This window comes from Mesorhizobium sp. LNHC209A00 (genome assembly GCF_000502915.1).
Classification (GTDB): Bacteria; Pseudomonadota; Alphaproteobacteria; order Rhizobiales; family Rhizobiaceae; genus Mesorhizobium.
In genome coordinates this window covers 228,757-341,792 of the sequence record NZ_AYWT01000006.1, presented here as the reverse complement: position 1 = coordinate 341,792, position 113,036 = coordinate 228,757, and the positions used below count along the sequence as shown (strand labels likewise).

The following is a 113,036-nucleotide window of genomic DNA, read 5'->3' as shown; positions in this document are numbered from 1 at the left end:
CGTCTCCGGTTAAAGCAATTCCGGGAAAAGCATGCAGCGGTTTTCCGTCCGGAATTGCGTAAAACAAAGAGTTAAGCGGCGAGGAGAATGGTGCGGCCGGATCGCTCCGGCCGCACCGGCCTTGGGAGGCTTATCGGGCCGCGGTCCAGCCCTTGTAGTCCTTCAGGTTCTCGGCCGTGATCAGCTTCGGGTCGAGCAGTACGGTGGCCTCTGCCGGCTTCTTGCCGGCGAGCAGGTCGGCCGCCATGGTCAGCGACTGGCCGGCCATCACATAGGGATCCTGCGAGGCCGAGGCCTTGATCATCGATTTGCCGGAAGAAAGTTCCTTTTCGATATCCGGCGCGCCGTCGACCGCGGTGAAGATGAACTCCGAACGGTTGAGCTGCTTGGCGGCGAGTTCCGCGCCGATCGCCGTCGGATCGTTGATGGCGAACACCGCGTCGATCTTGTCGAAACGGGTGAGCAGCGACTGGAACACTTTCAAGCCGCCATCGCGGGAGCCTTCGGCGTTCTGGTCATCGGACAGGATCTTGATGTCGGGATGCTGGGCAAGCACGTTCTTGCAGCCTTTCACCCGTTCCAGGATCGACGACGACGCCGGCCCGTTGAGGATGACATAGTCGCCCTTGCCGCCGGTGTGGTCGACCAGGTATTGGCAGGCTTCCTCGCCGGCCTTGACGTTGTTGGTCATCACCGTGACGTCGGCACCGGGCGCCGAAACGTCGAAGGCCGCGACGATGATGCCGGCGGCCTGCGCCTTCTTCACCGCCGGAGCGATCGCCTTGGCATCGACCGCGTTCAGCATGATCACATCGACGCCGGCGGCGATGAAGGAATCGACCTGCGAGACCTGCTTGTTGAGGTCGTAGTCGGCCGACACCGACGTCACCTCGACTTTCGGATTGATCTTCCTGGCCGCGTCCTCGATGCCCTTGATGGTGGCGACGAAGAAGGGGTTGCCGAGCAGGCCGACCGAGATGCCGACCTTGTTGAGGTCCTTGGCCGATGCCGGCGCGATGGCGACGGCCGCGAGGGCGGCGCCGCAGAGCAGTTTGGCGATGGTCTTCATTACGCTTACTTCCTCCTGATGCCCCGCGCCTCTCACGGTGCGTTACACAAGCCGGTCGTTGATGCCGGCGACTAGGTCACTCACGTTCTTGCCCCTGACTGGAGCCGGTAGCGGTCGAGGGCGACCGCCACGATGATGACCAATCCCTTGATGATGTACTGCCAGATGTCAGAGACACCGGCCAAGATGAGGCCGTTGGAGAGCACCGCGATGATCAGGCCGCCGATCAGCGTGCCCCAGATCGAGCCGACGCCGCCGACGAAACTGGTGCCGCCGAGAATGACGGCGGCGATGGCGTCGAGTTCGTAGCTTTGCCCGAGCTGCAGGCCGTTGGCGGCGTAAAGCCTTGCCGCCGACATGGCGCCGCCAAGGCCGGCAAGCAGGCCGGAAACGCCATAGACGAAGAGCAGCACCAGCGGCACCTTGATGCCGGTCAGCCGAGCTGCCTCGGCATTGCCGCCGACGGCATAAATCCAGGTGCCGAGCACCGTGCGTTTCAGCACCAGCCAGGACAGCACCACCACCGACAGGGCGATGACGACGAGCCAGGGGATGCCGAGCACCGAACCGTTTCCGATGAAGTCGAACGGCAGGTCGGAGTTGAACACCGTCGTGTCCTGCCCGAGCAGGCGGGCAATGCCGCGCACAGCTGTCAGCGAGCCCAGCGTGACGATGAACGGCGGCAGCCTGATATAGGCGATGAGCAGCCCGTTGATGAGCCCAAAGCCGAGCCCCGCCAGGATGGCCGCAGGCACGCCGAGCAGGCCCCAGTCGGGCACCAGCGACACCAGCACCGCCACCATCGCGGCGGCTGCGAGGATAGAGCCGACCGACAGGTCGATGCCGCCGGTCAGGATGACGAATGTCATGCCGGCGGCAAGCACGATGTTGATCGACGATTGCTGCGTGACGATGAGCAGGTTGGTGCCGGTGAGGAAGCGCGGGTTGATGAACTGGAAGCCGGCCGCCAGCAGCACCAGCACCGGCAGCATGCCAAGCGCCGCAAGCGCGGTGCGCAGCCGCCGGCTCCTGACCGCCGCCTGATCCACGCTCTTCGTCGCGGTCGTCCTGTCTGTCATCGCTGAGACGCTCCCGTCGCTAGTTCCATGATCGCTTCCTGACGAAGCGGCTCGCCTTCGGATGCCGTCACCTCGCCTGATATGGCGCCGTCGCGCATCACCAGCACGCGATCGGCGACGCCGATCACCTCGGGCAACTCGCTTGATATCATCAGGATGGCGATGCCCCGGTTGGCGAGATTGTCGATCAGCCGGTAGATTTCCGATTTGGCGCCGACATCGACGCCGCGGGTCGGCTCGTCGAGGATGACCACCTTCGGCTCGGTCTCCAGAAGGCGCGCGAGCAACACCTTCTGCTGGTTGCCTCCCGACAGCGAGCCGGCATTGGCCTGCGCCGAGTTGGTGCGGATCGACAGGTCGGCAATGGCCTTTGCCGCACGCCTGTCGGCGGCCGTGAAATCGCGAAGGCCGCCGGCTCGCGCGTCCCTGACAAGTACGCCCATGCTGATGTTGTCGGAAATGGACATATCGAGGAACAGGCCGAGTTCCTTGCGGTCCTCGGTGAGGTAGGCGATGCCGGCGTCGAGCGCCTCGCGCGGCGAGTCGATGGTTATGGGCTTACCGTCGAGCTCCATCGTGCCGGCGCTGCCTTTGTCGGCACCGAAGATCAGCCGGGCAAGCTCCGTGCGGCCCGAGCCGACGAGGCCCGCCAAGGCCAGCACCTCGCCGTGATGGAGATCGAACGAACAGTTCTTCAGCAGACGAGCGTCGGACATGCCGCGCACCGAGAGCGCGACGGCGCGTTCTCCGTCTGGAGGGCGATGATCCTTCTTGTAGAAGGCGGAGAGATCGCGGCCGACCATCATCGACACCAGGCGCGAAGCGTTGAGATCGGCGCGATCGAGCGTACCGACATAGCCGCTGTCGCGCAGCACGCTGACGCGGTCGGCAAGTTGGTAGACTTCCTCCATGCGGTGGCTGATGTAGATGATGGCGATGCCTTGCGCCTTCAGCGTCGCGATCACCTCGAACAGGCGGTCGGTCTCGCGAGAGGTCAGCGATGTAGTCGGCTCGTCCATGACGATGATGCGCGCATTGGTCGACAGCGCCCGTGCGATCTCGACCAGTTGGCGCTCGCCGAGCGACAGGCCGGAGACCAGCGCACGCGCCGAGAACGAGACACCCAGCCGACCGACGATCTCTGCTGCGCGCCGGTTGCACTGGTCGCGGTCGACGATGCCGAAGCGGCGCGGCTCGTTGCCGAGGAAAATGTTCTGCGCCACCGTCAGGTTCGGCGCCAGCGACAGCTCCTGGTAGATGACCGCGATGCCGGCGGCGCGCGCCTTGATCGGATCGCCGGTCGCGGCGGGCGCGCCATCGATCAGGATCTCGCCGCCGGGATCCGGCCGATAGGCGCCGGACAGCACCTTCATCAGCGTCGATTTGCCGGCGCCGTTCTCGCCCATCAGCGCGTGCAGCTCGCCGGCGTGGACGCTGAGCGAGACGTCCTGCAGGGCACGGATCGCGCCGAAGGTCTTGGAGATGTGGCGCATCTCCAGCACCGGCTGGCGCGCCGCCTGCGTCTGCACCGCGCTCATCGCGTACCACCCGCCGCCGTGGCGGCGGCACCATGCCCGGCAACGAGATCGCGCCAGGCGTCGCGATAGCCGGCAAGCCCGCTGAATTGTGTCCCCTGCACCGGCTCTGGCGGCTCGGCTGCGAAGTCGCGCCCCACGCTCTCGAAGGCGAGCGCCGCGGCACCCGTGGCGCTGCCTTCGAGCGAAGCACCTTGCAGGAAGGCCTGACCGGGACGCAGCTGCGCCAGCAGCCCGGCAAGCAGGCCGCCAGTGTTCAGCCCGCCATCGATGATGACGGTGTCGTCGGAATGGATGAGATCGAGGCAGAGATCGATCATCAGCGCCACATAGAGCAGAGCCACGGCCGCGCGTTCCTTGGCATCGGGCGTGCGCCCGACCAGCCGGCCGGAACGGTCCGGCATCGGCCCGCCCGCAGCGAAGCTCGGCAGCGCCATGAGGCCGGCATCGATCGCCTGGTGGATCGAGCCACGCGGGATCGCGCCTTGCCAGTCGCCGCTGATGACGGCGAATTCGCGCCCGCCCATGAAGCGGATGGTCGGTACTGGACTACCGTCGACATCGACATTGACCAGCATGTCGCGCTCACGGTCGAGCGCTTCGAGCGGACAGTCGGGGTTGAGCACGACCACCCAGGTGCCGGTCGACACGACAGTCAGCGGGCCAAGCTCCTGGCGGCGATAGGCATGCAGTGCCGCATTGGAGTCGTGGACGCCGTTGTGGATGGCGACCGGGCGCCCGGCACCATCGAAGCGCTGCTCGCCGATGACGGCGCCGGCGCGTTCGAAAGCCGGCATCTGGCCACGCCAGCCCTCGGCGTCGACCAGCGAGGAGAAATCACGTTTGCGCGGTGCCCACAAATGCGAATGGCAGCCGAGATAGGAGACTTCGCAGACCGGCCGGCCGCCAAGGCGCCAGCTCCAGTACTGGGGATAGCCGAGGATCCATTTCGCCGCCGCGAACGCGTCGGGATCGACTTCCTGCAGCCATAGCATATGACGGCCATAGTTGAAGCCGAGCGGCAGGCGGGGGGAGAATGTCTCGCCGAAATCCGGGATGCGGCGGTCGATCCGCGCCACGATTTCGGCCGGTGGCTCCTGTTCGTAGTCGAGGATCGGATGGGTCAGCGCCTTGTCGTCGACAAGAGCGAAGGTACAACCATGGCCCGACACCATCACCCCTTCGACACCATGGTTTTCGACCGCGTCGGCCACGGCACCGAACGCCCAGCCATGGAGGGCGGCCTCGTCGAGCACGCTGAAGCCGCCGTGGCGCGCCCATTTCGGTTGCGTCCGGCGCTCGTCGAGAATACGTCCGTCCTGGCCGAAGACGAACAGCTTCGAATTGGTCTTGCCGAAGTCGAGCACCGCCACGTTCACGCGAGGGCTCCCGAGGTTGAAGCGATCCGCACCATGACGCCGGCATCCTCCAGCATGCGCGCATCGCCATCGGAGAGCCCGTCATCGGTGACCAGCGTGCCGATGCGCGACAGCGGCAGCGCGACATTGCGCGCGTGGATCGACAGCTTGCGGCTGTCGGCCAGCACCACGATCTGGTCGGCGCAGAGGCTGAGCTCGACGATGGAGCGGACCAGCAGCGGATGCGATTCCAGCAGCCCTTCCTGGTTGAGCCCTTGTGAGCCGAGAAAGAATTTCGAGGCATAGAAGGGCGTCGCCTGGGTCGGCGAATGGATGATGCCGGGTTCGCGGTGCAGATCGCCGCCGGCAACCGTCAGGCTGCAATGGCCATGGTCGCTGAGATAGGCCGCGAGCGGCATCGAATTGGTGTAGAGCCGGATGTTACGGTCGGCGAGCTTGACGCCGAGATGGAAGCAGGTCGAGCCGCCATGGACGATCACGGCGTCGCCATCGCGCACCATGGTCGCGGCGACGGCCGCGATCTGCCGCTTGGCCTCGACGGCAAGGTCACGGTTCTCGTCATAGGGCCGGGCATAGGCGACGCCCGCATGCGAGGCGCCATCGAGCGCCGAAATGCCGCCATAGACCTTGCGCGCCTCACCGGCCTCGTCGATACGGTCGATATCGCGCCTGACGGTCGCCGCCGAAACGCCGAGCCGCTCCTGCAATTCGCGCACGGAGGCAAACGGGCGATCCCGCAGCAATTCGACGATCTGACGCTGGCGGCCGAGGTCGCTCAACCTTTCCTCCCTGACGCCATTTCTATGGCAATTGGTGCAACTTACTCAACATTAGTTGGATTGCAAGCTGCTTTTGACGATAGTAGATCACTATTGACGCAGATCACTCACATCTGCGATACCAGCGCCAACACCCGTCCCGACGACGGGATTTCGTGCAAGCGTTGGAGAAAAGGGCCATGGCGACCCAAGCTGATGCACAGGAACTGGCCGCCTTGCGGGCGCTTTCGGCCAGCATCGGGCTGAACCCCCATATGACGCAGGCGGCGGGCGGGAACACCTCGCTCAAGGCCGGCGACACGCTGTGGATCAAGGCCTCGGGCACCTGGCTGAAGGACGCGCTCAGCGACGACATCATGGTGCCGGTGGCGATGGCGCCGCTGCTCGAGGCCGTCGACCGTCGCGACCCGGCCGCCGACAAGCCACAGGCCTTCGCCATCGAAGACCTCAATCGGCGCGGCCTGCGTCCGTCGATCGAGACCACGGTTCATGCCTTGATGCCGCAACGCGTGGTTCTGCACGTCCACTGCGTCGACACGATTTCGCTGGCCGTGCAAGCCGATGGCGAGGCCGAGGTCGCCACACGGCTGGGCGGCATCGAATGGGCCTGGGTGCCCTATTTCCGGCCGGGCCTGCCGCTCGCCCGTGGCATTGCCGAGAGATTGCGCCCCGGGGTCAACGTACTGATCCTTGGCAATCACGGGCTGGTGGTCGCCGCGGAAACCGTCGCCGAGGCGCAGGCCTTGCTGCACCGCGTCCGGTCGCTGCTGGCGCGCCCGGCGCGCGCGACCGCCGCACCCGACATCGCCGCCCTGACGACGCTGGCCGGCGACTACCGATTGCCGGCGGACATCGAAGCGCATGCTGTCGCGCTCGATCCGGAAAGCCTGGATATGGCCGAGGCCGGCAGCCTCTATCCNGAGGTCGGGCGAGGACGTAGCCGGCGTCGTCGCGCGGCTCGGCGCGGCGCCCCCGGCGATCCTGTTTCCCGGCGCCGGCGTGCTGATGCGCGGCGACGCCAGCGCCGGTGCCGACGCGATGCAGCGTTGCCTGGCCGACGTGACCACGCGCGTCGATGGCAAGGCGCGGCTGAACTATCTCACTGCCGCCGAGAATGACGAACTGGTCAACTGGGACGCCGAGCAGTATCGCCAGAAGCTCAACGCCGCCGGCACGGCCTGACAAGGAACGGGACGACATGACGCCACTTGTCGTCGGCATCGACATCGGCACCTCCGGCGCCCGCGCGGTCGCCATGCGCCAGGATTTTTCCATTGCCGCCCAATCAGCCGTGCCTCTCGACAAGTTCGGCCCGAACCCCCGCGATCCCCCGACCTGGTGGCAGGCGGTCCAGGCGGCGCTGGCCGGGCTGCTCTCAAGCATAGACCGTGCCACGGTCCGCGCCATCGCCGTCGACGGCACATCGGGCACGCTGCTGCCGGTCGACACTGATGGGCGGCCCCTGGCCGAGCCGCTGATGTACAACGACAAGGTCGATGACGTAGACATCGTGACCATCGTCGCGCGCGAGGCGCCGGAAGCGAGCGCCGCCCACGGGCCGACTTCAGGCCTCGCCAAGGCGCTCCGATTCCAGCGCTTGCCCGGCATGGCGGGCGTGCTGCACCAGGCCGACTGGATCGCCGGCAACCTGTCCGGACGCTTCGACGTCAGCGACGAGAACAATGCGCTCAAGACCGGCTATGACGTCGAGGCCCGCCACTGGCCTCATTGGATCGCGGCCACCGGCATGCGCATGAATTTACTGCCTGATGTCGTCGAGCCGGGCGAGGTCACCGGCACGCTCACCACGGCCGCCGCCACGCTTTTCGGCCTGCCGCGCGATGTGGTTGTGGTTGCAGGCACCACGGACGGCTGCGCCTCATTCCTGGCGACGGGCGCTACGGCAGCCGGCGACGGCGTCACCGCATTGGGTTCCTCGCTGACCATCAAGATCCTGTCCGACCGGCCGATCTCGGCGCCGCGCTTCGGTATCTACAGCCATCGTCTTGGCGACACCTGGCTAGCCGGCGGCGCATCGAATTCCGGTGGCAAGGTGCTGGCGCGGCATTTTCCGCTCGCGCGGATCATCGAGCTCAGCGCGATGATCGACCCGGCGACCGAGACCGGCCTCGACTACTATCCGCTTGGGACGGCTGGCGAACGGTTCCCCATCGCCGATCCGGGCTTGCCCCCACGGCTCACCCCTCGGCCTGCTGACGATGCCGATTACCTCAAGGCGATGTTCGAGGGCATGGCGGCCATCGAAGCGCTTGGCTACGGCAGGCTGGCCGAACTCGGCGCGCCGGCCCTAACCTCGATCCGCAGCGTCGGCGGCGGCGCCGCCAATCCGGCGTGGAGCGCGATCCGGCAGCGCAAGCTCGGCGTCGCGTTCCTGCCGGCCCTGTCGGACGAGGCAGCCGCGGGTACCGCACGGCTGGCGCTGAAGGGCGCAAGCGAGACAGGGCTTCTATGAACGTCGAACACCTCGATAGCATCGCACCGCTGGCGGAACGCTACCAAATCTTCCTGCTCGACCAGTTCGGCGTGCTGCATGATGGCCAGGCTCCCTATCCTGGCTCGGTGGATGCATTGTCCACGCTGAAGCGCGCCGGCAAAACCGTGGTGCTGGTTTCAAATTCCGGCAAGCGCGCCCGGCCCAACGAGGATCGCCTGCTGAAGCTTGGCTTCGCGGCCGGCAGCTGGGACCATTTCGTGTCTTCGGGCGAGGTGGCGTGGCGACGCTTTCACGACATGACGGCGTCCGGAGCGTTGCGGTCCGGCACGAAATGCCTGCTGATCAGCCGCGACGGCGACCGTAGCGCGATCGAAGGCCTGCCCTTCGCGCTATGCGAAGCCGGTGAAGAGGCTGAACTGGTGCTGATCGCGGCCAGCGAGGGAGATCGCTACGGCCTCGACCACTATCGCAGGCTGCTGGCCCCGGCTGCAACGCGACAAGTGCCGTGCTTCTGCACCAATCCAGACAAGATCATGCTGACGGCGATCGGACCCCGCTTCGGCGCAGGCGAGATCGCCGATCTCTACGAAAGCCTGGGCGGCAGCGTCACGCGCATCGGCAAACCCTATCCGGGGATCTTCGAAGCGGCGCTCGCGTTGGCCGGCGAACCGGAGCGCGGCAGCGTGGTCTGCGTCGGCGACAGCGTCGAACACGATATTGCTGGCGGCAACGGAGTCGGCATCGCGACGGCACTGGTGATGGGTGGGATATTGGCCGACGCGCCTGACCTCGCCGCAGTCTTCGATGAGCATAAGGCTTGGCCGGACTATACGGTGTGGTCCTTCAGCTTTCGCTGACCGCCGCCAGGATCCGCCTTGCACTCTCCTCGTCGGTGATCAGGATTGTGGGCGCGATCAGGTTCATTGCGCCGAGCAGGGCGTCGGTCTTCTCCGCGCCGCCGGAGGTCAGAATGCGGATTGGCGCCTTGCGCAGCCGGTCGACATCCACCGACATCACATGGTTGTTGACGGGATGGTCGACCAGATCGCCGTTGCGGTCGTAGAAGTGGAACAGGAGGTCCCCGACGGCGCCGCGCGCCAGCAGCGCCTCCCGGTCCGCTTCCCTTAGGAAGCCGCCGCGCGAGAAGGTGGTGGCCGAAGCGATCCCGCCGACACTCAGCAGAACGGCATCGAGTGCGTCGGCCATTTCAAAAACTTCCTGCAGGCCGCAGCGTTCGATCAGCGCGATCTTGGTCTCGACGCTGTCGACGACGGCTGGCGTCGGCATCAGATAGCCGTCGCCCTGAAAAATCTGGGCGAAGCGCCAGGCGAACTCGGCCGGGTTGACCCGGCGCGCGACGCCGACGCCGCCAAGCAGCGAAATCACCTTGAAATCGGTCAGCGACTTGGCGCTGATGAACGGCAAGGTGTGGAACAGTGTATTGCCCCAGCCGACACCGACCTGCATGCCGGATTTCATCGCGTCGGACAGGAACATGCCGGTCTTGGCGGCTATTGCCGGGATCGGATCGGCACTGGCCGCCGTCAGCGGCGCCACCAGGGCCTGCTGCAGGCCGAAGGTTTTTTCCAGCGCGCGCTCCAGCCGCACGATCTCCAGAAGCTCGCTCTCGATGGTAATCTTGACCTCGTTGCGCGACCGCGCCTCCGCCAGCATGCGCACGATGGTGACGCGGCCGACGCCGAGCACATCGGCGATCTCGTTCTGCGTCATCTGCTCGACGAAATACATCCAGGCGGCGCGGATCCTGAGGCGGTCCGTGCGGCTCTCGCTGACGACCTGCTCGGTCGCTTCGGCTCCTGCCCGCCTTTCCTCGGCCCGCCTTTCATCGGCCCGCCTTTCCACGATTTGTCGTCCCCTGGCCAATCATCCCTCCCCCGCGACGGCGCGCCGTCGCCGATTCTGCATGCTGGTCTAGTATCGCCTATTGATCTACCAATCGATAGGAACAATGTAGAGTGGGTGGCGCCCGTCACGGATGGCGCCGCACGGCACATTCGAGGCTAACCGCGATGCTCCGACAAATCTCCGAAGATGTCCGCGTCAACCTCAAGGACCGGCTGCGGGAAGTCCGCGACATCATCCGCCAGAGCCGCCACGACCGCGCCAGCGATGCCAGCCTGCTGCGCGAAGCAACCAGCCATCTGCCGCCATTTCCGGGCAAGGGCATCGAAGGCCTGCTCAGTCATGCCGCGAGTGCCGTCGACGAAGCGCTGTCGATCGCCGAATCCTTTGTCCCGCACGAGCGCCCGATAAGGGTGGACGGAACGACTGTAAAAGGGCTCGCCACCTATTTCCCGGCCGGTGACGAAGACCAGCAATTGAGCGCCGAGCGCTTGTTCCGGCGCGATATGTACTATCTGACCAAGGCGGTGCTTGCCGGGCTGAAGATCGACCACGCCCGTATCCATGAAGCCGGGTTCGCCGCCGTCCACGCGGCCATGCGCAAACGCCATGGCGAATTGTTGGCTGCGCTGGCCGCGCCGCGTGCCGGACTGCAGGCCATCGCGGCCATCTGCGCGGCACTGCTGGTCGAGTTGCTCAACCAGCGTCCGGTCCGCTTTGGCGAAGCCGCGCCGGAAACGAACGCCGCTGACGGCCAGGCGCTCGACATAAGCTGCCTGGCGCCGGTCGTCCTGGCCTGCGGCCTGGCGACCACCGGTCGCGACGGCGCGCCGGAGCCCGACATGCTGGAAATCGCAATTCTGGCGGCCGACATACGTCATGAGCGCATTGCCCAAGCGTGCGCCAAGGCGAGCCCGGTCGATGAATTGACACCTGTATTCGCCACCTTGCTTGCGCATCTGCCGTAAGCTCCAGCGGCGATTGCGGAACTACTCCCCGGCTGCCATCGCCGTGATCGTCTTCTTGGCGCGCTGGATCGAGGCCGGGCTCATCGACAGCTCGGTCAAACCCATCTCCAGGAAGGCCGGAATGAGATCCGGCCGGCCCGCCGCCTCGCCGCACATGCCGACCATGATGCCGGCGGCGACGCCGGCCTTGGCCGTCAGCTCGATCGCCGACATGACCGCCGGATTGGTGACGTCGTTGAGCTTCGCAACGGTCGGGTTGAGCCGGTCGGCGGCCATGATGTACTGGGTCAGGTCGTTGGTGCCGATCGAGAAGAAAGCCACTTCCTTGGCCAGTGCCGGGGCGATCAGCACGGCGGCCGGGGTTTCGATCATCACGCCGAGATCGAACGTCGCATGCGGCACGCCTTCGGCCTTGAGTTCGGCGGCGCATTCGTCGACAAGAACGCGCGTCTGCCGCACCTCGCCGAGATCGGAGACCATCGGCAGCATCACCTTGATGTTGCCATGCACGGCGGCCCTCAGCAGCGCCCTTAGCTGGCGCTTGAAGATATCGGGCCGGTCGAGGCACATGCGGATGCCCCGCCAACCGAGGAAGGGGTTCTCCTCGTCGGGGAACTCGATGCCGGCAATCGGCTTGTCGCCGCCGATGTCGAGCGTGCGCACGATGACCGGATAGGGTGCGAAGGCCTTGGCCAGCGCCGCATAGGTCTCGGCCTGCATGTCCTCCGACGGAAGGTGCATATGGCGCATGAACAGGAGCTCGGTGCGGAACAGGCCGACACCCATGGCGCCGGCCTCTTGCGCCGCCTCGATCTCTTCCAGCGAGCCGATATTGGCCGCGACCTCGATGACCCTGCCGTCCGCCAGCTTCGGCGTCACCGTCTTGAAGGCGGCCAGGCCGGCACGCTCCTTCGCCGCCGCTTCGACACGACCGGCGAAATCGGCGCGCGTCGCCGCATCGGGGTCGATGATCACCTGGCCGCTGTTGCCGTCGAGCGCCACCTCTTGCGCCTTGCGCAAAAGGTGGATCCGGTCGCCAAGGCCGAGCACCGCCGGAATGCCATGCGAGCGGGCGATGATGGCAATGTGCGAGGTAGCGCCGCCATGGCCGCACACCACGCCGCCGATGCGTTTCAGCGGCGCCCGCGCCAGATCCCAGGCGCCGATATCATCGGCGATCAGAATCGCGCCTTGCGGGATGTTTTCGAGGCTGGCGTCATCCTGGCCAAGCAGCACCAGGCTGATCTGCCGTCCGACCGCATGGACATCGTCTGCCCGCGCATTGAGATAATGATCGTCGACGGCGCTGAAGTCGGCGGCGATGGTGGAGGCTGCGGTGATCGTGGCCGAGACAGCGTCATTGCCGCCCTTGATTGCCTTCTCGGCCTCGCCGGTCAGGCTGTCGTCGGCGGCGATATCCCTCAGCGCCGCGACGATGCCCTGGTCCCCGGCCGACAGGCTATCCTGCGCCAACGCCCGGTCCATGCGTGCCTGGACGGCGGCGACGGCGGCGTGAAACCTGTCGATCTCGCCGGCGATCTCATCGGCCTGCAGCATGCGGCCCTGCCCGGCGATGTCAGGCGGGAAATGTGCGAAAGCGGGCCCGATGGCGACGCCCTCGCTTGCAGCGACGCCGCGCAAACCACTGCTTGCTTCGTCTGATAGGGCGGGCGCGGATCGGGGCGCTGGCGCGGGTGCCGCTTCCTTGCCGTGGTCATTGGCTGGAGCGTGGGTTTCTTCGTCGTCGAGACCCGCCTTGGGGTTTTCGAGATAGCCGATCAGCGCCTCGATCGCCTCGATGGCGTCGGCGCCGTTCGCCCGCACGGTGACTTCCTGGTTTTCCTTGACCGCCAGCAGCATCAGCTTGACCGAGCTCTTGGCACTGACCGCCTTGCCGTCCTTGACCAGTTCGACGTCGGATTCGAAAGCCTTGGCGAGCTTGACGAAGCGCGTGGCGGGACGGGCGTGCAAACCTTCATGCACTCTGACGATGGTCGAGCGTTCCATGGCGAATACTCTGCTTTTTTGGGCGCCAAAGCCAGACTGGCTGGGCGCGAATGCTTTCAGGCGGCGATGGTGATGATCGTGTCTGTCTTCAGGGCAGCCACGAGGGCTCGCGTATCGACCTGGGATGCGCAGATCTCGCCCGGCCTTTCGGCCTCGGTGGCGCCGTTGAACGAGATGACGACGTGGCCCATCTCGAGCACCTTGCTCCAGGCGCTGGAGCCGACGGCGGTTATGACAGCCGAAACCGGGCCAAGGGTGATCGACGCGCCCTGTTCAGGCGCGCCGTCGCTGGGTCCGATCTCCGTCTTGTGGAGCACCGAGACCTCGGCAAGCTCCGGTGGCGAGCCATCCGCGAACAGAATGACCACGCCGCCCTCGGCGAGGTCCGCCACTTCGGGTCCTATTGCCGTGACCCGTGTCTTGAGAAGAACCGACATATGGCGAACCTCGTTATTTCTGGTGTTTAAAACACGATCAGGGAGACGACCCAGGCGATCAGCACCGAGACCGGACCCATGATCTGGCGGCTGATGAGCACCGCCGGCACGCCGATTTCGATGGTTTTCGGCTTGGCTTCACCCAGTGCAAGGCCGACGGGAACGAAGTCGCAGCCCACCTGGGTGTTGTAGGCAAACAGAGCCGGCAGCGCCATCGCCGGGGAGATCGTGCCGTTGGCAATCTGCGGGCCGATGATGGCGACGCCGATAACCTGCGCGATAACAGCGCCTGGCCCCAGGATGGGCGACAGGAACGGCAGGCCGCAAATGGCCGAGATGATCAGCAGACCGACGATATTGTTGGCCAGCGGACCCATCGGCTGCGCCAGCACGTCACCGACGCCGGTATACAGGATCAGGCCGATGAGCATTGTCACGAAAGCCATGAACGGCAGCACGTTGCGGATGACCTGGTCGATGGTGCGGCGGCCGGCATTGAAGAAGATGCCGACGACACGACCCATGACGCGGCCGATCGTGCTGATGAAACCGATCAGGCCACCCTCGCTGGGCAGCGCCGTCGGCGTCGCTGTGTTGTTGGTCGAACTCATCGATGCTGCTCCCCCTGCAGTCGTGACCGCCTCGGACCCGTCCGCCATTGTGACGTCGGCCGGCTTGACGCCCGAAACGTAGATATCCTCGGTGATGAACTGGGCGAGCGGCCCGGACTGTCCGACCGGCGTCAGGTTGACGGTCGGGATACGCTTGCGCGGATAGACGCCGCATCGCGCGGTGCCGCCGCAGTCGACGACGACAACCGCCATTTCGCTTTCGATCGGCGGCGCCCTGAAGCCGTCGACGGCTTCAGCGCCGGTCATATCGGCGATGAGCTGCGCCACCGGATGAATACCACCACCGGTGACTGAAACAACCTTGCTGCGCTGTTCGGTCGGCTCGATCACAAGCGGACCGCCCCACCCTGTTTTGCCCCGGGTGATCCGTACGGCTTTGTATGTCTTGGCCATGATGTCCTCCCCGCCCTTACAGCTCGACGCCCTGGCGGCGTGCCATGATGGCGGTGATGCGCTCGGTCAGCATGCCCTTGAGCAGGATGACGACGAGGCCGACGATGGCGTACCAGATGGCAACCTTGACATGGTAGCCGGCGGCAATGACGCCCCGCTTCTCGAGATCGAGCAAGGCCACGAGCATGCCTCCCCAGACGAAATATTCGCCAGGGTTGATGTGCGGAAAGAGGCCGAGCGGCGGATGCACGTAGGACACGGCCGCGTCATAGAAGGCCGGCTTGTGCTTTTCCTCCAGGAACGAGCCGAAGGTGTAAGCCATCGGGTTGGTGAGGAAGAACACCGCCAGCAGCGGCAGCACGGTGTAGCGAGTCAGCGCGATACGGCCAGCACCACGCGCCAGACCGTGAACCCGCTCTTCGCCGACAAGTTCGGTGACGGCGTAAAAAGCGGTCATCAGCACCACAAGCGTCGGGATGATGCCGGTGACAAAGCCGGCGAAAACCTCGCCGCCCTTCTGGAAAATGCCGATGAAGTACTTGCCGATGGCAGTGAGCCAGCCAAGCTGCTCTTCCTGCTGCAGGTTTTTCAGCTGCTCCTTCAGCTGATCGGCGGTGACCGGCCCGCTGTCGGTCTGCGCCTGCGCCAGGACCACGAGATGATCGGAAGCATGCTCGACGGCGAGCTTGCCATGCAATGCAGCATCCGAGACCATGGCACCCGCGACATGCAAATTGTGCACGGCCATGTCGGCATGCTGCGCCAACAACGAAAATACAGACATTTCTCCTCCTTATGCCGGCCCGCCGGTAGATCCCAGTCGGCGCACGGCCTCCTCTAAGCCCTTGCTACATTCAAGCCGGCCAAACCCGGCTTCTTCCCCGGCTCCGACCGTGCTTTGTCGATCTGTTCGATCGCCCGCTTCACGGCCTCGGCCACACCGGGTTCCCCCTCCCCCATGATCGCAGGGTTGGACCGGAGTCGATCGAGGGGAACGCCCTCGAATTCTTCATGTCGCTTGAATTTGGTGAACACGGAACGCCCGCTCATCACCATCATGCGGCGCACGATCAAGTCGGGCGTAACCACGACCAGCGCGATCGTTCCCTTGGCAAATCGGCCGCGAAAATTGCCGGCTCCCACGAAGCCGTCCTTGAACTGGTCGGTGACGCCGCGGAAGACATCCGAATAGTGCCGCATCTGCAGCCAGACGCCGAGCGACTGCAACGCCCACACAATAACCAGCAGAAGCAGTCCCCACTGCCAAATCGCCATTCGGTTCTCCTCCCGAAGCCTCGGTCGAGGCGCACCTTGGACCGGCGCGCGACAACAGCAAAGTGAGAACATTTGTTTCCGCCAATGTCAATATGTATGATATTGGCCTCTACCACGGTCATCCACAGGGCCGCTGCGCGATTACCGCGACGGCACGACTGTGATAACCTGTTGGGAAACGGGATACAGGAAATGGAACTGCCCTTCAGGGACGAACTGGCCCTCATGCCCGACCTGCGCCACCGGCTGCGGCAGTTGCGCTGGTTCCGCGCCACCTTCCGCGGCAGCGCCAAGGTGGTTTCGGACACATTCGGCGTACGCTTCGACATCGACGAGGCGAAGCTGACCCGGGCTTTTCTCGATTGGGTCGAGGTCATGGAAGCGCAGAAGCGTTTTGCCGCGATCGACCGCGCCGATTTCATCGTCTTTGCCGCCGGCCTCGTGCTGTGCGAACTGATAAAACAGGCGCCTGCTCGGGAAATCTCCGGCCTCACCCAGCTCATCGAAACGGATCAGAATGCCGGCACGCTGGACATCATCCGTTTCTGGCCGGAAGGCTTTCTCTACACCAACTACTGTGTCTCGGTGATTTCGGCGATCCACGAGCAGGAGTTTGGCTCGGCGCCCAGTATCGACAAATGCGCCGACGACCTGCGCACCTGGTGGTCCTATCGCGAGAACGTCACCGAAATTCCGGCGTATGCCGTGGCTTTCCTCGACCGCTTCCTGGGGGCGGAACCGAACTGGATCACGCCCGATCGCGCACAGTCGCGGCAGGCCATGCAGCGGGCGCTAGGGTCCTCCCGCGCCAGCGACGTCTTGCGCCAGCTTTGAATCGGCCTCTATTACCCCCTATCCACGAGGCCGAGCGTGCCCGCTATTGAACATTTGACTTTTTGCCGATAGCGATGTGCGAAATCTGACAGAGGCCGGGAGAAACGCGTGGCGCCGTCAAGACTGATCATTTTCGATTGCGACGGCGTTCTCGTCGACAGCGAGCCGCTGGCCGCCAAGGCCTATGAACGTGTCTACGATAAGCATGGCATGCCGGGCGTTCACGGCGGCATCATCGCCCAGTGCGTCGGCATGAAACAGGCCGACATCATCGTCAGGATCAAGGAGTTGACCGGCCATCAGTTTCCCGCGTCGGCCGACGGCGATATCTGGGCCGAGACCAAGGTGCTTTTCACCGAAGAGTTGAAGCCAACGCCTGGAATAGGCTCGTTTCTGGAAACGCTTGCAGGCGACCGCTGCGTTGCCTCTTCATCCTCCATCGAGCGTATAAACCACAGCCTGGCGGTGACCGGACTGGCACGCTTCTTCGGCGATGCGATCTACAGTTCCTCGATGGTCAAGAACGGCAAGCCGGCGCCGGACATCTTCCTTTTCGCGGCTGCCGGGATGGGCGCCAACCCAGCCGACTGCATCGTCATCGAGGACTCGCCTTTCGGCATCCAGGGCGCGGTTGCCGCCGGCATGACGGCGATCGGCTACACCGGCGGCGGCCATACCTATGCCGAGCATGCCGCACGGCTGACGGCGGCCGGCGCCGATCTCGTCTGCGCCGACTGGCATGAAGTTAGCCGGCAATTGGCTGGACTTGGTGTGCCAGCCTAAGTGGCAGAGGCTAAAGAGGATGGTTTGGCGGCCATTCGCTGCGTGGAATCTCGGAGCCGACACGGAAGCCGAACGACAGGACCCTGGTCGCCTCGGCATCCACCTCGCATCGGAAGCTCAGTTGGTACCATGTGGTTGTCGTGCTGAAGGCCGCTTCGGGGCGGTCGAGAACATTGCCGGTTTTCAGCGGGATCGTCGGCAGCCATTTGGGAGAATAGTCGGCACCCTGCAGCTCCTGGTCCAGCACGTTGGCGCATAGGGTCGCAACGCGCTGACTACGAGGTACGCCGCTCATGGAACTCGTGGCCAACGCGTCGCCGGTAGCACCCTGCGAGTAGAGTCTCCGAACCCCCGGAAGACCGGAATACATCGGTGATCCAGCACCTGCGTCGTTCGTGGGATTTGAGGCGGTGGCTTTTCCGGCCCGGGACTTCAGGGCCTTTTCTGACTTGAACTTCATCGTCTTGACGACTTTGGCCTTGGGCTTTTCGGTCGCGGGCCCGGTCTTGGCGTCGCTCTCGGCTGGCGACGGCTTCGGCTCTACGGCTGCTTGCTGATCGGCGGCTTTTGGCGCAGCCAGCCGTTTATCAGCGTCCTCCGTGACCTGCCTATCCTCGCTCGGCGTGGGCTTGGCGACGGTCGGCTCGGTTGGCGGATTCTCATCGGCCTTGCTCGCATCCGGCCGCGGCTCCGCGTTTGCCGTGGCGGGGGGGTTGTCCTCGGCGGACTTGGGCTCAACCGGAGGCTTCGAAGCGTCATCCTTTGCAGGCGACGGCGCATTGTCCTTGGCCGCCGCCCCATCCGGGGATTTCTTCGGTCCTGTATCTTTGTCGCCATACTGGAAAACGCGCTTCAAAGCGGTGTCATCAGGTTGTTTGCGCGGCTGTTCGGGTGGTTTTTCAACCTTCTGCTCGGGGGGCTTCTCAGCCTTCGGTTCCGGCGGTTTCTCGGCCTTGAGCGGCTGCGGTTTTGGCTTGTCGGGCGGAGGCACGAGCGCGACGCTTATCGGTTGCTCCTGCTGCGGCTCTTGTGAGGCTTTTGACAGGCCTTGGATGAAGAACGATGCGACAAGCGCATGCAGCACCAGCGATGCGGCCAAGGCCCACAGCAGATTCCGGCGCCATTCGCGTGTCTCGTCCTTCATCTTTTCCGATGTGGAATGAAATAGCGGCGGCTTCAAGCATAAGGACCGGATTGGCGCCATTTAGCCGCTGACAGCTTGGTGATCTGAATGATGCCGCGCAGCGAGATCGGCTAGCTTTGCCGCCAGCGTGGGATTCCGTCCAGAAATCCTTCGTCCAGCCGCGTTTCGCCAAACCAGTTCAGCCGGTTGATGCTGACGAAGCCGGCATCGATCGCCGCGTTTTCGTCGCCCGGCCCACTGGCATGCGCGCGCCCACGCGGCACGGTGATGACCGTGCGATCGCCGTCGCTTTCCATCACCTCGGCCGTGCGGCCGATCTTGTCGCGGCCGATGCGCGGCTGTCGGATTTCGGCCGGCAGCGCGGTCGGCAGGTTGACGCTCAGCCAATGTCCCTCTGTCGCCCAATCGGCGCGCGATTGCCAGAGCGAGGCGATCAGCCTGCCCAGCCATTCGTCGTCGCCATCGGCGAATTCAGGATTCTTCACGCGCGAAAAGCCGATCGCCGGTACGCCCCAGAAAGTCGCTTCGCGGGCAATACCCAGCGTGCCGGAATAGGCGATATCCTCGGCGACGTTGCGGCCGTCATTGATGCCCGACAGCACCAGATCCGGCTTCTTCGCCTCGGCGAACAGCCACGTCATGGCGCTCACCACGCAATCGGCTGGCGTGCCGGAGCACGAATACCAGTTCGGCTTGACGCGCCGCATCATCAGCTGCCTGGCGATGGTCAGCGACGAGCCGGCGGCGGTGCGCTTGCCGTCCGGCGCAACCAGCCAGACATCGTCGCTCAACCCGCGAACGGCATTCACGAGACGGGCAAGACCCTGCGCTTCGATGCCGTCATCGTTGCAGATCAGGATTCTCATGATGCGCTTCCTTGCCGCACCGTGATGCGTTGGCCCGTACGGCATTGCGTGAGCAACGACGGGATATGGCCTTTCAACTCGCCAAGAAGATCGGGGGCGCAGGAATGCCCCAGTGCCCTGGGGCGTCCCGCCTTCTCCCAGATGCCGACATTGCCCGATAGTGTCGGGTGAGTGGGCATGCGGATCCAGTCCGCCCGGCCGGCCTTGTGCATGAGATCGCCCGGAGAGCCCAAGGGCAGATGTCCGGTGAGCAGCACCGGAAACCCGGCATCGTCGGCGCGAGGCAACAGTAGCGACGACGGGCCGGCCTCGCCCATGCCGTCATCGGCCAGCAGGGGCAGCGAAGGCAGCGGGTCGGCGTCGGTCCAGTCCACGGCACTCCGCAGCCGCAAGCGCAGCATCTCGGATGCGCCCGGCAGCAGCGCTGAAGTGGCGGCGACCTGCGCTTCGAGCGACGAACGCATGCCGGCGTGAATGGCGAACGACCCGGGCAAGGCCGCGATCAGTTCCAGCGATCGGCCAGACAGCGGCGTCGGCAAGAGGCATCCCTGCGGATGCCGCGCCACCCATTCGGAAATTTCTTGCGCCCGGGCAGCCCCCGGCACGGGATCCGCGCCGTAGGAGGCATCGAAGACCAGGAGATCGCAGTGCCGGATCGTGTCCATGACGAACACATTGCTGTCAGGCACCACATCGGCGGAATAGGCGACGCGGCTTGTCCCGTCATCGACGGCGAACCAGACCCCGCCAGCGACATGACCTGAACGTCCCGTGCTGACGACGAGATTGCCGCTCGTGAGCGTGTCGCCGGGCTCGAAGAGCTCGATGCGGTTTTCGGGCAAGGGAAATCGCCTGAAATCCTCCGGCTCGGCATAGGCGGCGAGCGTGGCCGGCGCCTCGGCGCGGGTCTCCGCCGTCATGAAGATCGGACCGCTATAGCCGCGTGACAACAGCCAGCTCAGCGCGCCGACATGATCCTCATGGGCATGCGAAACGAAAACGGCGTCGATATTGTCGATCTGTCCGTTGAGCGCTGGATAGTATTCCGCCCCCGAAGCGCCGACCTTGATGCCGACATCGAGCAGGATGCGATGGTCGCCGCTGTTGAGGGCGAGGCTGGTGCGGCCCTTTTCTCCGAAGCCGCCGGCAAGGTCCACCATCATCACGGGGCCGTCCCCGCCGCCGGGACCAGCCAGCCGGATTTTATGCGCAGGCGCGCTTGCGCCCCGTTCACCAGCACAACCGGGTCGGGCTGCTCGAAATGCAAGGTGAGGTCGGGACCAGCGGCCGGTGCGAATTCAATCCGCGCCGCGCCGCCCTGGTAGATTGCCCGCTTGACGAGACCGTCGACGCCCGAGGCATCGGCCGAAAGCTCGATATCGGCGGAGCGGCAGCAGATCTTGGCGCCGGCGCGCGGCCGCTCGCCAAGCCGGCAACGGACCACCAGCTCGGTTCCGAGAACCCGGACCTTGCAATGGCCGTTTTCCTCGCTGGCCAACACGTCCGCCGGAAGCAGAATGCCTTGTGAAATGAAGGAGGCTACCATTTCATTTGCCGGCTTATGATAGAGTTCGCGCGGGGTCGCGAGCTGCGCCAGGCGTCCATGGTCCATCACCGCGATGCGGTCGGCCAGCGCCATCGCCTCGGCCTGGTCGTGGGTGATGTAGACGATGGTCGTGCCCGTGCGCTTGTGGAAGGCGGCGAACTCGTCCTCCATCGATGCTCTGAGATGGACGTCGAGGTTGGCGAGCGGCTCGTCGAATAGCACCAGCGAGGGTGTCGCCACCAGGCAACGCGCCAAGGCCACGCGCTGGCGCTGGCCGCCGGAAAGATTGGCGGGCCGGCGCTCGCCCAGCCCCTGCAGATTGACCAAGGCGAGCGCGTCTTCCACTTTTTGGCGCGCAACCGCCTTGTCGAGCTTAGCCACCTTCAGCGAATACCCAATATTCTCGGCGACGCTCATATGCGGCCACAGCGCGTAATTCTGGAAGACGATGCCGACGCGCCGCTTTTCCGGCGCGACGCTGCCGCCGCTGTTCGACACGACATCGCTGCCGATGCGGATTTCGCCCGAGGTCACCTTTTCGAAACCGGCGACCAGTCGCAGCAATGTCGTCTTGCCACAGCCGGAGGGGCCGAGCACCGCCAGAAACTCGCCGTCAGCGACATCTATCGAGACATCCTTCACGGCGTCGAAATCGGCGAAGCTTTTGGTCACATGGTCCAGGGTTAGTCGCGCCATGGCAGAACTCCGCTCGGAAGATGAGGGGCAAGCAGGTTGGTCACCAGCATCAGCACGAAGGTGACCGCGACCGTGATGACCGACATCGCCGCTGCATAATTGGAATCGCCGCCCTGCTCGAAGGAAAACATGACAACGCCAATAGTCTCCGAGTCCGACGACCACAGCAGCGCCGAGACGGTGAGTTCGCTGAGCGCCGTCATGAAGATCAGCAGGCCGCCGGCGATCGCCGCCGGCGCGACCAGCGGAAAGACGATGGTGCGCATGCGCGTGAACAGGCCGGCGCCCGCCACCTGTGCGGCTTCTTCAAGTGCCCGATCGATCTGGTGGTAGCCGCTGATGGTCGGCCGCAGCGCCAGCACCAGGAAGCGGGCGAGATAGGCGTAGAGGATGATCCAGACGGTGTTGTAGAGCTGGACGCCGGTTAGCGGAATCGGCCGCAGGAACAAGAGCAGCGAGGCGATCGCCAGCACCACGCCGGGCAAGGCGTACGGCAGTTCGACCGACAAATTGAGCAGTCGCACCCAGCGCTGCTTGCCCCAAGCGATGAGGTAGCCGACCGGCACGGCAACGACGACCGCGAAGAAGGCGGCGGCGATCGACAGCCAGAAACTGTTGAAGAAGGCGCGGTTGGCGGCATCGTGTTCGAACAGCACGAAGCGGTAATTGTCGAGCGTCGCCGTCTTGGCGGTGAGTGCGATGCCGTAGCCCGGCACCAGCGAGGTCAGTACGAGCCCGAACAGCGGCAGGACCAGCACCAGCACGATGAGCAGCCACAGGCCGGCCTCGGCGACCGGCCGCCAGCGGCGCAGTTCATAGGGTTCGGCAGGCAGCGATGTCGAGGAGATGCGGTAGTCCCGACGGCGGCTCACCACCTCCTGGGCAAGGATGCCGGCCATGGCGATGATGCCGATCAGCACCGACAGGAACGCGGTCTCGCCGAGTACCGCCGGCCCCCCGCCGGCCAGCTTCTGATAGATGAGCGTCGGCAGCACCAGATAGTTGGCGGGAATGCCGAGGAAGGCTGGAATGCCGAAATTGCCGACGCAGGAGACGAAGGCCAGCGCCGCGGCCGCCATGATCGACGGCGTCATCAAAGGCAACACGATGGTGATCAGTACGGTGAACCAGCCGGCGCCGCCGGCCCGCGCGGCCTCGACCAGCTCGCGCGGCAGCTTGCGCAGGCCGGCCCGCACCAGCAGGAACACGAGCGGGCCGTATTGGACGCCGAGCAAAAGGATGATGCCCGAGGTCGAGTAGAGCGGGTTCTTCGTGCCGAGCGGCGGCGCTGCACCGAAAAGCTTGAGGAATGGGCTGGCAGGGCCGAACAGTTGCAGCCAGGCCAGCGCCGTCACCTGCGGCGCGATCATCAGCGGCATGACGTAGCAGAGCACGAGGGCGCTTCGGCCACGTATGTCGGTCAGCGAGACGAGCACCGCCACCAGTGTTCCCGACAGCACCGCCAGAAGAGTGCCGCCGATGCCGACGACCAGCGTATGCCATGTCGCGATCCAGGTTGCGCGGCTGGCAAGTCCGGCCTCCACGGCCACCGTCGACAAGACACCGCCGGGTGCCACGATCTCCTTGACGAGGCGCAGCGTGGGCAGCAGCGAAAGCAGGACGATAACGACGGCCACCGCCGCCGTCAGGACCATTTCCTGGCCCCGGCTCTCTCTGATGCGTGTCGGCATGATTGCGTTTCCTGGGATCGGTGCGGGCGGCATGCCGTCGAAACGGCATCCCGCCGCGTTGCCGGCTCAGCCGCCGAACAGGTCCTGGAACTTCGCCTTGTCGGCGTCGGTCTTGGCGACGATCGCCTTGGTGTCGAACGGCGTCACGTTGACCTTCACGCCTTCCGGCAGCCATTCGGGACGACCGACCGAGGCGCGTGCCGGCAGGTAACCCATCGACAGTGCCAGCTTCTGGCCTTCATCGGACAGAATGAAGTCGACGAACTTTTTCGCGCCGTCGACGTTCTTGGCTGTCTTCATGATGGCCACTGGTTCTGTCACGGCCGGCACGCCTTCAGAGGGGAACACGAATTCGACGGGCGAACCCTTCTTCTTGGCGTTCATCGCCATGAAATCGACGAGGATGCCATAGGGCTTCTCGCCCGATGCCACCGACTTCAGCACCGCGCCATTGCCGCGCACGCTGACGGTATTGTTGGTCTTCAGCTTCTGGAAGAAATCCCAGCCATAATTGCTGTCGCCGACGAAGCCCGAAAGCAGGTAGGCGGCCGCACCGGAATAGAGCGGGCTCGGCATGACCAGGCTGTCGGCATAGGCCGGCTTGGCGAGGTCCGCCCAATGCTGCGGTTTTTCGGCGGCAGCGGTGTTGTAGACGATGCCGGTGGTGATCAGCTTGCTGCCGAAATAAGTTTTGTCGGCGTCATAGGCATCCGCCTCGATGCCGTCGAGCTTGGCCTCGGGATAGGCCAGCAGCCGGTCGTCCTTCTTCAGCAGTTCCATCGACACCGCGTCGGCGATCAGCAGCACGTCGGGCTGCGGGCTGCCTGCGGCGAACTCGGCCGCCAGCTTGGTCAGGATGTCGCTGGTTCCGGAGCGATAGATGGTGACGTCGATGTCGGGCTGTGCCTTCTTGAAGGCATCCACGGTCTTGGCTGCGTCTGCCTCGGGCTGGGATGTGTAGAGCGTCAGTGTTTCAGCATTTGCCACGCCGGCAAACAAAGTTGCCGCGAGCGCCAGCTGGCTAGCCAACTGCTTGATGAAGTGCGTCTTCATGAGACCTCCTGTCTTGTCTGTGCATGACCGGTCCGGCCCCTGGCCAGCACCCCGTCTCTTCCTCCCTGCACGGCGCATATGACTGGTGGATGACACAGCGCGTGAAACCAACAAAATATGTTCATATGTACGATGTCAATTACAAATGATCACAATTATGCGATAATCGGCCTGCCGCGAACCCGGCATCCGATTGACATAAGAGCGGCCTTTCCCGGATGAGGACAACGCCGGCCGCCATGACGCATGAGGGACGACAATCCATGCCCACGCAAAAGCCCGCACCGGCTCGCCTGCCGATGGTCTCGTCGGACCTCAGCGTCAAGACGGCATGGCTCTATTACGTCGAGGGCTTCACGCAGGAGCAGATCGCCGAAAAGCTCGGTGTCTCCAGGGTGAAGGTCATGCGTACGCTGGCCGCCTGTACCGCTGAAGGTATCGTCGTTACCACGATCAACGCGCCGACAGCCGAACAGGTGGCGCTTGAGCGGAAACTGGAAAAACGCTGGGCCCTCAACGCCGCGGTCGTCATCCCGACACCCTCGGTTCACGACCATCTGGAGAAGGCCATCGGCCACGCCGTGGCGGCCTATCTCGGCGAGCAGATGCATGATGGCATGACGCTGGCGATCGGCGGTGGCGCCACGCTGCATGCCAGCGTGAGCTTCCTCGCCCGCCGGCACTTGAAGCGCGCCTCCGTGGTGGCGCTTGTCGGCAGCCTGCCGCATTCGCAATGGATCAATCCGTCGATCGTGGCCGCCAAGGTCGCCGATGTATTCGAGGTCGACAGCTATCAGATCACGGCGCCGGTAATGGTGGAGGACCCTTCACTGCGCGATCTCCTGTGGGCCCAGCCGACGCTGCAGGACGTGCGCCGGCGCGCCGCGGCGGCCGATATCGCATTGCTCACCGTCGGCGACATGTCGCCCGATGCAACCATCTTCCAGCATGGCATCGTGCCGTCATCGCTGATTACACCCTTGAAGGCAAAAGGCGCGGTCGCCAACATGCTGTGCTATTTCGTCGATGCCACCGGCAGGCTCGTCGACCACGAAGTCAACCGGCGCGTCATGGCGATCGATCTCGATGTCGTCGCCCATGTGCCGAATGTCGTGCTGGCCGCCGGCGGAAAGCGCAAGGTGGCGGCAATCCTCGCAGCGCTCAAGGCTGTCAGCGCCAATGTGCTGATCACCGACAGCGACACCGCCATGGCGTTGCTGGCCAAGGCGGGCTGAGACGCCTGCAGGGCTTAAATCAATCCGCGCTCGCGCAAAAAATCCTCGACGCCGACATGGGTCATGGATTCGAATTCGGCGATCGCTTCGGCCACGCGTCTACGCTGCCCCGCCAGCAGCGTGAACACCTGCTTCATCTCGCCCGAAACGCCAAAACGGTTCCAGCGCTCGGCGATATGAGCGGGCAGGCCGATATCATTGCAGAACGCATCGAGGCTGTCGTAGCCGAGGCCGACGACAAGCCGCCTTGTCTCTTCCGCCGACATGCGTGGCTCGAAAGCATGATCGTGCAGGCGCTGCGCCACCAGCTTGATGTCGGAAGGCGATGCACCCATGACCTTGCCGAACAAGGTTTTGACGTCAGACGGGTCGAATGCAGGCATGTTGGCCTCCCTTGGTCGCGATCACCAGAGAACATGGGTCAAGGGTCGGTGCCTGACAAGTCGTTTCATCATGAGCCGGCGCATCATTGGCGCCGGCTTACGGCAGGAAACTAGACCAGCATGCCCATCGGATTCTCGATCAGCTTCTTGAACGCGACCAGCAATTCGGCCCCCAGCGCGCCGTCAACCGCACGATGGTCGGTCGACAGCGTCACCGACATCACGGTCGCGATCTTGATCTCACCATTCTTGACCACCGCCCGCTGCTCGCCCGCGCCGACCGCCAGGATCGTCGCATGCGGCCGGTTGATGACGGCGGCAAAGTCCTTGATGCCGAACATGCCGAGGTTGGAGACGGCGGTCGTGCCGCCTTGATATTCTTCCGGCTTCAGCTTGCGGCTGCGGGCGCGGCTGGCCAGGTCCTTCATCTCGTTGGAGATGACCGACAGCGTCTTGTCGTCCGCATGCCGGATGATCGGCGTGATCAGGCCGCCGGGAATGGAGACGGCCACCCCGACATCGGCATGCTTGTGCTTGACCATGGCGCTCTCGGTCCATGAGGCATTGGCATCCGGCACCGCCTTCAGCGCCATCGCCATCGCCTTGATGACCATGTCATTGACCGACAGCTTGTAGGCGGGCGCCTCACCCTTTTCGGTCTTTTTCAGCGGCGCAGCGGCATTGAGCTGAGTGCGTAAAGCCAGCAGCGCGTCGAGTTCGCAGTCGAGCGTCAGATAGAAATGCGGGATGNGTAGGAGCCTTGCTCGAACAGTTTCAGCACCTGCTCGTCCGACATCGCCTTCACCGGCGGGGCGGAGGCAGGGACCAGAGCTTCGGTAGCGACCGCCGGAGCTTCCTTGGCGCCGCCCTTGGCAATCGCCGCGTCGATATCCGCCTTGACCACGCGGCCGTGTGGGCCGGTGCCGGATATGGCTGAAAGAGTGAGGCCCGCCTCGCGCGCCAGACGGCGAGCCAGCGGTGTCGCGCGGCCGCCCGACGCAGATTGGCCAATCTCCCCCCTCGTGGGGGAGATGCCCGGCAGGGCAGAGGGGAGTGTGAGGGGACGGGACGCTAGTGGGACAGCGCCCCCCCTTGTCGGCTTCGCCGACATCTCCCCCACGAGAGGCGAGATTGGCGTCCCATTCTGCTTCGCGCCAGCTCCATAGGTCTCATCCTCGGCATAGATCCAGGCAACCGCCGATCCGACCGCAATATCGACTCCTTCCTTGCCGGTCACGTCGCGCAACACACCGCTTGCCGGAGCGTCGATCTCCATCGCCGCCTTGTCGGTTTCGATCTCGAACAGCAAATCGCCCTTCTTCACGGTGGCGCCTTCCTCGGCGAACCAGCGCGAAATCTGTCCGGTCGCCATATCCATGTCGACCTTGGGAAGAATGACTTCGGTCGGCATGGATCAGCGAACCCCTTTGACGAGGTCGCGCGCGGCGGTGACGATGTCCGGAACCTGCGGCACCGTGGCTTTTTCCAGTTCCGGATTGTAGGGGATCGGCGTTTCCGCACCGCCCAGCCGCACGATCGGCGCATCGAGATAATCGAACGCCTCGCTCTCGGCGATCATGGCGCTGACCTCGGCGCCGATGCCCAGCGTCTTGACCGCCTCATAGACGCACATCAGCCGCGACGTCTTCTTGACGCTGTCGATGACCGTCTGCTTGTCCATCGGCCGGATGGTCCGGAGGTCGACGACTTCGACGTCGATGCCCTCGGCTTCCAGCGCGGCAGCGGCGTCGAGCGCCTTCTGTACCATGATCGAGGTGGCGACGATGGTGAGATCGCGGCCCTCGCGGCGGATATCTGCCTTGCCGATCGGAACGGTGTAATAGCCTTCAGGCACCGGGCCCTTCATCTTGTAGAGCAGCTTGTGCTCGAAGATCATCACTGGATCGGGATCGGCGACAGCAGCCAGAAGCATGCCCTTGGCATCATGTGGTGTCGCCGGCTGGATAACCTTGAGACCCGGCACGTGGCCAAGCCAGGCTTCCAGGCTCTGGCTGTGCTGCGCGGCGGCGCCTGTTCCGGAGCCGGCGGGAAAGCGCATCACGACGGGCACCGAAACCTCGCCGCCCAGCATGAACCGCATCTTGGCAGCCTGGTTGACGATCTGCTCCATGGCCAGCGTGGCGAAATCGGAGAACTGGAATTCGAAGATCGGCCGCATGCCGGTCAGCGCGGCGCCGACAGCGACGCCCGCGCCGCCGAGTTCCGAGATCGGCGTGTCCAGCACCCGGTCCGCGCCGTAACGATCGACGAGGTCGCCGGTCACCTGGAAGGCGCCGCCATAGACGCCGATGTCCTCGCCCATCAGGAAGACGCGCTCGTCCATGTCCATGGCGATTGCCATGGCTTCCTGGATCGCCTGGGCGTAGCTCAGTTCACGCACCATCGCGTCCATCACGCCTGCTCCGTATACACGTAATTGCCGGTCTCGCTGACGTCAGGCGACGGGCTCGCCTTGGCGAACTCGATGCCGTCGACGATCTCCCGCGCCACCCCCTCGCGGATGGCTTCGATGCCCTTGTCGTCGATGAATCCGAATTCCCGCAACTCGTTTTCGAACAGCGTGATCGGATCGCGGTTCGACATCCAGTCCTCGATCTCTTCCTTGGTCCGGTAGCGATTGCGGTCGCTCTTGGAATGGCCGCGATGGCGATAGGTCTTGGATTCGATCAGCGTCGGCCCCTCGCCCGCACGTGCCCGCTCGACCGCCTTGTAAGAAGCCTCGGCGACCTCGGAAAAGATGTTGCCGTTGACGATGACGCCCGGCATCGAATAGGCGGCGGCCCGATCAGCGATATTCTTCACCGCGGTGGACCGGGCCGTCGATGTCGACATGCCGTAGCCATTGTTCTCGCAAACGAAAATGACAGGCAGCTTCCAGACCGCGGCCATGTTGAGCGCCTCGTGGAAGGCGCCTTCATTGTTGGCGCCGTCGCCGAAGAAGGAGACCACGACCTTGCCGGTCTTCATCATCTTGGCGGACAGCGCGGCGCCGACGGCAATCGGAATGCCGCCGCCGACAATGCCATTGGCGCCGAGATTGCCCTTGGCGACATCGGCAATGTGCATCGAACCGCCGCGGCCCTTGCAGTAGCCGGTGGTCTTGCCGAAGAATTCCGCGAACATGCGCTTGACCTCGGCGCCCTTGGCGATGCAGTGGCCATGCCCCCGATGGGTCGAGGTGATCTGGTCGTCCTCGCCAAGCGGCATGCATATGCCCATGGCGCTGGCCTCCTGGCCGATCGACAGATGCATGGTGCCGTGGATGAGGCCGCGCGTGTAGCTTTCCTCCGCGCCCTCTTCGAAGCGGCGGATGAGGTACATCTTGTAGAGCACCTGCTTCAGCTGCTCGGCGCTGTACTGGCGATAGACGAAGGGCAGGTTGGCGCGGCTGTCCGCGACGGCTTTGCTGGCTCCGGCCATGATTACGCCTCCACGGTGCCGTAGACGAGCTTGTCCTGGCGCGCGCGCAGTTCGGCGATCTTGGAGCCCGCTGCCGGGGCGGCATTGGCGTAGGTGATAAGCTCACCCTTCTTGATCGGCGCCGTCACCGACCCGCCCTGCAGCAGGCCGCAGGGAATGGCCCTTGCGGCATGCGCTTCCGGTGCAGTCATGATCCAGGCGCGGTAGCAATATTCGCCGATCGCATCGAGCTTCTCGCCGGGCTGCATGTCCTTCTTGGCCACGGCGGCCACTTCGGCTACCGGCTTGGCCAGCGGCACCATGTCGGCCTTGCCGTAGAGCACGACGCGGGCGCAGGTCAGCGGCACTTCAAGCGAGGTCAGGTGATAGGGACGGTGGAAAGTGAAATAAGGGCCCTTGCCCATCTTCAAATCTTCCATGCGCTCCGAGATGCGCGGATGCGACATGTCGGCGACGACGAAGACGCCGGGGGCAACGCCCTTGCCGATCGAATAGTCGACGACGCCGACCCTGGACAGCACACCGCCATCCTTTTGCGGCACCAGGACCTTGGAGAGTTCACCAAGCGTCGCGGCCGGGCCATGCATGCCGGCCTTGTCGGGCACCAGACCTGTGGCGTTGGCGATCGCCGCCATCTCGACCATGGTTTTCGAGCCGTCGACGAACTCGACCAGCATGCGCACATTCATGTGCCGGCGCCTGGCCTCTTCCTCATAGGCGGGCGGCGTGGCGTCGATGTTGAGCGGATTGTTCTTGCCCTTGCCGGCGGCAACGATCGGGTGGCCCATCGCCGAGACGAATTCGATCAGCTCCATGCAGGAGGACGGCTCGTCGCCGGCGCCCAGCGAATAGGTGACGCCGAGCCGGTCGGCTTCGCTCTTGAGATAGGCGCCGATGGTGACGTCGGCCTCGACATTCATCATCACCAGATGCTTGCCATGCTCCATGGCGCGCAAGCCGATTTCGGCGCCGACGGCGGGAACGCCGGTGGCATCGATGACGACGTCTATAAGATCGTTGTTGATGACCAGGCCGGCGTCGTTGGTCACCGCCACCTTGCCGGCCTCCATGGCGGCCGTCATCGCCGAGGCGTTCGACACCTCGCGCGCATGCCCGGTTTCCTGGAAGGCGATGTCCACCGCCTTGCTGGCGGCCGGCAGGTTCAGCTCGGAGATCGCCCCGATCTCTATGCCCGACATATGGGCGACGCGGGTGACGATGTCGGTTCCCATCTCGCCCGAGCCGATCAGCCCGATGCGGATCGGCTTGCCCGATTTGCCGCGTTCCTCGAGATCGCGGGCAAGGCCCGTCAACGAAACATTGGACGCCATACCGCTCATTCCTCCCATAATGCAGGCTCGTTGATTGCCTGACGGGTATTGAACATCTGTATTTCTGTCAAGACTAATGTCCAAATTCGCGTGCTTTTGCAGCACTTTCACAAGGCATTCAGCAGGACGAAAAACCTGTTGAAGAGCCGGCAAATCGCGGGATTCGGCATTGCCGTCACTGGACTGCACGCAACGGCTGTTCGCGAGCGTCTCATCGCGCGGCGCACAGGACACTTGTTAGGAGCTCTCACCCTGCGTAAAAGCATTAGCAGTGAACACCCATCGGTTAGGGGTTTTCCGATGAACGTCCTACAACGGGCAGGACCTATGCCGCCGCCGGGCGATGGACCGGCCCATGCGATTGCCGGCATCTTCGCCGCGGAATTGAAGGTGCCGGCCGTCGGCTTCGACGACAATTTCTTCGATCTCGGCGGCGATTCGCTGATGGCGGAGACTCTGGTGCTCGCCGTGCAGAAGCGGTTCGGCGTGAAATTGCAGACTTCTGTCCTGCTCGAAGCGCAGACACCCCGCGAATTCGGCCGCTTGATCGCATCGCTGGTGCCGGAGCATCCGGCCCGTGAGCTGATAGTGCCCGTGTCCGGCAGCGTCGGCCAGGAGCCGATCGCGATGATCCACGGCATCACCGGCTCGGCCTTGTTCGCCAATCGCTTCAGCAGGCGTCTGAAAGAGAAATACGCGATCATGGCGGTGCGCGGCATGGGCACCGAACCCGGCGAGACGCCCTATTCCACCATGGCCGAAATTGGCACCAACTATTTTGAAGCCTTCATCTCGGTAACAGGCAGGCACCCTGAAGTCATCGGCGGCATATGCGTGGGTGGCCTGCTCGCGATCGAGGTCGGACGGCTGAGCCATGAGGCGACGGGCAAGCGGCCGGCAATCGTGCTCATCGATCCGCCGTCGCCAGGTTCGGCCTGGCTGAAGCCGATGCCCGACGATCGCCTCACCGAGAGGAGGCGGCGCGATATCGTGCGCAAGGTGGTCTACTGGCGCCTGTTGCGAGACACGCTGACGACGGTCGGCTTCGGACAGACCCGCCTGGGCCGCCATCTGCGCAAGAAAGCATACAAGAGCGCGCTGCTGCAGGCCGCGGCCGGTTTCGTGCCCTCGTCCTATCCCTGCGACATCCTCATCCTCGCCAGTTCGGAATGGGGAGCCACTACAGTGAAGGACTACAAGGGCTGGGCGTCTAACAAGGCCAGCGTGAAAACGGTCGTCATGCCGGGTACGCATAACAAATTCCGCAAGGCCAACATGGACGCGATCGACGCGGAGATCTTGACCTTCCTTTCCGCCCGGAGCGAAGCCGCGCGCGAAAACCCGCATCGTCAATGAGTTTTGGTCGGCAGATATTAGAGGCCTTCGCCGCGCATGGCGACAAGGTAGCGATGGTCAGCGGCCGGTCTGATATCACCTATTCCCAGGCCCTGACGCAGAGCGGGCATCTCGCAGCCAATTTCAGCGCATCGGACATCCGGCCGGGCGACCGCGTCGGCCTCGCCATGGTCGACAACATCGACGTGATCCTTTCCATCCTCGCCTGCTGGAAGATCGGCGCGACCCCTGTTGTCGTTGACTTTCGAACTCCCAGGAGTCAGCGAGCCAGGCAGGCCCGCGACTTCGATCTTAGAATGGTTTTCGAAAGCCGCGCCATGCCGGGCGATGAGGTCTATCCGAACGCCCTTTTCGACGCTGGCTGGAAATCGGCCCCGGCGCCGGGATCCGACGTCGGCCCCCCGCCGAACGATGCCGCCCCGGCCTTTTTGATCTTTTCATCCGGCACGACGGGCGATCCAAAGGCCTACACCCAGTCGCATGAGGCGCTCGCCAGGCGCATCGCGGCGCGCCGGAGCGTCGTGGAGGGAACCGCCAAGCGATTCCTGACCCCGATGGCCCTGTCATACTCGGCAATGCGCCACCAGGTTCTTGGCTATCTGCTTTATGGCGGCGTCGTCCGGTTCTTCCCGCCCCTGTTCACTCCCTCGGAACTCATCGAGGCGCTGTTATCGTTCCACGCAAGCGGCACGGCGCTGGCACCATCGGTGATTGCACGGATGGTCAAGGAAGCAGGCGAACGCGCGAGCCACCTCCTTCCCGAGCTTTCTGTTCTTTACAGCATAGGCGGACCGGCCAGAGGCGAAGACAAGATCGCTGCCTACCGTTATCTCTCCTCCGGATACCGGATCAGCTACTCATCGAGCCTTACCGGCATCATATCCTCGCTATGGGGCGGGGATATTCTGGCAAAGCCGGAAAGCGCCGGCCGTCCGGTCGCCGGCGTACAGGTCGAAATCCTCGGCGCCGATGGCCGCGTATTGCCGCAAGGTGAGCGCGGGCTGATCAAGGCGTGGACCCCGACCATGGCATCCGCGGTCCTGATGCCCGGCAACCGCCTGTTCGTCGATCCGCAGATCATGAGCTCCGACTGGGGCATCCCTGGCGATATAGGATTTCTGGACGCCGACGGATTTATCACAATCGTCGATCGGGAGGCCGATATGATTGTTCGCGGCGGTGTCAGCGTGGCGCCGCAGGAGCTTGAAAAGCTGATCCGCACCCATGCCAAGGTGCAGGACGTCGCCGTGGCCGGCTTTCCAGATGAGACCATGGGGCAGGAAATCGCTGCCTTCATCGTCTCCGACCGGGGAACAGTCGAGGAATTCCAGGCTTTCATGCGCGCCAACATCGCGCCCGACCGGCGCCCGCGCGAGATACGGCTCGTTGCAACGCTGCCTTACAGCGGCAACGGCAAGCTGCTGCGCCGCCAGATGGTCGAAGCGCTGCTGCCCCATAAGGGTTCTTAGAAAATCCCACCGATGCCTGCGAGCCACGGCGTCGGCCAGGGCTGGGATGCCAGCATGTCGAAGACCGAATAGACAAAGGCCGTCGCGGCGGCAGCGATCACCAGGGGTGGCCGCCTCGACTTCGTTCCAAGCACCACTATGCTGCAGGCAACGAAAATAAAGGTCGCTGCCAGGTGCCCGACCAACAGGATGAGAAAGGCGAGGGCTAGGCAAAGGCCGATGATCGCGAGATTGCCTTTCATGGTGGGTTCCGAAACCGGAGACCATTCGCCTGGTATCGCGGCAGGCGCGGATAGGACAGGCGTGGCCCGCCTGCGCCATCGCAGCGACGTCTGCACTGTGGTCACCAGCGAAAACGCCATCAGCAATCCGGCCGTGATGATCGGGAAGATGGCGGCCTCGAAGGGAAAGCCGGTCGCGGCCGTCACCAACGCCGCGAACGCAAGCAATGTCATGGTGGCGCCTGCGACAATGTCTGGCAGCGCGGGTGGCAGCGGTCCGCCGGAATTTCTGGCCCTGAACCACGACAGCGTCTGCCTGACGACCCCGAACACGGCCAGTCCAAGCAGGATGAGCACCAGCGGCTGGGCAAGCCACGACCAGCCGGAAATCTGATAGGCGAGAAAGAAATAGTTCTCGAGGCTGGGGCCGAGCACGAAGCCCAGGGAAAAGGCCGAGCGTGGCCAGTTGAGTTCCTTCATCGCCATGCCGACGGCGCCGACGCCGATGACCAGCGCGAAATCGAAGGCGCTCATATTGGTCTGGTATGCGCCAACCACGATGAAAGTGACCACCAGTGGCACCAGTATGGCGGCCGGAACCTGCGCCACGCGCGCCAGCGGCCGGGTCAGCACAAGGCAGGTCACCGCGCCCATGATATTCGCCACGGCGATGCTGAACACCATCGACATGGTGAGCGCGGCATTCTTGCCCAGCATGTCAGGGCCGGGAACGAGCCCATGGACGACAAACGCGCCGAGCAGGATGCTCATCGAGGCTGAACCCGGCACGCCGAAGGCGATGGTCGGGATGAGCGAGCCGCCCTCCTTGGCATTGTTGGCGCTCTCGGGCGCGATGACACCCCTGACATTGCCTTGGCCGAATTTCGGTCCCGAGCCAGGCCGCCGTGACGCATGGCCATAGGCGATCCAGTCCAGCACCGCGATGCCGACACCGGGAACCGCGCCAAGCAGCGAACCGATGCTGCTGCATCGCAGCACCAGCGGCCACTCCCGCAACGTGTCCCTGATGCCTTGCCACATGCCCGCATAGGTCGGTCGCTCCGCATTGCCCTGGATAGAGCCACGCAACAGGAGCGAAGCCAGCTCCGGTAGGCCGAACAGGCCGAGAAACACCAGGGCCACCGGCAGACCGTCCCAAAGATAGATTTCACCGAAGGTCCACCGGTCGATGCCGGCGATCTTATCGATGCCGACAAACGAGGCGAGCATGCCGAACATGGCCGCAGCCAGCCCCTTCAGCGGCTGGCTCCCGGCCAGCATCGCGACGATAGAGAGGCCGAAGGCACAGATGGCGAAGAAGTCCGGCGTCTTTAGATAGAGGACAAGCGGTCGCATGATGGGAATAGCTGCGGCAAGCACCAGAGCGCCGAACACGCCGCCAATCATCGACGCGGAATAGGAGGCGCCGAAGGCGCGCGCGGCTTCGCCCTTTTTGGCCATGGCATGGCCGTCGAGCACCGTCGCCGCCGCGCCGACCGAGCCCGGAACCCCGAACAGGATGGCCGGGATCGTATCGGAGGTCGTATTGACCGATCCCATACCGAGCAGGAGCGCGAAGGCGGCATAGGCGTCCATGTTGTAGGTCATGGGGATGAGCAAGGCCATCGCGAACAGCCCGCCAATGCCCGGGACAACGCCGACGACGAGGCCGACGAAAACGCCGGTCACCAGCATCAGCATGCGAAACGGCTGGGCCATCTCGACGACGGCGGTGAGGATCAGATCCACCGTTGAGCCTCGGCGGGAATCTACTTCACCAGATTTCTGGCGGTCTCGAACACATTCGGATCCACCTTCAACTGCTTCGAGACAAGCCGGCTTATATCTTCGCCGCTGGTGGCGTTGACGGTCATCTCACTGAGCTTGCCGACGTCAGCCAGGAATGCCGGATCCCTGACCATCTCCATATATCCCTTGCGCAGCGCTTCGACCGTCTCCTTGGGCGTGCCCGGTGGGACAACCAACGGGTGATGGAACTGCAAGGTCGTCTCGATGAGCGCGGCCGCCTCCCGGACCTTGGTATCCTCGATCTTGTCACTGAACCGAATAAGCTTCTCCTTGCCTGCGACGGTGCCTGAACCGAACGTCCCGATGAGGTTGAGCGTATCGCGGTTTCCGGAGATGTTGTAACTGGAAACTCCGCACATTCCGGCGATTTCGCCCCGCTGCATCGCCAGTTCGATGTCGGCTGTGCCTTCAAAGCCCGTCACGATCTTGAACTTCGCCTTCAGTCCATTCTTGACCAGCGCCGCGAAAATATAGGTCACACTGCTCTTGCCCGTCGCCCCTATCAGGAAATCAGACCGCAGGAACTTGTCCATCGTGTCGACGCCGGAGCTTTTGGCCGTCAGGCAATAGGCCGGCTCGTTGACGAGCGAGCCGATCCACTGCAGGGCAAGCGGATCGAAATTGGCGTTCTGAGGATCGAGCACTGGCGCATATGACATGGCTTCGCTGACGGAAGCGATGACGCTGCCGTCGGACGGCTCGCTGCCCAGCACCATCTTGGTGAGTTTCAGGCTGCCGCCCCCGGGCACATTTTGGACGACTATATCCGGATTGCCTGGAAGGAACCGGCCGAAGTGGCGGGCGATCAGCCGCGATGTCTGGTCATAGCCCCCGCCGGGGCCATAGCCGACCTTGATCGTGATTGTCCTGAATTCGACCGCTTGCGCCTGGGCGCCCATGGCAAAGACAATACTCGCGGCAAGGAAGGGAACGGCGCGCAATGCGCGCAAGAAGATCACGACTAACATATCAACCCCCGTGCAGAACCCCATGGCATTTTAGCGCTACGATGTCGCGATTGATAGCGCCCGCGGCCAGATCAGGCTGAAATACAGCACGCGTGTACGACAAGCCGGTGGTCGCAAAAATTCTCGCGATTCGAGACCGGGGTTGTGGGAGGATGAGCTTCGTCTTATGGAGCGAGCATCCGATTTGGAGCCGTGGCGAAGTTTGTAATGAGCTGGAAACCGGCCAAGGGCCTTGTTGATCTGCTGAATCACAATTGGCCTGTCAGAAAGGCCAAGGCTTTTCGCAACGCCTTGGTTGAGCGTGATTTTCGCGGGCGCGGCGTTGCCGAAGGCCTGAAATTCGCCGAGGAGCTGCGGCAAACCGGCTCCCGGCGCTTCTGCTTTGTCATTGCCTTCAACACGCCCTGGGTCATCGATGCGCTCACCCGAGCCTGGCAATTATATTCCTCGGGAATGACGCTGGTGGTCATCGACAATTCATCCGATCGAACGGCCAGGGTGCGCATCGCGGACATCTGCCGGGCGCGAAAAATCGCTTATTTCGGTTTGCCTCGGAACCGGGAAAGCCATCCCAACCGGTCGCACGGGATATCCATGAACTGGATCTTCCACAACATCGTTCGGCCATTGCGGCCGGAGCTTTTCGGATTTCTGGATCACGACTGCTTTCCGACCGTCCCGGTGGATATCGCCGCGGCGATGGAGGGTAAAATCGTCCATGGCTCAAAGCGCCCAGCGCAAGCGGACCCCGAAGCCTGGTTCTTGTGGGCTGGGTTCTGCTTCTTCCGCTTCAGCGCCGTGCAAGGACTGGACCTGGACTTCACACCGCGCTTTGCCAGCGGAATGGACACCGGCGGCGGAAACTGGAGCCTGCTGTATCGCGGGCTTGGCGAGAACGATGTTTCCGATGCGCAAAAGACGGCAGCCGATCTCGACTTTGATGGGATGGAAGCGAACCATCGCATGCTGGGCGGCGCCTTTTTCCACGTCGGCGGCGCCTCGCACAGAAAATTGGTCATGACCCCGCGATACCGGCGGCTGATCTCCGATCATGTGTGGGAGACCCATCTTGGCGGCGGCGAAAGCCGCCTCGTCAAGGACCCTTGACCGGCTCGGGCCGGCCCGCCTCAAAATCGTGAAAATGGACGACCACTCCATCCGCATCGATGAAGATGACGGCACAGGCTGGCGGCTCGTGGCCGAGCCGCCAGCTGTCCGAAAAATCGAGGGCGCTCTGATGGTTGGTGCTGCGTAGCGTGCTCACCGGTATGCCGCGCCAGCTGCCGGCGATCAGCCGGTGGACATGGCCGGCAAAGATGTGGCCGACATTGCCATGGCGCCGGAGAATGTCATGGAAGGCATCGGCGTCGGCGAGCCTGACCTTGTCGAGCACAGGCATGTGGATGCGGAACGGCGGGTGGTGCATGAAGAGGAAGACCGGCCTGTCGCGCGCCTCGTGCAGCTTCTCGTCCAGCCAGTCGAGACGGGCAGCGCACAGCCTGCCCTCGACATGTCCGCTGTCCAGCGTATCGAGCAGGATCAGGCGGCCATCGCCGCCATCGAAAACGCTCTGGACGAAGTCGCACTCGGCCGGCATTCCCGGGAACATTTCCAGGAAAAGCGCCCTGTCGTCGTGGTTGCCGAGCATCAGCCGGCAAGGCGGCTCGAACCGCGCCAGCGCCTCTCGCAACGCCGCATAGGCCGCGCGCTCGCCGTCATTGGTCAGGTCGCCTGAGATCACCACCAGGTCGGCATCGGCATGGTTCCTGCCGATATCCGCCAGGCAGGCTTCCAGCCGCGCGAGCGGATCGGAACCGTAGAGAAGGCCACCCGGCGCCATCAGATNGCCATCAGATGCGGATCGGAGAGCTGGATGATTTTCATGGGCCGCGTACTGCCTTCCTGCCGGCGCCCTGGCGTTGGCCTGAAGGCGGCGTGTTTCGACCAATTTTACTGTGCCGTCCAGCCGCCATCCATCGGCAACGTCGTGCCGGTGATCTGCCTGGCCGCATCCGAGCACAGGAACAATGCCAGTCCCGCCAGCTCTTCGACGGTGACGAATTCCTTGGTCGGCTGCGCGGCCAGAAGCACGTCGTGCTTGACCTGTTCCTCGGTCATGCCCCGCGCCTTCATCGTGTCGGGGATCTGCTTTTCGACTAGCGGCGTCCAGACATAGCCAGGCGCGATCGCGTTCACGGTGATGCCGTCCTGCGCGACTTCCAGCGCCACCGTCTTGGTCAGGCCTGATATGCCGTGCTTGGCCGAGACATAGGCCGACTTGAACGGCGAGGCGACCAGCGCGTGCGCGGACGCCGTGTTGATGATGCGGCCCCATTTGCGTGCCTTCATGCCGGGCACCACCGCCTTGATGGCGTAGAAGGCGGCCAAAAGGTTGATGCGGATGATGGCTTCCCATTTGTCGTCGGGAAACTCCTCGATCGGCGCCACATGCTGGATGCCGGCATTGTTGACCAGTATGTCGAGGCTGCCGAGCGCCTCTTCCGCGTCATGGATCATGGCGGTGACCGCGGCGCCATCCATCATGTTGGCATCGGAATAGCGGCACTTGACGCCGAAATCCTTCTCGATGCCGGCGCGCTCCCCCTCGATGACGGCAGCATCCCCAAGACCGTTGATGGTCACGTTGGCGCCCTCGGCGGCAAAGGCGCGGGCGATTGCCAGGCCGATACCGCTGGTCGAGCCGGTGACGAGGGCATTCTTCGAAGACAGGGAAGCCATGGGAGATCTCGCGCGAGGTGGGAGGGAACATGACGATATAATTGTGCGTCGCAGCATGACAATGGCAGAGCCATATGTCGATGCGATTACAAGCCAGGAGACAGCGCCTGCCTGTCCTCGCCGGTTCGGAAACCATGGTCGTTAGGCGCTGACACGGCACTGTCATGGTGCCGTGCAACACAATCGTTGCGCATTCGCGCGGTCCTTCCTGAACGAATTCGTCCGACAGAACCTTGGGGCAACAGCATGGAAATCGCCGATGTCGTTAAGCGCGCCTATGCAATGCCGCTCACCAATCCCTCATTCCCGCCGGGCCCCTATCGCTTTTTCGACCGCGAATACATCATCATCACCTATCGCACGACACGCGAAGCGCTCGAGGCCGTCGTGCCGGCGCCGCTGGAAATCGACGAACCGCTGGTCAAGTACGAATTCATCCGCATGCCGGACTCCACCGGCTTCGGCGACTACACCGAGACCGGCCAGGTGATCCCGGTGCGCTACAAGGGCCAGCATGGCGGCTACGTTCATTCGATGTATCTCGACGATGACGCGCCGATTGCCGGCGGTCGCGAGCTGTGGGGGTTTCCAAAGAAGCTCGCCAATCCCAAGATCGTCCATGAAGGCGAGGTGATCGTCGGCACGCTGCACTATGGCAGCGTTCTGTGCGCCACCGGCACGATGGGCTACAAGCATCGGGAAGCCGACCACGATTCCGTGCTCGCCTCGCTCGCCTCCCCCAATTTCCTTATCAAGATCATCCCCCATGTCGACGGCACGCCGCGCATCTGCGAGCTGGTCCGCTACTACCTCACCGATATCACGCTGAAGGAAGCTTGGACGGCGCCCGCCGCGCTCGATCTGCGGCCACATGTCATGGCCGACGTGGCGAAGCTGCCCGTGCTCGACATCGTGTCGGCGGTTCACTTCAAGGCCGATCTGACGCTCGGCCTGGGCGAAGTCGTGCATGATTACCTCGCTGACCACAGCCGATCCGCTGCCAGCGCAACCCAGCTGGAGAAAGTCAGTGCTTGATCGTAACCGCAACAAGGCAGCCGCCGCCACCATTGAGGAAATCACGGCGCAGTATGACCGTATCGCGCTGGTCTTTCAGGGCGGCGGCGCGCTCGGCGCCTATCAGGCCGGGGTCTATCAGGCGCTTGCCGATGCCGGCTGCGAGCCGACCTGGCTATCCGGAGTCTCCATCGGCGCCATCAATGCCGCCATCGTCGCAGGCAACGAGCCGAGCCGCCGGCTGCAGCGGCTGGAACAGTTCTGGCAGACGATTTCCGGCCGCAAGATCTGGTCCTACACGCCCGAAGGCGACATCTACCGCGACATCCGCAACCAGACCTCATCGTTGATGACGATGACGATGGGCCAGCCCGGTTTCTTCAAGCCGCGCAATCCCAATCCTTGGTTCCAGCTGTCGGGCGCCGAAGGCGCCACCAGCTTCTACGACACCGCCGAACTGAAGGGCACGCTGGCGAGCCTGATCGACTTCGACGTGCTCAACGACGGCAAGAAGCGGCTGAGCGTCGGCGCGGTCAATGTCAGGACCGGTAACTTCGTCTATTTCGACACCGAGAAGGTGCGTATCGAGCCGGAGCACATCATGGCCAGCGGCGCGCTGCCGCCGGCCTTTCCTTCGATCCGTATCGAGGGCGAGTACTATTGGGATGGTGGCATCGTCTCCAACACGCCGCTGCAATACCTGCTCGACCAGGAAGAGGACCGTTCCTCGCTGGTCTTCCAGGTCGATCTGTTCAGCGCCCGCGGCGTGCTGCCGCGCGGCATGGCCGACGTGCTGTCGCGCCACAAGAACATCATGTATTCGAGCCGCACGCGGCAGAACACCGATAACTTCGAGCGCATCCATACGCTGAAGATGAAGCTGCTCGATGCGCTGAAGCGCGTGCCGTCGGAGCAGCTTAGGGAAGGCGAGCAGGAGTTGATCGTCGACTATTCCAACGCCGGCGTCGTCAACATCGTCCACCTGATCTATCAGCACAAGGGCTATGAGGGCCACGCCAAGGACTATGAGTTTTCGGGCACCTCGATGCGCGAGCATTGGGAGATGGGCCTCGAGGACACCGAGCGCACGCTGCGTCACAAGAAGTGGCTGATGCTGCCGACCAATGCCGACGGCGTCACCATCCACGACCTGCATCGTGAAGATCCGACCTGAAGGTCAGGCCTGAAACGCCTTGGCCCGGAATGCCGGGGCCGGGCTCGGAACCTAAGATTGGCGCAAGATCTCGTGCGCCCTTGCCGACAGCTTCCAGTCCGAGCGGTCCTCGTCCTGGAAAAGTGCCGCTAGCGCCGAGATCGGGCGGTGCAGGGAGACCGCCAGACGGCGAACATCTTTCAGCCGCCTTTTCGTCGGCAAGCCGTTCGGTCACCAGATGATCTTCCACCTCGTCGAGCCTCTTGGTCGTCACGGCAAGCAGGGCCGGATGCGATGCGTCGTTCATGACTGACGCCCGAAATCGTCGCGAACCTGTCGCTGGAAAACGAGACGGCGCCAATGTGGCGCCGTCGGTAGTGTTGTTGTCAGTGTTGCCGCTTCGCCCACTCAGAACACCTGGCGGAAGATGATGAACAGCACGAAGGCCAGTGTGATCGAGCAGGGCAGGGTCAGCACCCAGGCGAGCAGCAGATTGCGCACCGTCGACCATTGCAGGCCCGAGCCGTTGGCAGCCATGGTTCCGGCAACGCCGGACGACAGCACATGGGTCGTCGACACCGGCAGACCCAGGCGGTCGGCCATGCCGATGGTGACCATCGCCACGAGTTCGGCGGCCGCGCCCTGGCCATAGGTCAGGTGGCTCTTGCCGATCTTCTCGCCGACCGTGACGACGATGCGTTTCCAGCCGACCATGGTGCCCAGGCCAAGCGCCAGGGCCACCGCGACCTTCACCCAGATCGGGATGAACTTCGTCGCGTTGTCGACGGCCTTGTGATAGTCGGTCACCGCCTTGAGATCGGCGGCCTCCATCGGCAGCAACTGTTTCTTGTCGATCAGTTTCAGCGCCTCGCCGATCAGGTAGATGTCGTTGCGGGCGTTGCTGACCAGATCGGTCGGCACGGTGTCGACGGAAGCGTAAGGCTGCAGCTCGGCCGTCGTGTCGTGGATGTAGCTCTGCAGAGCGACGGTCGTCTTGTCGGTCCAGCTCCGGGTGCGCACGGCATCCTGCACGGCTGCCTTGGCATCCTTCGCATCGGCGATGGTGACACCGGGCTTCACATATTTGCCCAGCGCGGTCTCCACGCTGACCGAAGCGGACTTGTAGGCTTCGAGATAGTTGATGTCGGGCGTGCGGTTGAGCGCATAGGCCGTCGGCACCACGCCGATCAGGATCAGCATGATCAGGCCCATGCCCTTCTGGCCGTCATTGGAGCCATGCGCGAAGCTGACGCCGGTGCAGGTGAAGATCAGCAGCGCGCGGATCCACCAGGGCGGCGGGGCATTGCCTTTCGGCGCCTCGTAGAGCGCCGGATTGCGGACGAGAAGCTTCATCGCATAGAGCAGGATCGCCGCGGCAAAGAAGCCGATGATCGGCGACACCAGCAGGGTTATGCCGACGTTGGTCGCCTGCGACCAGTCGACACCGCTGGTGGCGCTGCCGGCAGGCGCCATGAACTGGTTGGCGAGGCCGACGCCGATGATCGAACCGACCATCGTGTGTGAGCTCGACGCCGGCAGGCCGAGAAACCAGGTGCCGAGGTTCCACAGGATGGCGGCCACCAGCAGTGCGAACACCATGGCAAAGCCGGAGGAAGAACCCACCTGCAGGATCAGCTCGACCGGCAGTAGCGACAGGATGCCGAAGGCGACCGCGCCGCTGGAAGTGAGAACCCCGAGGAAATTGAAGGCGCCCGACCACATGACGGCGAATTCCGCCGGCAGCGAGCGTGTGTAGATGACGGTCGCCACCGCATTGGCGGTGTCATGGAAACCGTTGACGAATTCGAAGCCGAGCGCGATCAGCAAGGCGATGCCGAGCAGGATCCACGGCACCGTCTTGGCGACCGCCAGATCCTGGCTCAGTGCGTAGCCGACATACACCACCCCGACCAGCACCAGCACACCGAAGACCGGCAGGAACCACTTCGCGCCACCCGAAGTATCCAGCGGATGATCCGGCCTTGGAATGCCCGCCTCGCTAGAAACTATGTCCACCATGTCCCACTCCTATTGCATTGCAGCAAAGAACTGGAAAAGACGCTATGTCCGGACAATGAACCCTGTGTGACGCCGGGAGAGGCTTGGCCTTGCGCGTGGTCTCCTTCAGGCGGGACCGGAACGTGTCTTCAGGATCGCCGAGAACAGCGGATCGAAGGCGCGGCTGATCGGCGCCGCCGCGGCTCCCAACGCGATCGACCAGGGATCGGTGGTGCCGAGCTGCAGGCGCGGCAAGGTCCGGCCTGGCCGGTCGGCGATCGACGAATGCAGCGGATGCATGGCCTCGACGAGCCGGCGCGCCAGCGCTTCCGGCGCGCCGCTGGTCAGGATGACTGTCTGCGGATCGAAGATGGTTTCGATGAGATGCACGCTCCAGCGCAGATCATGGGCCGCGCCCTCGATCCAGCGCATGATCTTCACATCACCCGCCGCGGCCAGCGCGCCGATCTTTTCGTAGAGGTCCTCGTCGGTGGGATCGAGGCCAAGATGCTGATAGAGCGAGGCGAGCGAGGCGCGATGTTCCAGCGGTGTCGAGCCCGGACCGGCCGGCGACAGCAAGGCCATGCCGATTTCTCCGGCATTGCCATGGCCGCCGCTGTACAGTTCGCCGTTGAGGATCAGCCCGGCGCCAATGCCATAGCCGACATAAAGACACACTGCGTGGTCGACGCCGTGCGCGGCGCCGACGATTCGCTCGGCGGTCGCGCAGGCGGCGGCATCGTTCTGCAGGCCGACATTCAGTCCCGTGCCCTTGGCCAGCATGTCCAGCAGCGGAAACTTCTGCCAGGCCGGCATCATCCATTTGTCATCCGAGTTCTTCAGGCCGAACGGGCCGGGCATGGCGACGCCCAGGCCGACGAGGCGTTTTTCCGACTGTGAGGAGATACCGGCCAGTTCGCGCCGAACGTCATCGATCAGGCCGAGGATCACCTCGACCCCCCTGGACGGCTCATCGAAAGGCAGGTTCGCCTCGTCCCGCGCCAGCACGCTGCCCATCAGATCGACCGCGACCGCCCGCGTCAGGTGACGGTCGATCTGAAGGCCGATGGCGAAAGCGCCTTCAGGCACCAGCCTGTAGGGGGTCGACGGTTGGCCCCTGCCCTTGCGCACCGCATCGAGCGCAACGACCAGGCCGTCGCGTTCCAGGTCCTCGATGATGTTGGAAACCCCCTGCTTGGTGAGCTGCGTCGCCCGCGCCAGATCGGCCCGCGACAGCGCGCCATTGAGACGCAGCGCCTCGACCATGACACGGCGGTTATGCGCGCTCGTGCCTTCCTGGTTGGTGCCGCTCTTGGCACGAATCGGACTGATGTCGTCCACCGGCGTTTCCCCTCTTGACACCATTAGAATATTGATCGACTAATTAAGTCAAGCGAGTTGACTTAATGTGAGCCGAACACCGCAAAACAAGATGGCCAAGGCTTCTGCCTGCCGCCACTGGTCCGCCGGCACCTCAGGTCACGCGACATGGATCCGGGAAGACGATGCCGAACGTCTGGCACCGCCGGCCCGTCAACGCTGCAATGGGAGAAGAAAATGCTTAGGACGATCACCAAGACACTGGTCGGCGCGGTTTTTGCCGGAGGACTGTTCGTCCCCCACGCTTTCGCCGAGACGACGCTCAACGCGCTTTTCATGGCGCAGGCCGCCTACAGCGAGGCCGACGTGCGTGCCATGACGGATGCCTTCACCAAGGCCAATCCCGAGGTCAAGGTCAATCTCGAATTCGTCCCCTATGAGGGCCTGCACGACAAGACCGTGCTCGCCCAAGGCTCGGGCGGAGGCTATGACGTCGTCCTGTTCGACGTCATCTGGCCGGCCGAATACGCTACCAACAAGGTGCTGGTCGATGTGTCTTCCAAGATCACCGACGACATGAAGAAGGGCGTGTTGCCCGGCGCCTGGACCACGGTGCAGTATGACGGCAAGTCTTATGGCATGCCGTGGATCCTCGACACCAAATATCTGTTTTACAACAAGGATATCCTGGAAAAGGCCGGCATCAAGACCCCGCCGAAAACGTGGGAAGAACTCGGCGCACAGGCCAAGATCATCCAGGACAAAGGCCTGCTGAAGACGCCGATCGCGTGGAGCTGGTCGCAGGCGGAAGCGGCCATCTGCGACTACACCACGCTGGTCAGCGCCTATGGCGGCGAATTCCTCAAGGACGGCAAGCCGGACTTCCAGAATGGCGGCGGCCTGCTGGCTCTGAAATACATGGTCGACAGCTACAAGTCGGGTCTCACCAATCCCAATTCCAAGGAATTCCTCGAAGAGGACGTGCGCAAGGTTTTCGAAAACGGCGATGCCGCCTTCACGCTGAACTGGACCTACATGTACAACATGGCCAACGACCCGAAGGACTCGAAGGTGGCCGGCAAGGTCGGCGTCGTGCCGGCGCCGGGCGTTGCCGGCACCAGCGAGGTGTCGGCCGTCAACGGCTCGATGGGTCTCGGCGTCACCTCGATCTCAAAGCATCCGGACGAAGCCTGGAAGTACATCACCTTCATGACCTCGCAGGCGACGCAGAACCAGTACGCCAAGCTCTCTTTGCCGATCTGGGCCTCCTCCTATGACGACCCCGCCGTCACCAAGGGCCAGGAAGAACTGATCGCCGCCGCCAAGCTCGGTCTGGCCGCCATGTATCCGCGCCCGACCACGCCGAAATACCAGGAGTTGTCGACCGCGCTGCAGCAGGCAATCCAGGAATCGCTGCTCGGGACATCTTCGCCGGAAGACGCCCTGAAGACCGCCGCGCAGAACAGCGGCCTCTGAGACAAGCCAGTCGTTCGATACGGGCGGCACTACAGCGTTGCGTCCCTTATGACGCGCAAAAGACGCTGTAGCACTTTCTATCTTGCGCGTGATCCTTCCGGAAATCGGCCTCCGATTTCCGGGGTCATGCGCGAGTGCCGCCCGTGCTATGTCCAGATCACAGATGAGAGAAGAGAGGCTGCTCTGATGTCGAGCACCTGGATGACGACCCGCGCATGGCTTTTGATGCTGCCTTTGCTGGTGGTCATGGTCGCCGTCATCGGCTGGCCGCTGGCCGATACGGTCGGGCTCTCCTTCACCGATGCCAAGCTGGTCGGCACGGCTGGCAATTTTGTCGGCTTCGACAATTACTCCAACATGCTGTCGAGCACCAACTTCTCGCGCACGCTGATCACCACGACCGTGTTCGCGATTGTTTCGGTTGCCGCCGAAATGGTGATCGGCGTCCTCGCCGCCCTGCTGCTCAACCAGGAGTTTCGCGGCCGCGCAATCTTGCGCGCCCTGATGATCCTGCCCTGGGCATTGCCGACGGTGGTCAACGCCACGCTGTGGCGGCTGATCTACAATCCCGAATATGGCGCGCTGAATGCCGCCTTGACGCAGTTGCATCTCATCGACGCCTATCGGTCCTGGCTCGGCGAGCCAGGAACGGCGCTGGCTGCCCTCATCGTTGCGGACTGCTGGAAGAACTTTCCGCTGGTGGCGCTGATCGCGCTCGCCGCCCTCCAGGCGGTACCGCGTGACATCACCGCCGCCTCCCTGGTCGACGGCGCGGGACCGTTCAACCGTTTCCGCTTCGTCATCCTGCCCTATCTCGCCGGCCCGCTGATGGTGGCGCTGGTGCTGCGCACCATCGAGGCCTTCAAGGTCTTCGACATCATCTGGGTCATGACACGCGGCGGTCCGGCAAACACCACGCGAACACTCTCGATCCTCGTCTACCAGGAAGCGTTCTCCTTCCAGCGCGCCGGCTCGGGCGCGTCGCTGGCGCTGATCGTCACCTTGCTCGTCACGCTGCTCGCCGTCGCCTATGCCGCCCTGGTGCGAAAGACCGCCGGGAGCGCCGCCTGATGGAACGCAAGAGCCCCGCGTTCACCGTCTTCATTTATGCCTGCGCGCTGCTGCTTGCCGCGATCATCCTGGCGCCTATCGCCTGGCTGTTCATCATGAGCATTTCGCCGGCCGCCGATCTTGCAGCCAAGCCGCTGCGCTGGTGGCCGCAGGCTGCCGACTTCTCCCGCTACCAGCAATTGCTGTCGACAGCCGAAAACAGCGCCGGCGCCGCCTTCACCTCGTCGCTGCGCAACAGTCTTGAGATCGCCGGCATGGCGACGCTGGCCGCACTCGCCTTGGCAATCCCCGCCGGCTGGGCGGTTTCGCGCACACCCGCGATCGGCTGGTCGCTGTCGATGGTCATCGCCACATACATGCTGCCGCCGGTGGCGCTCGCCGTGCCGCTCTATATGGGCCTGTCGCATCTTGGCCTGCTCAACAATGTCTTCGGCCTGGCGCTGGTGTATCTCACCATACTGGCGCCCTTCACCACATGGCTGATGAAATCCGGCTTCGATTCCATCCCGCGCGAGATCGAGGCAGCGGCGATGATCGACGGCGCCGGCCTGTTCCAGACATTGCGCATCATCACATTGCCGCTGGCCGCGCCCGTGATGGCGACATCGGCGTTATTCGCCGTGCTACTGGCCTGGGACGAATTCTTCTACGCGCTGCTGTTTACCTCCGACCAGCGCGCCAAGACGCTTACCGTCGCCATCGCCGATTTGGCCGGCGGCCGTGTTTCCGACTACGGATTGATCGCCACGGCCGGCGTGCTGGCCGCCTTGCCGCCGGTGCTGATCGGCCTCGTCATGCAGCGGGCGCTGATCTCGGGCCTGACCAGCGGCGGTGTGAAAGGATGAACATGATTGCAGATAAAGAACGGCCGGCCGGATTGACCGCCATCGACCGCGAAATGGCGCGCCAGCACGCCGATGCGCGTGCTTCGTTCGAGAACAACGCTGCCATGGCGGCAGACGTCGCCGCTTCGATTGGGAAGACCGGCCGCCTGCTTCTGCTTGGCATGGGCGGCTCGCATGCGGTCGGCCGTGCCGTCGAGCCGCTCTATCGCGCACTCGGCATCGATGCGCTGGCGCTGCCGCTGTCCGAGCAGCTCGGCCAGCCATTGCCGCTGGCCGACCGGACGGTGCTTGTGACTTCGCAATCCGGCGAGAGCGCCGAAGTCGTCAGATGGTTTGCGCAGGCCGGCGGTAGCTCGGACGTTTTCGGCCTGACGCTCGAAGGCGGTTCTTTTCTTGCCCGCAACGCGCCTTGCCTGGTCGGCGCCGGCGGCACCGAACTGGCTTTCGCCGCGACCCGCAGCCTGACCGTGACCCTGGCCTTGCACCTGGCCATCCTCGCTGCTCTGGGCGAGGATCCGGCTCCTGCCCTTACCATGCTCGAGGCTCCCCAGGATTGCGATATCGCCCAAGCACTCGCCGCGCTTGGCAAGGTGGCTACGATCGTCACCTCCGGCCGCCGCCTGCAGGGCGTGGCCGAAGCCCTGGCGCTTGGCCTGACCGAACTGTCGCGGCTGCCCTGCTTTTCGCTCGAGGGCGGCCAGTTGCGGCACGGGCCGATGGAGATGCTCGGCCCTCAGATCGGTGTTGTCTTGTTTCGCGGCGCCGACCCGACCTCGGAGCTGGTGACCGCGATGGCACTTTCGGTGGTCGAAACCGGCGCGCCGCTGGTCATCTTCGACGCGTCCGGACAAGCGCCGGTCGCCGGGGCCGTCACGCTCACGTTCAAACCAGCCGCGGGGATGGCCGCTATCCTCGCAATGCTGCCGGTGGCACAGCGCCTGATGATCGCCTTCGCGGACGGTCGCGTCGACAATGCAGGCACGCCGGTGCGCACCACCAAGATCACAAGGAGCGAGTGATGCGCCCGCTGGCGGTGATCGGCAACGTCAATGTCGACCTGATCGTCGGCCCGGTCGCGCCATGGCCGAAGGCGGGCACCGAGACCGTTGTCGACCATGACGAATCGCGCGTCGGCGGCCAGGCCGGCAACACCGGGCTCGCCTGGCAAGCGCTGGGCGTTGACTTTGCGATTGCCGCCAATGTCGGTGACGACCAGTTCGGCCGCTGGCTTGGTGAGGCTTTTGGCGTCCGCGCCGAGAAATGGGCTATCCGTCCCGAAGGCACGACATTGTCGGTCGGGATGACCCATCCCGATGGGGAACGGACCTTCTTCACCACTCGCGGGCACTTGCCGCGCTTCGGCCTCGCCGATGTCTTGTCGGTTCTCGACGGCCCCGCGCTCTCCGGTGGCTACGCCCTGCTCTGCGGCTCGTTCCTGACCGAAGACCTCACGCGCGACTACAATGCTTTTTTCGACTGGGCCGACAGCCACGGCATTGCCGTGGCACTCGATACAGGCTGGCCGATCGATGGCTGGACCAACGCCAATTGCGCCGCGACAAGGACATGGCTGTCGCGGTGCGCGCTGGCGCTGTTCAACGAGGTTGAGACGGTGACCCTGGCGGGGTTGCCAAGTCCGGAGGAAGCGGCGCGTGAAATCCGATCCAGGATGAGGCAAGGCGCGACCTTCGTCGTCAAGCGCGGGCCACGTGGCGCCATCGCCATCGGCCCGGACAGCGCTCTCGTCGAAGCCGCCGCGCCCGAGGTCAGGGTGGTCGACACGATCGGTGCCGGCGACGTCTTCAATGCCGCCTTCCTGGCCGCATTGGCACAGGAACGGCCGCTGTCCGCCTGCCTCCGCGCCGCTACGCACGTCGCCTCGCGCGCCATTTCCACCTTGCCCCGCGACTATGGCGGGCCAATGCAGTTCGAGGGCCCCATGCATGAGCACGCTTGAAATTCGCGGCATCCGCAAGAGCTACGGCAGCGTCGAGACGCTGAAAGGCATCGACATCGCGCTGCAGAGCGGTGAATTCCTTGTGCTGCTCGGCTCGTCGGGATGCGGAAAATCGACGCTTCTCAACATCATCGCCGGTCTTGCCGAGGCGACCAGCGGCGACGTCCTGATCGGTGGCCGCTCGATCCTCGGCGTCCACCCCAAGAACCGCGATATCGCCATGGTCTTCCAGTCCTACGCGCTCTATCCCAACCTGACCGTGCGCCGCAACATCGGCTTCGGACTGGAGATGCGCGGCGTCGCGGCCGACGAGCGCGACGGTACGGTGAACGAAGCGGCAAGACTGCTGCAGATCGAGGCTCTGCTCGACCGCAAGCCGAGTCAGCTTTCCGGCGGCCAGCGCCAGCGCGTCGCCATCGGCAGGGCCCTGGTGCGCAAGCCGCGGGTCTTCCTGTTCGACGAGCCGCTGTCCAACCTCGACGCCAAACTGCGCCTGGAAATGCGCACCGAATTGAAGCGCCTGCACCAGATGCTGCGGACGACCGTCGTCTACGTCACCCATGACCAGATCGAGGCGATGACGCTGGCCAGCCGCATCGCCGTCATGCGCGACGGCAGGATCGAGCAGCTCGGCACCCCCGAGGAGATCTACAACGATCCGGCGACACTGTACGTCGCCGGCTTTGTCGGCGCGCCATCGATGAACATGCTGCAGGCCACCGTCACCGACGGCAAGCTGGCCATCGCCGGATCCGATGTACGGATCCCCATGCCGGCACGCTATGCTAATGCGGCGCCTGAGGGCGCACAAATGGTCGTCGGCATCAGGCCGGAAGCGCTGCGTGCGGCGACCGGAGCCGCCGCGGAGCCGTCACTGCCCGTGGAGATCGAGGTCGTCGAACTGACCGGCCCGGAGCTGGTCACCACGGCGCGGATCGGCACGCAACGGCTGACGGCGAGCCTGCCGCCGCGGGCCCAGTTCGCCAAGGGCGAACAGCGCAGCCTCGCCTTCGACGAAGCCGCGCTTCGCTTGTTCGATCCATCGACGGGCAAGGCCCTGTGAGCGCCGTCGATTGAACCATCGTGGCAGCGTCGCCCTGCTCCCGCGCGGACAAGCTATTTGGCAATATCGAGAAGTGACGACACCAGCAGGTCCCGTTCGTCCTTTGACAGCACGTCGGAATCGAACAGGTTCATGCTGCGCAGCCCTTCGATGGCGAGATAGCAGACCAGCAGCGATTTGAGATCCGGCGCCTCGCCCTTCAGGCGCTCGAAAAGCTGCCGCTTGAATGTCTTGATCGGCATCATGAAATCGGGATCCTCGGCGATCGCCGAGAATATCCAGGATGCGGATGGCTGCTTTTCCTCGCAATCCTCGGCTGACAGCCTGATATAGACGGCGAGGGGATTTTTGCCCTTGTCGTTGCTGTTCGCGGATTCCAGCGCTTGCTCGAAATCGCGCAAATAGCCTTCGACCAGGCCTTGCATCAATTTCGCCTTGGTGGGGAAATTGTAGAGCAGCCCGCCCTTCGACACGCCGGCGCGGTTGGCAACGGCATCGAGCGACAGGCTGCCGGGCCCGGATTCCCGGGCAACATCAGCCGCCGCGGCGAGAATCTTCTCGCGCGAGTTCGGTCGTTGGGCTCTCATGGCGCCTCCCATCGCAAGCTTAGGCCCAATTGACAAGACCGTCCAGACGGTACAGTAAGACCGCCACTATTTGAAATCGGGACCCGCAGTCGATATGTGTCCCGATGTCCGCGCTTCGCGCCGGATTTTCGACTGAGGGGACTTCCTTGTTCAAGCGCATACTCCGTGTCTTTATCGTTATTGTGGTCCTTGCCGTGCTCGTCATCGTGGTCGGCGGGATCGTCGGTTTCAACTTCCTGCGCGACAACGGTATCAAACAGTATTTCGCCACCATGAAGCCGCCGGCGGCGACCGTGTCGACAACCGTCGCCAAGCCGTCGAACTGGACACCGGGCGTCGAGGCGATCGGTACGGTGCGGGCCGTGCGCGGTGTCGACCTGACGGTCGAGACCGCCGGCATCGTCAAGGAAATCCCCTTCCATGCCAACCAGAAGGTGGCGGCCAACGCAGTGCTGCTGCAACTCGACGACGCCGTCGAGCGCGCCGATCTCGATGCGCAGAAGGCGCAGGCGGCACTCGATCAGACCACGCTGACCCGCGCCGTCGAACTGACAAAGCGTGGTGTTGGCTCCGACTCGACGCTGGACACAGCGCGTGCGGCGGCGTCCGCTTCGGCGTCCCAGGTCACCAGGCTGCAGGCCGTGCTCGACCAGAAGCAGCTTACCGCACCTTTCGCCGGCACGGTCGGCATTCCGAGAATCGATCTCGGCCAGTATCTGGCACCCGGCACCGCGGTGGTGACGCTGCAGGACCTCGACACGATGCGGGTCGACTTCTCGGTTCCCGAACAGCAGCTGCCGCTGCTCAAGATTGGCCAGACGGTTCGCCTGGGCCTTGGCGGCAGCGACGACATGCCCTTTGCCGGCGCCATTCGCGGCATCGACCCCAAGATCGACCCATCCAGCCGGCTGGTGAACATCCGAGCAGAAGTTGCCAATCCCGAAGGCAAATTGACCCCAGGTCAGTTCGTGCAGGTGCGTGTCGAACTGCCCGAGGAGCAGAACGTGCTGTCACTGCCGCAGACGGCACTGACCACCAGTCTCTATGGCGACTACATATTCGTGGTGGAGCCGGCGAAGCCCGCCGGGGCAGCCCCGGCGCAGCCAGCCAAGCCGGACGAAAAGCCGGCGGCGGCCACCGACAAGCCTGCGGATCCCAAGCCTGCGGATGCCAAGCCTGCGGATGCCAAGCCTGCGGATGCCAAGCCTACGGATGCCAAGACGGCAGACGCCAAGCCGGCAGACGCCATGAAACCCGCCGTCGATGCCATGAAGCCGGCCGCTGACGCAGCCAAGCCAGCGGACGAGGCCACTGCCGATGCCGCCAAGCCAGCAGCGGCCGATCCGGCCAAGCCGGCGGCGGAAGGCGACAAACCGGCGCTTGTTCTGTCACAGGTCTTCGTCAAGCCCGGCCGCCGCAATCAAGGCATGGTCGAGATCATCGAAGGGCTGAAGGCCGGCGACGAGGTCGTCACCGCGGGCCAGAACCGCCTCTTCAACGGCATGACCGTCAACGTCGACAACACCATCGACCCGACCAAATCGGCGAACAAGCAGGCCGACCAGCAATGAGCTTTTCCGATCTCTTCATCCGCCGGCCCGTCCTTTCGACCGTTCTTGCCTGCATGATCCTGCTGCTCGGTTTCCAGGGCATCTTCAACCTGTCGATCCGGCAGTATCCGAAGGTCGACGAGACCGCGATCACAATCACGACAGCCTATCCGGGCGCCAGCGCCGACCTGATCCAGGGCTTCATTTCCGCCCCGATCGCGCGCGCCGTCGCCTCGACCGAGAACATCGACTACGTCACCTCGTCCAGCCGTCCGTCCTCCAGCACCGTGACGGTGCAGATGAAGCTCGGTTCCAACCCAGACGTCGCGTTGACCGAAGTGCTGTCGAAGGTCCAAGGCGTGCGCGGCACCTTGCCGGACGCCTCCAAGGACCCGGTCATCGTCAAGGGCACGGGTCAGCAGTTCGCGATGATGTACATCTCGATGCAGAATCCGAACATGACCAAGGAGCAGCTGACCGAGTATATCGAACGCGTCATCAGGCCCCGCATGTCGACGGTCGAAGGCGTCGCCGACGTGCAGATCTTCGGCGCCCAGGAATACTCGATGCGCGTCTGGATCGACCCGGTCAGGCTTGCCGCGCGCGGCGTGACGGCGGCCGAAGTGCTGACGGCGATCAACAATTCCAATTTCCTGTCGGCGCCCGGCAACACCCAGAACGAATATATCGTCTCGTCGATCACCGTGCGCTCGACGCTGCAGACACCGGAAGCCTTCGCCGCGCTGCCATTGCGCTCGACCGACGGCAATGTCGTGCGCCTGCGCGACGTGGCCCGCGTCGAATTGGCCGCCGCGAACACCGACACCAGGGTTTCCTTCAATGGCAAGCCCGGCACCTTCCTCGCCATCTTCCCGACCCCGGCAGCCAATCCGCTGACCACGGCGGCGGCACTCACCAAGCTCGTGCCGCAGATTCAGGATACACTGCCGAAGGGCATGACGATCGAAGTCGTCTACGACGCGACCGGACAGATCAGCGCCTCGATCGACGAGGTGTTCAAGACCATCGGCGAGGCGGTCGCCATCGTCGTTGTCGTCATCCTCCTGTTCCTCGGTTCGTTCCGCTCGGTGCTGATGCCGATCATCACCATCCCGCTGTCGCTGATCGGCGTCTGCTTCCTTTTGTTCGCGGTAGGCTATTCGATCAACCTTCTGTCGCTGTTGGCCATGGTGCTGGCGATCGGCCTTGTCGTCGACGACGCCATCGTGGTGGTGGAAAATATCCACCGCCACATGGAAGAGGATCACATGCCGCCCATGCAGGCGGCCTTCAGCGGCATGCGCGAGATCGCGTCGGCCATCGTCGCCATGACCATGACGCTGGCCGCCGTGTTCGCGCCGCTGGCCTTCACCGGCGGCCTGACCGGCGCCCTGTTTCGCGAATTCGCGGTGACGCTCGCCGGATCGGTGGTGCTGTCGGGCGTCATTGCCATCACCATCACGCCGATGATGTCGGCGCGCCTTCTGAAGCCCGGCAATGCCGGCCGTTTCCAGCGCATCGTCGACGGCACTTTCGCGCGCGTCGAGCATGTCTATGAGCGCGCCGTCACCGGATCTCTGAACTATCGCCCGCTGACGCTGCTCATCGTGCTGGCACTTGTAGGCGTGACTGGCTTCATGTTCACCAAGACCTCGACGGAACTGGCGCCGGAAGAGGATCAGGGCTTCCTGCTCTCGCTGGTGACGGGGCCGCGCTATGCGACCTCCGATTATACCGAGACTTACGTCAATCAGATCCTGGGCCTGGTGAAGGACATTCCCGAAACCCGGGCGCAGTTCTCGGCCGTCGCCTTCGGTGGTACGACCAACAGCGCCTTCGTCGGTTTTGCCTTCAAGGATTGGGCGGAGCGGAAGCGCGGTTCGAAGGAGCTGCAGGCCGACATTACGGCTCGTATCGCCAAGGTGGCGGGTGTCCAGGCCTTCGTCTTCGCGCCGCCGACTCTGCCAGGCTCCGGCGGCGGCTTGCCGATTTCCATGGTGGTGCGCTCGACCGGCGATTCCGCTCAGGTCTACGAGGAAGCCGAGAAAATCAAGAACAAGGCGCAAGCCTCGGGCCGCTTCATCGTCGTGCAGAATTCGATGGCCTATGACGCACCTCAGGTGACGGTGACCATCGATCGCGACCGCGCCGCCGCGCTCAACCTGCCCATCGCCGATATCGGCCGGACGCTGACGCTGCTGGTCGGCGGTGCCGAAGTGGCGCAATTCGACCGCGACTCCAACAGCTATGACATCATCCCGCAGGTGCCGCAGGAATTCCGCGACAACCCCGAAAAGCTCGGCCAGTACTTCGTGCGCAGCGTGACGGGCGAGATGGTGCCGCTGTCGGCCGTGGTGACGATTTCGAACAATGCCTCGCCGGCGGCGATCGAGCAGTTCAACCAGCTGAATTCGTCGACGATCTCGGCGCTGCCGCTGCCCGGCGTCACCACGGGCGACGGTTTGAAAGTGCTCGAGGACATTGCCACGGAGAGCCTGCCCGACACTTTCTTCATCGACTATTCCGGCCAGTCCCGGCAGGAGAAGGAACAGGGCAACACGATCCTGATCGCTTTCGGCGCGGCCGTCATCGTCATCTACCTGGTGCTGGCGGCGCAATTCGAAAGCTTCCGCGATCCGCTGATCATCATGATGGCGGTGCCACTGTCGATCTTCGGCGCGATCGTGCCGCTCAATCTGGGCCTAGGCACCCTCAACATCTATACCCAGGTCGGACTGATCACCCTGATCGGCCTGATCACCAAGCACGGCATCCTGCTGGTCGAATTTGCCAACCAGCAGCGAGAACTGCATGGCATGCGGCGGCGTGACGCCATCATCGCCTCGGCCAAGGTGCGCCTGCGGCCGATCCTTATGACGACGGCGGCGATGGCGCTGGGCGTGGTGCCGCTGATCGTTTCCAGCGGCGCCGGTGCCGCGGCCCGCTATTCGATGGGCCTTGTCATCTTCACCGGCATCCTGGTCGGCACCATGTTCACACTGTTCGTCGTGCCAATGTTCTATACTTTCATCGCCAGCAAGGACCTGCCGCATCTGGCGGAAAAGCCGGATCCCAAGCTGATGCCGGCGCTGCCGAACTGAGGCACAGGGCGCAAGACACAAAAAGAAGCCGGGATTTCTCCGGCCTCTTTTTTGGCGATCGCTCCAGCAACTCCGGTACATAGCCGAATGCGGCAACCTGCCTGCTACTTGACGATGACGATGCTGGTGTTGGCCGGGCCGAAGGTCTCGACGAGCTGGTAGAAATCGGCGGCGTTGTCCGGGTGCAGCCGTACGCAGCCATGCGAGGCGGGCTGGCCGAGGCGCTTGATGGCATAGGTGGCATGGACCGCGTAGCCGCCGCTGAAAAACACCGAATGTGGCATCGGCGCGTTGTCGTATTTCTTCGAATACCACATCTGATGCATGCGCGTCGGCTTGAACGAGCCGGTCGGCGTCACGTGCGCCCTGTCGCCAGTGGAAACCTTCCAGGCGAAAGTCGGCCGGCCGTCGACCGAGACTTCCATGACCTGCTGCGACAGCGAAACGCGGGCAACGATGCTGTTGGCGGCATGGGCGGCCTTGGCGCCGAACAGAAGTGCACTGCCCATGAGCGCGGCGGCGGTGATGTTGATGAACTTTGCGGAAATGGTGGTGTGCATGATGTCCCCTCTCTCTGCCGGTCCGGCCGGCTCCAATTCGATGAGGCGGCTTATCCCAGCGGCATGTTTCGGAAAGATTTCGCGAAATGCTCGTTTGTGTTTCGAATCTGTTTCCACTGGTTAACAGGGCAATTACCCTGTTCGATGGCGCTCCATTCCGAACAGTTGGGACTGAGGATGAAGCACACAGGCATTCACCATGAAACGAAAGTTCGAGTTGCCTCCTAGATGAAAGAGTTTGTCTCCATTCGAAACCAATCTGCAACAAAGTGCGGTTTTGGACGGCATGATCCGGATACCGACCGGATGCAAAAGTTGACGCAACGAAAGCAGACGGCAACGACCAAGGGAACGAAAACGAACATACGCTCCTGGCTCTTCAGGATCAGCATCACGGCGGCGGCTGTCGGCGGCGTCGTCACCATTGCCGGCGGCCCCGTGCGGGGCTGGCGGCGATGAGTTCGAGTGAGATTTCGACCCTGCACGTCGCCCTGTTTGCGCCACGGTCTGGATCGTTTCCAGCCTGCGCATCGCCCGGTTGAAGGCCCTCTGGCGGGTTGGCCTTCGGCAACTGGCATTGCGCGGCCCCTCCGGCAACTTGCTGCCGAGAGGACCGAAGGCCCGCGCCGCGACGGGGGGCTCCGTGGGCGGCGCGGGCACTTCGGGAGTTTCGGGAAGCGATCCGCGACACAGTCATTTTTTGGGGAATTCAGATCATGAAAACAAAGTTCGCGGCTTCCGTGCTTTCCGCACTGCTTTATGCGCAGGGCCTACTCGGCTTTGCCGCACTCGCCACCGTGCTGCTCAAGGAACGCGCTCACGCAAGCGGGTTCGCCGTCAGCGGCGAAATGGCCTCGGGCCCGTCCTTGCTGGTGGTGCGCTGAACCTCGCGGGCATCGGCGCGGGAAACGGAAGCCCGATGTTCATCCGGCGAACCAGCGGGAAAACACAGCCGTCAGTCGGCGAACTGCCGTGGCGGATCGAACCTGTAGCCGGCGCCGCGTATGGTGGTGATGGTGTCGGTGTCGAGCTTGCGGCGCAGCCGCACGATGCGCGAGTCTATCGACCGATCGAAGGCGTCGGCATTCTCGGCCGGCGCCGCGGCGATAATGTCGTCACGGGTCAGCACCTTGCGCGGGCTCGCCAGGAACAGCCTGAGCAGCGCCACCTGGCCGGCCGAGAGCTGCTCCTGCGTACCGGAGCGGTGCATGACCATCGCCGACCTCAGGTCGACGGTCGCGTTCTCCAGCACGATCAGTTCCTGGGTGCCCCTGCCGCGCCGCGAAAGCAGGCCGCCGACTCGCGCGGCGAGTTCCCTGACATTGAGCGGACTTTCGACGACGTCGGCGGCGCCAAGCTCGAGCGCCAGCACCTTGTCGAGGAGATCGGCGGGCCGGCATATCAGGATGAAATCCGGTCCATGCTCGCTACCCCCAGCTTGGCCGCCAAAACGCCTGAGCAGATCCCGCCCTTCCGCCTGGCTGAGGCTGTCCCCGACGACGACAACGTCGATGCCGCCGCTCGCCAGCAGCGATTCCGCCTCCCAGGGCTGCCGCGCCCGGCGCACGTCATGGCCGCGCCGCTCCAGATGGTCGGCAAGCTCGGTCGCGACGACCTCGGCGACGGAAACAAGCGCGATGACGGCTCGTGCGGCCATGTTTTCCAACCGTTCCCTTGCAACCGGATATGAGTGCTGGACATCATGTTTATACCCAATCTACTTTCCACTGAAAGTGGGAGCGAGAGCATCGTGCGGGCAAGAATTGTCATCGTCGAGGATGAGCCCGACCTGAGGGACGCGGTCGCCGAATATCTCGGCGCCGCCGGCTACGATGTTTCGACCGCTGAAACCGCGGCCGCCGCGCGCGGCCTGATCGAGACGCAGTCCTTCCATCTGGCTATCCTCGACATCGCCATGCCGGGCGAGGATGGCTTGTCGCTTGGCCGCTGGCTGCGCTCGAAAATGCCGATCGGGATCATCTATGCGACCGCGGCCGGCACCGCGCTCGACCGCATCGTCGGACTGGAACTCGGCGCCGACGACTATATAGTCAAGCCGTATGAACTGCGCGAGGTGCTGGCCAGGGTGCGCAGCGTGCTGCGCCGTGTTCCCCAGCCGACGGAGCCGCAGGACAGGAAAGCCAGGACGGATCGGCGCTCCGTCGCTTTCGGCCCCTTTCAGGCCGATCTCGACGGCAGGATGGTCACCGGCGCCAACGGCACGGTGATAGACATGGCCAAGAGCGAATTTGACGTGCTGGAGGTTTTCCTGACCCGCGCCAACCGGCTGCTGACCAGGGCCGCGATCTCCGAGGCTATCGGCTTCACCGAGGATCCGGAATCGTCGCGCGCCGTCGATATCCGCATCATGCGCCTGCGCAAAAAAATCGAGACAGACCCAGCCAACCCGAAATTCCTGCGCACGGTGCGTGGCGAAGGCTATATCTTCTCGCTGCCGGCCGGCGACGGCAACTGAGCGTCAGACCCACGGGGGTTCCGCTCCGCAGCCGTTGCCAGCCGATCGAATTGGCCTGACTCTGGACTAATGGCTGACAATGACGGGCGACACGACAAGCAAGGACATGCAAGGTTTCCGGCAGGGTGCGGCGATGGCCGCCGTACGTGTCGTGCGCCGGCTGCGCGAGGCCGGCGACTGGCAGCGCGAAATGGACGGCATACTGGAAACGCTGTGCCACGCCATGGAGTGCCAGCGCGGCATCCTGTTCCGCCTGCGCGAATTGCCCGGCCAGGGTTTCGCCCAGTCGGTCGCTGCCTACTGGATCGATCCCGATTTCGGCGGCGAACTGGCCTCACCGACCGTCATCATGCAGTCGATCGTCAATTCGGATCCGCTGCTTGAGCGGCTGGCCGAGGATGAGCGGCAGGGCAAGATTTTCACCGGCCATACGCGCGATCTCGAAGGATTCCTGAGGGCCGATTTCGAGAAGCAGAACATCAAGTCGTTTCTGTCGGTGTCGGTCTTCGCGCACGGCCATTTGTGGGGCACGCTGGCCGTCAATGACTGCGTCGAAGAGCGGGAATGGACCGACGAGGAGGAGGCGACGCTGCACATCATCGCTCTCGCCATCGGCGACGCCATCGAACACTCCCCCTCCGACGCCCATGCCAGCGAAGTGATCCGCCGCACCATGCTGCAGGCGTCGCTCGACGCCATTATCGTCATCGACGAGGCCGGATCGATCATCGAATTCAATCCGGCCGCCGAGAAGATGTTCGGCTTCCTGCGCAGCGATATCCTCGGCAAGGACCTGCTCGACACCGTCGTTCCTGAATATTACCGCAAGGGCTATGCCTCGGGCGCCGACTACATGTCCGGCCGTGGCGCCCCGATGGTCGGACAGCGGCTCGAGACCGTGACACAGAATGCAGCCGGCGAGGTGTTTCCGATCGAACTGACGGCGACCGAGATGCGGGTCGCCGACCGCCGCCTCATCTTTGGCTCGATCCGCGACCTGCGCGACAGGCTGCGCGCCGAGGAAGAGATCAACCGGCAGCGCGAGAAGCTGCACCAGAACGAGAAGATGGCGGCGATGGGCTCGCTGCTTGCCGGCGTCTCGCACGAACTCAACAATCCACTGGCGGTCGTCGTGGCCCAGTCGACGCTGCTGCATGAATTCGCCTCGGATCCGCAGACCAAGGTCCGGGCCGAGAAGGTGCGTGCCGCCGCCGAGCGCTGCGGGCGCATCGTCAAAAGCTTCCTGTCGATGGTTCGCCTCCATCCGTCGGCACAGGCCGAGACCGATCTCAACCAGGTGATCCGCGCCGCTCTCGAAGTGACCGCCTACGGCGCGCGCTCGAGCGGCATCGTCATCGATACCGATTTCGCGCCAGGTCCGCTGCTCGCCATGGCCGATGCCGACCACGTGACACAGGTGGCGGCCAATTTCCTCATCAACAGCCAGCATGCCCTGGCCGGCGTCGCCGGCGACCGCCTGATCAAGGTGCGGAGCTTCCGCGGCGATCGTGGCAATCCCGGCTTCTCGGTCGAGGACAACGGGCCCGGCATTCCCGAAGCCATCCGTTCGCGCATTTTCGAATCCTATTTCACCACCAAGCCGGTCGGCGTAGGCACCGGCATTGGCCTGTCGATCTCGAAATCGATCATCGAACGGCACAATGGCAATGTCTGGTTCGAGGAGGTGTTGCCGAGAGGCGCGCGTTTCGTCGTCCAGTTGCCGGCGATCTCCGCGGGAATCGCGGCCGCCGGCGAAAGCCAGCCACGATCGAGCGGCCTGCGCCATGCGCTGATCATCGATGACGAGCCTGACGTCGCCGGCTCCTTGTCCGATATTCTCGAACTGATGGGCATCAAGTCGAGGATCGCGCCGCTCTGGGAATCGGGCGCCGCCACCTTGGACGGCCACATGCCCCCCGATATCGTCTTTTCGGATCTGCGCATGCCCGGTATATCAGGCATTTCGATCTACCGCGAACTGCTCGCCGAACGGCCCGACCTAGCGCGGCGTTTCGTGCTCGTCACCGGCGACCTGATCGGCGCGAAGGCGGAAGTCGAAGCCTTGCCGGCGCAGCAGCGGCCACAGATCCTCGAAAAACCGTTCAGCACGCTGGATGTACGCAGCGTGCTTTCGACCATCGCCGAGCAGGCCGCGTCGAAGGCATAAAAAGGCTCCCGGCCGATATCGCGGCGGGAGCCGAAGAGAGCGCTGAGAAGCGCTCGGGGAGGTAGGCCATGATCCCCAAACGGGAACCGGTTTCGGGATCATGCCCCGACAGAAACGCAGAGGCAGAAATCAGAAGATGTTGGGCGCGCTGGTCAGCGGCGCGGCGTTGGCGATCATGCGGATCGCGCGGGTCTTGTGTGTTCCGGACTGCTCGGCAATGGCGCGCAGGCAATCCACGCTCTCGGCGCCCCAGGCCTGCCCCCTGCAGGCGAAATCGATTGCCGGCATGGGCAGGCGGGCGGTCGTGGTTGTGGTCGGCGCGCCTTCGATGAGGTTGGCGGGCGGATTCAACGAAGCGAAGGCTGGGCCGACCGTCGGCGTGAACGCCATGCCGGCGAAGGCGCAAGCAGCCAGCGCCATGAACATTCCCATCGGGTGGTCGGTGGCGCGCTGGCGAAGGGCCAGCTTCGGGCGACGGTCAGCGCGCTCTGGAGCTTCAAGGCGGTTGCCGCTGGTGATCTGGACTTTCGCATGCATCGTCATCCCTTTCGTTGATTTTCTTTTTGCGATGAAACGAATTTAATCGCGCCTTGTAACGGCGCAAAGGTGACGAGAGCCCGGCAATGTAACCGGATTGAAACATCATACGGGCAAAAACGGGCAGGGTCGGTCATTGGACTATGTTTTGGACTAAGGAGCGAGTTGCAAGGCGTGCACTACCGGGGGCCACGTACGTCGAGGCATTGCCGGCGGAAGACCTTGTCGGGAGGGCACGATTGGCGGCGCGAGCCGACGATACATAGCGTTACGGAACCCTGGCTAAGTTCCCGACTTTCCGGGGTTTTCGAAGCCCGCAACGGCGCGGGATTCCCATGGAGGAGCGCCGACATTTTCGCTGCGGAATCATAGTATTTCCACAAGCCATTGCATTTCAATGTAAAATATGATTATATTGAATGCTTATTCAATAAAAGAAGAGACGTTTTATGAACCCGCACCTCCGTGACGTGGCAATCCCGAACGATTGGGACCGGCGGGGACTGCCGGGCTGGAGCTACCATTCCGACGCCCTTCTCGAACTCGAGAAGGAGCATGTGTTCCGCAATCATTGGCAGATCGTCGGCCATGTCTGCGACATCCCTGACGCCGGCGACTACCTCACCATGGATGTCGTTGGCGAGCGCGCCCTGATCGTGCGCGGCAAGGACGGCGTCGTGCGCGGTTTCAACAACATGTGCCGCCACCGCGGCAGCCGCGTCGTCGCCGACAGCCAGGGCAATTGCAAGAACGCGCTGGTCTGTCCTTTCCATGGCTGGGTCTACAATCTCGACGGCACGCTGCGCGGCGCCGCCCGCCCGCGCTCCTTCCCCGACCTCGACAAGACCGAGTTCGGCCTGATGCCGCTCGATCTCGAAATCTGGATGGGCTTCATCTTCACCCGCTTCCGCAATGGCGGGCCACAGCCCTCCGTTGCCGAACTGCTGAGGCCGATCGAACCCGAATTCGCGCATTACAAGGCCGCCGATATGGTGCCTTCCTGGGGTATTTGGACCCAGAAAACGCCGGTCAACTGGAAGTCGGTGCGCGACGTCGACAATGAAGGCTATCACGTCGCCATGGCGCATCCCGCCTTGCAGGATCTCTATGGCGCCACCTATTTCGACGAGCCCTTCGTCAACGGCGTCTCGCGCTCCTTCGCCACCTACAACCCGTATGCCGGCCGCCGCTGGAGCGTGAAGAACTACGTCAAGATCGCGCCGGAGCCGACGCATCTGCCGGACCATCTCAGGAAGGCCTGGGTCTATTACGGCATTTTCCCCAACGCCGTTCTGTCGGTGATGCCGGAATCGGTGCAGTTCTATCAGGAGTTCCCGCTATCGACGGGTGAGACGCTGCTGCGCGGCGCCATCTATCGCTACCGCGACGAGAGCCGAGAGCAGGCCGCCGCCCGCTACCTCTCCTTCCGCATCGATCGCGACACCATGTCGGAAGATGTGCAGCTCTCGGTCTGGTCGAACGAATCCATGCTGTCCGAGGCTTTCGAGGGCTTTTATCTCTCCGACCTCGAATATGGCGTGCGCACCCACCACGACCACCTGCGCAAGCAGGTTCCGGTGCTCGGCCTGAAAACAGCGCCGGAAGAAAAGGACATGTGGAATTTGAACGACGCGCTGCGGAGCCGGGCGTAACAACCCTGGTGATTGGCCAAAGCCGCGATGAGAGCGCCCCTCTTCCCGTCAGCGCTGCCCTTCATCCGCCGTTCGGGCTCCTTCTCCGCGGGAATGGGGAGAAGGAGGAAACTCACCCCTGCCACACACCCTCTTTCCTGAGATCTTCCATCGTGCGTGAAATGCCTTCGCGCAGGATGCCGACCATGTCGTCGATCTGCTCGCGCGTGATGACGAGCGGCGGCGACATAACGCACATGTTGATAAGCGGCCGCACCAGCAGGCCAAGCTCGTGGCAGTGAGCGTCGATGCGTTTGCCGACATCCTTGTCGAGCTGCAGCGGATCCTTGCTTTCGCGATCGGCGACGCATTCGACACAACCCATCAGCCCGACGCCACGCACTTCGCCGACCAGGGGCAGCTCTTCCAGCGTTTTGAGCTGCGCCTGGAAGTAGGGCGCGACCTCGAGCGTATGCGCAAGCACGCTTTCTTCCAGCAGGTCGAGATTCTTCAAGGCCACGGCACAGCCGACCGGATGGCTGGTGTAGGTCAGGCCATGGCCGAACATCGCGTCGGGATGATTGGAACGCCGCAACTCTTCCAGCAGCCGCTCCGAGATGATGACGCCGCCAAGCGGGAAATAACCCGAGGTGACGCCCTTCGCGAAAGTGATCATGTCGGGGTCGATGCCAAACACGTCGCCCGAGGCAAAGACATGGCCCAGACGTCCGAAGCCCGTCACCACCTCGTCGGAGATATAGAGAATATCCTTGTCGCGGCAGATCTCGCGGATGCGCCTGAGGTAGCCGTCCGGCGGAATGATGACGCCGCCGGACGCCTGTATGGGTTCGCCGACGAAGGCGCCTAGTCTGTCCGCGCCGACACGCGCGACCGTATCGCGGAACTGATCGACAAGGAAATCGGTGAAGGCAGCGATGCTCATGCCTTTCGGCCGGCGGAACGGGTCGGGGGAAGCGAGCTTGACCACCAGCTCGTCGGCGCCATCCATCCAGTCGCGGTCGCGTGGGCGGCCATTGAGCGAAGCCGAGAGATAGGTTGAGCCATGATAGGCGCCGCCACGGCTCAGGATCAGCTTCTTTTCCGGCCGGCCGCGCACATTGTTGTAGAACTGCATGAAGCGCAGCGCCGTCTCGACCGCCGAGGAACCGCCCGTGGTGTAGAAGATATGGCTGAGATCTCCTGGGGCATGGCCGGCGATGCGCTTGGCGAGCTCCGCCGACGGCGCGTTCATGGTGTACCAGGGCGTGTTGTAGGACAGCGCCATCGCCTGGTCGTACATCACCCTGGCGAGTTCCTCGCGGCGATGCCCGACATTGACGCACCACATGCCGGCCGGGCCGTCGATCAGCCGCTTGCCGGTACTGTCGGTGATGTAGATGCCATCGCCCTCGCCGATCAGCGCGCGCGCCTCCGAACCGACGGAACCGGCGTAGGGCCAGGGCTGGATGAGATGACGCTTGGCCAGCTCGACCGCATCGTCGCCGCCAAGGCCAGCCGTTTCGCGTGCCTTCAGATCCCTCACAGCCGCCATCATCGCCTCCACATCATCCCCGAATTTTCCGGTCATCAATCCGGTTCGCCATGGCCGAAATCGGCACCCTGCTCACGTGATTTTGAATGTCCGTTCAATCAATATTGCAGAATTACCGCTTGATTTCAATCCGCGGATGCGCGCATGATGAAAGAAAGCCGGCAAGGGGAACAATAGCCGGCGCCAGCCCAAAGGGATGCCGTATGGCGGGACGATCCAGGCCAGCAATCGAGATCACACCCGGAGCCCGTCCCCCCAGGGTCTGGCAATGACGGCGGCTGCGGAAGGGTCGCCCTCGTTCGGCATGACGCTGGCCAGAAGAAATGCCTTTCTGCAATCCGAGCCTGTACAAGGCTTCGCCTTGATCAGCCCGACCTTTCTCTATGCTCTCATCCTTTTGGTCCTGCCGATCCTGGTGGTCATCGCCCATTCCTTCTGGACGCAGCACTACCTGACCATCGACCGAACCTTCACGCTGGAAAACTATCGCGTCGCACTGACCGAGCCGATCTACCGCGATCTGTTGTGGCGCTCGCTCTACATCTCGCTGACTGTCAGCCTGTCCACTGTCGTCCTCGCCTACCCGATCGCCTATTTCATTTCCTTCCATGGCGGCCGTCACAAGAGCCTGTGGCTCTTCCTCATCACCATCCCGTTCTGGACCAGCTATCTCTTGCGCGTGATGTCGTGGAAGGTCATCCTGGGCTACAACGGCGTTTTGAATTCCGGCCTGATGGGTCTGGGCATCATCGACGAACCGTCGACCGCCCTGCTCTACAATTCGAGCGCTGTCATCATCACGCTCACCCATGCTTGGACCGCTTTCGCCATCCTGCCGATTTTCGTGTCCCTCGAGAAGGTCGACCGCACGCTAGTCGAAGCGGCCACCGACCTCGGCGATAGCCCCTTCCGATCGTTCCTGCGCGTGACTTTGCCGCTGTCGGCGCCAGGCATCATCTCCGCGGCGCTGATCGTCATGATCCCGACGGTCGGCGACTATGTCACGCCAAAGCTCGTCGGCGGCAAGGACGGGGTCATGATCGCCAATGCCATCCAAGCGCAGTTCGGCAAGGCCGCCAACTGGCCGCTCGGTGCCGCGCTTTCCGTCACCACCATGCTGATCGTCTCCCTGATGGCCGGCGCCACGGTGTTGATCATCCGCGGCTTGCAAAGGATGGCGCGATGAAGGCGCGGCGCTTGCTGCCGGGCGGCTGGCTATCGGCCTACGCGTTCCTCTATATCGTCTTCCTCTATCTGCCCGTCATCTTCCTGCCGATCTTCTCGGTCAACACGGCGGCGACGCCGAAATTCCCGCTGACGGGCTTCACTCTGCAGTGGTACGAAGACCTGCCGCGCACGCCGGCGCTGCTCGATGCCGCCTGGAACAGCCTGATCGTCGGCGTCTCGGCGGCCATCCTCTCCACCGTACTCGGCATCCTCGCCGCTCGCTCGATCACCCGCTACCGCTATCCCGGCCGCCGCGCCATCAACGGTCTGATCATGGCGCCGCTTGTGCTGCCTGAAGTGATCGTTGCCATCTCGATGCTGCTGGTGTTGCTGCAGTTGGGCCTCGGTCTTTCGCTGTTCACCGTCGTGCTGGGCCACGTCCTGGTCTGCATTCCCTATTCGATGACGGTACTGACTTCCGGCTTCGAAGGTTTCGACCGCAGCCTAGAGGAAGCCTCCGCCGATCTCGGCGAAAGCGCCGTCGGCACTTTCCGGCGCGTGACGTTGCCGATGGTGGCGCCGGCGATCATTTCCAGCCTGCTGGTCTGCTTCACCATCTCGCTGGACGAATTCATCATCGCCTTCTTCCTTACCGGCACCGAGGCGACGCTGCCGATCTACATCTGGGGTCAGTTGCGTTTCGCCTCGAAACTGCCCGGCGTCCTGGCGCTGGGCACGCTGCTTTTGGTTGCCTCTTTCCTGTTGATGACAATTGCTGAAATCCTGCGTCGCCGCGCGGCCAGACGCACGCAGAACGAGGGAGGCCTCTATGCCTGAGCAGCCGCGGATCGAGCTATCTCACGCGGACAGGATCCATTCCGAAAGATCGATGATCGAGATCCGCGATGTCACCCGCAGCTATGGGGCGTTCAAGGCGCTGGACGACGCCTCCCTGACCATCAGGGGAGGCGAGTTCTTCTCGCTGCTCGGCCCGTCGGGCTGCGGCAAGACCACGCTTTTGCGCATGATCGCTGGCTTCGATAATCCGACCAGCGGTTCGATCGCGGTTGGCGGCCAGCCCATGGAAGGCGTACCGGCCAACCGCCGGCCGACCAACATGGTGTTCCAGAGCTACGCGATCTTTCCGCACCTCAATGTCGAGCAGAACGTCGCCTACGGGCTGAAGCGGTTGAAGCTGCGGGGTGGCGAAGAGAAGCGCCGGGTCGAGGAAGCGCTGGCGCAGGTCTCGCTCACCGGCCTCGGCAAGCGGCTTGGCACGGAGCTTTCCGGCGGCCAGCGGCAGCGCGTGGCGCTCGCCCGCGCCCTGGTGATGCGACCTAAGGTGCTTCTGCTCGACGAGCCGCTGTCGGCGCTCGACAAGAAGCTGCGCGAGCAGATGCAGGTCGAACTGCGCCGCCTCCAGCAGGCCGTCGGCATCACCTTCGTCCTGGTCACCCACGATCAGTATGAAGCGCTCGCAATGTCCGACCGCATCGCCGTGATGTTCGGCGGCAGGATCGCGCAGGTCGCCTCTCCGAAGGAAATCTACCAGCGCCCGGTCAACCGTCAGGTCGCCGACTTCCTTGGCGGCATGAATTTCGTCAAGGCCGACATCGTCGAGGAGAACGGCACCTCGCTGGTTCTCGATACGCTCGGATTCGGCCGCGTCAAGACCGACAAGCCGAAGGCTTTCGTGCGCAATGGCGGCGGCGCGACGCTCGGCATCCGACCGGAGCGCCTGCGCGTGCTATGGGACAACGCGACAGCCAAGTTCGAGGTCGCCGGCAAGGTGGTGGAACGCCACTATTTCGGCGAGATCACCCATCTGATCGTCGAGATCCCTGGCCTTGAGAAGCCGCTCTCGGTGACCGAGACCAACGATTTCGGCGCCGATGACATTCCAGTCGGCACCTCGATCCGCCTTGCCTATGATCCGGAAGCGCTGGTCGCGATGGCCGACTGAACTCCGGCGATGATCCTGCGCGCCGCGATACGCCCGGCCACGATCGCGCCCTCTACATAGCCCGGGAATGAGGGCGACAATTCCGACGACGCGAAATGCACCGGCGGTGCGCCGGCAAGAATGGTGCGCTCGGCACCCCTCGCCGACACATCGACGATCACGTCGCTATAGGCGCCCCCGCTCCAGCGGTCATGCGTCCAGTCGCGGCGGCTGAAATCGAGAACATCCGCCGCCTCCGCACCCAGCGCCTCCACAAGCTTCCTCGTCACCTGTCTCCGCAGATCCGACTCGCCGAGTTCGTGCCAGCGCAGCGCCAGCGGTCCGCCAACGAAGACGACAAGCGCCGCATGATCGGGATCCCTGCTCGCGTCGCAGGCAAACAGCCCCGGCAGACCGCGCCACATCACCATCCCGCTCAAATCCCGCTCGCGCCAGAATGGCTTGGGATAGCGCACCAGGACCTTGATCACCGCGCCGCTTTCCCAGGCGCCGAGCGCCGTTTCCAGGGCTGCCGGCAAGGCGGGCGTAAAATCGAGCTTCGCGGCTGTCGCCGGCGGCACGGCGACCAGAACTTCTCGCGCTTCGATCACGCTATTGCTGGAGACGACACGAACCCCTGCCGGACCGTATTCGATGCCGATGACAGGTTCGCCGAGCCTCACCCGGTCGCCGAGGTCCTCCGCCAGATCATCGGCCAACGACTGCATGGTCTCGCGTAGGGAATATTGCAGCTCCGGCACCTCGTTGGTGATACGGCGGTCATTGTCGATCAGATACCAGAGCGGCACCTTCTCCAACGCCAGGCACCACAGGCCCTCGATCATCGACCGGAAGGCCGCCTTGGCCTCGCCCACGTCATCCTGCCTCTCCAGCCACTCGGCAACGGTCGATCCGGCAATGGCGGGATCGTTGGGCTCGATGCTGTTCATGCGTTCGCGGATCGCCATCGAGGCTTGATAGGTCCGCTCGGCCCGGCCGACCGACATTGACGGGTAAGTGATGAAATCGCCCTCGACATAAGTCTCGACGAAAGTCTTGCCGCGAGCCTGGGCCAGTTCCATCAGCTGCGGCATGTCCTCGCAAAGGAACTGGCCGCCGCTGTCGATGCGCTCGCCAAGCCCGTTCCACATCGCCTCGACCCGCCCACCGACGCGGTCGCGTGCCTCGAGCAGCAGGAAGCCGACGCCGGCCCTCTTCAGCTCAAGCGCCGCCGACAGGCCGGTGAAGCCGGCGCCGACGATGACGACGTCGGTTCTTTCTGTCTGGTCGTTCAATAGCCGGCCTTGATCTTCTCGAACTCGTCGATCATGCGCTTCTTCAACTCGGGCGCGACAGGCTGCTGGAACAGGGTCTTGTCGAGGGATTTTTCGAGATTGTCGAAGCCGCTGTCGGCCAGCACCTTGTGGTCGATATCAGCCATTCCGGCGCCGTTGCCGTGGCCGTAGCCGAAGGTCTTGACCATATAGTCGGACACGCCGGGCGCATTGACGGCGCTGAGGAAATCATGGGCCTGGTCGAGGTTGCCTGGCGCATCCTTCATCAGCACATAGCCGCACACCCAGGTCGAAATCCCTTCCTTGGTCTCGCGGTTCATGGCGATCGGCAAGCCTTGTCCCTTCAGTGTCACGAAGGTTTCGTTCCAACCCCAGACGAGATCGACCTCGTTGCCGATAAAGGCCTGGTTAAGGTCGGTGTCGTCTGTCCAGTAGAAACGGATGTTCTTGTGCACGTCGCGCAGGAAAGCGGACGCCTGCTTGAACTGTCGTCGGTCATCTTGGTCCAGTCCTTGAGACCGATGACCAGGCTCGCCAAGGCATAGGCGTCGTCGACATTCTCACCGATGGTGACGCGGCCCTTGAAACGCGGATCGGCGAAAATCTTGAGCGACTGTGCCTGATCGGCCGTCACCTTGTCGGTGCGATAGAGCAGCGAGGTGTTGCCCCAGTCGAATGACATGAACCATGCCTTGCCGTCGGCGGTGACGGCGAGATCCTTCATCGCCATGATACCGGAGTTGAGATCCTTCCAGCCGGCGATCCTGGACGTGTCGAGCGGCTGCAGCATGCCGGCCTCGCGCCACTTGACCACGCTCTGCGAGCAGGGTTGCGCTATATCGGCCTTGAAACCTGCCCGCATCTTCTCGAACGCCTCGTCCTCGTCGCCGAAGAAAGCAAAGGTCGGCTCGGCGCCATACTTGGCAGTGTAAGCCGGGTGCAGCAGGGGATCCTCGTAGCCCGACCAGTCGAACACGACGAGGGCGCCGCCGCCTTCGGCGAGCCCGTAAACCGCGCCGGCACCGAGCGTACAGGCAGCGGCGATGACAACGCGGCGAAGCACAGAATTCATGGCGCGAAAAACTCCCCCATCGCGAAAGATGTCGAGAGCGAAGTTAGGCAAATTCAAGCGCTTTGGCGAGCCCATCCGCCGATGCTGCCGGCAGACGGACGGGCACGATAGACAACGGCTCAATAGCCGGCTTTGATCTTCTCGAACTCGGCGATCATCTTGAGCTTGAGATCGGACGGGAGCGGCTGCTGGAACAGTGTCTTGTCGACGAATTTCTGCACGTCGTCATAGCCCTTTTCCTTCAGGATGGCCTGATCGACGCCGGCCATGCCCTTGGCGTTGGCCTGGCCGTAGCCCCAGTCCTTGACCAGCACCTTGGCGGTCTCAGGATCGTTGACCGCATTGAGATAGTCATAGGCCTTGTCGGTATTGCCGGGCGCATCCTTGAACAGCACGTAGCCGCACACCCACGTCGAGATGCCTTCCGCCGTGTCCTTCTTCGACTTGATCGGCACGCCGGCAGCAACCGACTGCACGGTCGCATCGTTCCAGGCCCAGGCGAGATCGACCTCGCCGCCGCTCAGAAGCTGGACGACGTCGGTGGTATCGGTCCAGTAGGAGCGCACGTTCTTGTGCACCTGGCGCAGGAAGTCGGAGGCCTGCTTGAACTGGTCGTCGGTCATCTTGGTCCAGTCCTTCAGGCCGATGGCAAGGCTCGCCAGCGCATAGGCATCGTCGACATTGTCGCCGATCGAAACCCGGCCCTTGAACTTCGGGTCGGCGAACGCCTTCAGCGACTGCACGTCCTTTTCGTCGATCTTGGAGGAGTTGTAGGTAAGCTGCGTGTTGCCCCAGTCCCAGGGCATGAACCAGGCTTTCCCGTCCTCCGTCGCGGCGAGATTTTTCATCGCCATGATGCCGGGATTGAGGTCCTTCCAGCCCGTGATCTTCGAAGTATCGAGCGGTTGCAGCANACGGACCTTTTCGAACGCCTCGTCCTCGTCGCCGAAGAAGGCAAAGGTCGGCGAATCGCCGTTTTTCTCGACATATTTCGGGTGGAAGCTCGGATCCTCATAGCCTGACCAGTCGAACACGATCAGATCCTTGTCGGCCGCGATCGCCAGCGCCGCGGCCGAAGCCGCCAGTGTTCCCGTTAGCGCGAGCGTCAGCGTCAGGCGGCTTGTCAGTGTCTTCATTGCTGTTCCATCCTCTGCCGTTTCTTATGGTTTCGTCTTTCTTATGATCTCGTAGGGCTGGCGGCCTTCAGCGGGTAGTGTTTCGGAAAAGCCGCCGACAGAAATTCATTGGCCGCCTGCAAGGAGGTCTCCCGCGTGGTGTCCTCGGTTCCCATCATCAACCGCAGCCACAAGCCTTCCAGCATGGCGCTGAGCGCCAGCGCCATGACCTGCGGCTCATAGGCGTAGCCGCCGCTCTGTTTCAGAGCCGCGCACAGGTCGATGAAAATATTCTGGTAAACGGCATCCCGCGCGCTGCTCAGCGCCTGGTAGGTCGGCCGCGACTTGGCCTCTCCCCAGAAGGCGCACCATGCGGCAAGCTTGCGCTTGTTGCAGATGGAGCGGTCGAAATCGGCCGCGACGAGGACCTGGAGTTGCCGCGCGGGGTCGTCTCCTGCCTTTTGCAAGGCATTCCGCCAGTGCGCGGAATACTCGTCGTACATATATTGTAGCGTCGCGACGAGCAGCTTCTCCTTGCTCTCGAAATGGAAATTGACAATGCCGCGCGACAGGCCGGCGCCGTCGGCGACATCGGCCATCGTCGTTTCCGAATAGCCGCGCTTGGCGAGCGAATCGATCGTCGCCTCGATGAGCTGAAGCTGCCTGACCTCCTTCGAGGCCTTGCGCCCGCGCTTCTCGGATTCGGCTTTCCGCGCCGGTTCAAGAAGCGCGTCCCTGGCGTCTGCCGTTTTCATGCGTGTGAAGGTCTCCAGCATCGCCGGCTATCCCTTTGCATCCGGCTTCCACCAGCGAAGATGAGTGGGACGGTGCTCGCGCTGTCAAGCACCTTCTGCATGGCCTCCCAGCTTATGATGGCGGCCTCGTCATACTGCGAAGTGACGTCTGCCATTTCAATCATCAGCCTCGGTTCTCACGGACGTATTACTGGGTTCGAATGTCGGCAAAGCGTAACTCACGCCCGGAAAAACGCAACATTATTTGTTGAACATTCATTCAGTAAGGCTGGACACAATGGCTGGTACCGTGCCAAATTCCGCGCATTCGACAATAAATCACGCAGAAGTGAAAGCGGGACGCAGATGAGCACTGGGCCACAATGAAAGCTTGGGATGCGATCATCATCGGCGGCGGACACAATGGCCTTGTCAACGCCTGTTACCTGCAGCGCGCCGGTCTCGACGTGCTGGTTGTGGAGAAGAACGACTGGGTCGGAGGCGCGGCCACCAGCCGCGAGCTGACGCCGGGCTTCCGCTACTCGAACTGCTCCTACGTCTGCTCGCTGTTCCGGCCCGAGATCATGCGCGATCTGGAGCTCCCCCGCTTCGGCCTGCAAGTCATCTCCTATGAGGGCGGCGCGGTGTTCACCCGGGATGGCGACTACCTCGCCAACTACCGCGACCACGACGCGCACCGGCGGGAATTCGCTCGTTTCTCCAAAAGGGATGCCGAGGCCTATGACCACTACGCCCGCGACGTGACGCGGCAGTGCCGCTTCATCCAGCCGCTTTTGATGCGCACCGCGCCGGACCCAACCAGCCTGCGCCCGCGCGACCTCGGTGAACTGCTCTATCTCGGCAAGAAATTCGCGGGTCTCTCCGCCGAGGAAATGGCGTTGACGCTGCGCTTCTGGACCATGTCTATCTCTGAGTTCCTCGACGAATATTTCGAGACCGACGTCATCAAGGCGAACTTCGCGCTGTCTGGCATCATCGGCACGGCACTCGGGCCGATGTCGCCCGGCACCGCTTACGTGCTGCTGCATCACTATATGGGCGAGGTCGACGGATCGGTCGGCGCCTGGGGCTATGCGCGCGGCGGCATGGGCGCCGTCACCAAGGCGCTGGCCGCCTCGTTCAAGGCCTCGGGTGGGACCATCCGCACCGGCGCCGAGGTCGACCATGTGCTGGTGAGCCGTGGCAAGGCCAGGGGCGTCGTGCTGGCCGGCGGCGAGGAGGTTTACGGCAAGCTGGTCGTCTCCAATGCCGACGTGAAGCGCACCTTCCTGAAGCTGGTCGAGGAGAAGGAACTGCCCGACATCTTCCTGCGCCGGGTGAAGAACTTCAAGATTCGCGGATCTTCCGGAAAGGTCAACATAGCCCTCGATTCGCTGCCGGAATTCCCGGCGCTGCCGAAGGATTCGTCGGTCTATCGCGGCGACATGCATTTCACCGATTCGATGGAGCGCATGGAGCGCGCCTATGACGACTGGAAGGCCGGCCGCTGGTCCGCCGATCCGTTCCTCGACATGGTCATCCCGACGACGCTCGACCCGACCATGGCGCCGCCCGGGAAACATTTCATGAGTTGCTTCGTGCAGTACGCTCCGCCCAAGATCGCTGGTCGCGAGTGGACGGACGCCGATCGTGACGGTTTTGCTGAAAGCGTGATCGCGCAGATATCGGACTATTCACCCGGGTTCCGCGACCGCATCGTCCATATGGAGGTGCGGACGCCACGCGAGATCGAGGCCGAGGTCGGCCTCACCGAAGGCAACATCTTTCAGGGCGAACTGACCTTCGACCAGTTGCTGTTCAACCGTCCGGTGCCCGGGTACGCGCAGTATCGGTCGCCGGTCGGCAGCCTCTATATGTGCGGCTCCTCGACCCACCCCGGCGGCGGCGTCATGGGTGCACCCGGACGCAACGCAGCCTCCGAAATCCTGCGCGATCTCGCAAAATCCACTTCGCATATGAGCCCGGCCCATGACGTCATTTGATGCCATCGTTATCGGCGGCGGCCACAACGGGCTTGTCGCAGCCGCCACGCTGGCGAAGTCAGGCCGTAAGGTGCTGGTGCTGGAAGCAGGAGCCGAACTCGGGGGCGCCGCGCGGACCGAGGAATTTGCGCCGGGTTTTCGCGCTTCATCCATCGCGCATGTGTTGAACCGGCTGCATCCCGACGTGGTGAAAACGCTGGAGCTGGAAAAGCACGGGCTGCGGATCGCTCGCTCCGACTTCCTGCCGTCGGTCGCATTGTCGAAAGATGGACCGCCGCTTGTCCTGCATGGCGCTTATGGCGAGGTGCTGACTGGCGCCAGTTCGTCGGAACAGTCCGCCTGGAAGGAATTGCGCGCACAATTGCTGCGCTATGCCGGCATCCTGAAACCCTTCCTGTCGCGCCGGCCGCCCGATCTCGGCGGCATGTCGCTGCAGGAGGCCGCTTCGCTCGCCCATACCGCGGTGGCGCTGAAGAAACTTGGCATGGAAGACATGCGCGACTTCCTGCGCGTGCTTTTGATGAACGTTGCCGACCTGCTTGACGAACAGCTCGCCGATATCAGGCTGAAAGGGCTGCTCGCCTTCGACGCAACGCTCGGCAGCCATCTCGGCCCGCGCTCGCCGACCTCGCTGCTCGGCCTCTATTATCGTCTGACCGGAGCGAGCGGCGGTGCGGCCGGAGCGCAATTGCTGCCAAAGGGCGGCATGGGCGCGGTGGTCGCCGCCATCCGCACTGCTGCCGAAAAGGCTGGCGTCACGATCCGCGCATCGGTGCCCGTCGCCAGGATCATTGTCGACAAAGGCCGCGCCGTCGGCGTCGCCCTCGAGAATGGCGAAGAACTTCGCGCCCGAACGATCGTCTCGGCGATCAATCCGACGACCACCTTCCTCGACCTCGTCGGACCGCGCGAGATCGACACCGGCTTCGTGCGCAAGGTGAAAAACATCCGGATGAGGGGCGATGCCGCCAAGCTCCATCTGGCGCTCGACCGGCCGCCGCGGTTTGCCGGTGTCGACGACGCCGGCCATAAGGGCCGACTGGTGATCGCGCCCTCCCCCGATCATGTCGAGCGTGCCTTCAATCCATCGAAATATGGCGAGTTCTCACCCGAGCCGGTGATGGAGATCACGCTACCCAGCCTCGCCGACCCCTCGCTCGCGCCCGACGGCGCCTGCGTGCTGTCGGCCGTGGTGCAATACGCGCCCTATCGGTTGAAAGAGGGCTGGGATGCCGGCAAGCCGAAATTCCTAAAAGCGATCATGGCGCAGTTCGAGGCTTACGCACCCGGTATCGGCAAGAGCGTTGTCCATGCCGAGCTGCTGACGCCTGCCAATATAGAGATGCGCTACCGCATGCCGGGCGGCCATTGGCACCATGGTGAATTACAGGCCGATCAGATGCTGATCTCGCGTCCCGTCTCCGGCTGGTCGGGTTACGACACGCCGCTCGACGGGCTGTTCCTGGCCGGCGCGGGTTCGCATCCTGGTGGCGGTGTTTCGGGTGCGCCAGGATTGAACGCCGCGCGGCGCATCATTGCGATGAAGGGGTAGGTCATGGTCCAGCTAACCAGGAAGAAGCCCGTCTCGAAGACAGCCGATCCAGCCGTTTCCGATCGCATCGAAGCCCAATCGCACTTCCACACGCAGCGCCTCGGCACGCCATTCCAGCCGCGCATCGACGCACTGGCCAAGACCCAGGACTGGTACAATTGGGCCGGCTACCGCGCGCCGCATTCGCTGTGGGACGAGGAGCTCGAATATTTCGCGATCCGCAGTCAGGCGGCGCTGTTCGATATTTCGCCCATGACCAAATACCGGATCGAGGGGCCGCACGCAGAAGCCTTCCTCGATCGGGTCACGCTGCGCGATGTGACAAAGCTGAAACCCGGCCGGGTGCATTACACCGCGTGGTGCGACGATGAGGGCTTCGTCCTCGATGATGGCACACTGTTTCGGCTCTCGCCGGACCGCTTCCGGCTGTGTTCGCAGGAGCGGCATCTGCCGTGGCTGCTGGACAGCGCCCTTGGTTTCGACGTCATCGTCGAGGAAGAGACCGAGGCCGTCGCCGGGCTCGCCTTGCAGGGCCCCACATGCTTCGCCGTGCTGCGCGATGCCGGTTTCGCCGGTGTCGAGAGGCTGAAAATATTCGACCTTGCCGAATTCCCGCATGACGGCGGCACGGCCATCATTTCACGGACCGGCTTTACCGGCGATCTCGGTTACGAACTGTTCGTTCCGGCCGAAAAGGCGCTGAGCCTGTGGGACCGGCTGATGACAGCTGGGGAACTGCGCGGCATCAGGGCGATCGGCTACACCGCCCTCAACCGTGCCCGTCTCGAGGCTGGGCTGATCGTCGCCAATGCCGATTTCACCACCGCCGAACATGCCATCCGCGCCGACCGCTTGCGCATGCCCGACGAGATCGGGCTCGGCTTCATGGTTGATCTGGAGAAGGGCCATTTCAATGGCCGCCGCGCCATCCTCGAGGCCCGCGCCAAACGCAAGCTTCGGCATGTCCTCGTCGGACTGGAGATCGAAGGCAACATCCCGGCCGAACACGCGATCGTCTATCACAGGAAAACCCAGGAGGTCGGCCTGGTCAGCGCCGCCATGTGGTCGCCGATGGCCAAGCGCAACATCGCCATCGCCTCGCTGGCGCGGCCCTATGGTGATACTGTCGTGGAAGACCTCTGGGTCGAGATCTACGCCATGCGCGAACTGCAGTACCAGAAGCTGATGAAACGGGCCAAGGTGGTGGCGCGACCCTTCATCAAGCTCGACCGCCGTACCGCCAATCCGCCGGCGGATTTCTGACCATGACCGAGGAAGCGGGCAAGCAGCAGGAAGAAGGTGAAGCCGCCGAACAGTGGGAGCTGGTCAACACGCCGCTCGGCGAAAAATGGTCTGGCCGCGCGCGCTATGCCGCCGCCATGTTCTTCTACAAGCGTGGCGAGATGAGCGCCGAGACGCTGGAGGTCTATCGCATTTGCGCTCGGCTCGATGCGGAAAACCCGCTGCCGATCATTCGCGATCGCGGCGTCGGCAAGGAATGGCTGAATCGCATGGGCTTCGAATAAGGCGACCTAACCTATCGTTCTTTCCAGCATGCTTAGCCAGTTGCGGTAGGCAATCTTTTCGATCAGAGCCCGGCCAAAACCGCGCGCCGCCAGCGCATCGATGAGTTTCGGCAGGCCGGCGACGTCGCCGATGACGGCCGGGATCATGGCGCCGTCGAAATCCGAACCGAGACCGACGCCATCCTCGCCCAAAGCCTGCAGCAGGGAATCGATATGGCGCACCATGATGTCGAGGCTTGTGTCGGCATTCATGCGGCCGTCCTCGNGATCGGTGATATCAAGCTTAATCAGTTCGGCCTCGCGCAGGAAGCCGGTGGCGAAGTTCAACCCGACCATGCCGCCGGAGTCGCGGATCGCGCCGAGCTGCCAGTCCGTGAGGTTGCGCGAATGGCCGCAGATCGCATGCACGTTGGAGTGAGTGGCGACCAGCGGTGCATCGCTAAGCGCTGCGACGTCGCGAAAACCCTTCTCGTTGAGATGCGAGAGATCGATCATGATCCTCAGTTCATTGCAGGTCTTGACCAGCGCTTTGCCGGCATCGGTCAGCCCGGGACCGGTATCCGGCGAGGACGGAAAGCGAAACGGCACGCCGTGGCCGAACGCATTCGGCCGGCTCCAGACGATGCCGAGCGAGCGCAGGCCCGCGGCATGCAGCACGTCGAGCATGGTGAGTTCGGGATCGATCGCCTCGACGCCCTCGATGTGGAACACCGCGGCAATCGTGCCTTGCGCCATGGCATTGCGCACATCGCCGGCACTGCGGCAGATCGCCAACGCTCCGGCGCGCTCCAGCCGGAAGAGGATGGACGCCATCGCGATCGTCGAGTTGAGCGCATCGGCGCGAGGCACCTCGGGCGGCAGCGGCTCGCTGTCGCTTGGCGCCGAAGGGACGGCGCTGCGCCGCGCTTTCTCGACCGGCGGCGGGAAGATGGCGAACATACCGCCGGCGAATCCGCCGGCCCTGGCGCGCGGCAAGTCGACATGGCCGCCCGATTTCCCTTCGATGAACAGCTTTTCGACGTCCGCGTCTTTCGCCTGGTGCAAACGCAGCAGCGTGTCGTTGTGGCCGTCAAAGACGGGGACGAGGTCTGTTTCGGTCATCTGGGGGATCATTCGGTCTGTTTGTCGGCAGGGCGATGTATCATATCTAGGCAAGATGTGCCGCCGGGGCAAACTACAAAGCCAACGGGAAGGCAATGGCCGCCCGTTTTGCTCTGTTCTACAAATCCACTTTGTGCTTGCGGGACCTACCGCTTCAGCACATCCGCCCATTCCGGGTGACGGCGGAACTGGGCGTTGGCGAACGGGCAGAGCGGGATGATCTTCTTGCCTGCTGCTCGCGCGTCCTCGACGGCACGGGTGACGAGCCGAAGCCCGGCGCCCTGGCCGCGAAAGGCGTCCGGCACTTCGGTGTGATCGATGATCAGTTGGTGCTCGCCGATTTTGGTGAAGGTCATCTCCGCCTCGGCACCGCCGGCGCCGCGCAGGACGTAGCGACCCTTGGAGCCCCGATCCTCAAGTTCGATCTCTGGCAATTGATCGGGCATCTCTACACTCCTTGGGCGATAGTGGCGAAAAGCCGCCGCGCCGCTTCGATTTCGTTTGGCCGCACCTCGTGCCCGCCTTCGTGCCACTCAACTGTGACATCGGCACCGTCGGCGCGCAAATAGGCTTCGAGCCGCGAGGTCAGGTTGGGCGGGCAGATCGGATCGCGCTTGCCGGCGGTCACCAGGATGTGACGGCCGGCGAGGCTGCCCTTGACCTGCGGCTCGAACGGGATCAGCGGATGCATCAGCACCGTGGCGTCGAACAGGTCAGGTGCTTCGAACACCAGCGAAGCCAGAACGTTGGCGCCATTGGAGTAGCCGAGGCCCAGCACGACCGACGGCTTCGCCGCCTCGACATGGGCTTGGACGAAGCCCGCCATCTTGTCCGTGGCCCGCGCCAGATCGTCCATGTCATAGACGCCCTCGCCGGTGCGGCGGAAAAAGCGCGCGGCACCTTGCTCCGACACATCGCCGCGTGGCGAGACGATGGTGGCCTGGGGCGCGAGATCGCGCCCCAGCGAGACAAGCTGGCTCTCGTCGCCGCCAGTGCCGTGGACGACCAAAAGCAGCGGACCACCCGGCGAACCAGGCAGCACCTTGTGGGCGTAAGCGCCCTTGCTCATCGTCTCAGCCCTCCAACTTCTGCAGATGCTGTTCGAGATATGGCCGCAGATGCTGATGCTGGGTCGGCAGCTTCAGCGCCTCGCCGAGATGGGCGGTGTCCTCGTCCTTGTCGAAACCCGGCTCATTGGTGGCGACTTCGAACAGCACGCCTCCCGGCGTGCGGAAATAGATCGCCCAGAAATAGTCGCGGTCGATCACCGGCGTCACTCCATAACCCGTATCCATCAGCGCTTTGCGCACTTCAAGCTGCTTGGCGCGGTTCTCGACAGCAAAGGCCACATGATGGACGGAGCCGGCGCCGAGATCGGCGAAGGGTGCGGTCGGCAGCGCTTCGATATCGACGAAATCGGCGCCGTTGCCGTTCTTGACGGCGAGCCGCCTGATATTGCCTGACTTGTCGACCTCCTCGTAACCCATGAACTTCAACAACTCCTCGGTGGCGCCGCCATCCTTCAGCCTCAGCGAAACCGAGTGAAAGCCGCGGATCGCCTCGTCCGCGGCAATACCGCCCTTAACCCAGGGCGCTCTGCCGTCGGCCTTGTCCTCGACGAGGGCAAACCCGTCGCCGTCCGGGCCGGCAAATGCGAGCCGCTTCTCGCCAAAGCTTTCCTCGCGGGAGACATTGGTTACGCCTTCGTCGGTAAAGCGTTTTTCCCAATAGGCGAGCGTGCCTTCCGGCACGGAATAGACCGTGGTGCCGACTTCGCCGACGCCAGGGCGGCCCTTGCCGATGTTGGGAAACGGGAAATAGGTCATTACCGAGCCGGGTGTGCCGGCCCCGTCGCCATAATAGAGATGGTAGACGTCGGGCGCATCGAAATTGACCGTCTTCTTGACCCGGCGCAGGCCGAGCTTGTGGGTGAAGAAATCATTGTTCTGCCTTGCGTCCCTGGCCATCGAGGTGACGTGATGCAAGCCCTTGATCTGGTCGAGCATGGTCTCTGCTCCTTCCCTTGGTGTTTGTGCGGCCCTCGCCGCTGTCCTCGCAAATATGAGAATACGAGCGAGTATGGCAAAGGCGGCAAACACAGGATGGACTGTGCCTAAAAAGAGAACAATCAAAAGACTCTTGTTCACCGTTTAGCAAACAACGCTGGTCTTGCGCGGTCGATGGAATCGGTTCCATGTGCGCATTCGAACGTACTGGAGAGGGGCAGCGCAAGTGACTGGAAAAGGCAGGCGGCCAAATGTCCTCCTTATTACCTGCGACCAGTGGCGCGGCGATTGCCTGTCGGCTGCCGGTCATCCCCAGTTGAAAACGCCGAATGTCGATGCGCTGGCCGCCGACGGTGTGCTGTTCAAGCGCCATTACGGCGGCGCGGCGCCTTGCTCACCCGCCCGTGCCTGCCTCTACACAGGCCTCTATCAGATGAACAATCGTGTCTGCCGCAACGGCACGCCGCTCGACGCCCGCCACGGCAATATTGCGCTCGCCGCGCGCAGCGTCGGCTATGATCCAACCTTGTTCGGCTATACCGATATGTCGCTCGATCCGCGCCAGCTTGCACCAGCCGATCCACGGTTGCACAGCTATGAGGGTGTGCTGCCCGGCTTCACGGTGCGCCAATTCCTGCCCGAACATCAGAAGCAGTGGCTGTCCTGGCTAAAGCAGCAGGGCATCGATGCCGGCGCTGGAAGTCCTGACATCCACCGCCCCGTGGGCGAGGTCGACGGTGCGGTGACCGAGGCGCCACCCGTCTACTCCAGAGACCAGACGCCGACGGCCTTCCTTGCCGGCGAGTTCATCCGCTGGCTGGGCGAGCAGGACGAGGCCACGCCGTGGTTTGCGCATCTTTCCTTTATCAGCCCGCATCCGCCCTTCATCGTACCGGAACCGTACAACACTCAATACGATCCCGCGGACGGCCCCTCTTTTCACCGCGCGGAAAGTTGGCGTGCCGAATCTCAGGGCCACCCCTACGTCGCCTATGACCTCGACCGCCAAAAACGAGCAAAGTTCCGCCCCGGCGCCACGGGCAAGGTGCACGACTGGAGCGAGGATGATTTCCGCCGCATCCGGGCGATCTATTACGGCATGATCTCGGAGGTGGACGCGCAGCTCGGCCGCCTGTGGCAAGCGCTGAAGACCGAAGCCGCGTGGGACAACACGATCATCGTGCTCACCTCCGACCATGCCGAAATGATGGGCGACCACTTCATGCTGGGCAAGGGCGGCTATTTCGACGGCAGCTACCATATCCCGCTGATCATCCGCGATCCACGCCACCGCAAGGTTGCCGGCAGTGCTGTCGATCGCTTCACCGAAGCGGTGGACATTTTGCCTACGCTCATCGACCTGCTGGGAGTGTCTCCCGAACCGCACCTTGACGGATGCTCGCTGAAACCCTTCCTGAGCGGTGGAACGCCCGCCATTTGGCGCGACGCCGCGCACTGGGAGTTCGACTTTCGCTCGATCGCGGACGGTGAAGCCGAACGACACTTCGGCATCACCTCGCGCCAGTGCAACCTCGCTGTCATCCGCACGAAGAAATTCAAATACGTGCATTTTGGCGGCGGCCTGCCGCCGCTGCTTTTCGACATGGAGGACGACCCTGGCGAATCGAAGAACCTCGCCGGCAGCCCGGCACATCGTTCCACCCGACTGGAATTCGCCGAAAGGCTGCTCGCCTGGCGCGCCGAACATCTCGACCAGTCGCTTGCCCTCTTGGAACTGACGGAAAACGGAGTGGCTGGATATTCCAAGTCGCAATCAGGGCGGTAGGGGATTCCCCTACCGCCCTTATCCTTGCCTATCGAATATCCTTGCCTATCGAAGTATCCTGACCTGTCGACGTATCCTACCGGACGATCAGACGCTGCTCGTCGCGCTTCTGAGCGTAGGAGCCTTTATCGTAAGCCGCTTGCTTTTCGAGCTGCTCCTTGGTGAAGGTCGTATAAAGGTACTTCTTGCCGTCCTTGTCGGTCATGAACTTCAAATTGTCCATGCCGACCGCGACCTCCTTCTCGCCAATGCCAAGGAAGCCGCCGACATCGACGATCACGGCGTCGGTCTTCTTGTCTGGGGTCAGCACCACATCGCCGATCTCACCGACCTTGGCGTCGTTGGCGCCATAGACCGTCGTGCCCTTCAGATCGTCGCCCCTGATCTCTCCAACCGGCATCTCGGTAAGCTTGGACTTGTCGATGGCCGCGGTCTGTGTCTGGTCAGGAGCCGTGGCGTCAGCCGGCGCCGCCGCGGTCTTGTTCGCCGGAGCGGCGGCGGGAGCTGTCGTGGCGGACGGCGCGGTTGCCGCGGGTTCATTGGATGCCGTCGTTGCGGGCGCCGGATCATAGGCCTTGCGGTCGAAATCCGGCTGCGCCTGCAGCTCTTCCTTGGTGGTCTGCGCCACCAACCAGCGGTCGCCGTTCTTCTGTGCCCACTTCGCCTTGGCGAAATCATAGGCCACATTCTTCTCGCCCATGCCCAGGAATCCGCCGACGCCAATAATCAGCGACTGCGCCTTGCCTTCCTTGGTCAGCACGATGTCGTTCACATCGCCGATCTTCTGGGCGTCATCGCCGGTGCCGTTGTAGACATTTTCACCGATGATGTTTGTGGCCAGGTTGCCATCAGCCGGTTTGACCGGCTCGGCGTTAGTGGACTGCTGTGCGGTGTCGGTCGACGTGGCCGGCGCCTGTGCGGTCGTCGACGTGGCCGGGGCCTGGGCGTTCGTCGCTGCGGCCGGGGCTGGGGCGTAAGCCTTGCTGTCGAACTCCGGATGCGCCTTCAGTTCGTCCTTCGTCGTCTGCGCTACCAGCCAGCGATCGCCGTTCTTCTCGGCCCATTGCAGCTTGTCGTAGTCGAAGGCGACATTCTTGGTTCCCACGCCAAGGAAACCGCCGACGCCTATGACGACGGATTTCGCCATGCCGTCCTTGTCGAAGACCACGTCGGTGACCTTGCCGATATTTTCGGCATTGTCGCCAGTGCCATTGTAGACGGTTTCGCCGATGATGTTGGTGACGATGCTGCCTTCAGCGCGCGGTACCGGCGCCGTCGCGGCCGGCTCCTGGGCGGCGGGCGGGTTCGCGGGGGCTGGGGTTGCAGCGCTCTGCGCGAAGGCGCCGGTTGCAATCATTGTCGCAAGCGCGGTCGTCGCTAAAAGGGTGCGGATCATGATACTCTCTCCTCGTGCCTGATTTCGTACATGCCGCGCCCGGTTGAGCCCCGCACTGGGGATCGGACGCGACATCTCTGCAGGTTCACAACGTCGTGACCATGCTGTTGTTCCGACAAATCCGCTGTGGCCGAGCCAAATCCCAAGAAGCGGATCTGACCGCCCGTTGCCGAAAACCTGGGGCTGGCCAGAGATTCCGGCCTGCCGGAACCATTCCGGATTTGGCGCGTTTCAGCCGTTGGCTGGGGTACTCCGGCCGGTTAGAACTGAGCAGCGGAGCGGGGCATGAAGTTCGCAGCGGTGCTGAACCGGGACGGCGGCACCTTGCGTACTACCGATCTCGCCGCCTTTTCGGACCGGATGCGTCAGACGCTGGAATCGGCGGGCCACTCTCTCAGCATCGACATTGTTGGCGGCAAGGACGTTGTGGACACCCTCGACAGCGCGGCGTCGCGCCACGCTGTCGACGTCGTGCTCGCCGGAGGCGGTGACGGCACCATCTCGGCCGCGGCCGCCAGGCTGATGGGCAGGAAAAAAGCGCTCGCCATATTGCCGGCCGGCACCATGAACCTGTTTGCGCGGGGCCTTGGTATTCCGCAGTCGCTCGATGCGGCGCTGAAATCCTTCGCCGACGGCGAAATCATCGCGGTCGACATGGCTACGGCCAATGGCCAGCCTTTCGTTCATCAGTTCTCGATCGGCATGCATGCCAAGATGGTGCAACTGCGCCAGGGCATGGAATTCGGCTCACGCCTGGGCAAGATCGGCGCTTCCGCGAAGGCAGCCTGGGCAACGATCAAGAACCCGCCGGCAATGAACGTCACGCTCGGCATCGGTGAAGCGGAGATGACTGCCCGCATATCCGGCCTCGGCGTGACCAACAATCTCTTCGGCGAAGGTCACCTGCCCTATGCCGACAATCCGGCCGGTGGCGTGCTCGGCATTTACGTCACCGTAGCTCAGCAACGCGCCGAACTGGTCAAGTTCTTGTTCAACGTGGCGCGTGGCAAGTGGCGTGACAACGAACATGTCGAAATCCACCAGGCCGACAGGGCGACCCTCAAAATCCATTCCGGCGGCAGGAAGTTCCGCGCCGTCATGGACGGCGAACTGGTCAGGCTCGATCGCGAGACGACGATCGAAATCAAACCTGGAGCGCTCAATGTGCTGGTACCGGCCAGCGTCGCCCAGGTGAAGGCCGCCTGATGCGGTGTGAAGCCATCAAGGTGCTGACTTCAGCCGGAGGGCGCCGGACTGGTGCTCGGCGGCGTGGGGACATGTTGCTCGTCGCTGTTCGGCGCTTTGATCAACACGCCGTATATCTCGGCGACGCCCCAGGCGACGAGCACCAGGAGCAGTCCGGCGATCAGGATTCGGAACCCATGCCAACCCCACCGCCCCTGACGCGCTTTGTTTTCGGGAATGTTCCTGGCCATGGCGGGTCCTCGTCTGGTTTCGCGTCGGCTGACGCGATCGGCAAATCACGCTCGGGTAACGGTCCCTCGCAAGGATGGTTCCGGGTGCAGGGCTGTCTCGGGTCGGCGACGGCAAGGACATCAAGGCAAGGCACGGGAACTTGGTTTGAATAGCAGGGTGGAAACAGCAGCCGGTCTGCCGGCCGAGGTTGCGCGCGCCGTGCAGGACGAGCACCGGCTGGCAGTGCTGCACTGGCTTGAGATGCTGGATACGGCGCCCGACTCGGATTTCGACCGCATCGGCGGCTTTGCCGCCGCTGTGATGCGCGCGCCGATCGCGCTGGTCACGCTTGTCGATCTCGATCGGCAATGGTTCAAATCCTGTTCTGGCATGCAAGAAACACAGATTGCGACAGCCATCTCCTTCTGTGCGCACGCCATCGCCGCTGGCGATGAGCCGATGGTGGTGACGGACGCAGGGGCCGACCAGCGTTTTGACGCCAATCCCTTGGTGACCGGCAAGCATCATGTGCGCTTCTATGCGGGCGTCCCGATCATTGTCGCGGGAGCGCGAATCGGAACCCTGTGCGTCATGCACCGCAAGCCGTGTGCCCACCCGTCCCGGTCCAGGCTCGACCAGTTGAAAACGCTCGCCGGCCTCGCCGGCAGCCTGTTCACCCTGAAGCACGCGACCCGCACTGGCGCTGTCGCCGAAGCCGCGCTCGCGCGTGAGGAAAAGCGGCGCGCCATCGCCCTTGATGCGGCTTCGCTGGCAAGTTGGGCCTGGGACGTCCGCACCGACGTAATCGACTGCGACGTCCGATTGCCGGAATTGTTCAACCTGCCGCGCTCGACACGGTTGCGGGCCCGCGACGTTCTGACGGCCATCGATCCACGCGACGTCTACCAGACCGAAACCAGCTTTCGTGATGCCTTGACCGGCAGTGACGATTATTTTGGCGAATACCGGGTGAAAGGCTTCCATCCACCGCGATGGGTGGCCACGCGCGGCCGTGTCATCGAACGCGATGGCGAGGGCAAGCCGACGCTGATTTTCGGCGTCAACTACGACATTTCGGAACGCAAGCTCGGTGACGAACGGCAACGGCTCTTGCTGCGTGAACTCAACCACCGCGTCAAGAACACGCTGGCGACGGTCCAGGCGCTGGCGACCCAGACCGTGCGCCATGCCCGCCAGCCGAGCGAATTCCTCGAAGCCTTCAGCGCGCGGCTTCAGGCCCTGGGTATCGCCCATGGTCTGCTGTCCGACCGCGAGTGGCGCGGCATTGGCATCCGCGAACTCGTCCAGGTCGAAATCAGACCTTTCGACAGCGCCGCCCAGCCGCGGCTGGCAATCTCGGGCGCCGATCTGTTGCTCTCGCCCGACCAGGCCGTCGGCCTCGGGCTGATTTTGCACGAGCTGGCCAGCAACGCGCTGCAATACGGGTCCCTGTCGGTTGCGTCAGGCAAGGTTGATCTCGACTGGAAAGCGCAAGGCAAGAATGGCGACAGGCGCCTGGTGCTCACCTGGCGCGAAAGCGGCGGTCCTGACGTTGCGCCGCCCGAGCGGCAAGGCTTCGGCTCGATCCTCATCCGGCGCAGTCTGGCCAAGGTGATTTCGAGCGAAGTAACCCACGAATTCCGGCGGGATGGGGTCTTCGCCGAAATATCGATGCCGCTGGAAGATCTGTCGAGATGACGTGAGCATGGCCGCTGGCGCGACTACCCCTCGCCGGCATCCGGGTGGTGGTTGGTGTCGGACTTCACATTCTCGCGGTAGATGGCATAGGCCGCGAGCGCCACGGCCGGACCCACAATAATCCCGAGCCCACCTTTTCCCTTGAGCCCACCTTTGAGCAACGACGGCAGCACAGCGAGCGCGGCCGTAATGCCGATCGCTTTCATGTCGGTCTTGCGCCGCCTAGCCTCGCGGCGGATCCGCGTGCCCGACATCAGCCGATGGATCAAAAGAACGAGGCCCGTGATGACCAGAAAGCCGACACCGAAACCAAGCGCCGCAGCCAGCGATCCGTAGCGGGCCGATGTCCAGATATAGGCCGCGCCAATCAGGAAGCCGATGCCACAGAACGCCGCCAGCGCGGCAAGCGTATAGACGATGGCCGCAGTCCGTGCTCGACGTAAGGCGGCCACGGTTTCGCCCGAGGCGAAACCCGAGAGCAACGATGCCAGCAGTCCCATCTCGGCGGAACTAGCGACGCGTGAGCAGCGCGAACAGGAAGCCGACGCCCGCGGCGATAGCCAGCGACGTCACCGGCTTTTCGCGCACGCTTGCCACCATCTGCGCCTCGATATCCCTGGCGTTACCGCGCAAGCTGTCGAAGGCGGCCTCACCTTGGGCGCGCAACTGGTCGACGCCTTCGGCCGCCGCGCGCCGCGCTGTGCCATAGCCGTGTTCACCGGTCTTGGCCAATTGTTTGGTGAGCTTGTCGATATCGGCCTTCAACTGCCTGATGTCGGCTTCCAGATCCGGATTCGTCCGCGCTTCGTTGGCTGTCTTCCCTGCGACGGTGGCCATTGCTTAACTCCTTGTGATTGCTCGATTTCAAACGCGCCTTGCGTCTCAAGGTTCCGATGTCGGGACAAACTACCCGAAAACCCGGTCACGCGCACCCGATCCGCCCCCGGCAAGGTGCAGGTCAGATCAGCGGCCGACGGCCCTCGGCCAGCCCCTCCCAGCCGGCGAGCTGTTTCAGGCCTTCAATATCGACGACCCCGCAACCGCCGTCGCGCCAGACGATCAGCTGGCGGTCCATCAGCTTGCGGATCGTCTTGTTGGTGTGAACCAACGACAGGCCAAGCGTGTCGGCGATGTGCTGCTGCGTGATCGGTATCTGGATGGACTGCGTGCCGTTCAGGCCCACGACCTTGGCACGGCTGGCGATGAAGGCGACAAGATAAGCGGCGCGTTCGATCGCGCTGCGGCGGCCGACACTGAGCAGGTTCTCGTCCAGCATTCGCTCCTCCCGCGAAGCGATCCAGGTGATGTCGTAGGCGAGGCCCGGATGGTTGCGGTAGATCTCGAGCAGATTGTCGCGTTCGAACACGCAAAGCAGCATTGGCGACAGCGCCTCGACGGAATGCTGCATTTCCCCCATGACGCTACCTTGCAGACCGATGAGATCGCCGGGCATGAGGTAATTGAGGATCTGCCGGCGGCCGTCCTGCAGCAGCTTGTAGCGGAACGCCCAGCCGGACAGCACCGTGTAGAGATGCGCGCTGTGGCTTCCTTCCACGAGGACCGTGGCACCCTTGTCGACCGCGAGTTCTCCCTTCTTGAGCTTGCTGATGAAGGCCAGCTCCGGCTTCTCGAACTCCCGGAACACCGGCAGGGACCTTAACGGGCATCGCTCGCACGGGTATTGACGGCTTGAGGAAGAGCGCCCGGTCTGGCTTGGCATTTCGACCCTCTTGCGAATGCCTGCCGTGAGCAGGTCTGTTTTTGCGCGTTGCCGAGATCGGCCTGTCGGCGGATGTCTTTTTTAAATGACAACACACCAAATTACGATCATGACTCCCGGCGTTTCAAGGAGCAATTGCCTGTGCCCCAATTACTTGATGGATTGCGCATTCTTGTCCTGGAGGATGAATTCCTCATCGCCATGGATGTCGAGCAACTCTGCCGTGACCACGGTGCAGGCGAGGTGGTGGTTGCCCGCGATTTGGCCGAGGTCGACGGCCGGAAGGTCGCGAAGGATTTCGACGCGGCCATTGTCGACCTGATGCTGGGTGGCGCCTCGACGCTTGAATTTGCCGCGGTCCTTCGTGAGACCGGCGTCCCGTTCGTGTTTGCGTCCGGTTACTCCGATGCGGATGAGATCAAGGCGTCCTTCCCGGGGGTGAGGCTGGTCACCAAGCCCTATTCGGGCGAAGACCTCGTCGAAGCCTTGGCGCTGGCCTATGGTCGCGGCTCCCCTGGCCGAGACTGACGCGACACGTCCGAAGCGCCGTTATTCGGCCCTCATTTCAATGCGCGGCCGTCCCCGTGACCTGAGCCGAGATCGCGTCGGGGCCATACTCGTCCTCACCTGAGATTTTCAGGATTTCCTGCAGGCGCGTGCGAGCCCTGCTGACGCGGCTTTTGATCGTTCCGACCGCGCAACCGCAGATTTCGGCGGCCTCATCGTAGGAGAAGCCCGATGCGCCGATGAGGATGATGGCTTCGCGCTGGTCCTCCGGCAATTGCTCGAGCGCACCGCGAAAATCCTTGAGGTCGAGTTGGCCGTGCTGGGCCGGGTGCACTGCAAGCCGGGCCGTCATGATGCCGTCGCTGTCCTGCACCTCGCGGCCGCGCTTGCGCATTTGCGAATAGAACTCATTGCGCAGGATCGTGAAAAGCCATGCCTTGAGGTTGGTGCCGGGCTGGAAGCTTTCATGCTTGTCCCAGGCCTTGACCAACGTTTCCTGAACGAGGTCGTCGGCCTTGTCGGCATTCTGCGTCAGCGACACGGCAAAGGCCCGCAAGCTCGGGATTGCCCCAAGCAGATCGGTCTTGAAGCCTTGGGACACCGCTGCCATGTCCTAGTCCTTCTTCTGTGCGGGTTCGGCCTGTTCCAGTTGGCTGAGCAACTGGGCGAAGCGATCCGGCACATTGTCAGAGACCAGCTCGTCGTAATATTGTTTGAGTTTGCGTCCGATTTCGGAGTTCGGCCCCAACGGGTCGCCAGCACCGTTCCGGCGCCTGCCCGTGACGCCAGCCAGAATATCTTTGGTCATATCCTTCATTTCGCCCTTATATTCCCAGAACTCAAGCCGCTCACAACACAACACAAGGCAAGCGGCACCCTCGTCTGGTTGCCCATCCCGACGTTGAAACGCCATTGCCGCTGATTCGTTCCATACCGGCGGAACTTTTTCAGAAAAGCGGCGTTGTCTTCCACGGGGCTTGCAATCGGCATAGCCCGAATCCGTCCAATGCGTCATCTGAGGGAGACGTCTATTATGAGCTTGTCCGCCACCATCGCTCCGCATCTGCCATTCCTGCGGCGCTTTTCGCGTGCCGTATCCGGATCGCAAGAGAGCGGCGACGCGCTGGTCGCCGCGATGCTGGAGGCTATCATTGCCGATGTCGACATCTTCCCGGAGGCGTCGAGTGACCGGATCGCTCTATACAAGGTTTTCGCCAAGCTCTTCACATCGGTTGCCATCCGCGTTCCGCAAGAGCAGACGCAGGCGGGCTGGGAACAGCGCGCGGCCGCCAATCTCAATGCGATCGCGCCGCTTCCCCGCCAGGCCTTCCTGCTGGTTGCCGTCGAAGGTTTCAGCGAGGACGAGGCGGCCGAGATCCTCGATGTCGGCGACCAGCAATTCTCCGAGCTGCTTGCCCAGGCAAGCAACGAGATTTCCCGTCAGGTGGCGACCGACGTGCTGATCATCGAGGATGAGCCGCTCATTGCCATGGATATAGAGGAGATGGTCGAGAGCCTCGGCCATCGGGTCGTGGGCACGGCGCGTACCCATGCCGAAGCGGTGACGATGTTCGGCAAGACCCGTCCGAAGATGGTGCTCGCCGATATCCAGCTGGCCGACGGCAGCTCGGGCATCGAGGCGGTGAACGAAATCCTGTCGTCAACATCGGTGCCGGTAATCTTCATCACCGCATTTCCCGAGCGTCTGCTGACCGGAGAGCGTCCGGAACCTGCCTTCCTCGTGACCAAGCCGTTCAATCCCGACATGGTGAAGGCGCTGATCAGCCAGGCGCTGTTCTTCGACCGGCAGGCCAAGGCCGCTGCATAAGTCGCGGCCTCGCGAGCCGGACAAGGACATAACAGGCCACTGGGTGCGATGCATTCGGTGGCCTTCTTGACAAGCCGGATCGGCCGCCGGCGAATTTCCAGCCCACGCTAGCGGAACGGTTTGCAAGCATCGCCTTTTTCGGCGAATGGTGGAACAAACCGCATTTACCCACGTTTTTACCGTATCATAGGAAGGAGATGAACCATGCTTTACTGGGCGCTCGTATTTCTCGTCGTGGCGATTATTGCCGGCGCGCTTGGTTTCGGCGGCATCGCCGGCACATCCGCCGGTATCGCGCAAATTCTGTTCTTCATCTTCCTCGCATTCCTGGTCATTTCGCTGTTGGCCGGCCTTTTCAGACGGGCGTGAGCCTGGCGGCTGAATAGAGGAACACTGGAAGCCGCACCCCTCAAACGGTTTCCAGCCACCGCCGGGCGGTGTCCTTTAATGGACACCGTCCGGCGGACCGCTTTAGGAGGGGTGGTTATCCAGATTCATTTGGAACCGATGTGGCAGATGAGCGGTTCAGTCTGAGTTGGGTGGACAGGTTGACCGATGCGCTCGAGGACTTCAAATAGAGAGGAAGGCGCACGGGGCGATGAAGCGATCGCCATGCATCCCGCCGAGAGCGGCATGCAGCTTGGCCGGGCTCTTCTCCACGCGCTCCACAATGCCGGCATTTCCGTCCTCTATCAGGATCGCGAGATGAAGACCGTATGGGCCCGCAACATGCGCGCCCCTTGGGCCTCCGACGATGTCGATGGCAACGGCATTTTGCCGACGGCGCAGACCGACCGCATCGGCGCCGCCAAGCGCGATGTGATCGCGACCGGCAATCCCCAGCGCCTTGAAATCAGTGTCCCGGTCGAGAATGGGGTTCGCTGGTTTCAGATTTGGGTCGACGCGGACCGAGGCGACGATGGCGATGTCCAGGGCGTCGTCACCACCATGGTCGAGACGACCGAGCAAAAGCGGCGCGAACAGACGCTGACGACGCTGCTGCGGGAAGTCAGTCATCGCTCGAAGAACCTCCTGGCGATCATCCAGAGCATCGCGACCCAGACCGGTCGCTATTCCGACGGCATCGGCGACTTCCTGACGCGCTTCCGCGGCCGGCTGCAATCGCTGGCCTCCTCCCAGGATCTGGTGACATCCTCCAATTGGCGAGGGGCAGCCCTTCGTGAACTGGTGGCGGGCCAGGTCGGCCGCTATGGCGCGAACCCGTCGCAAAGTCTCCGTTTTCGCGGCGCCAATCCTTACCTCAATCCCAACGCCGCGCTGCATATCGGGCTGGCGATGCATGAGCTCGCCGTCAACTCGGTGAGTTACGGCGCCCTGTCCCGGCCGGGTGGCTTCGTCGAGGTCACCGCCCAACTCGACGCTGCTGCCACGGGGGAGGTTGCCCTGTCGCTGACATGGGCCGAAACCATAGAAGCCAATCGCGGTGGCGGCGGTCAACGGCGATTCGGCAGCGTCGCGTTGGAGCGGGTGGTGCCGGCATCCCTGAACGGAACCGCGAACCTGGATATCGGCGAGGGTCACCTCGAATATCGCCTTGTCGTGCCGCACAGCAATTTCGAGACGCAGTGAGAGCGTGGCAAACAACGATCCTTAACCGGCTGTTCACCATAAATGGGACTCTGTTTTTGCCAGATGCCGTCGGAACCTGCCCTGCCTTCGGAGATTGTTGGCAGGCTTGAAGCACGGTACGGGAGGAATGTCTTGACGGTTGCCGATATCAACAGATTGGAACAAGCCGCCCGCATTTCGATGGGTGAATTTCTTGATTCCGAACCCTCCGTGGAGGCACTCCCTGCAGGTAGGGGATTGATGAAAGGGATCGTTCTTGCCGCGGCCGCGATCATGGTGCTGGCCCTTTTCTGGCACTTGACCTGATAAAATCAGCCCTCCTCACTGTTCGCGCCAGTCGAAGTCGCCGGGCGGGTCAAAAAGCGCGGCACCTCCAACCGTGAGGAGCCGCGGCTTTCTGCTAACTATTCGCGTAACGCTGTTGGAATGACAGGAACTTTTTGACGATGCCGGCCGTTAATGCGGCCAGAGGAACATTCGTCATGGAACACATAGCCGCGTTGTTACTGGTGATCGGTTGCTCGAACACGATGGCCGAATGTCGGGAATTGCAGGTCCCTGTCAGTGTTTTTGCGACTGCTGACGAATGCACCGCTGAGCGCCCTTTCGCACTGGGCGACGTGCAGGGGCAGGCGCAGCATGTCGTCGCCAAATGCCTCGCGGTCGATCCCGCCTTGGAGGATGACTACGATCAGATTGTCTGGAAGGTGCGGCCAGATGGTAGTCTTGACGCTTCGTTGGCCATATCCAACTTCGTCATGGCATCGAACACGATCCGCCCAGAAAAGGACTACCTTAGCCAACAATAAATGCAGCAGCAAAGGCCGTCATTTCGTGCTAAATGGCTGTTGGAGCTTACCAAAGTGTGGACACAAGTGAGGAGTGACTCTATGCGGAAAATACTTATTGCCATGGTTGCGGTGGTCGCCGTCAGCGGCTGTACCTCGACCGAGCAGGACGTCGTCGGCGGCGGCTTGATCGGCGCGGGTGTGGGTGGGTTGGTCGGCGGCGGCAAGGGTGCCCTGATCGGCGCGGCCGTCGGTGCCGGCTCCGGCCTGCTGGTTCGCAACCTGCGCAACGGCTACTGCCAGTATCGCGACCATCGCGGCCGGATCTACACGGCACGCTGTAACTAATTCAGCGATAACAAGACAAAATCCGGAGGCTCAACGGCCTCCGGATTTTCGTGGCTGGGAGTCTGCCGCTAGGCCCGCTGACGGGTGGGTTTCAGCCGGTCAGTGGAATTTTGATTTCCACCTTGAGGCCATCGGCCCGAAAATCGCGTCTAATCGTGCCGCGCAACTCGCGCGTGACATTGAGATCGATCAGCTTGGTGCCGAATCCCGTCCGCGACGGCGCCTCTACCCTCTTCTTCCCCGCCTCCCGCCAGTTCAGCGCCAACGTCCGCTCGCGCCCGCGCCCTTCCAGCGACCAGTTCACCTTGAGAGCGCCAACGAAATTGCCGGCTTCGCCATATTTCAGCGCATTGGTGGCGAGTTCATGAAAGGTCAGGCCAAGCGCCTGCGTCGTGGTTTCATCGAGCAGCACCTCCGGGCCTGACAGGAGCCCGTCCGGCAGTTCCTTGCCGAACACCTGGCCAAGCTCGATGCGCAGCAGATCGGCAAGGTCGGCTTTCTGCCAGCGCGAGCGCGTCAACATGTCCTGCGAGGCGGCCATCGCCTGCAGTCTGGCCGAGAAGGAAGCGGAAAACTCATTGACGTCGGTTGCCCGCGAAGCCGTCTGCCGCGCGATCGCCAGCACCCTGGTGATGGAGTTCTTGATGCGATGCTTCATCTCCTGCAGCATCAGGTCCTTTTCGAGCAGGCTTTTTTCCATCGTCTCGTGCAAGGCCGACACTGCGTCATAGGCTCGCTCCTGATAGCGCGCCACCAGCGCGATGGCGCCTGCCAGGAGCAGGCCGAACAGCCCCAGCATTACGGGGATGGCGCGCGAAGAGGGCTGCGAGAAGGCGCTGGTTGGCCTGAACAACACGGTCCAAGGGCGTCCCGCCACGGTCATCTTGCGGGTGACCAGCAGCCGGTCTCCCAAGGACGAAGCCGGTGGCGTCTCCGAGCGGAACAACAGATTGTCGCCGTTCACCGCTCCATCATAGATCTCGGTGTTGACTGGCAGCAGCGGCGTACGGCTAAGCGCGATCTGGAACAGGTCCCGGGCCCGAAAGGCCGCATAGAGAAAGCCGGCGGTCGAGGACCGCGATGCGTTGATGACCTCCGGTGCCGTCTCGACGTTGAGCCGCACATAAACCAGGAAGCCCGTGAACGTCTGCGCCACGCCCGTGCCCTGGCCGAGTTGCACCAGCCCGCTCGCATGCTGCTGGTCGTCGGCCATGGCTTTTTCGATCGCCGCACGCCGCACCGGCTCGCTGAACATGTCGTACCCGATGATGGTCTGGTTGGACGGATCGAGCGGCTCGAAAAGCGCGATCGGCGCGCGCCAGGCCTGCGTCGTTTCCGGATAGACCGGATGACTGGCGCCGAAATCGTGGAGGATGTCGCGTTCCACCGCAGCCTCGTCGCCCGTCCTGACCAGCCGCAGGAAGCCGATGCCTCGCAGGCCGGCGAAATTGTTGTCGACATCCAGCGCCTTGAAGAATGCCTTGAACTCGTTCTGGGAAATATCCCCATTGCGCGCGTCGAACAGGGCCTGGGTCGAGCGCAGCAGCGACAGGTGCAGGTCGATACGGCTCTCGATCCGGTTGAGGGCGTCATCGGCCGCCCCTTCGAACTTGATGCGGGCGGCTTCCTGGGTCGCGAAATAAGCGAACCCCGCCATGGTCATGCTGATCAGTGCAACGGCAATGAAGGCGACGATTGGAAAAAGCTTCTTCAACGGATGATGCGGTCCATGAGCAAAACAGACCTTTTATGGGGAAGTCGCCGGGCCAACACAATGGTCAGGCCAAACCATCGTCATCACTGGCATATCACGTGAGCGGCAACGGCGTTGCCCGAGACGGCTTGGCCGGCCTCAGGCGGCGATCCTCAGCGCACCCGGCCCCGGAATAGCACCTGGAGGGCATTTGCCCAGGATGATCATCCCAAGCACCTCGTCCTGCGTGACGTCAGTCGTGCGGGCGGTGCCGACCACCTGGCCGTTCTTCATCACGCAGACACGATCGGCCAGCTCGAACACGTCGTGGATGTCGTGGCTGATCAGGAAGATGCCGATACCGTCGGATTTGAGCTGCCTGACCAATTCGCCGACCTGTGCCGTTTCCTGGGGGCCGAGTGCGGCCGTCGGCTCGTCCATGATCAGGATACGGGCGTTGAACAGGATCGCGCGTGCGATCGCCACCGACTGCCGCTGACCGCCCGACAGCTTGATAACCGGCTCCTTGAAACGCTGGAAGCGGGGATTGAGCCGCCCCATCACCTTGCGCGCCTCGGCCTCCATGGCGACGTCGTCGAGCGTGCCCCAGGCGGTCATCAGCTCGCGGCCGAGGAACAGGTTGGCGGCGGCATCGACGTTGTCGGCCAGCGCCAGCGTCTGGTAGATCGTCTCGATGCCGTATTTCTTCGCGTCGCGCGGGTTGGAGATCGCTGCCTCCTCGCCATTGACGAAGATCTGCCCCGCATCGCGCTTGTAAGCGCCGGACAGGATCTTGATCAGCGTCGACTTGCCGGCGCCGTTATGGCCGAGCAGCGCCACGACCTCCCCGGGGAAAAGATCGATCGAGGCGTCGTCGACGGCACGGATGCCGCCGAAGGCGATCGAGATGTTGCGCATGTCGACCAGCGGCGTGTCAGCGGGCGCGGTTGTGAGGGCCATTACGGGAGCGGTTTTGTCAGCCATGGTCGTGCCCCTAAACCCGCTTGCGATAGACGGTGTCGAGCCAGACGGCGATGACCAGCACGGCGCCGACGACGATGCTCTGCAACGGCGAGTCGACGCCGAGCAGCACCATGCCCGACTGCAGCGACTGCATCAGCAATGCACCGAGCATGGCACCGATGATGGTTCCCGATCCGCCGGCAAGCGAGGTGCCACCGATGACGGCCGCGGCAATGACGAGCAGCTCATCCAATGTTCCCAGCACATTGGTCGACGAGTTCTGCCGGGCCGACGAAATGGCGGCGGCGATCGTGGCCAGCACGCCCATGATCATGAACACCTTCATGGTGATCCAGCGCGTGTTGATGCCGGCGAGATTGGCCGCTTCCGGATTGCCGCCAATGGCAAAGACATAGCGGCCGAAACGGGTGCGGTTGGTGATGAAGGTCATGACCAGACCGACGGCGACCGCCATCAGCACCGGTATGGCGATGCCGTGGGCGATGAACAGCCCACCCTCCGGCACGGAGATGTTGTTGGCGGCCGCGTACCGGTTCACGATCCCGATNCGACGGCGACCGCCATCAGCACCGGTATGGCGACGCCGTGGGCGATGAACAGCCCACCCTCCGGCACGGAGATGTTGTTGGCGGCCGCGTACCGGTTCACGATCCCGATCGGCCATGGATAGGAGTTGGCCAGCCAGACCGCGCCCATGATGACGGCGCAGGTGACGACGCCGTGCAGCGTCTCGGCCCAGATCGGCCGCAGGGGGAAGCGGAAGCGCTTGCGCTGAACCCGCCCGTTGAACAGCGCGAACACGACGGCCAGGCAGGCGACGATGCCCACGACCCAGCTCCAGGTGGCACCGATCGATCCGGTCGGTCCGCCGCCCATCAACTGGAAAGTGGCGTCGAGCGGTGCCACCGTCTGGCCTGACGTGACCCACCAGGCTGCCCCGCGCCAGACCAGCAGGCCACCCAGTGTGACGATGAAGGCCGGCACTTCCAGATAGGCGATGACGAAGCCCTGGAACGCGCCGATCAAAAGCCCGAGCGCCAGACCGATGACCAGTGCCAGGACCCAGATCCATGGGTTGCCGAGTTCAAGTCCCACGAAGCGAACCAGGAAATGCACCTGGGCAAAGCCCATGACCATGCCGATCAGGCCCTCGGCGGAACCGACGGACAGATCGATGTTGCGCATGACGATGACCAGGACCATGCCGCAGGCCATGATGGCGACCGCGGACGTCTGCACCGACAGGTTCCACAGATTGCGTGGCGTGAGGAACGTGCGGCTGTCGAAATCGAGCGGATCGACGCCAAGACGCAGGCTCGAAATCACATGCAGCGCGACCCAGATCAACAGCAGCGCGCCGATCATGCCAAGCATACGGGTATCGATCTCGGTCGCCTTGAGGAACCGGGCGACCGCGCCGAGTTCCGACGCACGCGCCGTATCGGCCCGCGAGGTTGAGGTCGTGTCGGTCATGATGTCCTCCCAGCGGCTTGCCGTCTGACGCGGAGCCGGACCAGAGCCCAGAAGTTAGCGAAACACAAATCTCGTTGAGAAAACGCCGCGACTCATGAGCCGCGGCGCTTCCGACTTTTCAGGCGATCAAGCTTAGTTGCAGGCCGCGACGCTGCCGGCGGCGACACCCGTGCAGACTTCGTCCTTCTTGATCCAGCCGGCGTCGATAACGAGGTTGAGATTGTCCTTGGTGATGGCCACCGGGGTCAGGAACAGCGACTTGACGGTGTTGCCGCCAGGCGTCGTGAAGTCCTTCACGCCGGCGATGTCGGTCATCTTCTTGCCGTCGGCGAGTTGCGAGGCGATCTCGGCGGCGTTCTTGCCGAGTTCGCGCGCGTCCTTCCACACCGACACGGTCTGGGTGCCGAGCGCGATGCGGTTGAGCGCGGCGTGGTCGCCGTCCTGGCCAGAGACCGGCACGGTGCCGGCGAGCCCCTGCGCCGTCAGCGCCGCGACCACGCCGCCGGCGGTGCCGTCATTGGCGGCGACCACGGCGTCGACCTTGTTGTCGTTGGCGGTGAGGAACTGTTCCATGTTCTTCTGGGCGTTGGCGGGTAGCCAGCCGTCCGTATAGGCTTCGCCGACATTCTTGATCTTGCCGCTGTCCATGGCTGCCTTCAGCACTTCCATCGAGCCCGAGAACAGGAAGTCGGCATTCGGATCGGCGCCCGAGCCCTTGATGAAGACGTAATTGCCCTCAGGCTTCGCCTTGAACACTTCGCGGGCCTGCATGCGGCCGACTTCCTTGTTGTCGAAGGTTAGGTAGAAGACGTCCTTGTTCTCGATCAGGCGGTCATAGCCGACGACCGGAATGCCCTCGTCGAGCGCTTTCTGTACCGCCGGGCCGATGGCCGACGCGTCCTGCGCCAGGATGATCAGTGAACTGGTGCCCTGCGAAATCAGGCTCTCGACATCGGTCAGCTGCTTGCCGGGATTGGACTGCGCATCGGCGGAAATGTACTTGTCGCCCGCGGCCTCGATGGCCTTCTTCATGGCCGCCTCGTCGGTCTTCCAGCGCTCTTCCTGGAAGTTCGACCACGACACGCCGATCACTTTGTCCTTCCCCTGAGCGACCGACGCGAGCGTCAGCGACATGGCGACACCCGCCAGAATGGCGACTGTGAATCTCTTCATGATATCCTCCCTGCGCCGCGTGTGGCGCGACCAAACTGGCCCCAAGGCCGGCACGAAGGCCCTATTTTTTCGAGCCTCGAAAAAATATTCGTCCATCGCCGGAACCCTGTCAACATCGATTCTGACGGATTTTGAGGTGCCGGAAGCCTTTTTTCGAGCCTCGCAATAAATAAATGACAGCCCCAGCCGCTTCTGCCAGTATTCGACCTGTTGCCGGAGGGTGTTCGAGGGGGCGTCAAGAACCGCGGCGACGGGAGGGAAATCATGTCGGTCGGAATCCGCCACGACGATCTGCGCCGGCGCAATCGAGCAATGGTGATTGGAGCCGTGCGCCGGGGTGGCCAGCCCTCGCGCACCGAGATCGCCGCCACCACCGCCCTCAGCCACTCGACTATATCGGCGATATCAGCCGACCTGATCGGCGAAGGTATCCTGAGCGAAGGCAAGCCGAACGAGGCCGGCTCACTGAAACGCGGCCGGCCGCAGGTTGGCCTTGGCCTCAACCCCGAGGCCGCGGCGGTCATGACCGTGGTGCTGTCGCTGAATTTCCTCTCCGTCGCCGTCATCGACTACGCCGGCCAGGTGATATCGGAGGAGCAGCGCCGGCTGGACACGCTGACAATGTCGCGCGAGGCGCTGACCGGCGAATGCGTGGCCATCGTCCGGCGCCGCCTCGAGGATCCCGACCTCGACGTCGCCAACATCGCCCGCATCGCGCTGGCAATCCAGGGCATCACCGACACCGAGGCGCGCGCCATGCTGTGGTCGCCGATCACGCCCCAGACGGACATTGCCTTCGCCGATATACTCGAAGCCGAATTCGGCATCCCCGCCACCATGGAGAACGACTGCAACATGATGGCGGTGGCGCTGCGCTGGCGCGACCCCGAGCGCTACCGCGACGACTTCATCGCCATCCTGCTCTCGCACGGCATCGGCATGGGCCTGGTGCTGAAGGGCGAGCTGTTCACAGGCACCCATTCCTCGGGCGGCGAGTTCGGCCACATGATCCATCGCCCGGGCGGCGCGCTCTGCCGCTGCGGGCGGCGCGGCTGCGTCGAGGCCTATGCCGGCAACTATGCCATCTGGCGCAATGCAGGACAGATGGGTGAGGACGCCAAACCGGTCGACGTCAGCGACGCCGACATGCGTGCATTGGCGGCCACGGCGCGCGAAAGAGACGGACCGGAACGCGAGGCCTATCGCAAAGCCGGGGAGGCGCTGGGCTATGGGCTTGGCAGCCTGTTCGCGCTGATCGATCCGGCGCCCGTTGCGATGGTCGGCGTCAGCGCCGCCGCCTTCGATCTGATCGAGCCGGCCTTGCGCGAGGCCATCGCCCAGACCGCCGGCGGCCAGCATTCGACGTCGATTTCCTTCGATACAGAGCCGAACGAATTGCCGCTGATCCGCGAGGGCTGCGCCATGCGCGCGCTCACCTTCGTCGACCAGGAGATCTTCGCGCCGGGCGTGCAGGTGAGATCCGGCAACAACGTGGCCTGATCTCAATCCTCGCGGATCGCGTAGCCTGCGCCACGGATGGTGCGTATCACATCGGGCATGCGGCCATTGTTTACCGCCTTGCGCAGGCGGCCGACATGCACATCCACGGTGCGCTCGTCGATGTAGATCGTCTCGCCCCAGACATTGTCGAGCAACTGGCTGCGCGAGAATACGCGGCCGGGATGGCGCATCATGAACTCGAGCAGGCGGAACTCGGTCGGTCCGAGCCGGATCTCGCTCTTCTTGCGATAGACCCGGTGCGATTCGCGGTCGAGCACGATGTCGCCGACCTTGAGCACGCTGGACAACACTTCCGGCTTGGCGCGGCGCAGCAGTGCCTTGACCCGGGCCATGAATTCCGGCGTCGAGAACGGCTTGACCAGATAGTCGTCGGCGCCGGTCGAGAGGCCGCGCACGCGGTCGCTCTCCTCGCCGCGCGCCGTCAGCATGATGATCGGCAACCGCTCCGTCTCGGGCCGCATACGCAGGCGCCGACAGAGTTCGATGCCGGAAACCGCCGGCACCATCCAGTCGAGCACCAGGAGGTCGGGCACGTTTTCCTGGAGGCGGATCTCGGCTTCGTCGCCGCGTGTCACCACCTCGACCTGGTAACCCTCGGACTCCAGATTGTAGCGGAGGAGCACGCCCAGCGGCTCCTCGTCCTCCACCACCATGATGCGTGGCGCGATCATCGATTGACCATCCCTGCCGTCAAGCCGCCGGCACCGACATCGCCGTCTCGTCCTGCTTCGGACGGTTGGCGGGCAGTTGCGTGCCGGTCAGCACATAATATGCATTCTCGGCAATGTTGGTCACATGATCGCCGATGCGTTCGAGATTCTTGGCGCAGAACAAAAGATGCGTGCAAGCCGTGATGTTGCGGGGATCCTCCATCATGTAGGTCAGGAGTTCGCGGAAGACCGAAGTGTATTTGACATCGATGCGTTCGTCGTCATTCCTGAGCTTGGCGAGGGCGGCGGCATCGCCGGCCGCATATTCCTCGACCACGCCCTGCACCTGGATCAGCACCAGCTGCGCCATGGAGTCTATGGAATGCGACAGGTCGCGCGGCGTGGCGGTGAGGCCGACGGAGCCGACGCGCTTGGCGATGTTCTTGGCAAGGTCGCCGATGCGTTCGAGATCGCCCGCCATGCGGATCGAGCCGACCACATGACGCAGATCGTCGGCCATCGGCTGGCGCTTGGCGATCAGGGTGATGGCGCGATCATCGAGTTCGCGCTGGCGCGCGTCCATGATGGCGTCGTCGGAGACGACGCGCTGTGCCAGCGCGTTGTCGGAATTCAGCAGCGCCTTGGTGGCGCCGCCGACCATAATGCCGGCGAGATCGCCCATGTCGCTGATCAGCCTGCTGATCTGTCCGAGATCCTCGTCGAAGGCTGCGACTGTGTGTTCGGCCATGATCCTGGTCCTCGTATGCGTGAGATCAGCCGAAGCGGCCGGTGATATAGTCCTGCGTGCGCTTCTCGCGAGGCGACGTGAAGATCTTCTCGGTCTTGTCGAATTCGACCAGCTCGCCCAGATACATGAAAGCCGTCTGCTTCGAGACGCGCGCGGCCTGCTGCATGTTGTGGGTGACGATGACGATTGTGTAGTCGGCTTGCAACTCGTCGATCAATTCCTCGATCTTCGCGGTCGACAATGGGTCGAGCGCCGACGCCGGCTCATCGAGCAGGATGACCTCCGGCTTCACCGCCACCGTGCGGGCGATGCAAAGCCGCTGCTGCTGGCCGCCGGACAGGCTGAGGCCGCTGGCATTGAGCTTGTCCTTGACCTCGTTCCAGAGCGCGGCGCGTTTCAACGCCTGCTCGACACGGCCGTCCATCTCGGCCTTGCCGATCTTCTCATAGAGCCGGACGCCGAAGGCGATGTTCTCATAGATCGACATCGGGAACGGCGTCGGCTTCTGGAACACCATGCCGATCTTGGTGCGCAACAGGTTGAGGTCCTGCGAGCGGTCGAGAACGTTCTGGCCGTCGAGCAGCACCTGACCCTCGGCGGTCTGCTTGGGGTAGAGCTCGTAGATGCGGTTGAAGACGCGCAGCAGCGTCGACTTTCCGCAACCCGACGGTCCGATGAAGGCAGTCACGCTGCGCTCGGGCAGCGACAAGGTGATGTCCTTCAGCGCCTTCGACTGGCCGTAGTAGAAATTGAGGTTCTTGACCTCGATCTTCGCCTTGGCGGCTGCCTCGGCGGCAATCGTCATGTCTGGAGACAACATCTGGCTCATCTGTCCTCTCTGCGTCCGGTCAGGCTGCGCGCGAAGATGCTGAGCGCGAGAACCGTCAATGTGATTATGAGTGCGCCGGTCCAGGCCAGTTGCTGCCATTCTTCGTAGGGGCTGAGAGCGAACTGGAAAATGGTGACCGGCAGGCTGGCCATCGGCGCGTTGAGGTTGCTCGACCAGAACTGGTTGTTCAGCGCCGTGAAAAGAAGTGGCGCGGTCTCGCCGGAGATGCGGGCGATCGACAGCAATATGCCGGTGACGATGCCGGACAGTGCCGCGCGGTAAGCGACCGACTTGATGACCACCCAGCGCGGCGCGCCGATCGCGGTGCCGGCTTCGCGCAAGGCGTTCGGCACCAGGTTGAGCATGTCCTCGGTGGTGCGCACGACCACGGGGATGACCAGGATGGCCAGCGCGACGGCGCCGGCGATGGCCGAGAAATGCCCCATCGGCCGCACCATCAATTCGTAGACGAAAAGGCCGATGATGATCGACGGCGCTGACAGCAGGATGTCGTTGATGAACCGCACCACGGTGGTGAGCTTGGAGAAACGGCCATATTCGGCCATGTAGGTGCCGGCGAGGACACCGATCGGCGTGCCGACGATGACGGCGATGACGGTCATCACCACGCTGCCATAGATGGCGTTGAGCAGGCCGCCCGCATCGCCGGGGGGCGGCGTCATCCGCGTGAAGACGTCAAGGGACAGCCCGGCGGCGCCTTTGTAGACCAGCGCGCCGAGGATCAGTGCCAGCCAGGCAAGCCCGATGCCCGCGGCGACGACGCACAGCGTCATCATCACCGAGTTTCTGGTCTTGCGGCGGCTGTGAAGCGACGAGGCTGTCGACATCGGTCAGGCTCCGGTGCGGGCGTCGATGCGCATCAGCATGTAGCGTGCGATGGCAAGGATGAGGAAGGTGATGACGAACAGGATCAGGCCGAGCGCCACCAGCGAGGACGTGTAGAGATCGCCGACGGCTTCGGTGAATTCATTGGCGATGGTCGCGGAGATTGTCGTTGCCGGCGCGAACAGCGAGGTAGAGATGCGATGCGCGTTTCCGATGACGAAGGTTACCGCCATGGTTTCGCCAAGCGCGCGGCCGAGGCCGAGCATGACGCCGCCCATGATGCCGATGCGGGTGTAGGGGATGACGACGCGGCGCGTCACTTCCCAGGTCGTGCAGCCAATGCCGTAGGCGGACTCCTTCAGCACCGGCGGCACCGTGTCGAACACGTCCTTGGTGATCGAGGTGATGAAGGGCAGCACCATGATGGCGAGGATCAGCGACGAGGTCAGCAGGCCGATGCCGTAGGGCGGGCCGGCAAACAGACTGCTAAGGCCGGGAATGCCATGGAACACGCTGATGATGAATGGTTGCACTGTCGTCTGCAGGAACGGTGCCAACACGAACAGGCCCCAGATGCCGTAGATGATCGAAGGGATGCCGGCGAGCAGTTCCACCGCCATGCCGATCGGGCGCCGGAGCGGACGCGGGCAAAGCTCGGTGAGAAAAATGGCGATGCCGATGCCGAGCGGCACGGCGATCAGGATGGCGATGGCCGAGGTTACGATGGTGCCATAAATGGGCGCCAGGGCGCCGAATTTCTCGGTGACGGGGTTCCAGCTCTCGGTGGTCAGAAAGGAGAAGCCGAAGGTCGACAGGGCCTGCCAGGAACCGGCGAACAATGAGATGGCGACGCCGCCGAGCAGCACCAACACGAGAATGGCGGCGGCGCGGGTCAGCCCATGGAAGATCGAATCGGTCAACGCGAACCGTCTGACGGTGGCGTCACGTGAACCTCGAACGGCTGGCAAGGCTTCCTGGGCAGCGCTCATGTCAAGCTCGGCTCTTTGTGTTGATTGAAAAGGAGCGCCGCGGGGCGGCGCTCCTCCAGAGAGATGTTACTCGCCGGCGTAGACGGGCTTGCCGTCGGCCTGGATGTCGGCCTTCCACGAAGCCTTGATCAGGTCGACGACGCTGTCGGGGATCGACACGTAGTCGAGCGCCTTGGCGGTTTCCTTGCCGTCCTTGTAGGCCCAGGCGAAGAACTTGAGCGCTTCGCCGGTGGCCGCGGCATCGTCCGGGGCCTTGTGGATCAGCACCCAGGTCGAGGCAGCGATCGGCCAGCTGGCGTCGCCGGGCTCGTTGGTGATGATGACGTTGAAGTTCTTGGCGCCCTTGAAGTCGGCGTTCGAAGCAGCCGCGCCGAAGGATTCGAGCGACGGCTCGACGACCTTGCCGGCGGCGTTCAGCATCTTGGAGTAGGAGAGATTGTTCTGCTTGGCATAGGCATATTCGACGTAGCCGATGCCGCCGTCGGTCTGCTTGACGGTGTTGGCAACGCCTTCGCTGCCCTTGGCGCCGACGCCGGTCGGCCATTCGACGGCCGTGTCCGAACCAACCTTGTCCTTCCAGTCGGGTGACAGTTTCACCAGGTAGTTGGTGAAGTTGAACGTCGTGCCCGAGCCGTCCGAACGATGCACGACGGCGATAGCGGTCGACGGCAGGGTGAGCGAGGGGTTCAGCGCCTTGATCGCGGCGTCATCCCAGGTGGTGATGGCGCCGAGATAGATTTGGGCAATCGTCTTCCCGTCGAGGACGAGTTCGCCCGGCTTGATGCCCGTGAGGTTGACGATCGGCACGATACCGCCCATCACCATCGGGAACTGCACGAGGCCGTTCTTTTGCAGATCAGCGTCGGACATCGGCTTGTCGGTGGCGCCGAAGGTCACGGTCTTGGCGATGACCTGCCTGATACCGCCGCCCGAGCCGATCGACTGATAGTTGAGGCCGATGCCGGTATCCTTCTTGTAGGTGTCGGCCCATTTGGCGAACACCGGATAGATGAAGGTCGAGCCGGCGCCGGAAAGGTCAGCTGCCATTGCTGCGGAAAGGGTGAGGGTGGACGCCGCAGCCATTGCAATCGCAACGGCCGCCGAGCGGATGAAATGTCTCATGTGGCCTGCTCCTGTTCGGAAGATGGTCTCTCGGCGCCACTTCTAGCCGGCGCCCGCTGAGGCCAATAGCCTTCGATTATAACAGTCGCATGACAGTTTCATGTCAGCCCGGTAACGCGTTGCCGGCAACGCGAAAGACGCTGATCTCGGGCGCTCGCGGCGCGGTCCGAGTTTACCGCCGGAATCAGGGGCTTGAGCCGACCGACGGCTGGAATCACCCCGTACTCGACCAGGCTTTTCCCAAATGAAGAAAATCCGGACGGGAGCGCGTTGCTCGCAGCCAGAGCGTGTCATGGCCGGGCCATCGCCAAAAACAGGTCCGTTGGGGTAGAGTGACACTGTTTCTTGCAGGCGGTCGCTGCTCCCGCCCGTAACTGAGAAGAGCGGAATTCGATTTCGCTATTGTTCCGGCTGGACACGGCCTTTGATATGGCGCGATCGCACCATAGCCATTGCACGCAGCGGTAGCAGCGAATCTCCCGCTGATTCCTTGATTGCCTCGCCTGATCCTGCAATCGAGGCGACGCGGGCTCTATCCCGCGTTGCGGTGGACCTGACGGCCGGCGCCGACCCAGCGCTCGACCTTCTCGAGCAGGGCCCTGGGGCTGATCGGCTTGGGCAGATAGTCGTCCATGCCCGCCTCCAGGCAGCGCTCGCGGTCGCCTTTCAGCGCATGCGCTGTGACGCCGACGATCGGCACATGCGTGCCGGTCTCCTGCTCCAGCCGGCGGATCGCGGCCGTCGCTTCGAGACCGCTCATCTCCGGCATCGAGACATCCATCAGGATCATGCACGGATTGAGCGTGCCGAAGGCGTCGAGCGCCTTGCGGCCATTGCCGACGATCTCGAAACCATAGCCGGTCTCGCCGAGGATTTGCGTGAACACCATCTGGTTCACCTCATTGTCCTCGGCCACCAGTATATCCAGCCTGTGCCCGCCGGCCGTCGCAGGCAGCCTGGGGCGAACCTGTGGCGGCTGCAATTGCGCGCGCTGCTCCGATGGCGCCAGGGGCGGCGGCCAGGAAGCCTCGGGCGCCTCGTCCGCGAGCGTTTGAACGGCGTGGCCGCTGGTGGTGTGGCGATGGCGCTGGATGGTCGCGACCAGCGTTTCCAGGAGCACCGAGGAACGCGCCGGCTTGATCAGCTGGGCATCGATGCCGAGATCGCGGTAGCTGGTGTTGGCAAGCGATTGGTCGACCGATGTCAGCATGATGATCGGCGTGTCGGCGAGGCCTTCGGTGTTGCGCACGATGCGCGCCATTTCGGCGCCGCTCATCTCGGGCATCTGGTAATCGAGCACGACGCAATCGACAGGCACGCCATAGGCGGCGGCCGCGATCAGCACCTTGAGACCTTCGGCGCCGCTTTCGGCCGCGCAGGAATCGAACGTCCACGAGATCATCTGCTCGGTCAGGATGGCGCGGTTGACGGCGTTGTCGTCGACGATCAGCACGCGTGCGCCCGTCACGTCCACCGGCGTGATGCGCTGCCCGCTCTGCTGCCCGGCCCCCGGCAACGTTACGGTGAACCAGAAGGTCGACCCCTTGCCTTCGGCGCTCTCGACGCCAATGTCGCCGCCCATCAGGTCGACCAGCCGCGAGGTGATGGCAAGGCCAAGGCCGGTGCCCTCGTGGCGCCTTGTCGAGGACGTATCGACCTGGCTGAATTTCTCGAACACCAGTTTCAGTTTTTCCTCGGGGATGCCTATGCCGGTGTCGGTGACCGAGATCGTCAGCCTGGTTCCCGTCGGAACCCGTTCGCCGGTCACGTCGACCAGCACGTGGCCTTCATCGGTGAACTTCACCGCATTGCCGAGCAGGTTGGTGACGATTTGCCGGATGCGGCCGACATCGCCGATGAATAGGCTTTCGAGCCGTGGTTCGATGCGCACGATGAGCTCGAGATCCTTTTCCTTGGCCCGTGTCGAAACCAGCGTCGCCACGTCCTCGATCGCCTCGGCCAGATTGAAAGGCGCCGGGTCGAGCACCAGCTGGCCGGCATCGATCTTGGAGAAATCCAGGATGTCGTTGATGATGGTCAAGAGCGCGTTGCCCGATTTGACGATGATGTCGGTGAATGTCTTCTGCTTCGGATCGAGATTGGATTTGGCCAGGAGTTCAGCCATGCCCAGTACGCCGTTCATCGGCGTGCGGATCTCGTGGCTCATATTGGCGAGGAACTCCGACTTGGCGCGGTCGGCGAGCACGGCGCGCTGGCGCGCCTCGCTGAGCTCCGCCTCGCGCTGCTTGAGTTCCGTGATATCGGTGGTCGAACCGATCAGGTAGAGCGAACCGTCGGAGGCGATCATTGCGCCCTTGCGCGCGAACTGATGCCTGACGCTGCCGTCTGAAAGGCGCACCGTCTCCTCGATCTCCTGGGTCTCGCCCGTACGCAGTACAGCGAGATCGCTGGCCACGAAGGCCTCGCCATCCGGCCCGAAGATCTCGACGTCGGTCTTGCCGATCGCCTCCTGCTTGCTGAAGCCGGTGAGATCGCACCAGCCCTTGTTGACATAGAATTGCCTGAGATCGGAGCGCTTGGCGTAGATCGACACCGGCACGTTGTCGATCAGGCTGCGGAACACCTCGTTCTCGCGCATGCTCTCTTCCAGAGCTTGCTCGCGCGCCTTGACGTCGGTGATGTCGGTGCTGGATCCGACCAGATGCACCGATCCGTCCGTGGCCACCAGGCGGCTCTTGCGCGTCATCAACTGCCGCACCGTTCCGTCACGATGAGTGACGGGCTCCTCGACCTCGCGCACATTCCCGTTCGTCACGACATCGGTGTCGTCCTGGCTGAAGCCTTCCGCTTCCTCGCCGCTGAACAGCTGACGGTCGGTCCGGCCGATGACATCGTCCTTGGCGAGACCGGTCAGCGCGCACCAGGCCTTGTTGACGAATTCGATGCTCAGGTCCTGCGCCTTGATGAAGGCGGCCACCGGCAACTCGTCCATGACATGACGGAAGAGATCGATCTGGCGCATCGAGTCATGAAGCGCCGCCTCGCGGCTCTTGAGGTCGGTGATGTCGACGCGCACGCCGATGAACGTGCCGTCGCCTGTGCGCATATCGTAGACCTGGTACCAGCGGCCATCCGCGTTGAGGCGCTCATAGGAGGAATTCGGCAGACGGTAACGCGCCAGGATGCCGTCAAGCCAGCGTTCGGAATCGGCTTCGTACAGGCTGTCGATCTCAGGATCGCCACTCGAACGGAAATAACCCACCGAATGGCCGAACTCCAGCGCTTCGCGGAAGGTGCGGCCGGGCTGCCAGAAGGGCTTCAGCGCCGGCAACGTATCCTGCAGTCTGTGGTTGGCGAAGACGAACTTGTCGTCGCGGTCGTAGATGATGACGCCCGCCGGCAGCGATTCCAGCACGCTGGCGAGATGCTTGCGCGCGTCTTCGGCTTCGGTCTCGCGCCGCTTCATGTCGGAGATGTCGAAGAGAAAGCCGGCGACATAGTCGCGGCCGCTTGCCATGCGGACGCGATTCTTCCTGACGATACGCGAACGGGTGCCGCCGCCGGCCTCGAAGCTTTCTTCCACTTCGTATTGCTGTCCCCCGGCCAGCACCTCGCGTTCGCTGCTTTCGAACAGCGCGACCTCGTCCGGCCCGAGGAAATCGCTTCCCGGCCTGCCAAGCATGGCTTGCGGCGCCTGCTTGAACAGCGCCGCGAAGGCCCTGTTGACGAACACGAAGCGCAGATTGTCGTCCTTGACGAAGATCGGATCCTTGACCCCGTTGATTACTGCTTCCGCCAGCCGCGCCTTTTCCAGCGCTTCGGCAAGTTCGGCCTCGCGATCCTTCATGTCGGTGACATCGACATAGGAAATGAACCGCTTGCCGCCGGCCAGCGGCGCCATCGACGAGATCAGCGTCCTGCCGTCATTGCGCGGGAACTGCCTCGCTCCAGCTGTGCCGGCCCTGATTTCAGCCTCGCGTTCGGCGACATGCCGCTGCCATGTCGCGTCGTCCGAACCATACGGGTCGATGTCGCGGCTGGCTTCCATCAGATCGCGGAAGCTGCAGCCGGTCTCGGCGCGCCGGGCGTCTATCTGCCAGAAATCGTAAAAGGCGCGGTTGATGACCTCGGCGCGCATGCCGGCATCGAGGACGAGAACACCGATCGGCATCTGATCGACCATGGTGCGGAGATTGGCGAAAGTCTCGGCTATCTTTGCGTTGGCGTTCTCGATCTCGGCGTCGCGCCGCTTGATCTCGGTGACCTCGTAGTAGGTCAGCAGGCGTTTGCCTCCCGACAGAGCCGTGACGGAGAACATCATGGTGCGCCCGTCGGTGTGGACAAACTCCCGAGGCGCGACGGTACCGTTCTTGATCTCTTCGATACGCGTGGCGAGGTAGCGCTGCCATTGCTCTTCGTCGATGTCGCCATAGATGCCGTTGCGGCGATTGAGTTCCATCAGCAGGCTGAACGGAGCGCCTACCGTCACGGCCCCATCCGGAATCCTGGAGAGATCGCGATAGGCCTTATTGACGATGAGCGTATCGAGCCTGGCGTCTAGAAGCACGACGCCCATATGCATGGCATCCATCGTCCGCTCGAGATCGGCGAGATGCTGGACGGTGTCGCCGCCAGCCGCCGGCTGCATGGACTCGAAGGCGCTGGCCACCAGCGCGGTGACGTTGCGGCCAAGGCCGCGATAGCCGACGAATTTTCCTTCGCTGTCGAAACGCGGGACGCCTGACGTCAGCACCCAGCGGCAGTCGGGGCGGCCTCCCTTCAGTTCGTAGACGAAGTCGCGGAACGGCCGGTGCGCCTGCAAATCCTCCAGATGCGCCGCCGCACCGCGGTTGCCCTGCAGGACCTGGTTGAGAAAGTCGAAGCGGAACCGGCCTAGCACGATTGCCGGATCGATACCGGTTGCCGCCTGATAATCTTGGGAAAGCCAGGAAAAGCGCAGTTCCGCGTCGGTTTCCCAAATCCAGTCCGAGCCCGCTTCGACGAGTTGGCGCAGCGCGTCGACGCAATCCATGTCGACGCCGGATGACCCATCGCCGCCATGCGCGGCTGCCTTGCCGGGCTTGCGCTTGCCCCGCGCGCCGATTGCTTCGTCCGTTTCCGCCATGCTGTCCCCACCCCGAAAATCAAGGCCGAACCCTCCCTCCGCGGTTCGTCGGCGGAATGTGCCGCAGAAGCATTAACGATCCGCTAACCTTAACGGCGCAACCGGCCTGTTCCTGCTGCGTTATTCCGTCCGGTTGTGGCGCGGAGCAAGGCCGCGCTATAAGCATGCGCAGGGGTGTTGCTAATGTACGGACGGATAGGGCCTTTCTTGCTGGGCGTGGCGCTGCTTTTCGGCGGCGGCTGCTCTCGCAGCTATGACGGCACGGTGGTTATCCCGCGGCCGCTCGACGCCAGGCGGATCTGGGACCGGCCGCCGCCCAATGTCGATTACCAGCCGCCGGTCGACAACGGCGCCTTCCCGGGTCCACCCCAGCCTCCCGGGCGGTTTTACGAGCGCAGGGTGGTTAAGCCTGCGCCCCACAGACGGTCTCAGGCCAGGGTGTCACCGCCCTCTCCTCCGTCATCGGGCCCCGAAAAACAATTGGCATGCAGGAACGTAAGCGCTCCCGGTCAAAGAGTTCGCATGGTTTGCGATTAATGCATAAAACAAAGGCCTGAGTCCGCTTCGACGCGACGTGCTTTAGAACGGTCTATAGCGATGCCGCGCCCTTCCTCGGTTCCTTGGCGCCGAGCTTGTCGAGCGCAAGCCGAACCTGGCGCAGATCGTCCTGCCAGCCGTCATCGTCGCCCATCGGGCTCTCCGACGCCGCCCGTTGCAGCCCGCGCGCCTCGGATTCGATCTTGCGCAATTCGGCGATCTTCTGGTCGGTAGTCAGTGAGGCGTCTTCGACGATCTCCAGTACCCGCATTTCCCTGAACGTGGCCATGGCGTTCTCCCTGCCTGATATCGACCACAACGCCGGGAGGCGGACCCCGTTCCGAAGACGAACGTTCCCGCGAAAACACTCGTGGGTCATTCAGCCGGGAAAAAGGCGGGGCCGACCACACGCACCGTCGAGCCTGCGATCAATCAGGCATTACGGTGTCTGGTGCTGAAACCTTTGCCCGTGCTGCTGCGTTGAAGCGCAAAGGAGAACGCGGGATGTCGATGCATTTCACCGTATCGGAGCTAACAAGAAATCTTTTTCACTCTCTCGGGCTGGATCACGGGCGTGCCCCACGGCCGCTCAGTCCCGAGGAAAGCCTGTTGCTGGAGTGCTATCTGGCCGGGCAAATCCCGGAATCCGCCTGGAGCGACTACGTCTTCGAGACTCCGGATTTGGCACGGCATGCCGAAGCACGGCGCCTGAGCCATTGATCCGCGGCGCGGGAAAGACGCCCGACAAGGTTCTCCGGTCCGACGAACCACCCGTGCCGATGCCCACTCCATGGCAGGCGTTTTTTGGGCATACCGCTAGTGCTTGGGCGAAACGAATTGCTGCGTAAACACGTTGCCGGCAATTCCTTGCGATAGCTGCGGCGATAGACTCAGCGGCGTGCAATTCTTCACCGCCGCTATTGCCGCATCGATGAACGCCTTACGCGCTTTGTCGTCGCCAGCCACCTTGGCGGCGGTTGGTCGCGGCGGCCCTATCAGAGTACCGTCGCGCTTGAAACTGAAACTCAGGGTTACAGTCGAATCTCCGGCACCGGCAGGCGGTGTCCAGCAGGACTGGATCGCGGTCCCGACATCGTCCATGGTGTTGAGCGTTGCGGCCCATGCGCATGCGATACCCACCGATATCACACCCGCGATCGCCAGTTTTGCAACATGTTTCATCGCAAGCCCTCATCGTCACGAACAGTCCGGCAACCCGCGCCGGACTGCTGGGATCGATGGTAGAGCCGACACGGGCAATGACAATATCCCTGCCAAAAAGTTGTTCGAAGAGAGCCGAC

The 113,036-nt window shown here is 63.3% G+C and carries 103 protein-coding genes and 5 pseudogenes; 44 read left to right on the top strand and 64 right to left on the bottom strand.

Annotated elements, in window-relative coordinates; genetic code table 11:
* Window positions 1-130: 130 nt before the first annotated feature.
* From X739_RS148510 to X739_RS148530, 5 genes are all read right to left on the bottom strand, one after another.
* A complete protein-coding gene (locus X739_RS148510) occupies window positions 131-1,069 on the bottom strand; it encodes an ABC transporter substrate-binding protein (RefSeq protein WP_015315481.1) in 939 nt (312 codons plus the stop codon).
* An 80-nt stretch (window positions 1,070-1,149) separates the two neighbouring features.
* Window positions 1,150-2,148, bottom strand: coding sequence for a ribose ABC transporter permease (locus X739_RS148515; protein ID WP_023770852.1), 999 nt, complete (start codon window positions 2,146-2,148; stop codon window positions 1,150-1,152).
* Complete coding sequence (locus X739_RS148520) at window positions 2,145-3,686, bottom strand: sugar ABC transporter ATP-binding protein (protein WP_023795004.1); 1,542 nt, start codon at window positions 3,684-3,686, stop codon at window positions 2,145-2,147. Before X739_RS148520 ends, X739_RS148515 begins: the two co-directional genes overlap by 4 nt.
* A complete protein-coding gene (locus X739_RS148525) occupies window positions 3,683-5,062 on the bottom strand; it encodes a carbohydrate kinase (RefSeq protein WP_023795003.1) in 1,380 nt (459 codons plus the stop codon). Before X739_RS148525 ends, X739_RS148520 begins: the two co-directional genes overlap by 4 nt.
* Window positions 5,059-5,841 (bottom strand): DeoR/GlpR family DNA-binding transcription regulator, encoded by a 783-nt coding sequence (locus X739_RS148530; RefSeq protein WP_023770855.1) that lies wholly within the window; start codon window positions 5,839-5,841, stop codon window positions 5,059-5,061. The genes X739_RS148525 and X739_RS148530 overlap by 4 nt, the downstream gene beginning before the upstream one ends.
* A gap of 179 nt (window positions 5,842-6,020) precedes the next feature.
* Here X739_RS148530 and X739_RS01000000166235 point away from each other — a divergent pair.
* The 3 genes and pseudogenes from X739_RS01000000166235 (at window position 6,021) to X739_RS148540 (ending at window position 9,153) form a co-directional block, all read left to right on the top strand.
* Window positions 6,021-7,023 (top strand): annotated as a pseudogene (locus X739_RS01000000166235) (class II aldolase/adducin family protein).
* 16 nt (window positions 7,024-7,039) lie between these two features.
* On the top strand, window positions 7,040-8,314 hold the full coding sequence (locus tag X739_RS148535; RefSeq protein ID WP_023774184.1) for an FGGY-family carbohydrate kinase: 1,275 nt from the start codon (window positions 7,040-7,042) through the stop codon (window positions 8,312-8,314).
* Window positions 8,311-9,153 carry a TIGR01459 family HAD-type hydrolase gene (locus X739_RS148540; RefSeq protein ID WP_023774183.1) on the top strand — a complete coding sequence of 281 codons (843 nt, stop codon included), beginning with the start codon at window positions 8,311-8,313 and terminating at the stop codon, window positions 9,151-9,153. The genes X739_RS148535 and X739_RS148540 overlap by 4 nt, the downstream gene beginning before the upstream one ends.
* Here X739_RS148540 and X739_RS148545 read toward each other — a convergent pair.
* Complete coding sequence (locus tag X739_RS148545; RefSeq protein WP_084056339.1) at window positions 9,140-10,159, bottom strand: sugar-binding transcriptional regulator; 1,020 nt, start codon at window positions 10,157-10,159, stop codon at window positions 9,140-9,142. The genes X739_RS148540 and X739_RS148545 overlap by 14 nt on opposite strands.
* A gap of 167 nt (window positions 10,160-10,326) precedes the next feature.
* On the opposite strand from X739_RS148545, the gene X739_RS148550 reads away from it, so the two are divergent.
* Window positions 10,327-11,127: a hypothetical protein gene (locus X739_RS148550; RefSeq protein ID WP_023795002.1), complete on the top strand. Its 801-nt coding sequence runs from the start codon at window positions 10,327-10,329 to the stop codon at window positions 11,125-11,127.
* 21 nt (window positions 11,128-11,148) lie between these two features.
* Here the strand turns inward: X739_RS148550 and ptsP are convergent, their stop codons facing one another.
* The 5 genes from ptsP to X739_RS148575 are packed head-to-tail and all read right to left on the bottom strand — an operon-like array spanning window position 11,149 to window position 15,871.
* Window positions 11,149-13,134, bottom strand: a complete 1,986-nt coding sequence (gene ptsP, locus X739_RS148555) for a phosphoenolpyruvate--protein phosphotransferase (RefSeq protein WP_023795001.1) — start codon at window positions 13,132-13,134, stop codon at window positions 11,149-11,151.
* Window positions 13,135-13,190: 56 nt separating this feature from the next.
* Window positions 13,191-13,571 (bottom strand): PTS glucitol/sorbitol transporter subunit IIA, encoded by a 381-nt coding sequence (locus X739_RS148560; RefSeq protein ID WP_023783622.1) that lies wholly within the window; start codon window positions 13,569-13,571, stop codon window positions 13,191-13,193.
* Between the two features lie 26 nt (window positions 13,572-13,597).
* Window positions 13,598-14,596: a PTS glucitol/sorbitol transporter subunit IIB gene (locus X739_RS148565; RefSeq protein WP_023783623.1), complete on the bottom strand. Its 999-nt coding sequence runs from the start codon at window positions 14,594-14,596 to the stop codon at window positions 13,598-13,600.
* Between the two features lie 16 nt (window positions 14,597-14,612).
* Entirely contained in the window at window positions 14,613-15,380 is a 768-nt protein-coding gene (locus X739_RS148570; protein WP_023795000.1) for a PTS glucitol/sorbitol transporter subunit IIC, read from the bottom strand.
* Between the two features lie 53 nt (window positions 15,381-15,433).
* On the bottom strand, window positions 15,434-15,871 hold the full coding sequence (locus tag X739_RS148575; RefSeq protein WP_023774176.1) for a transcriptional regulator GutM: 438 nt from the start codon (window positions 15,869-15,871) through the stop codon (window positions 15,434-15,436).
* Window positions 15,872-16,063: 192 nt separating this feature from the next.
* On the opposite strand from X739_RS148575, the gene X739_RS148580 reads away from it, so the two are divergent.
* Complete coding sequence (locus tag X739_RS148580) at window positions 16,064-16,705, top strand: hypothetical protein (RefSeq protein WP_023794999.1); 642 nt, start codon at window positions 16,064-16,066, stop codon at window positions 16,703-16,705.
* 108 nt (window positions 16,706-16,813) lie between these two features.
* On the top strand, window positions 16,814-17,488 hold the full coding sequence (locus X739_RS148585; protein WP_023794998.1) for an HAD family phosphatase: 675 nt from the start codon (window positions 16,814-16,816) through the stop codon (window positions 17,486-17,488).
* Window positions 17,489-17,498: 10 nt separating this feature from the next.
* Here the strand turns inward: X739_RS148585 and X739_RS148590 are convergent, their stop codons facing one another.
* The 6 genes from X739_RS148590 to X739_RS148615 form a co-directional block, all read right to left on the bottom strand.
* Window positions 17,499-18,632, bottom strand: a complete 1,134-nt coding sequence (locus X739_RS148590; RefSeq protein ID WP_023794997.1) for a DUF930 domain-containing protein — start codon at window positions 18,630-18,632, stop codon at window positions 17,499-17,501.
* Window positions 18,633-18,742: 110 nt separating this feature from the next.
* A complete protein-coding gene (locus X739_RS148595) occupies window positions 18,743-19,498 on the bottom strand; it encodes a 5'/3'-nucleotidase SurE (protein WP_023794996.1) in 756 nt (251 codons plus the stop codon).
* Window positions 19,495-20,661: an MBL fold metallo-hydrolase gene (locus tag X739_RS148600; RefSeq protein WP_023794995.1), complete on the bottom strand. Its 1,167-nt coding sequence runs from the start codon at window positions 20,659-20,661 to the stop codon at window positions 19,495-19,497. Before X739_RS148600 ends, X739_RS148595 begins: the two co-directional genes overlap by 4 nt.
* Window positions 20,661-21,740 (bottom strand): ABC transporter ATP-binding protein, encoded by a 1,080-nt coding sequence (locus tag X739_RS148605; RefSeq protein ID WP_023774170.1) that lies wholly within the window; start codon window positions 21,738-21,740, stop codon window positions 20,661-20,663. Before X739_RS148605 ends, X739_RS148600 begins: the two co-directional genes overlap by 1 nt.
* Window positions 21,728-23,431 carry an iron ABC transporter permease gene (locus tag X739_RS148610; RefSeq protein WP_023794994.1) on the bottom strand — a complete coding sequence of 568 codons (1,704 nt, stop codon included), beginning with the start codon at window positions 23,429-23,431 and terminating at the stop codon, window positions 21,728-21,730. The genes X739_RS148605 and X739_RS148610 overlap by 13 nt, the downstream gene beginning before the upstream one ends.
* 66 nt (window positions 23,432-23,497) lie before the next feature.
* Complete coding sequence (locus X739_RS148615; RefSeq protein WP_023794993.1) at window positions 23,498-24,484, bottom strand: ABC transporter substrate-binding protein; 987 nt, start codon at window positions 24,482-24,484, stop codon at window positions 23,498-23,500.
* A gap of 263 nt (window positions 24,485-24,747) precedes the next feature.
* Here X739_RS148615 and X739_RS148620 point away from each other — a divergent pair, with 263 nt between their 5' ends.
* A complete protein-coding gene (locus tag X739_RS148620) occupies window positions 24,748-25,719 on the top strand; it encodes a sugar-binding transcriptional regulator (RefSeq protein ID WP_023794992.1) in 972 nt (323 codons plus the stop codon).
* Between the two features lie 14 nt (window positions 25,720-25,733).
* Here the strand turns inward: X739_RS148620 and X739_RS148625 are convergent, their stop codons facing one another.
* From X739_RS148625 to X739_RS148640, 5 genes and pseudogenes are all read right to left on the bottom strand, one after another.
* Entirely contained in the window at window positions 25,734-26,102 is a 369-nt protein-coding gene (locus X739_RS148625) for a hypothetical protein (protein WP_023774166.1), read from the bottom strand.
* 110 nt (window positions 26,103-26,212) lie between these two features.
* Window positions 26,213-27,513, bottom strand: a pseudogene (locus X739_RS01000000166230) (dihydrolipoamide acetyltransferase family protein).
* A gap of 3 nt (window positions 27,514-27,516) precedes the next feature.
* Window positions 27,517-28,515, bottom strand: a complete 999-nt coding sequence (locus X739_RS148630) for an alpha-ketoacid dehydrogenase subunit beta (RefSeq protein ID WP_023774165.1) — start codon at window positions 28,513-28,515, stop codon at window positions 27,517-27,519.
* Window positions 28,515-29,543: a thiamine pyrophosphate-dependent dehydrogenase E1 component subunit alpha gene (locus X739_RS148635; protein ID WP_023774164.1), complete on the bottom strand. Its 1,029-nt coding sequence runs from the start codon at window positions 29,541-29,543 to the stop codon at window positions 28,515-28,517. Before X739_RS148635 ends, X739_RS148630 begins: the two co-directional genes overlap by 1 nt.
* 2 nt (window positions 29,544-29,545) lie before the next feature.
* Window positions 29,546-30,874: an NAD(P)H-dependent oxidoreductase gene (locus X739_RS148640; protein ID WP_023774163.1), complete on the bottom strand. Its 1,329-nt coding sequence runs from the start codon at window positions 30,872-30,874 to the stop codon at window positions 29,546-29,548.
* Window positions 30,875-31,174: 300 nt separating this feature from the next.
* Here X739_RS148640 and X739_RS148645 point away from each other — a divergent pair, with 300 nt between their 5' ends.
* Both X739_RS148645 and X739_RS148650 read left to right on the top strand, forming a co-directional pair.
* Window positions 31,175-32,230, top strand: a complete 1,056-nt coding sequence (locus tag X739_RS148645) for an acyl carrier protein (protein ID WP_031248243.1) — start codon at window positions 31,175-31,177, stop codon at window positions 32,228-32,230.
* The gene (locus X739_RS148650) at window positions 32,227-33,699 is read left to right on the top strand and encodes a class I adenylate-forming enzyme family protein (RefSeq protein ID WP_023774161.1); all 1,473 of its coding nucleotides are present in this window, start codon (window positions 32,227-32,229) and stop codon (window positions 33,697-33,699) included. The genes X739_RS148645 and X739_RS148650 overlap by 4 nt, the downstream gene beginning before the upstream one ends.
* Here the strand turns inward: X739_RS148650 and X739_RS148655 are convergent.
* Genes X739_RS148655 through X739_RS1000000170590 form a run of 3 tightly spaced genes read right to left on the bottom strand, consistent with a single transcriptional unit; the run spans window position 33,696 to window position 37,135 of the window.
* Window positions 33,696-35,669: a tripartite tricarboxylate transporter permease gene (locus tag X739_RS148655; protein ID WP_023794991.1), complete on the bottom strand. Its 1,974-nt coding sequence runs from the start codon at window positions 35,667-35,669 to the stop codon at window positions 33,696-33,698. The two genes, X739_RS148650 and X739_RS148655, sit on opposite strands and share 4 nt — an antisense overlap.
* A gap of 20 nt (window positions 35,670-35,689) precedes the next feature.
* Window positions 35,690-36,697, bottom strand: coding sequence for a hypothetical protein (locus X739_RS148660; protein WP_031252103.1), 1,008 nt, complete (start codon window positions 36,695-36,697; stop codon window positions 35,690-35,692).
* A 36-nt stretch (window positions 36,698-36,733) separates the two neighbouring features.
* Window positions 36,734-37,135, bottom strand: a complete 402-nt coding sequence (locus X739_RS1000000170590) for a hypothetical protein (protein ID WP_245273881.1) — start codon at window positions 37,133-37,135, stop codon at window positions 36,734-36,736.
* 60 nt (window positions 37,136-37,195) lie between these two features.
* Here X739_RS1000000170590 and X739_RS0134565 point away from each other — a divergent pair, with 60 nt between their 5' ends.
* On the top strand, window positions 37,196-37,804 hold the full coding sequence (locus X739_RS0134565; protein ID WP_245273880.1) for a hypothetical protein: 609 nt from the start codon (window positions 37,196-37,198) through the stop codon (window positions 37,802-37,804).
* On the opposite strand, the gene X739_RS01000000166225 is transcribed toward X739_RS0134565, so the two are convergent.
* Together X739_RS01000000166225 and X739_RS148665 are read right to left on the bottom strand one after the other, a co-directional pair.
* Window positions 37,791-38,537: a phosphodiesterase gene (locus tag X739_RS01000000166225; protein ID WP_245273879.1), complete on the bottom strand. Its 747-nt coding sequence runs from the start codon at window positions 38,535-38,537 to the stop codon at window positions 37,791-37,793. The genes X739_RS0134565 and X739_RS01000000166225 overlap by 14 nt on opposite strands.
* A gap of 110 nt (window positions 38,538-38,647) precedes the next feature.
* Entirely contained in the window at window positions 38,648-39,436 is a 789-nt protein-coding gene (locus X739_RS148665; RefSeq protein WP_023774157.1) for a 3-hydroxybutyrate dehydrogenase, read from the bottom strand.
* Window positions 39,437-39,682: 246 nt separating this feature from the next.
* Between X739_RS148665 and X739_RS148670 the strand changes: the two genes are divergently transcribed.
* Together X739_RS148670 and X739_RS148675 are read left to right on the top strand one after the other, a co-directional pair.
* Window positions 39,683-40,471, top strand: coding sequence for an acetoacetate decarboxylase (locus tag X739_RS148670; RefSeq protein WP_023774156.1), 789 nt, complete (start codon window positions 39,683-39,685; stop codon window positions 40,469-40,471).
* Complete coding sequence (locus X739_RS148675) at window positions 40,464-41,624, top strand: patatin-like phospholipase family protein (protein WP_023794989.1); 1,161 nt, start codon at window positions 40,464-40,466, stop codon at window positions 41,622-41,624. The genes X739_RS148670 and X739_RS148675 overlap by 8 nt, the downstream gene beginning before the upstream one ends.
* Here the strand turns inward: X739_RS148675 and X739_RS0134555 are convergent.
* The 3 genes from X739_RS0134555 to X739_RS148685 all read right to left on the bottom strand — a co-directional run bounded on the left by X739_RS0134555 (window position 41,587) and on the right by X739_RS148685 (window position 44,942).
* Window positions 41,587-41,910: a hypothetical protein gene (locus X739_RS0134555; RefSeq protein ID WP_031252102.1), complete on the bottom strand. Its 324-nt coding sequence runs from the start codon at window positions 41,908-41,910 to the stop codon at window positions 41,587-41,589. The two genes, X739_RS148675 and X739_RS0134555, sit on opposite strands and share 38 nt — an antisense overlap.
* Before the next feature lie 101 nt (window positions 41,911-42,011).
* Entirely contained in the window at window positions 42,012-43,622 is a 1,611-nt protein-coding gene (locus X739_RS148680; protein WP_023774153.1) for an inorganic phosphate transporter, read from the bottom strand.
* Between the two features lie 105 nt (window positions 43,623-43,727).
* A complete protein-coding gene (locus X739_RS148685; protein WP_023774152.1) occupies window positions 43,728-44,942 on the bottom strand; it encodes an ROK family transcriptional regulator in 1,215 nt (404 codons plus the stop codon).
* A 216-nt stretch (window positions 44,943-45,158) separates the two neighbouring features.
* Here X739_RS148685 and X739_RS148690 point away from each other — a divergent pair, with 216 nt between their 5' ends.
* From X739_RS148690 to ugpC, 6 genes are all read left to right on the top strand, one after another.
* Entirely contained in the window at window positions 45,159-46,397 is a 1,239-nt protein-coding gene (locus X739_RS148690) for an extracellular solute-binding protein (protein ID WP_023774151.1), read from the top strand.
* A gap of 186 nt (window positions 46,398-46,583) precedes the next feature.
* On the top strand, window positions 46,584-47,468 hold the full coding sequence (locus X739_RS148695) for a sugar ABC transporter permease (RefSeq protein ID WP_023774150.1): 885 nt from the start codon (window positions 46,584-46,586) through the stop codon (window positions 47,466-47,468).
* Window positions 47,468-48,313 carry a carbohydrate ABC transporter permease gene (locus X739_RS148700; protein WP_023774149.1) on the top strand — a complete coding sequence of 282 codons (846 nt, stop codon included), beginning with the start codon at window positions 47,468-47,470 and terminating at the stop codon, window positions 48,311-48,313. The genes X739_RS148695 and X739_RS148700 overlap by 1 nt, the downstream gene beginning before the upstream one ends.
* A complete protein-coding gene (locus X739_RS148705) occupies window positions 48,310-49,332 on the top strand; it encodes an SIS domain-containing protein (protein ID WP_031248238.1) in 1,023 nt (340 codons plus the stop codon). The genes X739_RS148700 and X739_RS148705 overlap by 4 nt, the downstream gene beginning before the upstream one ends.
* A complete protein-coding gene (locus X739_RS148710) occupies window positions 49,332-50,270 on the top strand; it encodes a PfkB family carbohydrate kinase (RefSeq protein ID WP_023774147.1) in 939 nt (312 codons plus the stop codon). The genes X739_RS148705 and X739_RS148710 overlap by 1 nt, the downstream gene beginning before the upstream one ends.
* Window positions 50,257-51,333, top strand: a complete 1,077-nt coding sequence (gene ugpC, locus X739_RS148715) for a sn-glycerol-3-phosphate ABC transporter ATP-binding protein UgpC (RefSeq protein WP_023774146.1) — start codon at window positions 50,257-50,259, stop codon at window positions 51,331-51,333. Before X739_RS148710 ends, ugpC begins: the two co-directional genes overlap by 14 nt.
* A gap of 53 nt (window positions 51,334-51,386) precedes the next feature.
* Here the strand turns inward: ugpC and X739_RS148720 are convergent, their stop codons facing one another.
* The gene (locus X739_RS148720; protein WP_015315434.1) at window positions 51,387-51,920 is read right to left on the bottom strand and encodes a TetR/AcrR family transcriptional regulator; all 534 of its coding nucleotides are present in this window, start codon (window positions 51,918-51,920) and stop codon (window positions 51,387-51,389) included.
* 146 nt (window positions 51,921-52,066) lie between these two features.
* Between X739_RS148720 and X739_RS148725 the strand changes: the two genes are divergently transcribed.
* Both X739_RS148725 and X739_RS148730 read left to right on the top strand, forming a co-directional pair.
* Window positions 52,067-53,491, top strand: coding sequence for an efflux RND transporter periplasmic adaptor subunit (locus X739_RS148725; RefSeq protein WP_023794987.1), 1,425 nt, complete (start codon window positions 52,067-52,069; stop codon window positions 53,489-53,491).
* Entirely contained in the window at window positions 53,488-56,571 is a 3,084-nt protein-coding gene (locus X739_RS148730; RefSeq protein WP_023774144.1) for an efflux RND transporter permease subunit, read from the top strand. Before X739_RS148725 ends, X739_RS148730 begins: the two co-directional genes overlap by 4 nt.
* Before the next feature lie 104 nt (window positions 56,572-56,675).
* Here X739_RS148730 and X739_RS148735 read toward each other — a convergent pair whose 3' ends face one another.
* Complete coding sequence (locus X739_RS148735; RefSeq protein ID WP_023774143.1) at window positions 56,676-57,131, bottom strand: L,D-transpeptidase; 456 nt, start codon at window positions 57,129-57,131, stop codon at window positions 56,676-56,678.
* Between the two features lie 228 nt (window positions 57,132-57,359).
* On the opposite strand from X739_RS148735, the gene X739_RS1000000170585 reads away from it, so the two are divergent.
* Complete coding sequence (locus tag X739_RS1000000170585; protein ID WP_245273878.1) at window positions 57,360-57,590, top strand: hypothetical protein; 231 nt, start codon at window positions 57,360-57,362, stop codon at window positions 57,588-57,590.
* A 257-nt stretch (window positions 57,591-57,847) separates the two neighbouring features.
* Window positions 57,848-58,015 (top strand): hypothetical protein, encoded by a 168-nt coding sequence (locus tag X739_RS1000000169990; RefSeq protein WP_023774141.1) that lies wholly within the window; start codon window positions 57,848-57,850, stop codon window positions 58,013-58,015.
* 71 nt (window positions 58,016-58,086) lie between these two features.
* Here X739_RS1000000169990 and X739_RS148740 read toward each other — a convergent pair whose 3' ends face one another.
* Window positions 58,087-58,788, bottom strand: a complete 702-nt coding sequence (locus X739_RS148740; protein WP_023774140.1) for a response regulator transcription factor — start codon at window positions 58,786-58,788, stop codon at window positions 58,087-58,089.
* A gap of 45 nt (window positions 58,789-58,833) precedes the next feature.
* Here X739_RS148740 and X739_RS148745 point away from each other — a divergent pair, with 45 nt between their 5' ends.
* Both X739_RS148745 and X739_RS148750 read left to right on the top strand, forming a co-directional pair.
* Window positions 58,834-59,607, top strand: coding sequence for a response regulator transcription factor (locus tag X739_RS148745; protein ID WP_198026150.1), 774 nt, complete (start codon window positions 58,834-58,836; stop codon window positions 59,605-59,607).
* A gap of 79 nt (window positions 59,608-59,686) precedes the next feature.
* Window positions 59,687-61,774: a PAS domain S-box protein gene (locus X739_RS148750; protein WP_031241120.1), complete on the top strand. Its 2,088-nt coding sequence runs from the start codon at window positions 59,687-59,689 to the stop codon at window positions 61,772-61,774.
* Between the two features lie 129 nt (window positions 61,775-61,903).
* On the opposite strand, the gene X739_RS148755 is transcribed toward X739_RS148750, so the two are convergent.
* Window positions 61,904-62,311, bottom strand: a complete 408-nt coding sequence (locus X739_RS148755; RefSeq protein ID WP_023783652.1) for a hypothetical protein — start codon at window positions 62,309-62,311, stop codon at window positions 61,904-61,906.
* A gap of 449 nt (window positions 62,312-62,760) precedes the next feature.
* Between X739_RS148755 and X739_RS148760 the strand changes: the two genes are divergently transcribed.
* Window positions 62,761-63,963 (top strand): aromatic ring-hydroxylating dioxygenase subunit alpha, encoded by a 1,203-nt coding sequence (locus tag X739_RS148760; protein ID WP_023783653.1) that lies wholly within the window; start codon window positions 62,761-62,763, stop codon window positions 63,961-63,963.
* Between the two features lie 112 nt (window positions 63,964-64,075).
* On the opposite strand, the gene X739_RS148765 is transcribed toward X739_RS148760, so the two are convergent.
* Window positions 64,076-65,494 (bottom strand): aminotransferase, encoded by a 1,419-nt coding sequence (locus X739_RS148765; protein WP_023794985.1) that lies wholly within the window; start codon window positions 65,492-65,494, stop codon window positions 64,076-64,078.
* A gap of 268 nt (window positions 65,495-65,762) precedes the next feature.
* Between X739_RS148765 and X739_RS148770 the strand changes: the two genes are divergently transcribed.
* From X739_RS148770 to X739_RS148780, 3 genes are read left to right on the top strand one after another with little or no spacing between them, the layout of a single operon-like run.
* A complete protein-coding gene (locus X739_RS148770; protein ID WP_031252101.1) occupies window positions 65,763-66,680 on the top strand; it encodes an ABC transporter permease in 918 nt (305 codons plus the stop codon).
* Window positions 66,677-67,498 (top strand): ABC transporter permease, encoded by an 822-nt coding sequence (locus X739_RS148775; protein ID WP_023783655.1) that lies wholly within the window; start codon window positions 66,677-66,679, stop codon window positions 67,496-67,498. The genes X739_RS148770 and X739_RS148775 overlap by 4 nt, the downstream gene beginning before the upstream one ends.
* A 52-nt stretch (window positions 67,499-67,550) precedes the next feature.
* Window positions 67,551-68,624, top strand: a complete 1,074-nt coding sequence (locus tag X739_RS148780; RefSeq protein WP_023794983.1) for an ABC transporter ATP-binding protein — start codon at window positions 67,551-67,553, stop codon at window positions 68,622-68,624.
* Here the strand turns inward: X739_RS148780 and X739_RS148785 are convergent.
* From X739_RS148785 to betI, 4 genes and pseudogenes are all read right to left on the bottom strand, one after another.
* Window positions 68,588-69,898, bottom strand: a complete 1,311-nt coding sequence (locus tag X739_RS148785; RefSeq protein WP_023794982.1) for a flavin monoamine oxidase family protein — start codon at window positions 69,896-69,898, stop codon at window positions 68,588-68,590. The two genes, X739_RS148780 and X739_RS148785, sit on opposite strands and share 37 nt — an antisense overlap.
* Window positions 69,895-70,970 (bottom strand): annotated as a pseudogene (locus tag X739_RS01000000166220) (extracellular solute-binding protein). The gene X739_RS148785 and the pseudogene X739_RS01000000166220 overlap by 4 nt, the downstream one beginning before the upstream one ends.
* Window positions 70,971-71,089: 119 nt before the next feature.
* Window positions 71,090-72,106 (bottom strand): extracellular solute-binding protein, encoded by a 1,017-nt coding sequence (locus tag X739_RS148790; protein ID WP_023794981.1) that lies wholly within the window; start codon window positions 72,104-72,106, stop codon window positions 71,090-71,092.
* A gap of 41 nt (window positions 72,107-72,147) precedes the next feature.
* Window positions 72,148-72,861 carry a transcriptional regulator BetI gene (gene betI, locus X739_RS148795; RefSeq protein WP_031248234.1) on the bottom strand — a complete coding sequence of 238 codons (714 nt, stop codon included), beginning with the start codon at window positions 72,859-72,861 and terminating at the stop codon, window positions 72,148-72,150.
* 341 nt (window positions 72,862-73,202) lie between these two features.
* On the opposite strand from betI, the gene X739_RS148800 reads away from it, so the two are divergent.
* From X739_RS148800 to X739_RS148815, 4 genes are read left to right on the top strand one after another with little or no spacing between them, the layout of a single operon-like run.
* On the top strand, window positions 73,203-74,822 hold the full coding sequence (locus X739_RS148800) for an NAD(P)/FAD-dependent oxidoreductase (RefSeq protein ID WP_023794979.1): 1,620 nt from the start codon (window positions 73,203-73,205) through the stop codon (window positions 74,820-74,822).
* Window positions 74,809-76,374, top strand: coding sequence for an NAD(P)/FAD-dependent oxidoreductase (locus X739_RS148805; RefSeq protein WP_023794978.1), 1,566 nt, complete (start codon window positions 74,809-74,811; stop codon window positions 76,372-76,374). Before X739_RS148800 ends, X739_RS148805 begins: the two co-directional genes overlap by 14 nt.
* Before the next feature lie 3 nt (window positions 76,375-76,377).
* Complete coding sequence (locus tag X739_RS148810; RefSeq protein ID WP_023794977.1) at window positions 76,378-77,637, top strand: aminomethyltransferase family protein; 1,260 nt, start codon at window positions 76,378-76,380, stop codon at window positions 77,635-77,637.
* A gap of 2 nt (window positions 77,638-77,639) precedes the next feature.
* Window positions 77,640-77,900 carry a hypothetical protein gene (locus X739_RS148815; RefSeq protein WP_023774126.1) on the top strand — a complete coding sequence of 87 codons (261 nt, stop codon included), beginning with the start codon at window positions 77,640-77,642 and terminating at the stop codon, window positions 77,898-77,900.
* 6 nt (window positions 77,901-77,906) lie between these two features.
* Here the strand turns inward: X739_RS148815 and X739_RS148820 are convergent, their stop codons facing one another.
* From X739_RS148820 to X739_RS148835, 4 genes are all read right to left on the bottom strand, one after another.
* Window positions 77,907-79,001: a dipeptidase gene (locus X739_RS148820; protein ID WP_023794976.1), complete on the bottom strand. Its 1,095-nt coding sequence runs from the start codon at window positions 78,999-79,001 to the stop codon at window positions 77,907-77,909.
* A 146-nt stretch (window positions 79,002-79,147) separates the two neighbouring features.
* Entirely contained in the window at window positions 79,148-79,447 is a 300-nt protein-coding gene (locus X739_RS148825) for a GNAT family N-acetyltransferase (protein ID WP_023774124.1), read from the bottom strand.
* Window positions 79,448-79,449: 2 nt separating this feature from the next.
* Window positions 79,450-80,070, bottom strand: coding sequence for an alpha/beta hydrolase (locus X739_RS148830; RefSeq protein ID WP_023774123.1), 621 nt, complete (start codon window positions 80,068-80,070; stop codon window positions 79,450-79,452).
* A gap of 4 nt (window positions 80,071-80,074) precedes the next feature.
* A complete protein-coding gene (locus tag X739_RS148835) occupies window positions 80,075-81,007 on the bottom strand; it encodes a VOC family protein (protein WP_023794975.1) in 933 nt (310 codons plus the stop codon).
* 226 nt (window positions 81,008-81,233) lie between these two features.
* Between X739_RS148835 and X739_RS148840 the strand changes: the two genes are divergently transcribed.
* The gene (locus X739_RS148840) at window positions 81,234-82,793 is read left to right on the top strand and encodes an alkaline phosphatase family protein (protein WP_023794974.1); all 1,560 of its coding nucleotides are present in this window, start codon (window positions 81,234-81,236) and stop codon (window positions 82,791-82,793) included.
* Between the two features lie 76 nt (window positions 82,794-82,869).
* Here the strand turns inward: X739_RS148840 and X739_RS148845 are convergent, their stop codons facing one another.
* Window positions 82,870-84,189, bottom strand: coding sequence for a PRC-barrel domain-containing protein (locus X739_RS148845; protein WP_023794973.1), 1,320 nt, complete (start codon window positions 84,187-84,189; stop codon window positions 82,870-82,872).
* A 285-nt stretch (window positions 84,190-84,474) separates the two neighbouring features.
* Between X739_RS148845 and X739_RS148850 the strand changes: the two genes are divergently transcribed.
* Entirely contained in the window at window positions 84,475-85,395 is a 921-nt protein-coding gene (locus tag X739_RS148850; RefSeq protein WP_023774119.1) for a diacylglycerol kinase family protein, read from the top strand.
* A 29-nt stretch (window positions 85,396-85,424) separates the two neighbouring features.
* Here X739_RS148850 and X739_RS148855 read toward each other — a convergent pair whose 3' ends face one another.
* The gene (locus X739_RS148855; protein ID WP_023774118.1) at window positions 85,425-85,625 is read right to left on the bottom strand and encodes a hypothetical protein; all 201 of its coding nucleotides are present in this window, start codon (window positions 85,623-85,625) and stop codon (window positions 85,425-85,427) included.
* Window positions 85,626-85,770: 145 nt separating this feature from the next.
* On the opposite strand from X739_RS148855, the gene X739_RS148860 reads away from it, so the two are divergent.
* Window positions 85,771-87,303 carry an HWE histidine kinase domain-containing protein gene (locus tag X739_RS148860; RefSeq protein ID WP_023794972.1) on the top strand — a complete coding sequence of 511 codons (1,533 nt, stop codon included), beginning with the start codon at window positions 85,771-85,773 and terminating at the stop codon, window positions 87,301-87,303.
* A gap of 23 nt (window positions 87,304-87,326) precedes the next feature.
* On the opposite strand, the gene X739_RS148865 is transcribed toward X739_RS148860, so the two are convergent.
* The 3 genes from X739_RS148865 to X739_RS148875 form a co-directional block, all read right to left on the bottom strand.
* Window positions 87,327-87,803, bottom strand: a complete 477-nt coding sequence (locus X739_RS148865; protein ID WP_023794971.1) for a hypothetical protein — start codon at window positions 87,801-87,803, stop codon at window positions 87,327-87,329.
* Between the two features lie 10 nt (window positions 87,804-87,813).
* Window positions 87,814-88,140, bottom strand: a complete 327-nt coding sequence (locus tag X739_RS148870) for a DUF883 family protein (protein ID WP_023774115.1) — start codon at window positions 88,138-88,140, stop codon at window positions 87,814-87,816.
* A 121-nt stretch (window positions 88,141-88,261) separates the two neighbouring features.
* Window positions 88,262-89,023, bottom strand: a complete 762-nt coding sequence (locus tag X739_RS148875) for a Crp/Fnr family transcriptional regulator (RefSeq protein ID WP_023774114.1) — start codon at window positions 89,021-89,023, stop codon at window positions 88,262-88,264.
* Between the two features lie 141 nt (window positions 89,024-89,164).
* Here X739_RS148875 and X739_RS12490 point away from each other — a divergent pair, with 141 nt between their 5' ends.
* Window positions 89,165-89,551 carry a response regulator gene (locus X739_RS12490; protein ID WP_023794970.1) on the top strand — a complete coding sequence of 129 codons (387 nt, stop codon included), beginning with the start codon at window positions 89,165-89,167 and terminating at the stop codon, window positions 89,549-89,551.
* 37 nt (window positions 89,552-89,588) lie between these two features.
* On the opposite strand, the gene X739_RS148880 is transcribed toward X739_RS12490, so the two are convergent.
* Together X739_RS148880 and X739_RS148885 are read right to left on the bottom strand one after the other, a co-directional pair.
* A complete protein-coding gene (locus tag X739_RS148880; protein ID WP_023794969.1) occupies window positions 89,589-90,140 on the bottom strand; it encodes a sigma-70 family RNA polymerase sigma factor in 552 nt (183 codons plus the stop codon).
* A gap of 3 nt (window positions 90,141-90,143) precedes the next feature.
* The gene (locus tag X739_RS148885; RefSeq protein WP_023774112.1) at window positions 90,144-90,347 is read right to left on the bottom strand and encodes a NepR family anti-sigma factor; all 204 of its coding nucleotides are present in this window, start codon (window positions 90,345-90,347) and stop codon (window positions 90,144-90,146) included.
* A gap of 216 nt (window positions 90,348-90,563) precedes the next feature.
* On the opposite strand from X739_RS148885, the gene X739_RS148890 reads away from it, so the two are divergent.
* The 6 genes from X739_RS148890 (at window position 90,564) to X739_RS148910 (ending at window position 94,084) form a co-directional block, all read left to right on the top strand.
* On the top strand, window positions 90,564-91,358 hold the full coding sequence (locus X739_RS148890; RefSeq protein WP_015315397.1) for a response regulator: 795 nt from the start codon (window positions 90,564-90,566) through the stop codon (window positions 91,356-91,358).
* Window positions 91,359-91,562: 204 nt separating this feature from the next.
* Window positions 91,563-91,727 (top strand): DUF1328 domain-containing protein, encoded by a 165-nt coding sequence (locus X739_RS1000000168120; RefSeq protein ID WP_010911886.1) that lies wholly within the window; start codon window positions 91,563-91,565, stop codon window positions 91,725-91,727.
* A gap of 186 nt (window positions 91,728-91,913) precedes the next feature.
* The gene (locus tag X739_RS148900) at window positions 91,914-92,948 is read left to right on the top strand and encodes a sensor histidine kinase (protein ID WP_023774111.1); all 1,035 of its coding nucleotides are present in this window, start codon (window positions 91,914-91,916) and stop codon (window positions 92,946-92,948) included.
* 132 nt (window positions 92,949-93,080) lie between these two features.
* Entirely contained in the window at window positions 93,081-93,254 is a 174-nt protein-coding gene (locus X739_RS1000000169985; RefSeq protein WP_023774110.1) for a hypothetical protein, read from the top strand.
* A 176-nt stretch (window positions 93,255-93,430) separates the two neighbouring features.
* Window positions 93,431-93,757, top strand: a complete 327-nt coding sequence (locus tag X739_RS148905; protein WP_023774109.1) for a hypothetical protein — start codon at window positions 93,431-93,433, stop codon at window positions 93,755-93,757.
* Window positions 93,758-93,838: 81 nt separating this feature from the next.
* A complete protein-coding gene (locus X739_RS148910; RefSeq protein WP_015315393.1) occupies window positions 93,839-94,084 on the top strand; it encodes a YMGG-like glycine zipper-containing protein in 246 nt (81 codons plus the stop codon).
* 91 nt (window positions 94,085-94,175) lie between these two features.
* On the opposite strand, the gene X739_RS148915 is transcribed toward X739_RS148910, so the two are convergent.
* The 5 genes and pseudogenes from X739_RS148915 to xylF all read right to left on the bottom strand — a co-directional run bounded on the left by X739_RS148915 (window position 94,176) and on the right by xylF (window position 99,407).
* On the bottom strand, window positions 94,176-95,798 hold the full coding sequence (locus X739_RS148915; RefSeq protein WP_023794968.1) for a CHASE domain-containing protein: 1,623 nt from the start codon (window positions 95,796-95,798) through the stop codon (window positions 94,176-94,178).
* Window positions 95,799-95,936: 138 nt separating this feature from the next.
* Window positions 95,937-96,761: an ATP-binding cassette domain-containing protein gene (locus X739_RS148920; protein WP_032924263.1), complete on the bottom strand. Its 825-nt coding sequence runs from the start codon at window positions 96,759-96,761 to the stop codon at window positions 95,937-95,939.
* 10 nt (window positions 96,762-96,771) lie between these two features.
* Window positions 96,772-97,308 (bottom strand): annotated as a pseudogene (locus tag X739_RS0134545) (sugar ABC transporter permease); the annotation flags it as partial.
* Between the two features lie 2 nt (window positions 97,309-97,310).
* Window positions 97,311-98,234, bottom strand: a pseudogene (locus X739_RS0134540) (sugar ABC transporter permease); the annotation flags it as partial.
* A gap of 132 nt (window positions 98,235-98,366) precedes the next feature.
* Window positions 98,367-99,407: a D-xylose ABC transporter substrate-binding protein gene (gene xylF, locus X739_RS148925; RefSeq protein WP_023794966.1), complete on the bottom strand. Its 1,041-nt coding sequence runs from the start codon at window positions 99,405-99,407 to the stop codon at window positions 98,367-98,369.
* Between the two features lie 264 nt (window positions 99,408-99,671).
* Here xylF and X739_RS148930 point away from each other — a divergent pair, with 264 nt between their 5' ends.
* Window positions 99,672-100,907, top strand: coding sequence for an ROK family protein (locus X739_RS148930; RefSeq protein WP_023794964.1), 1,236 nt, complete (start codon window positions 99,672-99,674; stop codon window positions 100,905-100,907).
* Window positions 100,908-100,909: 2 nt separating this feature from the next.
* Here X739_RS148930 and phoB read toward each other — a convergent pair whose 3' ends face one another.
* From phoB to X739_RS148970, 8 genes are all read right to left on the bottom strand, one after another.
* Entirely contained in the window at window positions 100,910-101,599 is a 690-nt protein-coding gene (gene phoB, locus X739_RS148935) for a phosphate regulon transcriptional regulator PhoB (RefSeq protein ID WP_010911896.1), read from the bottom strand.
* Between the two features lie 19 nt (window positions 101,600-101,618).
* Window positions 101,619-102,326, bottom strand: a complete 708-nt coding sequence (gene phoU / locus X739_RS148940) for a phosphate signaling complex protein PhoU (RefSeq protein WP_023774103.1) — start codon at window positions 102,324-102,326, stop codon at window positions 101,619-101,621.
* Window positions 102,327-102,351: 25 nt separating this feature from the next.
* Window positions 102,352-103,155: a phosphate ABC transporter ATP-binding protein PstB gene (pstB, locus tag X739_RS148945; protein ID WP_015315386.1), complete on the bottom strand. Its 804-nt coding sequence runs from the start codon at window positions 103,153-103,155 to the stop codon at window positions 102,352-102,354.
* Window positions 103,152-104,003, bottom strand: a complete 852-nt coding sequence (pstA, locus tag X739_RS148950) for a phosphate ABC transporter permease PstA (RefSeq protein WP_023794963.1) — start codon at window positions 104,001-104,003, stop codon at window positions 103,152-103,154. Before pstA ends, pstB begins: the two co-directional genes overlap by 4 nt.
* 3 nt (window positions 104,004-104,006) lie before the next feature.
* Complete coding sequence (pstC, locus tag X739_RS148955) at window positions 104,007-104,990, bottom strand: phosphate ABC transporter permease subunit PstC (RefSeq protein WP_023794962.1); 984 nt, start codon at window positions 104,988-104,990, stop codon at window positions 104,007-104,009.
* Window positions 104,991-105,056: 66 nt separating this feature from the next.
* Window positions 105,057-106,112 (bottom strand): phosphate ABC transporter substrate-binding protein PstS, encoded by a 1,056-nt coding sequence (gene pstS, locus X739_RS148960; RefSeq protein ID WP_023794961.1) that lies wholly within the window; start codon window positions 106,110-106,112, stop codon window positions 105,057-105,059.
* A 532-nt stretch (window positions 106,113-106,644) separates the two neighbouring features.
* Entirely contained in the window at window positions 106,645-111,198 is a 4,554-nt protein-coding gene (locus X739_RS148965; protein WP_023794960.1) for a PAS domain-containing protein, read from the bottom strand.
* A gap of 589 nt (window positions 111,199-111,787) precedes the next feature.
* Complete coding sequence (locus X739_RS148970; RefSeq protein ID WP_023774098.1) at window positions 111,788-112,024, bottom strand: hypothetical protein; 237 nt, start codon at window positions 112,022-112,024, stop codon at window positions 111,788-111,790.
* Between the two features lie 215 nt (window positions 112,025-112,239).
* Here X739_RS148970 and X739_RS1000000168110 point away from each other — a divergent pair, with 215 nt between their 5' ends.
* Window positions 112,240-112,455, top strand: coding sequence for a hypothetical protein (locus X739_RS1000000168110; protein ID WP_084056335.1), 216 nt, complete (start codon window positions 112,240-112,242; stop codon window positions 112,453-112,455).
* Window positions 112,456-112,551: 96 nt separating this feature from the next.
* Here X739_RS1000000168110 and X739_RS148975 read toward each other — a convergent pair whose 3' ends face one another.
* Window positions 112,552-112,917, bottom strand: coding sequence for a hypothetical protein (locus X739_RS148975; protein WP_023774096.1), 366 nt, complete (start codon window positions 112,915-112,917; stop codon window positions 112,552-112,554).
* Window positions 112,918-113,036: the final 119 nt, after the last annotated feature.

What these genes read in the sequence shown, in the direction of transcription:
- X739_RS148540 (WP_023774183.1), top strand. Translation starts at nt 8,311, where the DNA reads ATGAACGTCGAACACCTCGATAGCATCGCACCGCTGGCGGAACGCTAC.
- X739_RS148750 (WP_031241120.1), top strand. Translation starts at nt 59,687, where the DNA reads ATGACGGGCGACACGACAAGCAAGGACATGCAAGGTTTCCGGCAGGGT.
- X739_RS148765 (WP_023794985.1), bottom strand. Translation starts at nt 65,494, where the DNA reads ATGGCGGCTGTGAGGGATCTGAAGGCACGCGAAACGGCTGGCCTTGGC.
- pstC (WP_023794962.1), bottom strand. Translation starts at nt 104,990, where the DNA reads ATGAGCGCTGCCCAGGAAGCCTTGCCAGCCGTTCGAGGTTCACGTGAC.
- X739_RS148775 (WP_023783655.1), top strand. Translation starts at nt 66,677, where the DNA reads ATGAAGGCGCGGCGCTTGCTGCCGGGCGGCTGGCTATCGGCCTACGCG.
- X739_RS148825 (WP_023774124.1), bottom strand. Translation starts at nt 79,447, where the DNA reads ATGCCCGATCAATTGCCAGAGATCGAACTTGAGGATCGGGGCTCCAAG.
- pstB (WP_015315386.1), bottom strand. Translation starts at nt 103,155, where the DNA reads ATGAGCCAGATGTTGTCTCCAGACATGACGATTGCCGCCGAGGCAGCC.
- phoU (WP_023774103.1), bottom strand. Translation starts at nt 102,326, where the DNA reads ATGGCCGAACACACAGTCGCAGCCTTCGACGAGGATCTCGGACAGATC.
- X739_RS1000000168110 (WP_084056335.1), top strand. Translation starts at nt 112,240, where the DNA reads ATGTCGATGCATTTCACCGTATCGGAGCTAACAAGAAATCTTTTTCAC.
- X739_RS148550 (WP_023795002.1), top strand. Translation starts at nt 10,327, where the DNA reads ATGCTCCGACAAATCTCCGAAGATGTCCGCGTCAACCTCAAGGACCGG.
- X739_RS148600 (WP_023794995.1), bottom strand. Translation starts at nt 20,661, where the DNA reads ATGATGGTGGACCTTGCCGGCGGCTTCGGAGAAAAGGGCCGCACCAGC.
- X739_RS148710 (WP_023774147.1), top strand. Translation starts at nt 49,332, where the DNA reads ATGCGCCCGCTGGCGGTGATCGGCAACGTCAATGTCGACCTGATCGTC.
- phoB (WP_010911896.1), bottom strand. Translation starts at nt 101,599, where the DNA reads ATGATCGCGCCACGCATCATGGTGGTGGAGGACGAGGAGCCGCTGGGC.
- betI (WP_031248234.1), bottom strand. Translation starts at nt 72,861, where the DNA reads ATGCTGGAGACCTTCACACGCATGAAAACGGCAGACGCCAGGGACGCG.
- X739_RS148850 (WP_023774119.1), top strand. Translation starts at nt 84,475, where the DNA reads ATGAAGTTCGCAGCGGTGCTGAACCGGGACGGCGGCACCTTGCGTACT.
- X739_RS148635 (WP_023774164.1), bottom strand. Translation starts at nt 29,543, where the DNA reads ATGGCCGGAGCCAGCAAAGCCGTCGCGGACAGCCGCGCCAACCTGCCC.
- X739_RS148670 (WP_023774156.1), top strand. Translation starts at nt 39,683, where the DNA reads ATGGAAATCGCCGATGTCGTTAAGCGCGCCTATGCAATGCCGCTCACC.
- X739_RS148515 (WP_023770852.1), bottom strand. Translation starts at nt 2,148, where the DNA reads ATGACAGACAGGACGACCGCGACGAAGAGCGTGGATCAGGCGGCGGTC.
- X739_RS148575 (WP_023774176.1), bottom strand. Translation starts at nt 15,871, where the DNA reads ATGGCGATTTGGCAGTGGGGACTGCTTCTGCTGGTTATTGTGTGGGCG.
- X739_RS148690 (WP_023774151.1), top strand. Translation starts at nt 45,159, where the DNA reads ATGCTTAGGACGATCACCAAGACACTGGTCGGCGCGGTTTTTGCCGGA.
- X739_RS148885 (WP_023774112.1), bottom strand. Translation starts at nt 90,347, where the DNA reads ATGAAGGATATGACCAAAGATATTCTGGCTGGCGTCACGGGCAGGCGC.
- X739_RS1000000169990 (WP_023774141.1), top strand. Translation starts at nt 57,848, where the DNA reads ATGAAAACAAAGTTCGCGGCTTCCGTGCTTTCCGCACTGCTTTATGCG.
- X739_RS148900 (WP_023774111.1), top strand. Translation starts at nt 91,914, where the DNA reads ATGCGCTCGAGGACTTCAAATAGAGAGGAAGGCGCACGGGGCGATGAA.
- X739_RS148695 (WP_023774150.1), top strand. Translation starts at nt 46,584, where the DNA reads ATGTCGAGCACCTGGATGACGACCCGCGCATGGCTTTTGATGCTGCCT.
- X739_RS148565 (WP_023783623.1), bottom strand. Translation starts at nt 14,596, where the DNA reads ATGGCCAAGACATACAAAGCCGTACGGATCACCCGGGGCAAAACAGGG.
- X739_RS148970 (WP_023774098.1), bottom strand. Translation starts at nt 112,024, where the DNA reads ATGGCCACGTTCAGGGAAATGCGGGTACTGGAGATCGTCGAAGACGCC.
- X739_RS148815 (WP_023774126.1), top strand. Translation starts at nt 77,640, where the DNA reads ATGACCGAGGAAGCGGGCAAGCAGCAGGAAGAAGGTGAAGCCGCCGAA.
- X739_RS148780 (WP_023794983.1), top strand. Translation starts at nt 67,551, where the DNA reads ATGATCGAGATCCGCGATGTCACCCGCAGCTATGGGGCGTTCAAGGCG.
- X739_RS148770 (WP_031252101.1), top strand. Translation starts at nt 65,763, where the DNA reads ATGACGGCGGCTGCGGAAGGGTCGCCCTCGTTCGGCATGACGCTGGCC.
- X739_RS148845 (WP_023794973.1), bottom strand. Translation starts at nt 84,189, where the DNA reads ATGATCCGCACCCTTTTAGCGACGACCGCGCTTGCGACAATGATTGCA.
- X739_RS148730 (WP_023774144.1), top strand. Translation starts at nt 53,488, where the DNA reads ATGAGCTTTTCCGATCTCTTCATCCGCCGGCCCGTCCTTTCGACCGTT.
- X739_RS148610 (WP_023794994.1), bottom strand. Translation starts at nt 23,431, where the DNA reads ATGCCGACACGCATCAGAGAGAGCCGGGGCCAGGAAATGGTCCTGACG.
- X739_RS148755 (WP_023783652.1), bottom strand. Translation starts at nt 62,311, where the DNA reads ATGCATGCGAAAGTCCAGATCACCAGCGGCAACCGCCTTGAAGCTCCA.
- X739_RS148810 (WP_023794977.1), top strand. Translation starts at nt 76,378, where the DNA reads ATGGTCCAGCTAACCAGGAAGAAGCCCGTCTCGAAGACAGCCGATCCA.
- X739_RS148520 (WP_023795004.1), bottom strand. Translation starts at nt 3,686, where the DNA reads ATGAGCGCGGTGCAGACGCAGGCGGCGCGCCAGCCGGTGCTGGAGATG.
- X739_RS148855 (WP_023774118.1), bottom strand. Translation starts at nt 85,625, where the DNA reads ATGGCCAGGAACATTCCCGAAAACAAAGCGCGTCAGGGGCGGTGGGGT.
- X739_RS148910 (WP_015315393.1), top strand. Translation starts at nt 93,839, where the DNA reads ATGCGGAAAATACTTATTGCCATGGTTGCGGTGGTCGCCGTCAGCGGC.
- X739_RS148570 (WP_023795000.1), bottom strand. Translation starts at nt 15,380, where the DNA reads ATGTCTGTATTTTCGTTGTTGGCGCAGCATGCCGACATGGCCGTGCAC.
- xylF (WP_023794966.1), bottom strand. Translation starts at nt 99,407, where the DNA reads ATGAAGAGATTCACAGTCGCCATTCTGGCGGGTGTCGCCATGTCGCTG.
- X739_RS148700 (WP_023774149.1), top strand. Translation starts at nt 47,468, where the DNA reads ATGGAACGCAAGAGCCCCGCGTTCACCGTCTTCATTTATGCCTGCGCG.
- X739_RS1000000170585 (WP_245273878.1), top strand. Translation starts at nt 57,360, where the DNA reads ATGAAAGAGTTTGTCTCCATTCGAAACCAATCTGCAACAAAGTGCGGT.
- X739_RS148875 (WP_023774114.1), bottom strand. Translation starts at nt 89,023, where the DNA reads ATGCCAAGCCAGACCGGGCGCTCTTCCTCAAGCCGTCAATACCCGTGC.
- X739_RS148660 (WP_031252103.1), bottom strand. Translation starts at nt 36,697, where the DNA reads ATGTTAGTCGTGATCTTCTTGCGCGCATTGCGCGCCGTTCCCTTCCTT.
- X739_RS148975 (WP_023774096.1), bottom strand. Translation starts at nt 112,917, where the DNA reads ATGAAACATGTTGCAAAACTGGCGATCGCGGGTGTGATATCGGTGGGT.
- X739_RS148905 (WP_023774109.1), top strand. Translation starts at nt 93,431, where the DNA reads ATGGAACACATAGCCGCGTTGTTACTGGTGATCGGTTGCTCGAACACG.
- X739_RS148930 (WP_023794964.1), top strand. Translation starts at nt 99,672, where the DNA reads ATGTCGGTCGGAATCCGCCACGACGATCTGCGCCGGCGCAATCGAGCA.
- X739_RS148640 (WP_023774163.1), bottom strand. Translation starts at nt 30,874, where the DNA reads ATGGCGTCCAATGTTTCGTTGACGGGCCTTGCCCGCGATCTCGAGGAA.
- X739_RS148510 (WP_015315481.1), bottom strand. Translation starts at nt 1,069, where the DNA reads ATGAAGACCATCGCCAAACTGCTCTGCGGCGCCGCCCTCGCGGCCGTC.
- X739_RS148890 (WP_015315397.1), top strand. Translation starts at nt 90,564, where the DNA reads ATGAGCTTGTCCGCCACCATCGCTCCGCATCTGCCATTCCTGCGGCGC.
- X739_RS148740 (WP_023774140.1), bottom strand. Translation starts at nt 58,788, where the DNA reads ATGGCCGCACGAGCCGTCATCGCGCTTGTTTCCGTCGCCGAGGTCGTC.
- X739_RS148620 (WP_023794992.1), top strand. Translation starts at nt 24,748, where the DNA reads ATGCCCACGCAAAAGCCCGCACCGGCTCGCCTGCCGATGGTCTCGTCG.
- X739_RS148680 (WP_023774153.1), bottom strand. Translation starts at nt 43,622, where the DNA reads ATGGTGGACATAGTTTCTAGCGAGGCGGGCATTCCAAGGCCGGATCAT.
- X739_RS01000000166225 (WP_245273879.1), bottom strand. Translation starts at nt 38,537, where the DNA reads ATGGCGCCGGGTGGCCTTCTCTACGGTTCCGATCCGCTCGCGCGGCTG.
- X739_RS148870 (WP_023774115.1), bottom strand. Translation starts at nt 88,140, where the DNA reads ATGGCCACCGTCGCAGGGAAGACAGCCAACGAAGCGCGGACGAATCCG.
- pstA (WP_023794963.1), bottom strand. Translation starts at nt 104,003, where the DNA reads ATGTCGACAGCCTCGTCGCTTCACAGCCGCCGCAAGACCAGAAACTCG.
- X739_RS148965 (WP_023794960.1), bottom strand. Translation starts at nt 111,198, where the DNA reads ATGGCGGAAACGGACGAAGCAATCGGCGCGCGGGGCAAGCGCAAGCCC.
- X739_RS148745 (WP_198026150.1), top strand. Translation starts at nt 58,834, where the DNA reads ATGTTTATACCCAATCTACTTTCCACTGAAAGTGGGAGCGAGAGCATC.
- X739_RS148880 (WP_023794969.1), bottom strand. Translation starts at nt 90,140, where the DNA reads ATGGCAGCGGTGTCCCAAGGCTTCAAGACCGATCTGCTTGGGGCAATC.
- X739_RS148735 (WP_023774143.1), bottom strand. Translation starts at nt 57,131, where the DNA reads ATGCACACCACCATTTCCGCAAAGTTCATCAACATCACCGCCGCCGCG.
- X739_RS148800 (WP_023794979.1), top strand. Translation starts at nt 73,203, where the DNA reads ATGAAAGCTTGGGATGCGATCATCATCGGCGGCGGACACAATGGCCTT.
- X739_RS148830 (WP_023774123.1), bottom strand. Translation starts at nt 80,070, where the DNA reads ATGAGCAAGGGCGCTTACGCCCACAAGGTGCTGCCTGGTTCGCCGGGT.
- X739_RS148705 (WP_031248238.1), top strand. Translation starts at nt 48,310, where the DNA reads ATGAACATGATTGCAGATAAAGAACGGCCGGCCGGATTGACCGCCATC.
- ptsP (WP_023795001.1), bottom strand. Translation starts at nt 13,134, where the DNA reads ATGGAACGCTCGACCATCGTCAGAGTGCATGAAGGTTTGCACGCCCGT.
- X739_RS148615 (WP_023794993.1), bottom strand. Translation starts at nt 24,484, where the DNA reads ATGAAGACGCACTTCATCAAGCAGTTGGCTAGCCAGCTGGCGCTCGCG.
- X739_RS148720 (WP_015315434.1), bottom strand. Translation starts at nt 51,920, where the DNA reads ATGAGAGCCCAACGACCGAACTCGCGCGAGAAGATTCTCGCCGCGGCG.
- X739_RS148560 (WP_023783622.1), bottom strand. Translation starts at nt 13,571, where the DNA reads ATGTCGGTTCTTCTCAAGACACGGGTCACGGCAATAGGACCCGAAGTG.
- X739_RS0134555 (WP_031252102.1), bottom strand. Translation starts at nt 41,910, where the DNA reads ATGAACGACGCATCGCATCCGGCCCTGCTTGCCGTGACGACCAAGAGG.
- X739_RS148590 (WP_023794997.1), bottom strand. Translation starts at nt 18,632, where the DNA reads ATGAAGGACGAGACACGCGAATGGCGCCGGAATCTGCTGTGGGCCTTG.
- X739_RS148865 (WP_023794971.1), bottom strand. Translation starts at nt 87,803, where the DNA reads ATGGGACTGCTGGCATCGTTGCTCTCGGGTTTCGCCTCGGGCGAAACC.
- X739_RS148535 (WP_023774184.1), top strand. Translation starts at nt 7,040, where the DNA reads ATGACGCCACTTGTCGTCGGCATCGACATCGGCACCTCCGGCGCCCGC.
- X739_RS148645 (WP_031248243.1), top strand. Translation starts at nt 31,175, where the DNA reads ATGAACGTCCTACAACGGGCAGGACCTATGCCGCCGCCGGGCGATGGA.
- X739_RS148650 (WP_023774161.1), top strand. Translation starts at nt 32,227, where the DNA reads ATGAGTTTTGGTCGGCAGATATTAGAGGCCTTCGCCGCGCATGGCGAC.
- ugpC (WP_023774146.1), top strand. Translation starts at nt 50,257, where the DNA reads ATGAGCACGCTTGAAATTCGCGGCATCCGCAAGAGCTACGGCAGCGTC.
- X739_RS148605 (WP_023774170.1), bottom strand. Translation starts at nt 21,740, where the DNA reads ATGGCGCGACTAACCCTGGACCATGTGACCAAAAGCTTCGCCGATTTC.
- X739_RS148665 (WP_023774157.1), bottom strand. Translation starts at nt 39,436, where the DNA reads ATGGCTTCCCTGTCTTCGAAGAATGCCCTCGTCACCGGCTCGACCAGC.
- X739_RS148625 (WP_023774166.1), bottom strand. Translation starts at nt 26,102, where the DNA reads ATGCCTGCATTCGACCCGTCTGACGTCAAAACCTTGTTCGGCAAGGTC.
- pstS (WP_023794961.1), bottom strand. Translation starts at nt 106,112, where the DNA reads ATGAGACATTTCATCCGCTCGGCGGCCGTTGCGATTGCAATGGCTGCG.
- X739_RS1000000168120 (WP_010911886.1), top strand. Translation starts at nt 91,563, where the DNA reads ATGCTTTACTGGGCGCTCGTATTTCTCGTCGTGGCGATTATTGCCGGC.
- X739_RS148630 (WP_023774165.1), bottom strand. Translation starts at nt 28,515, where the DNA reads ATGGACGCGATGGTGCGTGAACTGAGCTACGCCCAGGCGATCCAGGAA.
- X739_RS148595 (WP_023794996.1), bottom strand. Translation starts at nt 19,498, where the DNA reads ATGAGAATCCTGATCTGCAACGATGACGGCATCGAAGCGCAGGGTCTT.
- X739_RS148760 (WP_023783653.1), top strand. Translation starts at nt 62,761, where the DNA reads ATGAACCCGCACCTCCGTGACGTGGCAATCCCGAACGATTGGGACCGG.
- X739_RS148835 (WP_023794975.1), bottom strand. Translation starts at nt 81,007, where the DNA reads ATGCTCGACCAGATCAAGGGCTTGCATCACGTCACCTCGATGGCCAGG.
- X739_RS148805 (WP_023794978.1), top strand. Translation starts at nt 74,809, where the DNA reads ATGACGTCATTTGATGCCATCGTTATCGGCGGCGGCCACAACGGGCTT.
- X739_RS148920 (WP_032924263.1), bottom strand. Translation starts at nt 96,761, where the DNA reads ATGGCTGACAAAACCGCTCCCGTAATGGCCCTCACAACCGCGCCCGCT.
- X739_RS148580 (WP_023794999.1), top strand. Translation starts at nt 16,064, where the DNA reads ATGGAACTGCCCTTCAGGGACGAACTGGCCCTCATGCCCGACCTGCGC.